110 protein-coding genes (1 of these 110 only partly in view) are annotated in these 112,038 nt (G+C 57.4%); 60 read left to right on the top strand and 50 right to left on the bottom strand.

Features of this window, described 5'->3' with window-relative positions; genetic code table 11:
• Positions 1-267: the start of a bifunctional helix-turn-helix domain-containing protein/methylated-DNA--[protein]-cysteine S-methyltransferase gene (locus tag ABLO27_RS23425; RefSeq protein WP_353036277.1), read on the bottom strand. 651 nt of this gene lie to the left of the window's left edge; only the first 267 of its 918 coding nucleotides appear in the window; it begins with the start codon at positions 265-267; its stop codon lies off the left edge, out of view.
• 93 nt (positions 268-360) lie between these two features.
• Positions 361-822: an Lrp/AsnC family transcriptional regulator gene (locus tag ABLO27_RS23420; protein ID WP_353036275.1), complete on the bottom strand. Its 462-nt coding sequence runs from the start codon at positions 820-822 to the stop codon at positions 361-363.
• 104 nt (positions 823-926) lie between these two features.
• On the opposite strand from ABLO27_RS23420, the gene rocF reads away from it, so the two are divergent.
• Positions 927-1,892, top strand: a complete 966-nt coding sequence (gene rocF, locus ABLO27_RS23415) for an arginase (protein WP_353036273.1) — start codon at positions 927-929, stop codon at positions 1,890-1,892.
• A gap of 11 nt (positions 1,893-1,903) precedes the next feature.
• Positions 1,904-2,989, top strand: coding sequence for an ornithine cyclodeaminase (locus ABLO27_RS23410; RefSeq protein ID WP_353036271.1), 1,086 nt, complete (start codon positions 1,904-1,906; stop codon positions 2,987-2,989).
• A gap of 75 nt (positions 2,990-3,064) precedes the next feature.
• Here ABLO27_RS23410 and pyrF read toward each other — a convergent pair whose 3' ends face one another.
• The 3 genes from pyrF to ABLO27_RS23395 all read right to left on the bottom strand — a co-directional run bounded on the left by pyrF (position 3,065) and on the right by ABLO27_RS23395 (position 5,557).
• Entirely contained in the window at positions 3,065-3,796 is a 732-nt protein-coding gene (gene pyrF / locus ABLO27_RS23405; RefSeq protein WP_353036269.1) for an orotidine-5'-phosphate decarboxylase, read from the bottom strand.
• A 70-nt stretch (positions 3,797-3,866) separates the two neighbouring features.
• Entirely contained in the window at positions 3,867-4,715 is an 849-nt protein-coding gene (locus ABLO27_RS23400) for an SDR family NAD(P)-dependent oxidoreductase (RefSeq protein ID WP_353036267.1), read from the bottom strand.
• A gap of 26 nt (positions 4,716-4,741) precedes the next feature.
• Positions 4,742-5,557: an SDR family oxidoreductase gene (locus tag ABLO27_RS23395; protein ID WP_353036265.1), complete on the bottom strand. Its 816-nt coding sequence runs from the start codon at positions 5,555-5,557 to the stop codon at positions 4,742-4,744.
• Positions 5,558-5,807: 250 nt separating this feature from the next.
• Between ABLO27_RS23395 and hisB the strand changes: the two genes are divergently transcribed.
• Genes hisB through coaA form a run of 8 tightly spaced genes read left to right on the top strand, consistent with a single transcriptional unit; the run spans position 5,808 to position 10,779 of the window.
• Positions 5,808-6,401, top strand: a complete 594-nt coding sequence (hisB, locus tag ABLO27_RS23390; RefSeq protein ID WP_353036264.1) for an imidazoleglycerol-phosphate dehydratase HisB — start codon at positions 5,808-5,810, stop codon at positions 6,399-6,401.
• A 23-nt stretch (positions 6,402-6,424) separates the two neighbouring features.
• The gene (locus ABLO27_RS23385; protein WP_353036262.1) at positions 6,425-6,928 is read left to right on the top strand and encodes a DUF2628 domain-containing protein; all 504 of its coding nucleotides are present in this window, start codon (positions 6,425-6,427) and stop codon (positions 6,926-6,928) included.
• Positions 6,925-7,578 (top strand): imidazole glycerol phosphate synthase subunit HisH, encoded by a 654-nt coding sequence (gene hisH / locus ABLO27_RS23380; protein ID WP_353036260.1) that lies wholly within the window; start codon positions 6,925-6,927, stop codon positions 7,576-7,578. Before ABLO27_RS23385 ends, hisH begins: the two co-directional genes overlap by 4 nt.
• A gap of 20 nt (positions 7,579-7,598) precedes the next feature.
• On the top strand, positions 7,599-7,886 hold the full coding sequence (locus ABLO27_RS23375) for a DUF1330 domain-containing protein (protein ID WP_352949847.1): 288 nt from the start codon (positions 7,599-7,601) through the stop codon (positions 7,884-7,886).
• Positions 7,887-7,891: 5 nt separating this feature from the next.
• Positions 7,892-8,635, top strand: a complete 744-nt coding sequence (gene hisA / locus ABLO27_RS23370) for a 1-(5-phosphoribosyl)-5-[(5-phosphoribosylamino)methylideneamino]imidazole-4-carboxamide isomerase (protein ID WP_353036258.1) — start codon at positions 7,892-7,894, stop codon at positions 8,633-8,635.
• Positions 8,632-9,411: an imidazole glycerol phosphate synthase subunit HisF gene (hisF, locus tag ABLO27_RS23365; protein ID WP_353036256.1), complete on the top strand. Its 780-nt coding sequence runs from the start codon at positions 8,632-8,634 to the stop codon at positions 9,409-9,411. Before hisA ends, hisF begins: the two co-directional genes overlap by 4 nt.
• A gap of 35 nt (positions 9,412-9,446) precedes the next feature.
• The gene (locus ABLO27_RS23360) at positions 9,447-9,770 is read left to right on the top strand and encodes a phosphoribosyl-ATP diphosphatase (RefSeq protein ID WP_353036254.1); all 324 of its coding nucleotides are present in this window, start codon (positions 9,447-9,449) and stop codon (positions 9,768-9,770) included.
• A gap of 43 nt (positions 9,771-9,813) precedes the next feature.
• On the top strand, positions 9,814-10,779 hold the full coding sequence (coaA, locus tag ABLO27_RS23355) for a type I pantothenate kinase (protein WP_353036252.1): 966 nt from the start codon (positions 9,814-9,816) through the stop codon (positions 10,777-10,779).
• Between the two features lie 63 nt (positions 10,780-10,842).
• Here coaA and ABLO27_RS23350 read toward each other — a convergent pair whose 3' ends face one another.
• The 4 genes from ABLO27_RS23350 to ABLO27_RS23335 all read right to left on the bottom strand — a co-directional run bounded on the left by ABLO27_RS23350 (position 10,843) and on the right by ABLO27_RS23335 (position 16,667).
• Positions 10,843-12,531 (bottom strand): methyl-accepting chemotaxis protein, encoded by a 1,689-nt coding sequence (locus ABLO27_RS23350; RefSeq protein WP_353036250.1) that lies wholly within the window; start codon positions 12,529-12,531, stop codon positions 10,843-10,845.
• Positions 12,532-12,704: 173 nt separating this feature from the next.
• The gene (locus ABLO27_RS23345) at positions 12,705-14,588 is read right to left on the bottom strand and encodes a hypothetical protein (protein WP_353036248.1); all 1,884 of its coding nucleotides are present in this window, start codon (positions 14,586-14,588) and stop codon (positions 12,705-12,707) included.
• Between the two features lie 100 nt (positions 14,589-14,688).
• The gene (locus ABLO27_RS23340; RefSeq protein ID WP_353036246.1) at positions 14,689-15,246 is read right to left on the bottom strand and encodes an ActR/PrrA/RegA family redox response regulator transcription factor; all 558 of its coding nucleotides are present in this window, start codon (positions 15,244-15,246) and stop codon (positions 14,689-14,691) included.
• A 74-nt stretch (positions 15,247-15,320) separates the two neighbouring features.
• Positions 15,321-16,667 (bottom strand): ActS/PrrB/RegB family redox-sensitive histidine kinase, encoded by a 1,347-nt coding sequence (locus ABLO27_RS23335; RefSeq protein WP_353036244.1) that lies wholly within the window; start codon positions 16,665-16,667, stop codon positions 15,321-15,323.
• 175 nt (positions 16,668-16,842) lie between these two features.
• Between ABLO27_RS23335 and secB the strand changes: the two genes are divergently transcribed.
• Complete coding sequence (secB, locus tag ABLO27_RS23330; RefSeq protein ID WP_353036242.1) at positions 16,843-17,343, top strand: protein-export chaperone SecB; 501 nt, start codon at positions 16,843-16,845, stop codon at positions 17,341-17,343.
• Between the two features lie 73 nt (positions 17,344-17,416).
• Here the strand turns inward: secB and ABLO27_RS23325 are convergent, their stop codons facing one another.
• From ABLO27_RS23325 to hrcA, 4 genes are read right to left on the bottom strand one after another with little or no spacing between them, the layout of a single operon-like run.
• Entirely contained in the window at positions 17,417-17,830 is a 414-nt protein-coding gene (locus ABLO27_RS23325; RefSeq protein ID WP_353036240.1) for a carboxymuconolactone decarboxylase family protein, read from the bottom strand.
• Positions 17,831-17,857: 27 nt separating this feature from the next.
• Entirely contained in the window at positions 17,858-18,661 is an 804-nt protein-coding gene (locus tag ABLO27_RS23320; RefSeq protein WP_353036238.1) for a HesA/MoeB/ThiF family protein, read from the bottom strand.
• A gap of 19 nt (positions 18,662-18,680) precedes the next feature.
• Entirely contained in the window at positions 18,681-18,938 is a 258-nt protein-coding gene (locus ABLO27_RS23315; RefSeq protein WP_353036236.1) for a CPCC family cysteine-rich protein, read from the bottom strand.
• 12 nt (positions 18,939-18,950) lie between these two features.
• Positions 18,951-20,057: a heat-inducible transcriptional repressor HrcA gene (hrcA, locus tag ABLO27_RS23310; protein WP_353036234.1), complete on the bottom strand. Its 1,107-nt coding sequence runs from the start codon at positions 20,055-20,057 to the stop codon at positions 18,951-18,953.
• A 127-nt stretch (positions 20,058-20,184) separates the two neighbouring features.
• Between hrcA and rph the strand changes: the two genes are divergently transcribed.
• The 7 genes from rph to ABLO27_RS23275 all read left to right on the top strand — a co-directional run bounded on the left by rph (position 20,185) and on the right by ABLO27_RS23275 (position 27,150).
• Entirely contained in the window at positions 20,185-20,898 is a 714-nt protein-coding gene (gene rph / locus ABLO27_RS23305) for a ribonuclease PH (RefSeq protein WP_353036232.1), read from the top strand.
• Between the two features lie 12 nt (positions 20,899-20,910).
• The gene (gene rdgB / locus ABLO27_RS23300) at positions 20,911-21,549 is read left to right on the top strand and encodes an RdgB/HAM1 family non-canonical purine NTP pyrophosphatase (RefSeq protein WP_353036230.1); all 639 of its coding nucleotides are present in this window, start codon (positions 20,911-20,913) and stop codon (positions 21,547-21,549) included.
• On the top strand, positions 21,549-22,718 hold the full coding sequence (gene hemW / locus ABLO27_RS23295; RefSeq protein WP_353036228.1) for a radical SAM family heme chaperone HemW: 1,170 nt from the start codon (positions 21,549-21,551) through the stop codon (positions 22,716-22,718). Before rdgB ends, hemW begins: the two co-directional genes overlap by 1 nt.
• Positions 22,719-23,038: 320 nt before the next feature.
• Positions 23,039-24,574: a polyhydroxyalkanoate depolymerase gene (phaZ, locus tag ABLO27_RS23290; RefSeq protein ID WP_417714850.1), complete on the top strand. Its 1,536-nt coding sequence runs from the start codon at positions 23,039-23,041 to the stop codon at positions 24,572-24,574.
• Between the two features lie 277 nt (positions 24,575-24,851).
• Positions 24,852-25,280, top strand: coding sequence for a DUF2852 domain-containing protein (locus tag ABLO27_RS23285; RefSeq protein WP_353036224.1), 429 nt, complete (start codon positions 24,852-24,854; stop codon positions 25,278-25,280).
• A 136-nt stretch (positions 25,281-25,416) separates the two neighbouring features.
• On the top strand, positions 25,417-26,154 hold the full coding sequence (locus ABLO27_RS23280) for a M48 family metallopeptidase (protein ID WP_353036222.1): 738 nt from the start codon (positions 25,417-25,419) through the stop codon (positions 26,152-26,154).
• Between the two features lie 99 nt (positions 26,155-26,253).
• Complete coding sequence (locus tag ABLO27_RS23275; RefSeq protein WP_353036220.1) at positions 26,254-27,150, top strand: dienelactone hydrolase family protein; 897 nt, start codon at positions 26,254-26,256, stop codon at positions 27,148-27,150.
• Positions 27,151-27,160: 10 nt separating this feature from the next.
• Here ABLO27_RS23275 and ABLO27_RS23270 read toward each other — a convergent pair whose 3' ends face one another.
• The 10 genes from ABLO27_RS23270 to ABLO27_RS23225 form a co-directional block, all read right to left on the bottom strand.
• The gene (locus ABLO27_RS23270; protein ID WP_353036218.1) at positions 27,161-29,419 is read right to left on the bottom strand and encodes a transglycosylase domain-containing protein; all 2,259 of its coding nucleotides are present in this window, start codon (positions 29,417-29,419) and stop codon (positions 27,161-27,163) included.
• Between the two features lie 168 nt (positions 29,420-29,587).
• The gene (locus tag ABLO27_RS23265; protein WP_353036216.1) at positions 29,588-30,454 is read right to left on the bottom strand and encodes a GNAT family N-acetyltransferase; all 867 of its coding nucleotides are present in this window, start codon (positions 30,452-30,454) and stop codon (positions 29,588-29,590) included.
• 389 nt (positions 30,455-30,843) lie between these two features.
• Complete coding sequence (locus tag ABLO27_RS23260) at positions 30,844-33,261, bottom strand: hybrid sensor histidine kinase/response regulator (protein WP_353036214.1); 2,418 nt, start codon at positions 33,259-33,261, stop codon at positions 30,844-30,846.
• 212 nt (positions 33,262-33,473) lie between these two features.
• A complete protein-coding gene (trpS, locus tag ABLO27_RS23255) occupies positions 33,474-34,553 on the bottom strand; it encodes a tryptophan--tRNA ligase (protein ID WP_353036212.1) in 1,080 nt (359 codons plus the stop codon).
• 114 nt (positions 34,554-34,667) lie between these two features.
• A complete protein-coding gene (gene murJ / locus ABLO27_RS23250; RefSeq protein ID WP_353036210.1) occupies positions 34,668-36,236 on the bottom strand; it encodes a murein biosynthesis integral membrane protein MurJ in 1,569 nt (522 codons plus the stop codon).
• A 32-nt stretch (positions 36,237-36,268) separates the two neighbouring features.
• Positions 36,269-39,103, bottom strand: a complete 2,835-nt coding sequence (locus ABLO27_RS23245; protein ID WP_353036208.1) for a [protein-PII] uridylyltransferase — start codon at positions 39,101-39,103, stop codon at positions 36,269-36,271.
• 254 nt (positions 39,104-39,357) lie between these two features.
• Positions 39,358-39,729, bottom strand: a complete 372-nt coding sequence (locus ABLO27_RS23240) for a helix-turn-helix domain-containing protein (RefSeq protein ID WP_353036206.1) — start codon at positions 39,727-39,729, stop codon at positions 39,358-39,360.
• A 4-nt stretch (positions 39,730-39,733) separates the two neighbouring features.
• Positions 39,734-40,303 (bottom strand): Smr/MutS family protein, encoded by a 570-nt coding sequence (locus ABLO27_RS23235; RefSeq protein WP_353036204.1) that lies wholly within the window; start codon positions 40,301-40,303, stop codon positions 39,734-39,736.
• Positions 40,304-40,306: 3 nt separating this feature from the next.
• Complete coding sequence (mltA, locus tag ABLO27_RS23230; protein ID WP_353036202.1) at positions 40,307-41,536, bottom strand: murein transglycosylase A; 1,230 nt, start codon at positions 41,534-41,536, stop codon at positions 40,307-40,309.
• A gap of 2 nt (positions 41,537-41,538) precedes the next feature.
• On the bottom strand, positions 41,539-42,261 hold the full coding sequence (locus tag ABLO27_RS23225; protein WP_353036200.1) for a Tim44/TimA family putative adaptor protein: 723 nt from the start codon (positions 42,259-42,261) through the stop codon (positions 41,539-41,541).
• A gap of 492 nt (positions 42,262-42,753) precedes the next feature.
• Here ABLO27_RS23225 and ABLO27_RS23220 point away from each other — a divergent pair, with 492 nt between their 5' ends.
• The 4 genes from ABLO27_RS23220 (at position 42,754) to polA (ending at position 48,200) form a co-directional block, all read left to right on the top strand.
• Positions 42,754-43,275: an FxsA family protein gene (locus tag ABLO27_RS23220; protein ID WP_353036198.1), complete on the top strand. Its 522-nt coding sequence runs from the start codon at positions 42,754-42,756 to the stop codon at positions 43,273-43,275.
• 125 nt (positions 43,276-43,400) lie between these two features.
• Positions 43,401-44,432 carry an acyltransferase family protein gene (locus ABLO27_RS23215; protein ID WP_353036196.1) on the top strand — a complete coding sequence of 344 codons (1,032 nt, stop codon included), beginning with the start codon at positions 43,401-43,403 and terminating at the stop codon, positions 44,430-44,432.
• A gap of 195 nt (positions 44,433-44,627) precedes the next feature.
• Positions 44,628-45,095 (top strand): RidA family protein, encoded by a 468-nt coding sequence (locus tag ABLO27_RS23210; RefSeq protein WP_353036194.1) that lies wholly within the window; start codon positions 44,628-44,630, stop codon positions 45,093-45,095.
• A gap of 126 nt (positions 45,096-45,221) precedes the next feature.
• Positions 45,222-48,200 (top strand): DNA polymerase I, encoded by a 2,979-nt coding sequence (gene polA / locus ABLO27_RS23205; RefSeq protein WP_353036192.1) that lies wholly within the window; start codon positions 45,222-45,224, stop codon positions 48,198-48,200.
• Positions 48,201-48,372: 172 nt separating this feature from the next.
• Here polA and ABLO27_RS23200 read toward each other — a convergent pair whose 3' ends face one another.
• Positions 48,373-49,458, bottom strand: a complete 1,086-nt coding sequence (locus ABLO27_RS23200) for a linear amide C-N hydrolase (RefSeq protein WP_353036190.1) — start codon at positions 49,456-49,458, stop codon at positions 48,373-48,375.
• 82 nt (positions 49,459-49,540) lie between these two features.
• On the opposite strand from ABLO27_RS23200, the gene ABLO27_RS23195 reads away from it, so the two are divergent.
• The gene (locus ABLO27_RS23195; RefSeq protein WP_353036188.1) at positions 49,541-50,326 is read left to right on the top strand and encodes a LytTR family DNA-binding domain-containing protein; all 786 of its coding nucleotides are present in this window, start codon (positions 49,541-49,543) and stop codon (positions 50,324-50,326) included.
• Between the two features lie 24 nt (positions 50,327-50,350).
• Here ABLO27_RS23195 and ABLO27_RS23190 read toward each other — a convergent pair whose 3' ends face one another.
• Complete coding sequence (locus tag ABLO27_RS23190; RefSeq protein WP_353036186.1) at positions 50,351-51,172, bottom strand: cyclase family protein; 822 nt, start codon at positions 51,170-51,172, stop codon at positions 50,351-50,353.
• Between the two features lie 270 nt (positions 51,173-51,442).
• Here ABLO27_RS23190 and ABLO27_RS23185 point away from each other — a divergent pair, with 270 nt between their 5' ends.
• On the top strand, positions 51,443-51,877 hold the full coding sequence (locus tag ABLO27_RS23185) for a GNAT family N-acetyltransferase (protein ID WP_353036184.1): 435 nt from the start codon (positions 51,443-51,445) through the stop codon (positions 51,875-51,877).
• A 78-nt stretch (positions 51,878-51,955) separates the two neighbouring features.
• Positions 51,956-53,482: a YifB family Mg chelatase-like AAA ATPase gene (locus ABLO27_RS23180; RefSeq protein ID WP_353036182.1), complete on the top strand. Its 1,527-nt coding sequence runs from the start codon at positions 51,956-51,958 to the stop codon at positions 53,480-53,482.
• Between the two features lie 20 nt (positions 53,483-53,502).
• Here ABLO27_RS23180 and ABLO27_RS23175 read toward each other — a convergent pair whose 3' ends face one another.
• Positions 53,503-53,946: a hypothetical protein gene (locus tag ABLO27_RS23175; RefSeq protein ID WP_353036180.1), complete on the bottom strand. Its 444-nt coding sequence runs from the start codon at positions 53,944-53,946 to the stop codon at positions 53,503-53,505.
• Between the two features lie 164 nt (positions 53,947-54,110).
• Here ABLO27_RS23175 and ABLO27_RS23170 point away from each other — a divergent pair, with 164 nt between their 5' ends.
• The 3 genes from ABLO27_RS23170 to ABLO27_RS23160 all read left to right on the top strand — a co-directional run bounded on the left by ABLO27_RS23170 (position 54,111) and on the right by ABLO27_RS23160 (position 56,132).
• Positions 54,111-55,094: an ADP-ribosylglycohydrolase family protein gene (locus ABLO27_RS23170; protein WP_353036178.1), complete on the top strand. Its 984-nt coding sequence runs from the start codon at positions 54,111-54,113 to the stop codon at positions 55,092-55,094.
• 117 nt (positions 55,095-55,211) lie between these two features.
• The gene (locus tag ABLO27_RS23165; protein ID WP_353036176.1) at positions 55,212-55,529 is read left to right on the top strand and encodes a heavy metal-binding domain-containing protein; all 318 of its coding nucleotides are present in this window, start codon (positions 55,212-55,214) and stop codon (positions 55,527-55,529) included.
• A 9-nt stretch (positions 55,530-55,538) separates the two neighbouring features.
• On the top strand, positions 55,539-56,132 hold the full coding sequence (locus tag ABLO27_RS23160) for a GNAT family N-acetyltransferase (protein ID WP_353036174.1): 594 nt from the start codon (positions 55,539-55,541) through the stop codon (positions 56,130-56,132).
• Positions 56,133-56,151: 19 nt separating this feature from the next.
• Here ABLO27_RS23160 and ABLO27_RS23155 read toward each other — a convergent pair whose 3' ends face one another.
• The 4 genes from ABLO27_RS23155 to dut form a co-directional block, all read right to left on the bottom strand.
• Positions 56,152-56,685, bottom strand: coding sequence for a DUF2199 domain-containing protein (locus tag ABLO27_RS23155; RefSeq protein WP_353036173.1), 534 nt, complete (start codon positions 56,683-56,685; stop codon positions 56,152-56,154).
• 3 nt (positions 56,686-56,688) lie between these two features.
• Entirely contained in the window at positions 56,689-57,648 is a 960-nt protein-coding gene (cysK, locus tag ABLO27_RS23150; protein ID WP_353036172.1) for a cysteine synthase A, read from the bottom strand.
• A 141-nt stretch (positions 57,649-57,789) separates the two neighbouring features.
• On the bottom strand, positions 57,790-58,449 hold the full coding sequence (locus ABLO27_RS23145) for an HAD family hydrolase (RefSeq protein WP_353036170.1): 660 nt from the start codon (positions 58,447-58,449) through the stop codon (positions 57,790-57,792).
• Between the two features lie 23 nt (positions 58,450-58,472).
• Positions 58,473-58,922 (bottom strand): dUTP diphosphatase, encoded by a 450-nt coding sequence (gene dut / locus ABLO27_RS23140; protein ID WP_353036169.1) that lies wholly within the window; start codon positions 58,920-58,922, stop codon positions 58,473-58,475.
• A gap of 189 nt (positions 58,923-59,111) precedes the next feature.
• Here dut and ABLO27_RS23135 point away from each other — a divergent pair, with 189 nt between their 5' ends.
• The 3 genes from ABLO27_RS23135 to ABLO27_RS23125 all read left to right on the top strand — a co-directional run bounded on the left by ABLO27_RS23135 (position 59,112) and on the right by ABLO27_RS23125 (position 61,104).
• On the top strand, positions 59,112-59,531 hold the full coding sequence (locus ABLO27_RS23135; RefSeq protein ID WP_353036167.1) for a hypothetical protein: 420 nt from the start codon (positions 59,112-59,114) through the stop codon (positions 59,529-59,531).
• 21 nt (positions 59,532-59,552) lie between these two features.
• The gene (locus tag ABLO27_RS23130) at positions 59,553-60,134 is read left to right on the top strand and encodes an OmpA family protein (RefSeq protein WP_353036165.1); all 582 of its coding nucleotides are present in this window, start codon (positions 59,553-59,555) and stop codon (positions 60,132-60,134) included.
• Between the two features lie 187 nt (positions 60,135-60,321).
• Positions 60,322-61,104 carry a DODA-type extradiol aromatic ring-opening family dioxygenase gene (locus ABLO27_RS23125; RefSeq protein WP_353036164.1) on the top strand — a complete coding sequence of 261 codons (783 nt, stop codon included), beginning with the start codon at positions 60,322-60,324 and terminating at the stop codon, positions 61,102-61,104.
• 32 nt (positions 61,105-61,136) lie between these two features.
• On the opposite strand, the gene coaBC is transcribed toward ABLO27_RS23125, so the two are convergent.
• Together coaBC and ABLO27_RS23115 are read right to left on the bottom strand one after the other, a co-directional pair.
• Entirely contained in the window at positions 61,137-62,372 is a 1,236-nt protein-coding gene (coaBC, locus tag ABLO27_RS23120) for a bifunctional phosphopantothenoylcysteine decarboxylase/phosphopantothenate--cysteine ligase CoaBC (RefSeq protein WP_353036162.1), read from the bottom strand.
• A gap of 18 nt (positions 62,373-62,390) precedes the next feature.
• Entirely contained in the window at positions 62,391-63,608 is a 1,218-nt protein-coding gene (locus ABLO27_RS23115) for a penicillin-binding protein activator (protein ID WP_353036160.1), read from the bottom strand.
• Positions 63,609-63,806: 198 nt separating this feature from the next.
• Between ABLO27_RS23115 and rsmI the strand changes: the two genes are divergently transcribed.
• The 3 genes from rsmI (at position 63,807) to gshB (ending at position 66,204) form a co-directional block, all read left to right on the top strand.
• Positions 63,807-64,721, top strand: a complete 915-nt coding sequence (rsmI, locus tag ABLO27_RS23110; protein WP_353036158.1) for a 16S rRNA (cytidine(1402)-2'-O)-methyltransferase — start codon at positions 63,807-63,809, stop codon at positions 64,719-64,721.
• Between the two features lie 2 nt (positions 64,722-64,723).
• Positions 64,724-65,110, top strand: a complete 387-nt coding sequence (locus ABLO27_RS23105) for a YraN family protein (protein WP_353036157.1) — start codon at positions 64,724-64,726, stop codon at positions 65,108-65,110.
• A 149-nt stretch (positions 65,111-65,259) separates the two neighbouring features.
• Entirely contained in the window at positions 65,260-66,204 is a 945-nt protein-coding gene (gene gshB, locus ABLO27_RS23100) for a glutathione synthase (protein WP_353036155.1), read from the top strand.
• A gap of 343 nt (positions 66,205-66,547) precedes the next feature.
• Here the strand turns inward: gshB and hppD are convergent, their stop codons facing one another.
• Positions 66,548-67,660, bottom strand: a complete 1,113-nt coding sequence (gene hppD / locus ABLO27_RS23095; RefSeq protein ID WP_353036154.1) for a 4-hydroxyphenylpyruvate dioxygenase — start codon at positions 67,658-67,660, stop codon at positions 66,548-66,550.
• Positions 67,661-67,788: 128 nt separating this feature from the next.
• Between hppD and ABLO27_RS23090 the strand changes: the two genes are divergently transcribed.
• The gene (locus ABLO27_RS23090; RefSeq protein WP_353036153.1) at positions 67,789-68,256 is read left to right on the top strand and encodes an Lrp/AsnC family transcriptional regulator; all 468 of its coding nucleotides are present in this window, start codon (positions 67,789-67,791) and stop codon (positions 68,254-68,256) included.
• Positions 68,257-68,416: 160 nt separating this feature from the next.
• On the opposite strand, the gene ABLO27_RS23085 is transcribed toward ABLO27_RS23090, so the two are convergent.
• On the bottom strand, positions 68,417-68,956 hold the full coding sequence (locus tag ABLO27_RS23085; RefSeq protein ID WP_353036151.1) for a hypothetical protein: 540 nt from the start codon (positions 68,954-68,956) through the stop codon (positions 68,417-68,419).
• A 162-nt stretch (positions 68,957-69,118) separates the two neighbouring features.
• On the opposite strand from ABLO27_RS23085, the gene ABLO27_RS23080 reads away from it, so the two are divergent.
• Complete coding sequence (locus ABLO27_RS23080; protein WP_353036149.1) at positions 69,119-69,868, top strand: tellurite resistance TerB family protein; 750 nt, start codon at positions 69,119-69,121, stop codon at positions 69,866-69,868.
• A 157-nt stretch (positions 69,869-70,025) separates the two neighbouring features.
• Here the strand turns inward: ABLO27_RS23080 and ABLO27_RS23075 are convergent, their stop codons facing one another.
• Positions 70,026-71,129, bottom strand: coding sequence for a citrate synthase/methylcitrate synthase (locus ABLO27_RS23075; RefSeq protein WP_353036147.1), 1,104 nt, complete (start codon positions 71,127-71,129; stop codon positions 70,026-70,028).
• A gap of 77 nt (positions 71,130-71,206) precedes the next feature.
• Between ABLO27_RS23075 and ABLO27_RS23070 the strand changes: the two genes are divergently transcribed.
• The 3 genes from ABLO27_RS23070 to ABLO27_RS23060 all read left to right on the top strand — a co-directional run bounded on the left by ABLO27_RS23070 (position 71,207) and on the right by ABLO27_RS23060 (position 73,698).
• Complete coding sequence (locus ABLO27_RS23070; RefSeq protein WP_353036145.1) at positions 71,207-72,376, top strand: citrate/2-methylcitrate synthase; 1,170 nt, start codon at positions 71,207-71,209, stop codon at positions 72,374-72,376.
• A gap of 92 nt (positions 72,377-72,468) precedes the next feature.
• Positions 72,469-72,756, top strand: coding sequence for a hypothetical protein (locus tag ABLO27_RS23065; RefSeq protein ID WP_353036143.1), 288 nt, complete (start codon positions 72,469-72,471; stop codon positions 72,754-72,756).
• A 48-nt stretch (positions 72,757-72,804) separates the two neighbouring features.
• On the top strand, positions 72,805-73,698 hold the full coding sequence (locus ABLO27_RS23060) for an AEC family transporter (protein ID WP_353036141.1): 894 nt from the start codon (positions 72,805-72,807) through the stop codon (positions 73,696-73,698).
• A gap of 133 nt (positions 73,699-73,831) precedes the next feature.
• Here the strand turns inward: ABLO27_RS23060 and ABLO27_RS23055 are convergent, their stop codons facing one another.
• The 3 genes from ABLO27_RS23055 to ABLO27_RS23045 all read right to left on the bottom strand — a co-directional run bounded on the left by ABLO27_RS23055 (position 73,832) and on the right by ABLO27_RS23045 (position 75,887).
• A complete protein-coding gene (locus ABLO27_RS23055; protein WP_353036139.1) occupies positions 73,832-74,665 on the bottom strand; it encodes an isocitrate lyase/PEP mutase family protein in 834 nt (277 codons plus the stop codon).
• A gap of 260 nt (positions 74,666-74,925) precedes the next feature.
• Complete coding sequence (locus tag ABLO27_RS23050) at positions 74,926-75,390, bottom strand: DUF1203 domain-containing protein (protein ID WP_353036137.1); 465 nt, start codon at positions 75,388-75,390, stop codon at positions 74,926-74,928.
• Positions 75,391-75,479: 89 nt separating this feature from the next.
• Entirely contained in the window at positions 75,480-75,887 is a 408-nt protein-coding gene (locus ABLO27_RS23045) for a GNAT family N-acetyltransferase (protein ID WP_353036135.1), read from the bottom strand.
• 171 nt (positions 75,888-76,058) lie between these two features.
• Here ABLO27_RS23045 and ABLO27_RS23040 point away from each other — a divergent pair, with 171 nt between their 5' ends.
• From ABLO27_RS23040 to ABLO27_RS22990, 11 genes are all read left to right on the top strand, one after another.
• On the top strand, positions 76,059-77,666 hold the full coding sequence (locus ABLO27_RS23040) for a GMC family oxidoreductase (protein ID WP_353036133.1): 1,608 nt from the start codon (positions 76,059-76,061) through the stop codon (positions 77,664-77,666).
• A gap of 72 nt (positions 77,667-77,738) precedes the next feature.
• Positions 77,739-78,500, top strand: coding sequence for a molybdate ABC transporter substrate-binding protein (modA, locus tag ABLO27_RS23035; RefSeq protein ID WP_353036131.1), 762 nt, complete (start codon positions 77,739-77,741; stop codon positions 78,498-78,500).
• A gap of 44 nt (positions 78,501-78,544) precedes the next feature.
• Positions 78,545-79,252 carry a molybdate ABC transporter permease subunit gene (modB, locus tag ABLO27_RS23030; protein WP_353036129.1) on the top strand — a complete coding sequence of 236 codons (708 nt, stop codon included), beginning with the start codon at positions 78,545-78,547 and terminating at the stop codon, positions 79,250-79,252.
• On the top strand, positions 79,239-80,357 hold the full coding sequence (modC, locus tag ABLO27_RS23025) for a molybdenum ABC transporter ATP-binding protein (RefSeq protein WP_353036127.1): 1,119 nt from the start codon (positions 79,239-79,241) through the stop codon (positions 80,355-80,357). Before modB ends, modC begins: the two co-directional genes overlap by 14 nt.
• Positions 80,358-80,401: 44 nt before the next feature.
• Positions 80,402-82,213, top strand: a complete 1,812-nt coding sequence (locus tag ABLO27_RS23020; protein WP_353036125.1) for a sensor histidine kinase — start codon at positions 80,402-80,404, stop codon at positions 82,211-82,213.
• Between the two features lie 11 nt (positions 82,214-82,224).
• The gene (locus ABLO27_RS23015; RefSeq protein ID WP_353036123.1) at positions 82,225-83,562 is read left to right on the top strand and encodes a sigma-54-dependent transcriptional regulator; all 1,338 of its coding nucleotides are present in this window, start codon (positions 82,225-82,227) and stop codon (positions 83,560-83,562) included.
• A gap of 81 nt (positions 83,563-83,643) precedes the next feature.
• Positions 83,644-84,075: a carboxymuconolactone decarboxylase family protein gene (locus ABLO27_RS23010; protein WP_353036121.1), complete on the top strand. Its 432-nt coding sequence runs from the start codon at positions 83,644-83,646 to the stop codon at positions 84,073-84,075.
• Positions 84,076-84,091: 16 nt separating this feature from the next.
• Positions 84,092-85,003 (top strand): RNA polymerase sigma factor SigJ, encoded by a 912-nt coding sequence (gene sigJ, locus ABLO27_RS23005; RefSeq protein ID WP_353036119.1) that lies wholly within the window; start codon positions 84,092-84,094, stop codon positions 85,001-85,003.
• A gap of 248 nt (positions 85,004-85,251) precedes the next feature.
• Entirely contained in the window at positions 85,252-86,259 is a 1,008-nt protein-coding gene (locus ABLO27_RS23000) for a DctP family TRAP transporter solute-binding subunit (RefSeq protein ID WP_353036117.1), read from the top strand.
• Between the two features lie 128 nt (positions 86,260-86,387).
• Positions 86,388-87,020: a TRAP transporter small permease gene (locus tag ABLO27_RS22995; RefSeq protein ID WP_352949702.1), complete on the top strand. Its 633-nt coding sequence runs from the start codon at positions 86,388-86,390 to the stop codon at positions 87,018-87,020.
• A 6-nt stretch (positions 87,021-87,026) separates the two neighbouring features.
• Positions 87,027-88,628, top strand: coding sequence for a TRAP transporter large permease (locus tag ABLO27_RS22990; RefSeq protein ID WP_353036115.1), 1,602 nt, complete (start codon positions 87,027-87,029; stop codon positions 88,626-88,628).
• A 132-nt stretch (positions 88,629-88,760) separates the two neighbouring features.
• Here ABLO27_RS22990 and ABLO27_RS22985 read toward each other — a convergent pair whose 3' ends face one another.
• The 8 genes from ABLO27_RS22985 to ABLO27_RS22950 form a co-directional block, all read right to left on the bottom strand.
• Positions 88,761-89,042 carry an SCP2 sterol-binding domain-containing protein gene (locus ABLO27_RS22985; protein ID WP_353036113.1) on the bottom strand — a complete coding sequence of 94 codons (282 nt, stop codon included), beginning with the start codon at positions 89,040-89,042 and terminating at the stop codon, positions 88,761-88,763.
• 157 nt (positions 89,043-89,199) lie between these two features.
• Complete coding sequence (locus ABLO27_RS22980) at positions 89,200-90,999, bottom strand: IlvD/Edd family dehydratase (RefSeq protein WP_353036111.1); 1,800 nt, start codon at positions 90,997-90,999, stop codon at positions 89,200-89,202.
• A gap of 225 nt (positions 91,000-91,224) precedes the next feature.
• A complete protein-coding gene (locus ABLO27_RS22975) occupies positions 91,225-92,946 on the bottom strand; it encodes an ABC transporter ATP-binding protein (protein ID WP_353036109.1) in 1,722 nt (573 codons plus the stop codon).
• Between the two features lie 7 nt (positions 92,947-92,953).
• Positions 92,954-93,931 (bottom strand): ABC transporter permease, encoded by a 978-nt coding sequence (locus tag ABLO27_RS22970; protein ID WP_353036107.1) that lies wholly within the window; start codon positions 93,929-93,931, stop codon positions 92,954-92,956.
• Between the two features lie 15 nt (positions 93,932-93,946).
• The gene (locus ABLO27_RS22965) at positions 93,947-94,921 is read right to left on the bottom strand and encodes an ABC transporter permease (RefSeq protein ID WP_353036105.1); all 975 of its coding nucleotides are present in this window, start codon (positions 94,919-94,921) and stop codon (positions 93,947-93,949) included.
• Positions 94,922-95,131: 210 nt separating this feature from the next.
• The gene (locus tag ABLO27_RS22960; protein WP_353036103.1) at positions 95,132-96,715 is read right to left on the bottom strand and encodes an ABC transporter substrate-binding protein; all 1,584 of its coding nucleotides are present in this window, start codon (positions 96,713-96,715) and stop codon (positions 95,132-95,134) included.
• A gap of 132 nt (positions 96,716-96,847) precedes the next feature.
• Positions 96,848-98,005, bottom strand: coding sequence for an acetylornithine deacetylase (argE, locus tag ABLO27_RS22955; protein WP_353036101.1), 1,158 nt, complete (start codon positions 98,003-98,005; stop codon positions 96,848-96,850).
• Between the two features lie 19 nt (positions 98,006-98,024).
• Entirely contained in the window at positions 98,025-99,740 is a 1,716-nt protein-coding gene (locus tag ABLO27_RS22950) for an adenylate/guanylate cyclase domain-containing protein (protein WP_353036099.1), read from the bottom strand.
• Between the two features lie 65 nt (positions 99,741-99,805).
• On the opposite strand from ABLO27_RS22950, the gene ABLO27_RS22945 reads away from it, so the two are divergent.
• Positions 99,806-100,318, top strand: a complete 513-nt coding sequence (locus ABLO27_RS22945) for an ArsC family reductase (RefSeq protein ID WP_353036097.1) — start codon at positions 99,806-99,808, stop codon at positions 100,316-100,318.
• A 32-nt stretch (positions 100,319-100,350) separates the two neighbouring features.
• Here ABLO27_RS22945 and ABLO27_RS22940 read toward each other — a convergent pair whose 3' ends face one another.
• Positions 100,351-100,767, bottom strand: coding sequence for a YcbK family protein (locus ABLO27_RS22940; RefSeq protein ID WP_353036095.1), 417 nt, complete (start codon positions 100,765-100,767; stop codon positions 100,351-100,353).
• Positions 100,768-100,963: 196 nt separating this feature from the next.
• Here ABLO27_RS22940 and ABLO27_RS22935 point away from each other — a divergent pair, with 196 nt between their 5' ends.
• Positions 100,964-102,280, top strand: coding sequence for an aspartate aminotransferase family protein (locus tag ABLO27_RS22935; RefSeq protein ID WP_353036093.1), 1,317 nt, complete (start codon positions 100,964-100,966; stop codon positions 102,278-102,280).
• A gap of 2 nt (positions 102,281-102,282) precedes the next feature.
• Complete coding sequence (locus ABLO27_RS22930) at positions 102,283-103,089, top strand: 3-keto-5-aminohexanoate cleavage protein (RefSeq protein WP_353036091.1); 807 nt, start codon at positions 102,283-102,285, stop codon at positions 103,087-103,089.
• Between the two features lie 39 nt (positions 103,090-103,128).
• On the opposite strand, the gene ABLO27_RS22925 is transcribed toward ABLO27_RS22930, so the two are convergent.
• A complete protein-coding gene (locus ABLO27_RS22925; RefSeq protein ID WP_353036089.1) occupies positions 103,129-104,058 on the bottom strand; it encodes a LysR family transcriptional regulator in 930 nt (309 codons plus the stop codon).
• A 95-nt stretch (positions 104,059-104,153) separates the two neighbouring features.
• On the opposite strand from ABLO27_RS22925, the gene ABLO27_RS22920 reads away from it, so the two are divergent.
• Positions 104,154-104,393 carry a hypothetical protein gene (locus ABLO27_RS22920; RefSeq protein WP_353036087.1) on the top strand — a complete coding sequence of 80 codons (240 nt, stop codon included), beginning with the start codon at positions 104,154-104,156 and terminating at the stop codon, positions 104,391-104,393.
• A gap of 47 nt (positions 104,394-104,440) precedes the next feature.
• On the opposite strand, the gene ABLO27_RS22915 is transcribed toward ABLO27_RS22920, so the two are convergent.
• Entirely contained in the window at positions 104,441-104,728 is a 288-nt protein-coding gene (locus ABLO27_RS22915) for a DUF1330 domain-containing protein (RefSeq protein WP_353036085.1), read from the bottom strand.
• 26 nt (positions 104,729-104,754) lie between these two features.
• On the bottom strand, positions 104,755-105,351 hold the full coding sequence (locus tag ABLO27_RS22910) for a LysE family translocator (RefSeq protein WP_353036083.1): 597 nt from the start codon (positions 105,349-105,351) through the stop codon (positions 104,755-104,757).
• A 99-nt stretch (positions 105,352-105,450) separates the two neighbouring features.
• On the opposite strand from ABLO27_RS22910, the gene ABLO27_RS22905 reads away from it, so the two are divergent.
• The 6 genes from ABLO27_RS22905 (at position 105,451) to ABLO27_RS22880 (ending at position 111,653) form a co-directional block, all read left to right on the top strand.
• Entirely contained in the window at positions 105,451-106,860 is a 1,410-nt protein-coding gene (locus tag ABLO27_RS22905) for a PLP-dependent aminotransferase family protein (RefSeq protein WP_353036081.1), read from the top strand.
• A 90-nt stretch (positions 106,861-106,950) separates the two neighbouring features.
• The gene (locus ABLO27_RS22900; RefSeq protein WP_353036079.1) at positions 106,951-107,727 is read left to right on the top strand and encodes an energy-coupling factor ABC transporter ATP-binding protein; all 777 of its coding nucleotides are present in this window, start codon (positions 106,951-106,953) and stop codon (positions 107,725-107,727) included.
• Positions 107,724-108,332 carry an energy-coupling factor transporter transmembrane component T family protein gene (locus ABLO27_RS22895; protein ID WP_353036077.1) on the top strand — a complete coding sequence of 203 codons (609 nt, stop codon included), beginning with the start codon at positions 107,724-107,726 and terminating at the stop codon, positions 108,330-108,332. Before ABLO27_RS22900 ends, ABLO27_RS22895 begins: the two co-directional genes overlap by 4 nt.
• Positions 108,333-108,475: 143 nt before the next feature.
• Positions 108,476-109,030 (top strand): biotin transporter BioY, encoded by a 555-nt coding sequence (locus ABLO27_RS22890; protein WP_353036075.1) that lies wholly within the window; start codon positions 108,476-108,478, stop codon positions 109,028-109,030.
• Positions 109,031-109,056: 26 nt separating this feature from the next.
• Positions 109,057-110,487 (top strand): class I adenylate-forming enzyme family protein, encoded by a 1,431-nt coding sequence (locus ABLO27_RS22885; protein WP_353036073.1) that lies wholly within the window; start codon positions 109,057-109,059, stop codon positions 110,485-110,487.
• Positions 110,484-111,653, top strand: a complete 1,170-nt coding sequence (locus ABLO27_RS22880; RefSeq protein ID WP_353036071.1) for a thiolase family protein — start codon at positions 110,484-110,486, stop codon at positions 111,651-111,653. Before ABLO27_RS22885 ends, ABLO27_RS22880 begins: the two co-directional genes overlap by 4 nt.
• The last annotated feature ends 385 nt before the right edge of the window (positions 111,654-112,038 follow it).

Genomic DNA, 112,038 nt, shown 5'->3' with positions numbered 1-112,038 from the left:
CAGGAGAGCCTTGGCGTGATCAAGGGTGATGGCCTGAAGAAACTGCTTGGGTGTCAGTCCCGCCCAGCGCGAAAACACGCGTTGAAGCTGAATGGGTTGCAGACCGACCTCCTTGGCGAGTTCTTCAAGGGTCGGCTGGTCGCGCCAGTCTTCGGTGATCCGCCGTAGTGTCTGGCGGACAACCGTATAGTTTTCAGATGCCTCTTCACCGACCGAGATCGGCTTGGGTTCTGAGGCGATGGCGGAAAGATCGAGTGCTTTGGTCATATCGAATACTTCGCGTCTTCAAGTCTGATCCGATCATAGTCGGCGCGCTGCACTGAAGCGACCCGATTTGCGAGATGGTCGCACCGGGTCTGCTCAGCCGAGCACATCCTTGAATTCATCGGCCGGAACGGCAGGCCCCTTTCGGGTGTTCAAAAGAAGGCTGGTTTCCGTGCCCGTGATGCCTTCGATCAGTCGAATTCGGTTCAGCGCATCGTCAAAGCCCACCAGATCTCTTGTCGCAATGTCCAGCACAAGGTCCCACTTGCCGTTGGTGGAATGGATGGCCCGTACTTCGGTCAGTGCGCTCAGGGAACGAATGACCGGTTCGGTATTATGTCCGTCAACCACGACCAGTGTTACGGCACGGATCGGAAGATCGCGCCAGTCATCGCGAAGAACCGCTGTAAATCCGAGGATCTCACCTGATTCGATAAGCTTCTCCATTCTCGAGCGCACGGTTGCGCGGGAGACTTTCAAATCGCTTGCCAAATCGGACACTGATCTGCGCCCATCATGACGCAGGAGCGAGATCAATTGAAGATCCAGATCATCCATAGTTTCAATCCGGTAATTTGAGTTTATCAAAATGATAAATCTGACTGCACATTTGATCAAGTGACGGGATTTACTCCGCCGCGGCGTTTTCACACACTTTGAAGATGAGAATTCATTCGGAGGAACAAGTGAACGTCGTCAAGAAGCAGATTGTTCTTGTCGGAGCTCCCGTCGACGAAGGTGCCGGTCAAAAAGGCTGCGTCATGGGACCTGACGCGTTTCGAACGGCCGGTCTTGCGGGCACGCTTGAGGCGCTGGGCCATTCGGTTGCCGATCATGGCAATCTCGTCCCCGCCGATGTCGGCGGTCTGACCGCCCCAAATCCGGTTTTGAAAAATTACCCGGCTTATGTTGCCTGGACGAGGGCGCTCCACGCAAAGGCGGCGGAACTTGGGACCGCTCCGGTCTTTCCGATCTATCTCGGTGGGGATCACGCCATGGCGGCGGGCACGGTTTCGGGACAGGCGAAGGCTGCCGCGGAACACGGGCGCCCGCTTTTCGTGCTGTGGCTGGATGCACATTCCGATTTTCATACGCTGGACAGCACGGACAGCGGCAATCTTCATGGCACACCGCTCGCCTTTGCCTGTGGCCTGCCCGGATTTGAAGGTCTGCTTGGAACACCGGTCGAACACACCGTGAAACCCGAACATGTCGAGATACTCGGTGTGCGGTCCATTGATGCCGCTGAACGCAGCATGCTGTTGAGCCATGGCGTTGGTGTCAGCGACATGCGGCGCATTGATGAAGAAGGCATTGGCCCGCTGCTAAGGCCCTTTCTGGACCGGGTCCGTGATGCCAATGGACTGCTGCATGTCAGTCTGGATGTTGATTTTCTCGATCCTGAAATCGCGCCTGCCGTCGGCACGACGGTTCCGGGCGGCGCGACTTTCCGCGAGGCGCATCTGGTGATGGAAATGCTCCATGACAGCGGACTGGTGACGTCGCTCGATCTGGTCGAGCTCAACCCCTTTCTGGACGACCGCGGAAAAACCGCGCGCCTGATGGTCGATCTGACCGGCTCTCTTTTTGGCCGCCGCGTCTTCGACCGCCCGACAAGAAGCTTCTAGAGGAAATGAATATGTCTGCCGTGAACCATAACCCGGAGCCCTCAGAACTGGCTTATGTGCCGTTCGTGAGCGTCGACAACATGATGCGCAACGTTCGCGCAATCGGTGTTGAAAAGGCACTGATGGGAATAGCCGAGTATATCGAAGAGGATTTCCTGCGTTGGGAAAGCTTCGACAAGAAACCGCGCATTCCGGCACACGCGCCCCAGGGGGTGATCGAGCTCATGCCGACAAGCGATGGCAAGACTTTCGGATTCAAATACGTCAACGGTCACCCGGAAAACATCCGCGACGGCCTGCAGACCGTAACCGGGTTCGGTGTTCTGTCCGATCTGGCCACCGGATATCCGGTGCTCCTGACTGAAATGACCATCCTGACGGCTCTGCGTACGGCAGCCAATTCCGCGCTGGCCGCAAAATACCTGGCGCCGAAGGGTTCAACCACCATGGCCATCATCGGCAATGGCGCCCAGTCCGACTTCCAGTGCCTTGCCTTCAAGGAAATGCTCGGCATCACCGAAATCCGGGCCTATGACATCGACCACTCCGCCAGCCTGCGTCTGGCGCGGAACCTGGCCGATTCCGGTCTCAACGTAACGATCTGCAAGACGCCGGAAGATGCCATTGAAGGAGCGCAGATCGTCACCACTGTGACGGCGGACAAGAAGTACGCGACGATCCTGACCGACAACATGGTTGGTTCCGGCATCCACATCAACGCGATTGGCGGTGACTGCCCGGGCAAAACAGAGCTTCACAAGGATATTCTGCTGCGTTCGGATATTTTCGTCGAGTATCCGGAGCAGACCCGGATCGAAGGAGAGCTGCAGCAGCTGCCGGAAGACCATCCGGTAACCGAGCTCTGGCAGGTCTTTGCCGGTCAGGTGGCAGGCCGCACGTCAGATGATCAGATCACCTTATTCGACAGCGTCGGCTTTGCAATCGAGGACTTCGCCGCACTTCGGTATGTGCACGACCTTCTGCCGAAGACCGGCCACTTCGAAAAGCTCGATTTGCTGGCTGACCCCGACGATCCGCGCGATCTTTACGGAATGGTGTTGCGCTCGTCGCCTGAAAATGGAAATCAAGCGGCCTGACCGAAACCAAGACCGCAATTAAAAACTTGGCCACCGCTCCGGCGGTGGCCTTTTCTTTGTTGTGCCGGGGAGCGGCTATTTCGCGAGCGCTGCTTCGATCTCCGCGACAACCGTATCAGCTGCCGCTGCCGGGTCTGCGGCCTGGTTGATCGGGCGCCCGACAACCAGATAGTCACTGCCGGCGCGGATCGCGTCTTCAGGCGTCATCACCCGCCGCTGGTCACCAGCAGTGCTGCCCGCAGGGCGGATACCGGGTGTGACTATCACGAGTTCATCCCCCAATATGGTGCGCATCTTTTCAGATTCCGTTGCCGCACAGACAATGCCGCCCATCCCGACAGCCCTTGCGTCCATTGCCCTGGCTTCCACCACATCAGACAGAGGTCCACGGTAACCGGCAGCAATCAGATCGTCCTCATCCATCGACGTCAGAACCGTTACACCCAGAAGGCAGAGGTTCGGATTGTCTTCTTCCGCCAGCCCCTTTACGGCTGCCCGCATGGTTTTTGGATAGCCGTGCAGGGTCATGAAAGTCATGCCCATCTTGGCAACATTGCGCACCGCTTTGGTGATGGTGTTGTCAATATCGTGCAGCTTGACGTCCAGAAAGATCTTCTTGCCATCGGCAGCAAGCTCGCGCGCAAATTCCAGTCCGCCGGCAAACTGAAGTTCCATGCCGATCTTGTAGACGCCGACCTTGCCTTCGGTCTTGCTTACCAGAGCTTCGGCCTCGCCGATGGTGGGCACATCGACGGCGACCACCAAACGGTCGAGGGCGGTTTTCGGGGCGAACGGACTGGTCGGCATGGACGGATCTCCTGGATGGCGTTTGGGAAGGCGATCCGTCCATAACATCATGATGGCTGAATCGCCAGAACTACGCCTTTCCGGTCCTTTCGAATTCCGCAAAAGCTTCCTTGTAGTCCGGATGCCAGCGGGAGAGCGGAGGCCGGTTTTCAATGATATCGCCGATCGCCCATTCCGCCCGGCGCCGATCACGCGTGCTGTCGACGTCGTTGTCCGGACACAGAATGTAGAAATCGCCTGCCGTCATCCGGGCGATGAAGTGATCGACCGTCTGTTCGCTGGTCCAGGCGGCAGCCGGTTTTTCAGGAATGTGCGCCGCAATCATGCCGGTATAGGTAAAGCCGGGCACGAAGAGATGCACGGAAATCGGTGCGCCGGCTTCCCTGAGTTCATGCGCAAGTTGCTCGCTCAACACCTTTACCGCTGCCTTGGAAGCGTTGTAGCCCGGATTTCCGGGAGGCGTCGTGATCCCCTGCTTGGAACCGGTGTTGATGATGACCGCGGGGCGGTTTGCTTCGATCAAGCGCGGGGTGAACGACTGGACACCTCGCAGAATGCCGAAGAAATTGACATCCATCATTCGTGTCCAGTTGTCGAAACCGTCCCAGCACTTGGAACTCAGGCCGATGCCCGCGTTGTTCATCAGGACGGCGACGGGCCCGGTTGCAAACACCTTGTCGGCCAGGGCTTCCACCTGGGCCATGTCGGTCACGTCGGTCGGTACGGCAAGCACATCCGCATTCGGGCTGGCAACACCGCGGACTTTTTCGATGGCGGCGTTCAGTGGCTCGCCCGCCAGGTCGGCGAGGACAACACCGAACCCGGCTTCGGCGAAACGGATCGCCGAAACCAGCCCGACTCCACTCGCAGCCCCCGTAACCACTGCAAGACCACCTTCGGAAACTGCTTTTTCAAACATGGAGTTAACCTCTATCTACGCACCATCTAGAGACCAAGCTGCGCCTTCAGACCGCCAATGAAGGTGGCGTCGTCCAGGTTCTTGCGATTGTCGAGAAATTCTTCCGCATCCGCACCGGCCCGGTAGCGCAACTGGTTTGTACCATCTGTGACCGCCTGCCAGATGACGTCGGCAACGACGGACGGATCGGAGCCGCCATTGGCCGCCTCGCCGAAAACGGCAAACAGCTTCTGGATCGTCTCCTGATATTCTGACATGGTTTCGTCGTTGCTGAAGTCAAACGATCTTCCGCCGAAATCCGTGCGGATCATGCCCGGCTCGACGATTTTCATCTTCACACCGATGGCTTCCAGTTCGAAATGAAGGGCTTCCGACAATCCTTCGACCGCAAACTTGGTTCCGTGATAAAGCGTGCCGAGCGGAAATGTCATCTGACCGCCGATGGAAGAGATGTTGACGATCGTGCCGGATTTCTGCGTACGAAAGATCGGCAGCACTGCCTTGGTGACTGCCAAAAGGCCGATGACATTGGTGTCGAACTGGCGGCGGATCTTGTCCATCGGCGTGGCTTCAAGTGGACCATAGGCGCCGTAACCTGCGTTGTTCAGCAGCACATCTATTCTGCCGAAGCGCGACCATGCCTGGTCAACGGCGCTCGCTATCGAGGTTTCGTCGGTCACATCCAGGCGCGTGACCAGTGCGTTGGCATGATCCGCCAGATCCCCCGCATTTTCGGGTGATCGCATGGTCGCGACAACATTCCAGCCATTGTTCAGAAAAAGTTCCGCGGTGGTGCGTCCGATGCCCGTGGAGGCACCTGTGATAAGAATGGTTCCGGACATGGTCATCTCCTGAAAAGTACCGGTTTCCAGCGCATTGCGTCTGGGTCGGTATCAATGTGCGCGTTTTGCCGAAAACCGCGCTGGCAAGGTGCGTCAAAGGACTTGCAGATGACGCCAATTGCCTGATCGATCCGGCTCCGGCGTCAACTTGGATCGCATGAGCCTATACGTCGCTATTTCATTAGTCGGTTCAGGCTGCTACAACATCGCCGCTTGCCGGGACATCCGGCCTTTAAGGAGACCGTCACTCATGCGTACAGCGAGTGTATCGCGCGATACCAAGGAAACCCGCATTTCAGTCGAGATCAATCTGGACGGAACTGGCGCCTATGACGTCCAGACCGGTGTCGGATTTTTCGATCATATGCTGGAGCAGCTGTCGCGACATTCGCTGATCGACATCAAGGTCCGCGCCGACGGCGACACCCATATCGATTTCCATCACACGGTGGAGGACACCGGCATCGCGCTCGGCCAGGCCATTTCCTCGGCTTTGGGAGACATGTCGGGCATCACCCGCTACGCCGACACGCATCTGGCCATGGACGAGGCGTTGACCCGCTGTGCGCTGGACGTGTCCGGGCGACCGTTCCTCGTTTGGGACGTGACGTTTGACCGCGACAAGGTTGGTGATTTCGATACGGAGCTTTTCGAGGAGTTTTTCCGCGCATTCGCCATGAATGCCGGGATCACCCTTCATGTCGCCAATCTTTACGGTTCAAATTGCCACCACATCGCCGAAACCTGTTTCAAGGCCGTCGCCCGCACCTTGCGCAAGGCGGTTGAGATCGATCCGCGGCAGGCTGACCGAGTACCGACCACCAAAGGTCAGCTCGGCGGCTGAAGCTCTAACGAACGGACGGACGCATGAGCACCTATGTTGTGATGGCACCGCCGGAATTTCGGGATCTGGACGGAGACCCCCGCCAGACCGATCGGCTTGCATTTGTTCCGGACAGGTTCTCGTTCCTGGCATTCCTGTTTTCCATCATCTGGTTGCTGGTGCACCGGATGTGGCTGGTGTTGCTCGGCTATCTTGCCGTGACCCTGGTGATCGAATTGCTGGCGCTTTCGGTAGGACCGGAAGCCGTGGGCATCGTTGCGCTTTTGATGTCGCTTCTGTTCGGCTTTGAAGCACAGGCCCTTCGCCGCTGGTCCCTGGAGCGCAAGGGGTGGCGCATCATCGGCATCGCGGAAGGTTCCAGCCGGGACGAAGCCGAGTTCCGTTTCCTGCACAAGACAGCCGCGCCCGTTGCGCCGGTTGAAGAACAAACTGACCGGCAACAGCGCCCTCACCGCTCACCGATCGTCCCAAGGGTCGGCAGCGAACAGGTCGTGGGCCTGACGCTTGGTCCGGAGACCCGTCAATGACAATTGCAATTATCGACTACGGTTCGGGCAATCTACGCTCGGCGGAGAAGGCATTCGAGCGCGCGGCCCGCGCTCATGCCCATGTGCCGGACGTGATCGTCACAGCCGACCCGGAGCGGGTTCTGAAAGCCGACCGCATCGTCCTGCCGGGCGTTGGCGCGTTTGCAGACTGCAAGCGTGGCCTGTGGGCTGTTGAAGGCATGCCGGAAGCCCTGCAGGAAGCCGTGCGCGAGCAAGGCAAGCCGTTTTTCGGCATCTGCGTCGGCATGCAGCTGATGGCCAGCCGCGGCCTCGAATTCGAAACCGTCGAAGGCCTGAACTGGATCAACGGCGACGTCTCGGAAATGAAGCCGTCGGATCCGTCGCTGAAGATCCCGCATATGGGCTGGAACACGATTGATGTGCGCTCCGAAAGCCATCCGGTGTTCAAGGGCATCGAGACCGGGCCTGACGGACTGCATGCGTATTTCGTGCATTCCTATCACTTCGCCTGCGCCAATGATGCGAACCGTCTGGCAACGTTCGACTATGCCGGCACGTTCACCGCGATGGTTGCGCAGGACAATATGATCGGCACGCAATTCCACCCGGAAAAAAGCCAGCGGCTGGGCCTTGAGCTCATCGCCAACTTTCTGGACTGGACGCCTTAACTGAATTGGGGAGATATCAGATGAGCAAAGGCTATTGGATCGCCAGAGTGGATGTGAACAATCCGGACGACTACCCGAAATACGTCGAGGCGGCAAAACCGGCTTTTGAACGTTTTGGTGCGAAGTTCCTGGCGCGCGGCGGCAAAACCGACACCATCGAAGGTCCGGGACGGGCCCGCAATGTCGTCATCGAGTTTCCGAGCTTTCAACATGCCGTCGATTGCTATAACTCGCCCGAATATCAGGTTGCGGTCAAAATCCGCCAGCAAATAGCCGATGGCGAAATCGTCATCGTTGAAGGAATGTAAGAAGCATGATCCTCTTTCCCGCCATCGACTTGAAAGACGGCCAGTGTGTGCGCCTGAAGCTTGGAGACATGGACCAGGCAACGGTGTTCAACGATAACCCGGGCGCCCAGGCCAAGACCTTTGAAGACCAGGGATTTGAATGGCTGCATGTGGTCGATCTGAACGGTGCCTTCGCCGGTGAAAGCGTCAACGGTGCCGCCGTCGATGCAATTCTGTCGTCGACAAGGAACCCGGTTCAGCTCGGTGGCGGCATCAGGACGCTGGAACATATCGAAACCTGGCTGGACAAGGGCATCACGCGGGTCATTCTCGGCACTGTGGCCGTCAGAGACCCGGAGCTGGTGAAAGAGGCATGCCGCAAGTTTCCGGGCAAGGTTGCCGTGGGCATCGATGCCAAGGGCGGTTATGTCGCCGTGGAAGGTTGGGCGGAGACTTCTGAACTGACGGCGGTCGATCTTGCCAAACAGTTCGAAGATGCGGGCGTTTCGGCGATTATCTACACCGATATCGATCGCGACGGGGTTCTGAAGGGGCTCAACATTCCTTCAACCCTGGAACTTGCCCGTTCCGTTTCCATTCCGGTGATCGCCTCCGGAGGTCTCGCGTCCATTGACGATATTCATCGTCTCCTGGAGCCCGATTGCGCTGTCCTTGAAGGAGCAATTTCGGGACGGGCCCTTTACGATGGCCGGCTCGACCCGAAAGAAGCCATGTGCCTGATCCTGGAAGCGCGGAGTAAAGCATCATGACTTTGAAAGCGCGTGTCATTCCGTGCCTGGACGTCAAGGACGGCCGTGTCGTCAAGGGCGTTAATTTCGTCGATCTGATTGATGCCGGCGATCCGGTCGAGGCAGCCAAGGCCTACGACGCAGCCGGTGCGGACGAACTCTGCTTTCTAGACATCACTGCAAGTCATGAAGGCCGCGACACGATCTACGATGTTGTCCGGCGTACGGCCGAAGCGTGCTTCATGCCGGTTACCGTTGGTGGTGGTGTGCGCACGGTCGAGGACATCCGCAAGCTTCTGATTGCTGGGGCCGACAAGGTTTCCATCAACACCGCAGCGGTCAAGAACCCGGTCTTCGTGCGTGAAGCGGCGGAAAAATTCGGTGCGCAGTGCATTGTCGTGTCCATCGATGCCAAGCAGGTGAACGAGCCGGGTGAACCGGACAGGTTCGAGATCTTCACCCATGGAGGTCGCAATGCCACGGGCATTGACGCTGTCGAGTTTGCCAAAAAGGTTGTCGAACTTGGAGCTGGCGAATTGCTGGTGACGTCCATGGACAGGGATGGCACCAAATCCGGTTACAACATTGCGCTTACCCGCGCGATTGCCGACGCTGTTCCGGTGCCGGTGATTGCCTCGGGCGGGGTTGGAACCCTGGATCACATGGTCGAAGGTGTACGGGACGGACATGCGACCGCGGTCCTGGCGGCTTCCATTTTCCATTTCGGCGAATACACAATTCAGGAAACGAAGCAGCACATGAATGATGCCGGCGTTCCGATGCGACTGGACGCCTGATCGACGCAGCATTCGAGACCTGGGATATAAGACCAATGACGAAGTTCACACTGGACGATCTGGACGCCATTATTGCTGCACGTGCGAAGAGCGAGGACGAGAAGTCCTATACGCGCAAGCTCGTGAGCAAGGGCGTTGCGAAATGCGCCCAGAAACTGGGGGAAGAAGCGGTCGAGGCGGCGATTGCCGCTGTCAGGGAAGATCGGGAAGAGTTGACGGCGGAAGCCGCCGACGTGCTTTATCATTTGCTGGTTGTTCTGAACGTGGCTAATGTTCCGCTAGGGGACGTTATGAGGGAACTCGCGGGCCGCACGGGACAAACCGGACTGGAAGAAAAAGCATCCCGGCCTGAAGAATGACAGCTGGCACGCCTTAGCCACCGCAGCGGGAACTGCGAGAAAGATGGATCAGAAAGTCGCCACGGCCCTGGACATGGATTTGTCCCCTTACCGGGTGTTCACCGAGCGCCAGTGGTCCAAATTACGTGCTGACACGCCAATGACCCTGAGCGAACACGAAGTGTCGCAGCTTCAGGGTCTGAACGCTCCGGTGTCCATTGAGCAGGTGGAGACCATTTATCTGCCGCTTTCGCGCCTCTTGGCGTTTTATGCGGAAGCGACTATCAGCATTCATCAGGCCACCCAGAATTTTCTTGGTCACCGTGACGGCAAGACGCCGTTCATCATTGGTGTTGCCGGTTCGGTTTCTGTCGGAAAATCAACGACATCTCGTGTCCTTCGCGAGCTCCTGGCCCGTTGGCCCGCAAGCCCACGTGTCGACCTGCTCACGACGGACGGCTTTCTCTATCCGAATGCGATCCTGGAAGCGGAAGGCCTGATGTCCAAGAAGGGCTTTCCGGAAAGTTTCGACAGGCCCCGCCTATTGAAATTCCTGTCAGACATCAAGGCCGGGCGGCGCAATGTCCGCGCACCTGTCTATTCCCATTTCTACTACGATGTCATGCCCGGCCACACAGTCACGGTCGACAAGCCGGACATTCTGATTGTCGAAGGCCTCAATGTCCTGCAGACACGGGAATTGCCCAAGGACGGACGCGCGGTTCCGTTCGTGTCGGATTTCTTCGACTTCTCGGTTTACATCGATGCTGATGAAGACCTGCTGAGCAAATGGTACGTGGAACGTTTTATGCGCCTGAGGGAAACGGCGTTCCGCGATCCGGGTTCATATTTCCACAAGTACTCACGTATCACTGATGAGGAAGCAGTCGAAACCGCAACCCGGATCTGGAACGAGATCAACCTTGTGAACCTGCGGGAAAATATTCTGCCGACCCGGCCGCGGGCGGATCTGATCCTGTCCAAGAATGCGAGCCACCGGATTTCGAAGGTGGCGCTGCGCAAGGTCTGACTTTCACGAAAAGGCCCGCAACCTTTTCAGATTGCTGGCCTTTGTCTTTGATGCGCAGGCAGCCTAAGCCGCAGAACGATTTCTAACTTCCTGCAGAAACGAAGCGACCTGATCACGCAGCATGGCTGCGTTTTCCTTCAGCTGCTGCGCGGAACTGTCGACCTTCTCGGCAGTGTCGCGCGTGTTTTCCGCTGCAGAGGCAACGGTTTCGATGTTGGTAGTCACTTCCACGGTGCTGCGGGAGGCCTCGGTGGCGTTGCTGGCAATTTCCTGCGTGGCAACACCCTGTTCCTCAACCGAAGAGGCGATGGAGGAGGCGATTTCGTTCATGTTGTTGATGATCTCGGTCACCGAAGATATCGCGGTTGCCGCATGGCCTGTTTCTTCCTGGATTGCTGAGATCTGGCTGGAAATTTCTTCGGTCGCCTTGGACGTCTGTGTTGCCAGCTCTTTCACTTCAGCTGCCACGACCGCAAAGCCCTTGCCGGCCTCACCGGCACGTGCCGCTTCGATTGTTGCGTTCAGCGCCAGGAGGTTGGTCTGTTCGGCGATCGCCTGGATAAGCGTCACAACCTCGCCGATGCGGCTTGCGGAATCCGACAGGCCGTTCATGCGCTGATTGGTCGATTGCGCTTCGCCGGCCGCGCGAGCGGCAATCTCGCTGGAAGACTGAACCTGCCTGCGGATTTCGTTGACCGATGCCGACAATTCTTCGGCGGCAGCTGCCACTGTCTCGACGTTGTGCGAGGCCTGTGAGGAAGCGTTGGACACCAGACCGCTCTGTTCGGTTGTCTGTGCGGCAACGCCGGTCATGTCCGCCGAGGCGACCTGGAGATTCTGCACCGAAGTGTCGATGATGTTCATCATTTCGGAAATCTGACGGTCGAAGTCGCTGCTCAACTGCTGGATTTCGGACCCCTTGCGAGCCTGATCTTCCTGGACAGCGTTTTGCTGGTCTTCGAGGTCTCGGCGGGCAGCTTCGTTTTGGACGAAGACCTCCATGGCTGCCGCCATCTGGCCGATTTCGTCGCCTCTGTCCGTACCTTCAATGGCAATATCCGTATTGCCGTCCGCAAGGGTGCACATATTGGCTGTCAGGGCACGAAGCGGGCGTACGGTGTTGCGAACTGCGACCACTGCAATTGTGATGGCGATCAGAGCGCCCACAGCGGCCAATGCCAGAATTGTTGCCGCGGCACTCCAATAGGCTGAATCGAGATCATCGACATAGACGCCCGTCCCGATCATCCAGTTCCAGGGAGCAAATCCGGCGCCCCAACCGTATTTTTCAATCGCGACTTCGCTGTTCGCGCGCGGCCAGTAGTAAAGCAGCGACCCGCCACCCGTCTTGGCTTGCCTGATCAGTTCTTCAACGATCGGAACCCCGGTCTTGTCCTTGAAACCGATCATGTTGGTGCCGACGATCGAGCTCTTCGGGTGCACCAGATTGGTGCCATCGTAGTCATAGACGAAGACGTAGTTGTTGCCTTCGAACCTGACGGCTCCGATTGCTGCCTTCGCCGCGGCCTGGGCCTCGTCACGAGTCATGTCGCCTGCTTGCTCAAGGCCCTGGTAATAGGCGGCGATGGAGACCGCGCTGTTTGAGATTTCTTCAATCTTTCCAAGACGTTCGTCGAACATCGCAGAATAAAGACTATTCAGGCTGACGACACAGATCGCGACAGTGAAAAGAAGAATAGTTGCAATGGGAAGACTGATTTTCCAGGTAATTGGCCAGCGTGCGAATGACATAACGAAATGATTCCTCTCAATATTCGTTGAGAGGAACCTCACTTAAACACCTGACCAAAAGCTTAAGCTTTCAGCATATCCGCCGTTTTAATCGATTAGTTATACCAAAGAGTATTAGGGTATCGCGAATTCTACCTAAGGGAAAAAGATTACGGAAACAACCTGGGTTTGCTTTACCTGCGGGCACAAAATACATCACGAAGACCTGGCCGGGACCAGGTTGCATTGTGAATTTGTCCTTTCAGAACGTGACCCTGCGCTTCGTAATAGAAGGTATTGGCACTGCCAAGACGTTGCAACGTGACCGCTCCATAGCCCATTTCGGCAACGGTTGCCGTTTGGCCATCCGGCGAAAAAACGACATTGAGGTCGATACCGGCCGTGCACAGATAGTCCGCGACATTCGTGCGTGCTGCCTGTTGCTGCTGGAAGACCTGCTGGTTGGCTCCACCAACGCTGCCCGGAGGAATAGGACCTGCTGGGAAGCCATTGTTTGGCTGACCGCCCTGGAAGCCGCCCTGCTGATCGCCAAAGCCACCTGCGCCATTGTTGCCGAAGCCCCCGGAAGGATTATTGCCGAAACCGCCATTGTTCCCGAAATTGGCAGGACCGCTGATGACCACTTCCCTGTAGGGTGTGCGGGTCACATAAATGCCGCGGCACTCACCGCCGGCGCCGCGAACTGTCCAGGCGTGAGACACATAGGTCTGCTGCTCGAGGATCTGGCCCGGTTCGAGACGTGCGTAAGGACGCTCTCCACCACGATAATCCACCCAGTGGACTTCAACGGGCTGACGGCTGGCATTGCGGAAGACGATCTGACCGGGTCGCACGGCCTCGACCGAACGGACGCGGCCAAGTTCGCTGCAGGAGAGATCTGACCCGGGTTCCTGGCCCGCAGCACCGTCTGCGACGATTTGCTGTGGCAGGGAACAGGTCGCGACGAACAGGCGCACCGGATTGGCGCTGCCACCCAGAGACACGCCGTAAGCAGGCATGCCTTCGACGGAAATCGACAGTTCCGACTGCCTGATCATCGCCTCCCAGAGCGGATCGGTCATCTCGATATTGACTTCCGGCAGCGAGACACCCGCTTCGTTCGCGGTCGAGGACCCGAATGCGTTGTAGCTTGCGGAATAGTCGCCGGCAGTTATGCGAACCGCCTGTGGCATCCCCTCCAGAAGTCCGGCAGGAGCCTGCTGGAAAGTGATCTTGGCAAAGCCGGATTGTGTGCCGCATTCGGCGCGGAAGTCACGATTGTCTGTCTGCGGTATCGAATGCTGCAAAAAGGACTGCGATCCAGGCTGACTGCCCGGTTCAGCGAGCCACTGCCGACCTTCTGCCGGAGAAACAAGAACAGGCTGGGCATTGGCATTTCCACGACCGGATAGGCTTTCGCGCACTGTCGTTTCCAGGTCGCCGGAAACGGCGGGGGAACCGCTGGCATCCGTACCGGGAGTGGAAATCGCCGTATCGACCTGCTCAAGAGGTTTCAAACCACCCGTCTCTGATGTGGGGTCCACTTCGGCAACGGTGGTTTGGTTTTGGTTCTCGGATGCACCTGGTGTCGTTGGCTGCTGCGCAGGAGCGCTCGTGGAAGACCCTGAGGAAGCAACGCCGGGCGTGTTGTTGCTGACCGGACCGGCTGCAACGCCGGAAGAGGTACCGACCACACGGGCGGTGGCGCCGGGCTTTCCGTCGCTTGTAACGTCGACAACCAGGGTGTTGCCGCTGCAGATATTTGCATCGCGATGCAGCACCCGGCTGTTTTCCAGTGTGACTTCCAGCTTCACGTCACAAGGTGGCAGCTTGCTGTCGCTTCCCATCGTGTCGATCACGACACCCTTGTCGTCCCGGCTGATGATCGGCCTGTATTTTTTATTGACGGTGATCGAACGGATGCCGGGTTCCGGCGGTTCCACATTGATGCGCACCGTTTCCGGGGCTGACTGGGCGAACGCATTGAGGCCCGAAGTCAGGAAAACGATACTGCAGGCCGTCAAAAGGCCGGATTTCAGCAAAGGTGCATAACGAGCGTGAGCAGCAACAAGCCGCATGAACGATCTCCATGGGAGCGCTAGGGAACCACCGACTGGGTTACTTAGGCAAAGTGGCGCTGAAAGGGCAACCCCGCAATAGGATCAAAACGGCGACCGCTCATCGCGGTGCGCGCTTTGCCAGAATACGCTGCAGGGTTCGACGGTGCATGTTGAGACGGCGCGCCGTTTCCGAGACGTTGCGGTCGCAAAGCTCGTAAACGCGCTGGATATGTTCCCAGCGAACCCGGTCGGCCGACATCGGGTTTTCAGGCGGCTGTGCCTTGTCCTCGGGCTTGCGGGCCAGGGCCGCCATGATGTCGTCCGGGTCGGCCGGCTTGGCCAGATAGTCGATTGCGCCGAGTTTTACCGCCGTGACGGCGGTGGCGATATTGCCATAGCCGGTCAGGACAATTGCGCGGCAATCGGGGCGTTTTTCGCGGATCTGCTGAATGACATCCAGCCCGTTGCCGTCTTCCAGGCGCATGTCGACAATCGCGAATGCCGGGGCATTGCGTGCGATCTTCGCGGCCGCGTCCTGCACGCCGTCTGCTGTCTCAGTATCGAAGCCACGCTTTTCCATGGCGCGCGCGAGGCGCTGCTGGAACGGCTTATCGTCGTCGACGATAAGGAGGCTCATATCTTCCGTTCCATTCAAGGAAGTCATCTGGTCCGTCATCTCGTCTTACCGTTTATTCTCAGCTCTTATTGGGGAGGCCGGATGAATATTCAATGTTTAACCTGCATTTTTCGTTAGTTGATGCCGTTATGGGGCGAAAAAGACGTTTCGTCCACTCCGGTGCCGCGCTCGAACAGTTCGCGGGGCCAGCTGATGCGAATATGGGCACCGCTTTGAGGTGGCGCCTGATTTTCAAGGTGAAGCTTGGCACCGGTGCGCTCCAGCAGGGTCTTGGCGATGAAAATGCCGAGGCCGAGGCCTCCTCCGGTGCCACTTTGCGGTGTCTTGCTGCCGCGCACGGAAACGTAGGGGTCACCAATCTTGCCAAGTATGTCGACAGAAAAGCCCGGACCGTCGTCCCGGATTGAAATCGAGAGGGTCTTGTCATCCCACTTGGCCGAGACATCGACGCGTGACTTGGCGAAGTCGACGGCATTTTCCACCAGATTGCCGAGGCCGTAACGAATGGCAGCATTTCGGGTGCCGACAGGTTCGGCCCCTTCACCCTGACTTGCGGAATGAATGGCCACGCCCAGTCCCCGGTGCGGGTCGATGACATCTTCCAGGAGCAGGGAGACAGGCATTCGCTGATAGGTTTGGTCTTCTTCGCTCGACAGACCTTTCAATTGCTGCAGGATCCCGCGACAACGTTCTGCCTGCGAGCGGATCAGCGCCACATCTTCCCCCCGGTGGTCGCCGCTGTCGAATTCATCGGTCAGCTCCTTGGCAACCAGATAGATGGTGGCAAGAGGTGTTCCAAGTTCGTGGGCGGCTGCGGTTGCCAGACCGTCGAGGGCATTGAGATGCTGTTCGCGGGCAAGAACAAGTTCGGTCGCTGCCAACGCGTCTGCGAGTTGCCTGGCTTCCTCTGCAACCCGGAACGCATAAACCGCCATGAAGCCGAGCGTCGACACCAGTGCGATCCAGATGCCGACGGAATAAACCACCGGCAGCTTGAAATCATCGCCGACGGGCCATGGCAGCGGTAAATGCAGGACAGCCAGAACGCTGGCACAAGCGGTAGCCAGGATGCCGAGTATTATGGTGTAGCGCGCTGAAAGCCCCGTGGCCGAGACCATGACTGGGGCCATCAGCAGAAATGCAAACGGGTTGCCCAGGCCGCCGGTCAGGAACAAGAGCCCGCTCATTTGCAGAATGTCGTAGACCAGCTGCAAGGTGGCCGCCTTTTCGGAAAGACGCAGTGCCGAAGGCCATTTGATCTTCAGGAAGATGTTGAGCCAGGCCGAAAACGCCACCATCGCAAATGCGGGACCGGCCGGAAGTGGATAGCCGAGACCGACATAGACGACCAGAAGGGCGGCGGACTGGCCGCCGACGGCAAGCCAGCGCAAGCGCACCAGGGTGTCGAGCTTCAAGCGCCTGTGAGGCAAGGTGATATTGGAAGTTGGATGATCCGCCATAAGTTTCTTTTGAATCGGATTCAGCCCTCTGGCAAGGCCGTGGCTCTTGTGCCGGCCGGTCGTAGATGGTAGCCAGCCGCTAACACGGTTGTCCGGAACACGCGGGCCGGCGGCCAACCGGAGGGATTTCATAGCTCTTCATTTCAGATCAGCCCCGCGAAACGGAATGAACAAAATGACCGATACGAATGACGGCGGCGCACAGCCGCAGGCGGAAGCAACCGCTGCACCGGGCATGAACATCCTTGGCCAGTACATCAAGGATCTGTCCTTTGAAAACCCGAATGCACCGCGCTCCCTGGCCCAGGGTGAGCAGCCGAAGCTCGATATCAATGTGAATGTCGGTGCTCAGCAGATGGGCGAAGATCAGTTCGAAGTAATTCTGACACTGACTGCAAAGGCAGAGCGCCCGGATCTGGTCATGTTCAACGTTGAGCTGGTCTATGCCGGTCTGTTCAAGATCACCGGTGTGCCGAAGGAGCATATGCATCCGTTCGTCATGATCGAATGCCCGCGCATGATTTTCCCGTTCGCACGCAACATCCTGTCGGAAGCAACCCGCAATGGCGGTTTCCCGCCGCTGATGCTCGATCCGATCGACTTTGCCCAGCTGTACCGCCAGAACATGGCTCAGCAGGCTGCGACCCAGCAGGCGAGCGAGCAGAAGCCGAACTAAGCTTCTTCATCCTTCCGGAACACTATTGGACCTGCGCCGGTTTCGGCGCGGGTTTTTTTGTGCCTGCGTTGTATCAGGTGTCGATTGCGTCGAATTCCGGATCGACGGGAACCTGCAGCGCGGTGACCAGGTGGTTTGTCATGCCGGCAAGTGCGATGATCTGCATCAGTTCGCCATGCTCTTCTTCGCTCATGCCTTTTGCTTTGGCGGCTGCCGTATGAGAATGCACGCAATAGCCGCAGCCATTGGCGGCTGAAACAGCGATGTAAATCATTTCCCGGATCTTCGGATCGATTGCTCCTGGAACCGCCATCACGGATTTCAGGTGTTCCCAGGTTCGTTTGAGGCCCTGCGGGTCGTAGGCGAGTGCCCGCCAGACATTGTTTATGAAGTCCGAGCCCCGGGTTTCCCTGATATCATCGAAAACCGCTTTGACCTCAGGGATGGAGTCAGCCTCGGCATCAGTCATCAGCTTCACGGTTGCCATTGCGGTTTCCTTGTTTCCTGCCGGAATTTACGTTTCTTCCAGGAGCTCCGCCCAGTTCTTCGGCTCGTCGCCGTTCAGCGGGTTCTTGGGAGAGCGCTTGTATCGTATCGTTTCCATCCGGAAGCTGCGCGCGTCAAACATCATCATGCGGCCGACAAGGCCCTCACCCGTACCGGTGATCTCCTTGATGACTTCCATTGCCTGCATTGCGCCGACTATTCCCGTAAGCGCACCCAGAACACCGGCCTGTGCGCAAGTTGGCAGCAAGCCGTCGCGTGGTTTTTTGGGAAACAGGCATCGGTAGGTGGGGTTGAGGTTTCCGTCGTTGTCGGTCTCGAACGGTCGCAATGTCGTGATTGATCCGTCAAATTGGCCGACAGCTGCCGTGACGAGCGGCTTTTGGGCAAAGAAACACGCATCTGATGCCAGGTAGCGCGTGTCGAAATTATCCGAGCCGTCAACGACGAGGTCGTATTTGGAAATCAGCGCCAGAGCGTTATGTGCTGCAAGGCGTGTGGGGTGCGGTTCAACGGCAACGTTCGGATTGAGACGGGCAATGGCCTGCGCCGCGCTGGCAACCTTCGGTTCGCTCAGCTGGTCGGTGTCATGGATCACCTGGCGCTGCAGGTTGGACAGGGACACGGTATCATCGTCGACGATCCCGAGCGTTCCGATACCGGCAGCGGCAAGATATTGCAGGACGGGGGCTCCCAGACCGCCGGCGCCGATGACCAGAACACGGGCGTTCTTCAGCTTCTGCTGTCCTGCACCGCCGATTTCCTGCATGACGATGTGACGGGCGTAACGTTCAAGTTCGGCTTGGGAGAGCATGTGTGCTTTGATCCGTTGATCAGTTGTTTTCCGGAAACTCTGTGAAATGTGGTTTTCGTACATTTTTTAGAAAACGAAGTTCGCTGGCACCGGTCGCAGCGAAGGTTTTCTTGGCTTCATTTAACGACGGCACGTTCACTCCGCCAGCATAATCGGGATCGGCATTCTGCACGGGATCAGCTTCCCAGAAGCAGACGGGACAAATCTCGTAGCTAAAATCGCCTTCCGGACCTATCGTATAGTACCCGCAACACTTGCAAGCCACCTGGTCATTCATGTCATACGGTCCCTAGCCGAGGATCTTGCTGACGAGGCGGGCCGTGTAGTCCACCATCGGGATGACCCGTGCATAGTTGAGCCGTGTCGGGCCGATGACGCCCAGAACACCGACGATCCGCTGGTTGCTGTCACGATAGGGAGAGACGACGAGCGAGGAGCCGGACAGGGAAAACAGATTGTTTTCCGATCCGATGAAGATCCGCACTCCGTCGCCTTTTTCGGCAAGGCCAAGCAACTGGATGAGATCCTTCTTGTTCTCCAGGTCATCGAACAGCAATCTGATGCGTTCAAGGTCTTCCACGGCTTCCAGGTCGGTCAGAAGGTTGGACCGGCCGCGGACAATTAACGTACCCGGATCGTTGGTGTTCTCCCCGCTCCAGACGGCGAGCCCGGCATTGATCACCTTTTGGCTCAGCTGGTCGAGTTCCGCCTGGTCGGCATCGCGCACCCGTTCCAGTTCGGCGCGGATGTTTGCGATGGTCCGTCCCTGCAGCTGGGCGTTCAGATAGTTGGTTGCTTCCACCAGGGCTGAAGACGGCAGATCGGCCGGCAGATCGATCACGCGGTTTTCCACCGATCCGTCCTCGCTGACCAGAATGACCAGCGCCTTTTGTGGTTCGATGCGGACAAATTCGATGTGTTTCAGCCGCATGTCCGTCTTGTGAGTCAGGACCACGCCTGCACCCATCGACAGGCCGGACAGCATCTGGCTGGCTTCGGTCAGCACCTGTTCGGCGGAATTCGCCTGCTGGGAGGCGCGAACCTGAACATCGATCTGCTGGCGTTCGTCCTGCGTCAGGTCACCGACTTCCAGAAGCGCATCGACGAAGAACCGCAATCCGATTTCGGTCGGCAGGCGCCCGGCGCTGGTGTGGGGCGAATGAAGCAGACCCAGATGTTCCAGATCGGACATGACATTGCGCACCGATGCTGGCGACAGGGACATGGCCAGGTTACGCGAGACATTGCGTGACCCGACGGGTTCGCCGGTTTCCAGATAAGTTTCCACGATTGAGCGGAAGATTTCGCGGGATCTCTTGTCGAGGTCGCTGAGACTCAAGGCATGTTCTCCGTCTGAATGACTGCAAACCGGGGTCCGGAAAGGTCTTGCTCCCAAGATATAGGCCCAAAATGGGTCCGGCGTGAAGCTGGCCCTTTACGACTTGTTAAGTTGAGGTCTACAAGGCCCTCAGGAATGAAGGGAAACAGCTGTTTCATTTAAGCGAAAGTCGAAAGGGATTTTCATGCGTCCGTCAAAACGCGCAGCCGATGAACTCCGTGCGGTCACACTTGAGCGCGGTGTCTCCAAACATGCGGAAGGCTCCTGTCTCGTAAAATTCGGAGACACGCATGTGCTTTGCACCGCCAGCCTTGAAGAACGCGTTCCGCCGTGGCTGCGCGGTCAGAACCGCGGTTGGGTAACCGCCGAGTATGGCATGCTGCCACGTGCAACGGGTGATCGCATGCGCCGCGAGGCAAGCGCCGGAAAGCAATCCGGGCGTACGCAGGAGATCCAGCGGTTGATCGGCCGGTCCTTGCGGGCGGTGGTTGATCTGGAAGCGCTTGGCGAAGCCCAGATCACGGTCGATTGCGACGTTATCCAGGCTGACGGGGGAACACGCACGGCTGCGATCACCGGCGCCTGGGTTGCGCTACGCGATTGCATCGAATGGATGAAGTCGCGCGACATGGTATCCGGTGAGGTGCTGAAGAATCACATCGCGGCGATTTCCTGCGGTATCTACGAAGGTACGCCGGTTCTCGATCTGGATTATGCGGAAGACAGCACAGCCGAAACCGATGCAAACTTCGTTCTCACCGGCTCTGGCGGAATTGTCGAAATTCAGGGAACCGCGGAAGGTGCGCCCTTCTCCGAAGAGGAATTCGGACAACTTCTCGGTCTGGCGAAAGCCGGAATCGGGCGTTTGGTCGACTTGCAGAAAATGGCAATTCTTTAAGGATCCGACGTAATGAGCCACCGGAAACTGAAACCTGGAAAACTTGTCGTGGCCAGCCACAACAAGGGCAAGATCCGAGAGATCAACGAACTGCTCGCTCCCTACGGATTTGAGGTGGTTTCAGCCGGTGAGCTTGATCTGCCGGAACCGGAAGAAACCGGTCTGACCTTTGAAGAGAATGCCGCCATCAAGGCAGTGGCGGCAGCAAACGCTTCCGGTCTGCCGGCCTTGGCAGACGACAGCGGCTTTTGCGTCGCTGCGTTGAACGGCGATCCGGGCATTTACTCCGCGCGCTGGGCTGGTCCGGACAAGGATTTTGCCATGGCCATGCGCACGATCGAAGAAAAGCTCCAGTCGATGGGAGCATCGTCACCGGAACAGCGGCGCGGTTCGTTCGTTGCAGTTCTGTGTCTGGCCTGGCCGGATGGTCATCAGGAGTTTTTCCGCGGCGAAGTTGACGGCGACATTGTCTGGCCGCCGCGCGGAACTCAGGGCTTTGGCTATGATCCGATCTTTCAGCCGGATGGCCATGCCATCACCTTCGGGGAAATGTCGTCGGAGCAAAAGCATGGCTGGTCGGAAGACACGCCTGCCCTTTCTCATCGTGCCCGCGCGTTCCAGAAATTTGCCGCTGGCTGCTTGGGAGACTGATGACAGTGACGTCGCATGCGACCAGGGATGGTGGATTTGGCATTTATGTTCATTGGCCTTTTTGCGCGGCCAAGTGTCCATATTGCGACTTCAATTCTCACGTTCGTCATCAGCCGGTTGATCAGCTCCGATACACCGCTGCGTTTGAGCGCGAATTGGCCCATTTCGCGGAGTTGACTCAAGGCAAGACCGTCGAGTCCGTCTTCCTGGGTGGTGGCACGCCGTCCCTGATGGATCCGAAAACGGTTGAGAACATCCTTGAGGCGATCGCCAAGAACTGGTCCCTGGACGCAAATGTCGAAATCTCGATGGAGGCCAATCCGTCCTCGGTAGAAGCCGAACGGTTCCGGGGATACCGCTCGGCAGGCGTCAACCGGGTGTCCCTCGGCGTTCAGTCCCTGATCGACAGGGACTTGAAGCTTCTGGGTCGTCTGCACGATGCACAGACCGCCCGCGCGGCTATCGAAACAGCGCGCGAAACATTCCCGCGCCTGTCCTTCGACATGATCTATGCCCGCCCCGGACAAACGCCGGAAGGCTGGGCAGAGGAACTGAACGAAGCCATTGCACTTGCCGCTGATCACCTGTCTCTCTATCAGCTCACGATAGAGGAAGGCACGCCCTTCCACACGCTTTATCACGCGGGAAAACTCAAGATGCCGGATCCGGATCTTGGAGCCGCCTTCTATGAGTTGACCCAGGACGTGACCGCCGCTGCCGGAATGCCGGCCTATGAGGTTTCAAACCATGCAAGGCCGGGAGCCGAATGCCGTCACAATCTCGTCTACTGGCGATATGGTGATTATGTCGGCGTCGGTCCGGGAGCCCATGGCCGCCTGACGGTCGGGGTCAACCGTCTGGCCACGTCTATCGAACGGCACCCGGAGACCTGGCTGGAAAATGTCGAGCAATACGGTCATGGCATGATCGAAAACATGGGCCTGAGCGAAGAAGAGCAGGGAGATGAATTTCTGCTTATGGGACTGCGGCTCACCGAAGGGATTGATCTGTCCCGCTACGAGATGTTCTCCCATAGATCTGTCGATCAAAGACGGCTGAACGCCCTTCTCGAGCATGGAATGATGGAAGAAATAGGGGAAAACCGTGTAAGGGCGACCCGAGAAGGTTTCTTTGTTCTCGATGCAGTCGTCGCCGATCTCGCAGCGTAATTCCAAGCTTACTCTTCGGAAAATATTTCTACCAAGTTGATTTAAATACCCTATCTGTTTTTGTGCGGCGCACAGAAATTTGATGCCAAAATGAGTTTAACCGCAATTGCGCGAAGTTATGCTCGCGGCCAGATAACAATTAGCAGTATTGCAGGCGGTTGCATGCCTAGCTATTCTGTTGCGATGCAATAGGTGACGCGAAACAAGCGAGCCGCGCGAGTGCGTATTGGAACTTCGCCTAAGGGGAAGGCAGCGGCTTTGTAAACAAGGGAGAGGCTTCTTTGCCTTTTTATCATCTTTACGAGCTGAATCACGCGGCCATGGCGCCGCTCAGAGCTGTCGCCGACATGACCAAGCTCTACTTCCAGAACCCGCTTAACCCTCTGACTCATACCAGCTATGGCCGATCGATTGCCGCTGGTTGTGAAGTTCTTGAACGCACCACGCGGCGATACGGGAAACCGGAATTCGGCTTGAAGGAAACAGTGGTGGGCGGTGTCCGCGTTCCTGTGCGCGAAAACATCGTCTGGAGCCGCCCATTCTGCGACATGGTTCACTTCGAGCGCGGGGTCACTTCGCACCGCAACGATCCCAAGGTTCTGATCGTGGCTCCCATGTCAGGCCACTATGCAACATTGCTGCGGGGCACAGTGGAAGCGCTGATGCCGGACGCTGATGTCTACATCACCGACTGGATTGACGCCCGCATGGTGCCGATCCAGGAAGGCAAGTTCGATCTGGACGATTACATCGACTACATCATTTCGATGCTGCACTTCCTGGGACCGGACACCCACATTCTTGGCGTTTGCCAGCCATCCGTTCCGGTTCTGGCGGCCGTCGCGGTCATGGAAGGCCGTGAAGATCCCTATGTTCCCTCATCAATGACCCTGATGGGCGGTCCGATCGACACACGTGTTGCTCCCACGGCCGTGAATGACCTCGCCGTGTCAAAGGGTCTCGACTGGTTCAAGAGCAACGTCATCATGAAGGTGCCGTTCCCGCATCCGGGCTTCATGCGCGATGTCTATCCGGGCTTTCTGCAGCTCTCAGGGTTCATGGGTATGAATCTGGACCGACACCTGACGGCTCATCGGGACTTCTTCCAGCATCTGGTCGAGGGTGACGGAGACAGTGCGGAAAAGCACCGTGAATTCTATGACGAATATCTCGCTGTCATGGATCTGACCGCTGAATTCTATCTGCAGACTGTGGAGACGGTCTTCATCGAACATTCGTTGCCCGACGGCAGGATGCTGCACAATGGCAGCCTCGTGGATTGCAGCAAGATCAAGCGCACGGCATTGATGACGGTTGAGGGTGAAAAGGACGACATTACCGGTCGTGGCCAGACCCGCGCCGCTCACAAGCTCTGTTCAAATCTGCCGGATGAAAACAAGGTTCATTACGAGCAGCCGAATGTCGGCCACTACGGCGTCTTCAACGGCTCTCGCTGGCGGTCCGAAATCGCGCCTCGGGTCATGGACTTCATCCGCTCGAACCGCCCGGGTGCAGTCAAGCGTGCCGCAGGAAACGCCTCGGAGAAAAAGATCGCAAATCCTTCTGCAAAGTCACCGGCAATGCCCCAAACGATGGCCAAGGAAGTGACAGGCTCTCTTGAGGAAATCCTGTTGGCCAAGCCGGACGGAGCTGCTGACGATTTGAAAGCGATCAGCGGTGTCGGTCCGAAGCTGGAAGTCGCGCTGAACGAGGCCGGAATTTTTCATTACTGGCAGATTGCCTCCCTGACGGAAAGGCAGATCGAGGCACTGGACACGAAGCTCGATTTTCGGGGTCGCATTGCCAGAGACAAATGGATCGAACAAGCAAAACAACTGTCTGAAGTTGTCAGCTGACGACCGGTGCTGCGGGCGCATTGCATAAGGCGCCCGCGCCTGACTGGCGGCATCATTTCCAATGATATTTCAAATAAATCGCTGCAACGAACAATTGCAGCGAATAGATTATTCCTGAATTTTGTTTATCAGTTAAAACAGACACTTACAGCTAGTTTAGCCTGAGGAATTGTGACGGGATCAGGCGTTTTCTTCAGCGTTTTCCGGTCACAAATCCTTGAAGCCGCATCGGACAATCCCCACCTGATTGACGTGGATGTCTTAAATGGATGGGACGATGACGACGACTAAAAGTTGCATGATCAAACCTGCCTGGACACCTGTGACCATCGGTCTGATGGTATTGGGGTTTGTGGTGTTTTGGCCGCTTGGCCTTGCCATGCTGGCCTACATTTTGTGGGGCGACCGATTTGAAGGCATGGCCCGAGACGCAAAGGATCAATGGCGGTCGAGCCCGCTGAAGGGAGCATTCGATCAAATGTCCAATACCGCAGGCTACGCACGTACAGGCAACGTTGCTTTCGACGACTACCGTGAGCGCGAGTTGAAGCGCTTGGAAGAAGAACGCGCGAAACTCGATACGATGCGCGCAGAATTTGACGACTTCCTCCGTGAACTGCGCCGCGCGCGCGACCAGGAGGAATTCGATCGCTTCATGGCCAACAGGGGCCGGACGACCGGCGGTAACGATTCCGCTGGGTTGTAAGTCCTCCTCCTCCCAGACCCGTCTCCTGACGGCCAGACCGAGAGCGGCGCCTTGATAGGCGTCGCTTTCGTCCGTTTATGGATAGAAGTTTCTCCCTTAAGCTTGTCGCAACTGATTCGTTTGGGTTCCGCTGTTCATGCTGTACCGCGCCGGCAAGAAATCTCTGCCAGAGCACATAGACATTCAAACAGATACCAGGGACGTGCGCATTCGCCTGCGTGCGAACCCAAGGGCACAGCGGTATCTGCTGCGCATTCCCGCCGACCGCTCCGGTCCCGTTCTAACGGTCCCGAAAGGTGGCGATCTTGCCCGCGCAGAAAAGTTTGCCCGCCAGCACATCAACTGGCTGGTCGAGCGCCTGCAGGGACGACCCGATCATGTTGAGTTTTTGCCCGGAGACATCGTGCCTTTTCGCGGAGAGGACCACGTCATCGTTCCAACAGGAAAGCTTCGCGGGCTTGTTTCGCTGGGAGAAACGGAAGACGGCTACCCCGCTCTTCTGGTTCCCGGTGCGGATGACCACATTCCCAGGAAAGTGACAAACTGGCTCAAGGAACAGGCACGAAAAGAGCTGACGCAGCGCTCGGAAATTCATGCCAGGACGATCGGCAGAAAAATCACCGGGATCAGCGTTCGCGATACCAGGAGCCGTTGGGGATCATGTGCATCCAATGGCCGGATTTCCTATTCGTGGCGTCTGATCCTCGCCCCACCGGACATTCTTGACTATGTGGCGGCGCACGAGGTGGCCCATCTGCAGGAAATGAACCATTCCGCACGCTTCTGGCGCCTGTGCGAGCAACTGGCGCCTCAGACGCCGACGGCACGGATCTGGCTGAAGGAAAACGGCCAGCAACTGCATGGTTTCGGCTAAAGCATCTTGTGCCAAGACTGGGCCATCTGATGCTGCCTGAAATCTTGCAATAATTTGCAGATGTGGTTCGCTGAGCCGATGAATTCGGAAAGGCGGACCATGCGATTTTACAGCGCGTCAGATACGATACGAACCGGCTCGATGCTCCGCCAGATTACGGGGCACATTCGGTCGGCGGGCATTCGCATCCTGCTCGGCATTGCCTGTCTGCTGGCTATGACCGGCTATTCTTTGGCCAAAAAGCCGTTCGAAGTTGTCCATTTTCCATCGGGCGCCCTTCCTGGTTCAGCTCAGGGGAAGGAGAAAACACCGATCTGGGGGCATCTGGCCAAACCAGATGGCGAGGGGCCGCACCCTGCGGTCGTTCTCCTGCATGGCTGCGGCGGCATTCAGCAGTCCTATTTTGATTGGGCCCAACTGTTGGCACGCGCAGGATTTATGGCTCTGGTTGTCGATAGCTTTCATCCCAGAAGCCTGACAAGTGACTGCAGCGGTCTCAGCAGCAGCGCGTCTCCAACGGCGAGGACACTTGATGCATTTGGAGCACTCCGGTTCCTGAACGGGCTTGAATTTGTCGATCCCGACCGAATTGGCCTGATTGGTTGGTCCCAAGGTGGAATTACCGTTCAGTATGCAGCAAACGCGCATGGTCTTGGCAGCAGGTTTGAGAACAGTTTCAAAGCAGCTGTTGCGCTTTACCCCTATTGCATTGCGGACCGGACTTATGCGGTTCCGTTGCTGGTTCTTATCGGAGAAGCAGACGACTGGACACCGGTTTCCGAATGCCGAAAGCTGGAGCACCGTAACAGGGAACGGCAGAACGACGTTGAGCTTGTCGTCTATCCCGGTGCATTTCACGCGTTTGACAATCCGGCAATTGGAGCCGGCTTCTATTTTCCGGGGGCCTCGGGGCAGCGCCACTGGCTCCAGTACAACGCCGATGCACACACGGATGCCACGGAGCGCATCGTCACGTTCCTGAAGGACCGCCTCTAGGAACCGGTCCCTAACCGCCGCCAAACAGATTGCGCAGAAGATTGAGCGGTCCGCGCCGCTCCCCCGTACCTTCACCACCGATTGGGGCTGGTGGGATAGGCTCGCTGCCGGAGCCGACGCTGTCCTGCCCACCGGGAATGGGTTTGCGTGGTGCCGAGACATTTGCAGGCAGGTTCGGGACGCCGGGTAGATCGGCAACCGGCAGATCGTTGTGTGCCACGTCCATCACGTCTTTCCAGACCAGGGCAGGCAGGCTGCCGCCAGTGGCTTTCCTGGTTGGCGAGTTGTCGTCATTGCCGAACCACACCGCCGTTGTCAGGTTGCCGGTGTAACCAATGAACCATGCGTCCCTGAAGTCCTGACTGGTTCCGGTCTTGCCGCCTGCCGGACGTCCGCTGTCGAGCCGTGCCTTGCGGCCGGTTCCGGTCAGCAACGTTTCAGACATCATCAGGTTCATGTTGCCGACCTGCTGACGGTTGACCACCCGCCCACGGCCATCTCCGGAGCGCGAGTAAAGCGTCTTGCCGTCCACGGTCTTGATGCGCCGGATGACATGCGGCAGCACGCCATAACCTCCATTTGAAAACGGGACATAGGCCGCCGCAATTTCAATCGGAGTAACCTCGGATGTCCCCAGGGAAAGTGACAGGTTCTTCTTCAGCTCGGAATTGATACCCAGCCGTTTGGCGGTGCTTGCAACGGTGCCGGCGCCAACCTCATAGGCAAGCCGCGCCGCCACCGTGTTGAGCGACAGGCTCAGCGCCCGGGTCAGCGTGACCGGCCCGTAGTGCTCTTTCGTGTAGTTCTTGGGTGACCAGCCGCCGATCGTGATCGGTTGATCCTGGCGAATGGATTGCGGTGTCAGACCGTTCTCAAGAGCCGCCAGATAGACAAACGGCTTGAAGGCCGACCCGGGCTGGCGTTTGGCATAGACGGCCCGGTTGAACTGGCTCTTCGAGTAATCGGCACCGCCGACCAGCGCTTTGACCGCTCCGGCTGTATCCAGCGTGACAACGGCGCCTTGCGACACGCCGAGTTTCTGCCGGTTTTCATTCAGTGCGGACCGAAGGGCCGTTTCCGCAGCGCGTTGAATGTCGGGGTCTATGGTCGTGTCGACAATGATGTCGCTTTCAATCGAGCCGACATAATGCGGCAGGACATCCATGACATAGTCGGCCACATAATTCTCGCTGGCGGTGGTATAGCGGCGCACCACCTTGGCCGGGGCCGCGATCGCGTTCTTGGCCTCATCGGAATTGATGTAGCCTTCCTCATGCATCGCGGCGAGCACGAGCTGGGCACGATCTTCGGCAAGATCCGGATTGCGTGCCGGTGAATAGCGCGAGGGTGCCTTCAAGAGCCCGGCAATCGTCGCCGCCTCTGCGACCGTCATCAGTCTGGCAGACTTTCCGAAATAGCGCCTGGCTGCCGCATCCACACCATAAGCCCCTGACCCCAGATAGACCCTGTTGAGATACATTTCCAGGATCTCGTCCTTGGAGTATTTTGCTTCCAGCCAGAACGCGAGCACCAGTTCCTGTATCTTCCGTTTAATTGTGCGGTCCGGTTCCAGGAAGAGGTTCTTGGCGAGCTGCTGCGTCAGTGTCGATCCACCCTGCGCAAGGCGTCCGGTTGTCAGATTGGTGTAAAAGGCACGCGCAAGACCAATGGGGTCGATGCCGAAGTGAGACCGGAAACGCCGATCTTCAATGGCGATCACCGCATTTGGCAGATAAGGCGGCAGCTGTTCCAGGCGTACAGCTTCACCGCCAGTGTCTCCACGGTTCGCTACCAGCTGACCGTTGGAAGCAACAATCTTCACGTTAGGTGGACGTGCCGGCACCTGCCATTCGGACGTGGGCGGCAGAAAGGCTGCGTAATAACCGACGATGCAGACGACTGCGATCGCGCCCCAAATGCCCAGGACAGCGCTCCAGTAAACACCGCGCTTGAAAAGGCGTCCGAGGAAAGTCGGCGCCTGAAAACGGTTCTTCCGCTTGCGGCTGCGCCGTTTGGCACCGGACCGCCCGCCCCCCCGGTTGCCGGAGCCGGCCTTGGTGCGGCTGGCCTGGGGACTAGATGATTTCTTCGTGGAGGTTTTTTTCCGTGAACCGGACTTGGCTGTCTTGCGGGTTTTGGATTTGGAGGAAGATTTACCTGGAGACGCAGCCGGGCGATCCTGCGGTCCCAGGCGCAGGTCGAGCAGACTGCTGCTCGTTTCCCCAAATGTCGGCTCAATTCGCGGCTGGCGTTTCGCCCGAGGCGCCATTGATCATCCGTCCCGTAAAATTTCCGGCAATCCACCGGCTTCCCCGGTGATGATCCTAGAATGCGGCAATTTAAGGGGGCGTTAAGGCTTTGGACGTTTGCGCCGACTCAACCGCAAAAACCGGCCGATATATCGGCCGGCGGTTTGCAAAGCAGCGGAATGTGAATGTCAGCTGGCGTAGCGGCTGGCGTCGGCGCCGTAATAATTGACGTACCGCGCATTGAGTTCGGACACGGGCATAATGATCAGGACATCCGTCGTGCCGAACTGCTGGTCCACAACCGCGCCGTCACCGATAAAGGCTCCGAGGCGCAGGTATCCCTTCACGAGTGGAGGAAGTGCGCGCAAAGCCTCTTTGGCGTTTATCTTGTCGGCCGGCAATCGGTTCATCTCCACATACCGGTCTTCCACGGCGCGCACACGCCATTGTTCCGGGGCCCGGGCATTGTGATGAAGGAATGACAACTGATCGGCCAGAGCGTCCGGGTTGGTGCCTTCAATCGACGCACAACCGATCATGACGTCGATCTTGTGGCGAAGCACATAGGACCAGATGCCGTGCCACAGAAGTTCAACAGTCTTCTTGTTGCGGTAAGGCTTCAGGACGCAGGACCTGCCCAGCTCCATGAATCGCTTGCCAGGATTCGCGTCGATCAGCTTTTGGACGTCATATTCGCTCGCGGTGTAAAATCCGCTGTGCTGGTCAGCCACTTCCTGTCTCAGGATCCTGTAGGTTCCGACGATTTCCGGCTTCAGGCGACCCAACTTGTTTCGCTTCAGCGTGTCGTGATCCACGACCAGAAGATGATCGCAATACGCGTCAAAGGGATCGGCATCGCGGCGGGTGGTCTGCGTCTGGGCATCGGCAATCGCCGACATTTCCTCGTAGAAGACTTCGTAGCGCAGGCGCTGCGCTTTTTTGACTTCCTTGAAGTTTCTGGCCATCCGGACTTCAAGAGATCCGATGCGGCCGAGCGATTCTCCGAGTTTGACGGGAGAGTGGAGCGGAGCACTCAAGCGAGCGGCATTGGTCATGGGCGCACCTGTGCGTGATGCCGGCGCAATCTTCCGAACCAGCTTTCGTGGAGAAAATAGCCCTTGTCGCATTATGGACATCCCACCCTCTTGCTTCCGTTATAGGGCACTCTGACGGGTTTCACAGTCTTGGAGCTGTTTCACCGAAGTTTTTTTCTTCGCCGGCATATATCCCCCGGCGCAGGACAGCGTGCTTTGATCCTGGCGTAGAACATATTTTTCCAACAGCTGCATGACAGTTGGTTCTTTTCCACGCAGGTTCAAGGCAAAGCTTATCCCAGTCTTTGACTTTTGTGAAATTTGACGAGTAAAGCGCAAGGTTTCAGCCACAGGGTTGTAGCCGGGCGCGTCGGAGTCTCAAGTTAGCCGCCTCATAAATGGCTCTCAAATCAACTCCGACCAATCTTTGCAAGGGCTTGGGAAATCGCTTCGACCGAGAGTGGCTTTGTCAGGTAACCGGCAGCGCCAACGTCGGCAGCTCTGTCTCTGGCGTCCTTCATGACATCCGCCGTGACGATCAGCACCGGGACCGGCGCGCGTCCACTGGCTCTTTCATCTTCGCGAATTTTCTCGATGGCCTGAAACCCATCCAGTCCCGGCATGTGCAGATCCATGAGAATGGCGTCAAATGATCCGGTTGCCGCCTCTTCGACAGCCTTTTCGCCATCCACCACCATCACCGGAACGTGGCCAAGCTTCCGAAGCATGGCTTCGCCCAACAGTCGATTGATGTCGTTGTCTTCGGCCACCAGCAGACGTAATGGACGGGCCGGGAGCCCGTTTCGACCGGAAAGAAATCCGTCCTGCACCGGCTCGGCGCTGACGTCCCAGGCATGCGCGGCATCTTCTTCGTTCAAAAGTCCCGTGAAGATCTGCATCAGGGTTTCAATCCGAACGGGACGGATGAGGAAAGCTGCGTATCCTGCTTGCCTGAGATGGTTCAGCCGGTCTCTCTCCGGAGGCGAGATCATGACGACTGCCGGCGCTTCGCAGCCCGCCAGACGGGCAGAGGCCAACCAGCCGCCGCTGTCCGCGATCGCTCCGCTGTCGACGATCAGCAAATCGGCTTCGGGCAAGCCGTCCTCGAGACCGACGCTGCCTGGGGCATGGATCGACACATTCGCCTTGTGATGAGACAGACGTTTGGCAAGCAGCGGGCATTCGATGCGGCTATCCGTCACGAACAAGATTTTCCGCTTCTCAAAAGCTGCAAGGCGAGGGTCGGTGCTTTCCGCCAGAACTTCCGGAATTGGCAGCGAGACATGGAAGATCGCGCCCTCCGTGGCAGAAGGTCGGGCACTGATCGTGCCACCCATCAGTGTGGCGAGGCGTTGTGCAATGGCAAGGCCGAGACCGGTTCCACCGAATTTGCGAGCAGGGCCGTGATCAACCTGCTCGAACTCCTGAAACAGCCGCTCCGCCTCGGCTTCGTCAAAGCCGATGCCGGTATCGCGAACCTCGATTTCAAGAAAACTGCCTCCGTCGGGATTGGCCCTTCCGGACAACTCGACCGCTACGCCCCCTTCGTCGGTGAACTTGATGCCATTGCCGATCAGATTGAACAGGATCTGGCGCACCCGGGTTGCATCAAGTGTGATTTCCTCGGGAAGGCGGGCGTCGAGCATGGTACCGATCTCGAGGTCTTTTGCGTGCGCTTTCGGAGCCAGCAGTTCCACGACACTTTCCGCCAACGCTCCAACGCGAACCGGTGCTGCCTGTATGTCGAGCTTTCCGGCTTCGACCTTGGAAAAGTCGAGAACCTCGTCAATCAGCAGCAACAGGGTTTCACCCGATGTCTCCAGAGCTTCGATATAGGCAAGTTGCTCTTTCGTCAGACGTGTGTCCCGCAGCAGGGCCGACATGCCAAGAACGCCATTGAGGGGCGTGCGGATCTCGTGACTGACAGTCGCCAGGAACCTCGATTTTGCAGCGCTCGAGCTTTCCGCCGAATGCCGGGCGGCAAGCAACTCTTCCTCGATCAGACGGCGTTCGGTGACGTCTCGCAACACAGTTTGAACGAGCTGCCGGTCAATTGCGGTATCGCGAACCGGAATATCAATGCGGGAGAACCAGCGACGTCCCTGTTCGGTCTCCAGATGAAGGTCCTGAAAGCCCATTCCATCCGGATTGCTTTCAAGGTTTGGGTCTCGCGTCTCTATCGGATCGGTCACGCGGACCTGAGGCAGATCCATGAGATTGCCCGGATGCAGGTCGTGATCGGAACCGAAAACATCCTCGGCGGCGGAATTGACGTAGGTTATAACTCCGTCCGCATCGCGCCGGATGACGACATCGCCCAGTGTGGCAAGAATGCTCGCATGGCGTTCGTCGGACTCGCCCAGTTCCCAGGCCTTGTCTTCCAGCTCTTCGGTCCTGGCCATCAGACGCCGGATCTTGTCGTCCTTGGTCTGAAGCGCCTGTGCGGATCGCTGCATTTCGTCAGCAAAGAGGCGCCAGACCGCCAGACCGCCGGCAAAGAAAGCCAGTCCAACTCCCAGGAACCGATTGAAACCGTCTGTCGATACAAGAAAGAGAGCGGATACCAGACCGATTACCAGACCGGCAACAGCAAGATGTTGAAGCGACTTTTTTGGTGCAGAGACCGGTACATCCGTTGCCCTGCGCCCGGGGCCGACTTCGGGGCCCTCCGCCGCATCCGATCTGACCCGGTTCTGCCGCGTTTCATGCCGCTGCGTTTCGCGGTTGGTGGATCCCGAGCGGCGGTCACGGCCAACGAAGTACTCATTCGCGGCTTCGTCTGCCTCCGTCACGGCTTTGGCAGCCCGTTCGCTGTTTTTGTTGACCAAGATCGATACTCACTACAAGACCCAGTTTGTGTGAGTGTGCCTCTTAATCTTTGATAAACCGTTTCAATCAGAGCCCGAATTGGCCGGAACAGCGTTCTGATGACGCGATTGAAAAACTGCTTCAGCCGCGTGATGCTGCTGATGATTGAAGATCGCACGGAAACAAAAAAGCCCGGGACGAAGCCCGGGCTTGAATGTCGATTTCAGAAGACTTAGCGGACTTCGAGGAAGCCGATGATCTTGCGAACGTCCTTGAGGACAGGTTCCGCGATTGCCGATGCCTTTTCAGCACCTTCCTTGAGAACGGCGTCGATCTGCGTCTTGTCGTCCATCAGACGGCGCATTTCGTCGGTCATCGGCGACAGTTTGCCGACGGCCAGCTCGGACAGAGCGGGTTTGAAGGCAGAGAACTGCTGACCGCCGAAGTCCTTCAGAACCTCTTCCTTGGACATTCCTGCCAGAGCGGCATAGATGCCGACGAGATTGTCAGCTTCCGGACGGCTTTCCAGTCCGTCGGCTTCACTCGGCAGGGCATCCGGGTCGGTCTTGGCCTTTTTCACCTTCTTGGCGATCGTGTCGGCATCGTCGGTCAGGTTGATGCGCGAAAGATCCGACGCATCAGACTTCGACATCTTCTTGGTACCGTCGCGCAGGGACATGATCCGGGTGGCCGGTCCTGCGATCATGGGTTCCGTCATCGGGAAATAAAGCTGCTCGGGCAATTCCGGCGAAGGTGTCGGATTCGGCACACCGATCCCTAGTTCCTTGATCCGGTCGCCAAAGTCGTTGTTGAACTTGGCGGCGATATCGCGGGTCAGCTCCAGGTGCTGTTTCTGATCATCACCGACGGGTACGTGGGTCGCCCGGTAGGCGAGGATGTCCGCGGCCATCAGATTCGGATAGGCAAAAAGCCCGACGGAAGCGTTTTCCCGGTTCTTGCCGGCCTTTTCCTTGAACTGGGTCATGCGGCTGAGCCAGCCCATCCGCGCCACGCAATTGAAGATCCAGGCAAGTTCAGTGTGCTCGCGAACCTGGGACTGGTTGAAAATAATAGACTTCTTCGGATCAATGCCGGCGGCCATATAGGCAGCGGTCACTTCCCGTGTGGCATTGGTCAATTCGAGCGGATCTGGAAATCCGGCGGTAATGGCGTGGGAGTCGACCACGCAGAAAATGGTCGGCATCTGATCCTGCAACGGAACCCAGCGCGAAACCGCGCCAAGATAGTTGCCTAGGTGAAGATTGCCGGTTGGCTGAACGCCGGAAAATACACGGGGCTGGAACTCCGTCATTTCAATTCCCTTTATTGGTGCGGCCGGTTGGAAGGGCGCTGTGAACATTTGGGCGCGCCGGGTGTAAGCCCGGCGGGGCTGCTATGCAAGCGGATTAGAGGAAGAATTCGCGTTTCAGGCCTGTGTGTTGCGTCTTGTCAACGTTTTCAGCATGCCAAGGAGATCCGCACCGCCGCTGATTTGCGCAAAAATAGCAAAGGTCACGATGCCGGTACTGACAAGAAGTGCGAGGCTGGCAACCCGGATGGCGAGCCAAGGGCTGGTCAGATACGGCTCCAGGAACAGGGCGGTAAAATGAATGCTGATCCCCATCAGCAAGCTGGCCACCAGCACCAGGGCCAGTCTGCGCAACAGACGGAAATCCGGCACAAAGTGACCGCGTCGCCAAAGAACAACCACCAGAAGGCCTGTGTTCACCCATCCTGCCAGCGTCGTGGCAAGCGCAATACCGACATGCATAAAGACCGGGAAAAGAGCAATCGACAGCATCACATTCACAATCATGCCGACGGCCGCGAACTTCATTGGCGTCTTGGTGTCCTCGCGGGCGAAATAGCCCGGTGAAAACACCTTGTTCAGAACAAAGGCCGGAAGACCAAAGGAAAATGCCATCAAGGCAGCAGCCGTGCCGTCAACGGCGGCAGCGTCAAAGCGCACCCTTTGAAACAGGACCGCGACGATTTCGTGCGGAATGACTGCAAGTGCCACAGCAGCTGGCAGGGTCAGAACCAGAGAGATTTCAAGGGCCCTGTTGAGACTGTGCTGATAGGCATTGAATTCACCGGAGCGCAACTGGCGGGTCAGGCTTGGCAGTAGCACCACGCCGATCGCAATTCCGATGACACCGAGCGGCAGCTGGTAGAGCCGGTCGGCAAAATAAAGCAACGCGTTGGCGCCTTCCTGAAGAGAGGCGATGATCTGGCCGACGGCAATGTTTATCTGTGTAACTCCGCCGGCAATAATGCCGGGAATTCCCAAAGCCAGAAGACGTTTCGCGGATTTGGTATAGCGGGGGCGAAACACCGGAATGCGAAAACCCAATCTCTTCAAGTCGATAACGACGACAAGAAGCTGAATGATGCCGCCAACGCTGACGCCAAGGGTGAGGATGATCCCGAGATGGGTGTTGTCGGTTACCCCGGTCACAAGCACGGCGCCCAGGACGATGCTCATCACAACATTCAGCATCACCGGCGCGAAGGCGGCTGCGGCGAACCGTTGATAGGTGTTCAGAATGCCGCCGACAAAGGCCAGCAAGGACATGAAGATGAGATAGGGAAACGCAATCCGCGCCATCAGCACGGTGAGGTCATACTTTTCCGGGTCCGATAGAAAACCTGGCGCTAGCACCCAAACCACGGCGGGCATGAATATCTGGGCGACTGCTGTCAGGATCAGGAGACAGAACAGAAGGGCCGCGCCGATTTCCCCCGCAAAGCGCCGTGCACCTTCGTCGCCGCGTTCTTCAACGGCGCGTCCGAACAATGGAATGAATGCTGAGTTGAAGGCACCTTCAGCAAACAGTCTGCGAAACAGGTTCGGAAGCCTGAAAGCCACAACGAAGGCGTCGGCAACCGGACCTGCGCCGACCGCTGCGGCCAGCAGCACATCGCGCACGAAACCGAGCAGCCGGCTTAACAGCGTCGCACCGCCAACCGTTGCGAAATTGCGGACAAGGCTCATGCAGATTGGGCTCTGTGAGAGGTTCGGGTCACTTAACTCACCTGACGTTGGGCCTTGCGGGCGACGGGCGCCGCCGGATCCAGCTCGATCTGGCCTTCAACCGCATTGGCAAGGCGTTCGCGGATGATGTCCTGACGGCCGATATTGGAAATCTTCTGTCCGGTCAGGTCAGTGACGTAAAAGACGTCGACCACCTTCTCGCCAAAGGTGGAAATGTGGGCCGAACCGATATTCAGATTGAGCGTGGCGATGGAACGCGTGAGATCATAAAGAAGTCCCGGCCGGTCAAGGCCGCTGATCTCCAGAACCGTGTAGTCGTCAGAAAGCGCGTTGTTGACCAGGACTTCGCTGGCAACCTTGAACGCTTTCATCCGGCCTTTCACGGCGCTTTTCTTCGCCACAGGCTCCGGCAGGCGCTCTTCCCCCCGCAAGGTGGTCTTGATCAGTTGCGAGATCCGCTCTCCGCGCCGGCGTTCATCTTCGTTGTTCGGCAGTTCCCGACCGATGAAAATCGTATCGAGCGCAAAACCGTCGGTGGTGGTGTCGATCTGCGCATCCACGATATTGGCGCCGGTTGAGAAACAGGCTCCCGCGATGATCGACAGCAGCCGCGGATGGTCCGGCGCCATGATGGTCAGCTCAGTCACCCCTTCGAATGCGCGCGGAACGACCTGAAACGCAAGTTGCTTGCCGCTCTTGTCCGCCTTGTGCAGCAGCTCGGCATGCGAGACGAGGCGATCAGGTTCGGTCCTGAGCCAGTATGCCGGATAATGCCGCTTCAGATAGGCGTTTCTGTCTTTCTTCGTCCAGTGCTCAAGCTTTTCGGAAAGGGCTTCCTTGGCTTGCTCAATGGCCTTGGCATGCGACATCTTGCTGTGCCCGCCCGACAGGTGCGGTTCGGTGGTGTAGTAGAGCGTTCTGAGGAGCTGCCCTTTCCAGCCGTTGAAGACACCCGGTCCAACGGCGCGGATATCGGCAACTGTCAGGATGAGCAGAAGCTTCAGGCGTTCCAGGGACTGCACCGTCTGGGCAAAATCAGTGATCGTCTTGCGATCGGCAAGATCGCGGGACTGGGCGATCGTGCTCATGTCCAGATGATGTTCTATGAGCCAGGCAACCGTTTCGGTTTCCGCGTCGTTCAGGCCGAAGCGCGGACAGATTTTCCGGGCGACTTTGGCCCCCGCTGTGGAGTGATCTTCCGGGCGTCCCTTGGCAATGTCGTGCAGGAACATGGCCACAAACAGCACCTTGCGGTTCTGAAGGGTCAGGATCAAATCGGTCGCCAGGGGGTGGTCGTCACCTGAATCTCCCCGTTCGATTTCCGACAGGACGCCGATGGACCGGATCAGGTGTTCGTCGACCGTGTAGTGGTGATACATGTTGAACTGCATCATCGCCACGACCTTGCCGAAATCCGGAACGAACCGACCGAGTACTCCGGTCTCGTTCATCTTGCGCAAGGTCTTCTCAGGTGAAACGCGAGAGGTGAGCACCGACAGGAACAACCGGTTGGCTTCCGGATCAGCGCGCAGATTGCTGTCCACCAGCTTCAGGGAATGACGGATCAGACGCGTCAGTTGCGGATGCAGATTGTATTCATGCTTGTCGGCGAGTTGAAACACGCGGAGAATATTGGACGGGTCGGTTGCGAAAATCGTGTCGGACGTGACATTGAGCCGGTTGTTTTCAACCACGAAGCCGGGTGCACCCTTCACCGGCTTTGCAGCGCCGGATATCCGGCCGCTGCGCAGCCGTTTCACGATGCTGGACAGTCCCTTGCCGCGCGGCGCCTTGACATGCTCCTCCTCCAGCGCGGCACAGATGATGCGGGTGAGGTCACCGACATCCTTGGCCACGAGGAAGTAATGCTTCATGAAGCGCTCGACATCCTTCATGCCCGGGTGCTGGGTGTAGCTGAGCCGAACGGCGATCTCGCGCTGGACGTCGAATGACAGTCTTTCCTCCGGCCGCTTGGTCAGAAAATGCAGATGGCACCTGACCGCCCAGAGAAAATCTTCCGATTTCACGAACCTTGAATATTCGGACCTGGTGAGAACGCCTTTCTTGACCAGTTCGGACTGGCGATTGACCCGGTAATGGTACTTCGCGATCCAGAAAAGCGTGTTGAGATCGCGCAATCCGCCTTTGCCTTCCTTGATATTCGGCTCGACCAGATAGCGTGACATGCCCTGGCGCTGATGGCGCTCATCGCGTTCCTGCAGCTTGGCAGCGATGAATTCCGAACTCGTTCCTTCAACGACTTCGGTATCGAACCGCTGGACCAGATCGCGGAACAGATCTTCATCACCCCAGATGTAGCGGGCTTCGAGAACAGCCGTCCGGATTGTCATGTCCGACTTGGACAGACGGATGCACTCATCCAGATTGCGCGTTGCGTGGCCGACCTTGAAGCCGAGATCCCAGAGCATGTAGAGGATGTATTCGACAACCTGTTCGCCCCAGGGCGTTTGCTTGTAGGGAAGGATGAAGAGCAGGTCGATGTCGGAACCGGGAGCCAGTGTCCCACGGCCATAACCGCCGACCGCGGCAACGGACATGCGTTCCGCCGCGGATGGGTTCTTCACCCGGTAGACATGTTTTACGGCAAACTCGTAGATCAGCCGGATCAACTCGTCCTGAATATGAGACAGCCGGGCAGCACAGAGCAGTCCCTTGCCGTCTTCATTCAACATTTTCTGGGCGGTTTCGCGGGAAGATTTAACAGCCGACTTCAGCTCTGCCAGGACAGCGGAACGTGTTTTCAGGTCTGAACCGTTGCCCTCGCTGCCCGAGGTCAGGGCGGTCAATCGTTTTCCGAGGTCTTCAGAATCGATCAATCCGGCAAGTTCGTCTTGGGAAAACTTCATTCTCTTTACGCGTCCGTTCAACAGAGGCAGGAGCAGGCATATCCAGAACCCACGAGCCGGTTATATAGGGAACGAGGAATAAGGACACGTAAATCTCGTGATGAGATGTTCATCAGGCAGTGTGCAGATTTTCATCACCTTCCCGCTCTCAAGTCCTGGAAGACATCTCCATTTGCGAAGGTTGGGTGGGACAGCAATCTTTCGAAATCGTTGCTTCAACTGGTCTGTTGATCTCGCCACCAGAGAGACGTCGATCAAACATCGTCCTTCACCGCAGCAACACGGAGCTGGTGTAGCAGGGTACCGAGGGACTCTTCGGAAAGACCACCGATCTTGAGTGCCAGGTGATTGGCAAGTTCGGTCGCCTTGGGGTGCATTCCGGCGGTGTCGATCGTCACCCTGGGATCGGAGAGTTCCGCCAGCCGCTGGATTTCCTCGGCCTCATCCCAGATAACGTTGAAATAGGTGATAATTCTTTGAACCAGAAACCAGGTCGGTTTCCCGCGTTTCCCGTGTTCGAGTGCTGACAGATAAGCGCTGGAGACGGAAAGTGCCGCAGCCATCTCCTTGAGCGACACACCCTGCTTTGCCCTCAGCTCCCGAATTTTTGCCCCAAGCGGTGTCACGTTCCTACCTTTTCTTTCGAATGCGGACGTAAAGCGCCCCTGCCCCACCGTGGCTGGGATGTGCTTGTTCATAACCGATGACGACCGAACGCAAATCCGGCATGGCCAGCCACTGGGGAACCATTCTGCGCAAAACGCCGCGTTCGTCCATATAGGCTCGCTCCGGGCCGCCCCCTTTTCCTGTAATCACGAGAACCACCCGATGTCTGCGGGCCTGTGCCTGATACAGGAAACCGAGCAACCGGTCATGGGCCTGGAATTGCGTCAGACCGTGAAGGTCTATGCGGGCGTCGATGGCCGTGACGCCTCGAACAATCTTTCGGCGGTAGCGATGTTCCAGCTGGTGCAATGGCAATGGCGCCTGCGGCTGTTTTGCAGGCGAAGGAGCGCTGATTGCGGTCGCGGTCTGCTGTGACTTGACGGGCTTCCGCGGTGCGGCTTCGGCGACCTTTGTCAATTCTTCTTCAAGCGCCTTGGCGCGATCCGGATGCAAGGGCGTCAGGGTTTTTGCAACCTTGCCCCACAGGTCCCGGTCTTCCGGTGACAGCGCGCCCTTTTTTCCCCTCTTGGCCATCGATCAGTCCACTGCCGCCCCGGCTTTCGCCAATCTCGAATTCGGCACCAGCACGACGAAATCCGCTTGGTGACGGATGTCTCCGGCGATCTGTCCGGCGCGATTTCCCGATCCGGTAAAGATATCACCGCGCGCCGGGCCCCTGATGGCAGACCCTGTATCGTCGCTCACCATCAACCGGGCAAAGGATTGATCAGCCGCTTCCGGGTCCTGAAACCCGGCAGATACAAATATCAGTGCGCCGTAGGGAAAGTGCGACGGGTCGACAGCCAGGCTCCGGCCAGAGACCAGAGAATGATTGGCGGCACCTACCGGACCGTCTTCCGGTTTCGCTTCGTGAACTTCGCGAAAGAAAATATAGGACCGGTTTTCCTTGAAAAGCGCATCCCGCTTTTCGTGGTTTTTCGTCAGCCAGGCGCGCAGGCCTGACATGGTAAAGTCCTCGGGGCTTCCTTCGCCGCGTTTGACCAGCAATCGGCCGATGCCGGTATAAGGATGACCTGTCTTGCCCGCATATCCCACGCGCATTGTCGAACCGTCGGTCAGACGCAGACGAGCGGATCCCTGTACGTGTATGAAAAAAGCATCAACGGGATCTGCCAGCCAGACAAGTTCGAGATTTTCCTTGTCCAGAGCACCATCCATGATCGCGCCTCGATCGGGCAACTCCTGGAGCGTTCCATTCACCCTGCGGCCATGGCTGAGATGCGAAGGCCAGTCAATCGGCCGGTTCGTTGCTGTTGCAGCCTCCAGACCAGCGGGCTTTTTGTGCAGCGGAACGGAATAGTCTTCGGTTTTCTTGCGGGAAGCCGCCACCTCGGGTTCAAAGTACCCGGTCACGAAGCCTTTCTCGTTGATGCGGTAAGGTGTGAAGTGGGTTTCAAAAAAATGCCGGGCCGAGCTGTCGGTTTCCAAGGCCTTTCCGCGTGCCACCTCGCATAGCGACTTTAGCTCGTCCGATGTGGCCCGCAACAGCTCGGGGCCACCATCCATGACATGGGAGCGTTTGCAAAAGCGAAGAAAGCCCTTCAGAGCAGCCAATTGGTTGTCCTGTTTCCACCCTTCGACATGATCGAAGGCGGTTTTCTGAAAATGTTCGGGAATTTGCGGGCCTTGCTGCATGGCCGAAGCAGCTCCTGCAAAGAAAAGCGGCGCGGCCAGAACCGCGCCCTTCAGAATTACGGCGAGCAATGGGAAAGGCGTTGCCCCTTTGGGCCGCCCCGTCTGCGCCACGATCACTCGGCGGATTCGGTCGCGACCAGCTTCCAGTTCGGATCGCGGGTGCTCGTGTCACGCGCGAAGGTCCAGATATCGACCACTTCGGTCACCTTGGCAGGATCGCCGTCCACCACTTCGCCCGCCTTGTCACGTGTCGCGGAAATCAACTGGCTGTGGATCTTGACCGTGACCTGAGCGGTCGAGCCCTTGAGGGCCGCTTCAACGATCTCGGCCTTGTCGATGCCGACAAACGTCGACTCGATGGTTTCGCCTCTCTTTTCGCGATCGTCTATGGCCGCAACAAAGCCTTCATAAACATCTCGTGAAAGAAGATTCTTGAGCGCTTTCTTGTCCCCGTCGGCAAATGCCATCACGATCATTTCGTAAGCGGCCCGTGCGCCCTGCAGAAAGGGTTCCGGTTCGAAACTGCGATCAACGGAAAGAATTTGCTTCAGCGCGCTGTTGAGTGCCGATCCCTCAGGAGCGACCTTGTCGATAACCACGTCGCCGACGGGCGCGTTTTCTTCTCTGCCTTCGGACTGTTGAGCTGTCTGGTTCGGCAACGGGATGACGTTGTCCTGTCCGTTTGCCTGATCCTTGGATTGCTCGGGCTTGGAATAAGGATCAAAAGGCGGGCGCTCGTTGCCGGTACGCTTGCCCAATACAGACCGCAGTCTGAAGAGAATGAAAACCGCAAGTCCCATAAGGAGGAGGTTTAATGGGTCAAAAATCTCATTCATTTTTCGTTCCGGCTACCCTTTTAAGGCAATTAACGCCGCCCTTTTGTTCTTTAAGGTGCGCGCTGGCTCACACTCAACTCTGTTATCTTCCTATTTAGGGGGTTCTTGAACCAGCATCCAGACCCAAGAGCAAGACAGAATTTTTGCTAAGAGCTTCTTTCGTGCGACTGCCTGCTCGCATTTTTGTGAGCGAATGTCTACCTTAGGTCTCGGACTCATAATTGAGTTTGAAATGATTTGAGGCGGATTGCTCGTCTAATAGTAGTGAAAGTGCAGGAAATGTGGTTCATTTTCAAGCCTTTCGCAACAATGGCGAGGAACGGTCCGGTCAAATGCGAAGGTCATGGAAACGGCCCGGCCACGCCGGTTAAGCGCAAAGCCCCAGGACATTGACCTGTGCCGCGCGAAAAATTTCGTGGTCCTTTGCCATTTCAAACTCATTTGTGAGTCCGTGGCCCAAGTCCAAACAGCTTATCAGACGTTGGAGGTCCCGTGGGACTTTATATCATTGCCGCTATTCTTTTGCTGCCACTGATCGAGATTGCAGTCTTCATCTGGGTTGGCGGTCTGATCGGGGTGTTCCCGACCATTTTGCTAACGCTCGTCACTGCTGTGGCGGGCACCATCATGCTGCGCCAACAGGGACTGTCGCTCCTCATGCGCATGCAGAAGGAACTTGATGCAGGGCGGGCTCCAGGCAATGAAGTCATGCAAGGCGCAATGATCGTCCTGGCAAGCATCTTCCTGCTTATCCCTGGGTTCGTAACCGATGCGATTGGCCTTTTGTTGTTTATTCCGCCGGTTCGCGAGGCGCTCGCCAAGTTCATCATTTCCCGGTCCGATGTGGTGATTGTCCAGGGAGGACAGGGTGCTCGCAGGCCCGGCGATCATGTTGTCGATCTCGATGAAGCTGACTGGTCGGAAAAGAACGATGATCCATCCGGCGGGGCGTCAGGAAAGGGTCAACCCAGAATAAGCCCCTGGCAGGATGGTTCCGACAACGCAAAATCTTAACAGAACCTCGATCCGCCTCACCAAATCGTGACAGGGGCCGTAGGGGCAATATTTACCAGTTGGGCGTATTTCTGCACGCTGATCCCGGATGAAATCCGTTCCGGAACAGGAAAAGGATGCGGACCATGAGTGCACATCGCGTTGACTGGGTCGACACGGCCAAGGGCATCTGCATCATTTTTGTGGTGATGATGCACTCCGTGCTCGGCGTCGAAGCCGCCGCCGGCGAGACAGGCTGGATGCACGCCGTTGTCGCCTTCGCCGCGCCGTTCCGGATGCCGGACTTCTTCCTGATTTCCGGCCTGTTCCTTTCCAACGTCATCACTCGCGACTGGAAGCTCTATCTCGATCGCAAGGTCGTGCACTTCGCATATTTTTACGTGCTCTGGATGACCATCCAGTTTGCGGTAAAGGCTCCTGTATTTGTCGGTGAAATGGGCACGGCCGGCGCACTGGAGTTCTACGTCCGGAGTTTTGTCCAGCCATTCGGCACTTTGTGGTTCATCTACATGCTGCCGGTCTTTTTCCTGGTCTGTAAGCTGGCGCATGACAAGGGAGTTCCCTGGCAGGCAATGCTTGTGATTGCCGCGATTCTGCAAATCGCGCCGATCCATACCGGCTGGCTGCTGGTTGACGAGTTTGCCTCACGCTTCGTCTATTTCTACTGCGGCTACATTTTTGCCCCGCAGATCTTCAAGCTGGCCGAGTGGGCGCGCGAGCGGATCGGTGTGAGCCTCGTCTATCTGTTGGGCTGGGGGCTCGTGAACGGAGGATTGGTTTTTGCCGGGTATGCGGCCGCACCGATCATTTCTCTGGCACTAGGCGCAGCTGGCGCCGGCGCAATCATTCTGACCAGCGCGTTGATAGTGAAATGGGGTCAGATGAATTTCCTGCGCCACTTCGGCGAGAACTCCATCGTTATCTATCTCGCATTCTTCTTTCCGATGGGGCTCACCCGGGTGATCCTGCTGAAACTGGGACTGCTCGACATCGGTACGGTCTCGCTGATCGTGACCATCGTCGCTTCCGTTAGCCCGATGGTCCTGTTCTGGCTGATCCGCAAGACGGACTTTGGGTGGTTCCTGTTCAAAAGGCCGCAATGGGCTTATCTGAGCGGCACCTTCGGGCGCAAAGGCCAGGCTCAGGCGGCGGAGTGATCCGGCAACTGAAAAGTGTTGAATTGAGCTTTGAACATGGCGCCGGTTGGGATTACGCTCTGGCGCGCTGAGAGATCCCGTCTCTCGGTTCCTGCCTCATCGGGTCTTGCTTTCAGACCAAGCATCCTGACCTGAAATTTGCTGCTCATGCTCAATTTCTGAACGTGGGCAGCTCTTGCATCGGATTTTCAGCCAATGAGCGAAATTGAAGCAAACCTTGTGCGTCTTGGAATAGACCTGCCTCCGGCGCCTTCAGCACTTGGAAACTTTGCGCCCTATTTGATCGACGGTGCGTTTCTCCATGTTTCGGGCCAGATATCTGCAGATCTGCAGGGAAAACCGATTACCGGAAAAATCGGTAACGAGCGTACACTGGAACACGGTTATGAGGCCGCACGCTTCTGCGCGATCAATCTGCTGGCCCGCGCGAAAGCTGCGCTGGGAGATCTCGATCGCATCGAAAGGCTGATCAAACTTGGTGCTTTCGTCAACGCCGAGCCGGATTTCTCGCAACATCCGAAAGTCGTCAATGGCGCGTCGGACCTGATGACGGAAGCGCTGGGGAGAGAAAAGGCCAACCATGTCCGCTTTGCGGTCGGAGCCAGCAGCTTGCCTTCCAATGCCAGCGTCGAAATCGAGGCAGTGTTTCGCATCGCCGGCTAGACGGAAGGGAACCGAACGGTGCGATCATCGCCGGAGACGGGGAGGGCATTCCAAGGATCTCCTCTTGGCCGTGACATTCCTGAGAATGGCTGAAATTCCCTCTTCCCTCCTCGGCTCAGTCCGGGCATGATCCGCGCCATGTCGACGCAAGAATCCTCACCCGCCCTCACCGCTGACGACCACCTTATCCTGGTCGATGGCTCCACTTTCATCTTCCGCGCCTACCACGCGCTGCCGCCGCTGACCCGCAAGCCGGACGGGCTGCCGGTTGGTGCCGTGTCCGGTTTCTGCAACATGCTGTGGAAGCTGCTGCAGGAAGGCCTGACACCGGAAGAAGGGGATGAACCGACCCATTTCGCGGTGATTTTCGATCATTCGGCCAAAACGTTCCGGAATGACATTTATCCCGAATACAAGGCCCAACGGCCGGAGCCACCGGAAGACCTGGTGCCGCAGTTCGGTCTTATCCGTGAGGCGACACGGGCGTTTTCCGTTCATTGCATCGAGCAGGCCGGCTTCGAGGCGGACGACCTGATCGCCACCTATGCCCGTCAGGCATCCGACATGGGTGCAACTGTGACAATCGTCTCCGGCGACAAGGACCTGATGCAGTTGATCGGCCCGAAGGTCGGCATGATCGACACCATGAAGAACAAAACCTTCGGTGAAGAGGAAGTCTTCGAGAAATTCGGCGTCGGTCCGGACAAGGTTATCGAAGTGCAATCGCTGGCCGGTGACAGCGTCGACAATGTTCCGGGTGTCCCGGGCATTGGCCTCAAGACCGCGGCTCTCCTGATCAACGAATTCGGCGATCTGGAAACCCTGCTGGCTCAGGCCGAGACGATCAAGCAGAAAAAGCGCCGGGAGAACCTGATCGAGTTCGCTGACCAGGCGCGCGTCTCCAAGGAACTTGTGACCCTGAAGCAGGATGTCCCGGTTGAAGTTCCGGTGACAGACCTCTCGGTGACGGAAATGGACGGTCCGAAAGCCGTCGGCTTCCTGAAAACCATGGGCTTCAACACGCTGACCAAGCGAGTGGCCGAGACGACCGGTGCCGAACTTGCCAATATCGAGGCAACCGATTTTCAGGTGCCGGGTTGGGATGTTCCCGACCATAAGGGCCGCATGGCGGAGCGTCCCGAGAGCGCGAGCGCTTCCGGATCGGGTTCGGCAGATGCCGGTTCAGGTGTAGACGGGGCAATGGTGCCGCAGACGGTGGCCGATGCGCGGGCAGAAAGCATCAAGGCGATCGCGATCGACTCCAATGCCTATGAGACCGTGACAACGGTTGAACGGCTGCAGGAATGGTGCGAGGCGGCGTTCGAAAAAGGCTATGTTGCCTTTGACACGGAAACCACGTCCCTTGACGCCATGCAGGCCGATCTGGTCGGCCTGTCGCTGTCCACGGAGCCCGGCAGGGCCTGTTACGTGCCGCTCGCCCATGTTGATGGTGAGGGCGATCTTCTCGGCGGTGGTGGCCTGCTGCCCGACCAGATCCCGCTGAAGGACGCATTGGAAGTCCTCAAGCCGATGCTGGAGGACCGGTCGGTCCTGAAGATTGCACAGAACCTCAAGTATGACTGGCTAGTGATGACCCGTTACGGCATCGATATCGGCCCGTTTGATGACACCATGCTGCTTTCCTACACCGTGGATGCGGGCAAGGGCGGCAACGGCATGGACGAGTTGTCCGAACGTTGGCTCGGGCACAAGCCGATCCCGTTCAAGGAAGTTTGCGGGTCCGGCAAGTCGATGATTACCTTCGACAAGGTGGCCATCGACAAGGCAACGGCTTACGCCGCCGAAGATGCCGATGTCACCCTGCGTTTGTGGCTGATCCTGAAACCGCGCCTTGCCAGCGATCACATGGCAACGGTCTACGAGACCCTGGAACGGCCGATGGTGCCGGTTCTGGCTCGCATGGAAAAGCGTGGCATTTCCGTCGACCGTCAGATGCTGTCGCGTCTTTCGGGCGATTTTGCGCAAGGCATGGCCGGGCTGGAATCTGAAATCTACGAGCTGGCCGGACAGACCTTCAACATCGGCTCACCGAAGCAGCTTGGAGACATTCTCTTCGGCAAGATGGAACTGCCGGGCGGCAAGAAGACCAAGACGGGTGCCTGGTCGACCTCCGCACAGGTTTTGGAAGAGCTTGCGGCCGAAGGCCACGAGCTGCCGTCCAAGATCGTTGCCTGGCGCCAGCTCTCAAAGCTGAAATCCACCTATTCCGACGCCCTGCCCGGCTACATCAATCCGGAGACGGGCCGGGTGCACACGTCTTATGCCCTCGCGGCAACGACGACGGGTCGTCTGTCATCTTCCGAGCCGAACCTGCAGAACATTCCGGTTCGGACCGAAGAGGGCCGGAAGATCCGTCAGGCCTTTGTTTCGGAAAAGGGTCACAAACTGATCTCCGCCGATTACAGCCAGATCGAGCTCCGGGTGCTTGCGCATATTGCCGATATTCCGCAACTGAAAAAGGCCTTCGAGGACGGGCTCGACATTCACGCCATGACGGCGAGCGAAATGTTCGGAACACCGATCGAAGGCATGGACCCGATGGTTCGCCGTCAGGCCAAGGCCATTAACTTCGGCATCATCTACGGCATATCCGCCTTCGGGCTCGCCAACCAGCTGGGCATATCGCGCGGCGAGGCGGGCGATTACATCAAGACATATTTCGAGCGTTTCCCCGGTATCAAGGACTACATGGAAGAGACGAAGAAAAAGGTCCATGCCGACGGCTACGTCACGACGATTTTCGGCCGCAAAGCCCACTATCTGGAAGTGAATACCAAGAACCCGAACCACCGCGCCTTCTATGAGCGCGCGGCGATCAATGCGCCGATCCAGGGCTCGGCCGCAGATATTCTGCGCCGGGCCATGGTGCGCATGGAGGACAAGCTCCTGGATGCCAGGCTCGACGCCCAGATGCTGCTTCAGGTGCATGACGAACTGATCTTCGAAGTACCGGATGCCCAGGTCGACGACACGATCCCGGTGATCCGCGAAGTCATGGAAAACGCCTGTGAACCGGCGCTGAAACTGTCGGTGCCGCTGAAGGTCGATGCCCGCGCGGCAAGCAACTGGGACGAGGCGCACTAAGGCATTTCGAGAAAAGATTCACTCACCTATCGTTGTCTGAAATCAAAGACTTCAACGCGATAGGTGATCCTCCATGTTTCAAGGCTTTCACGAAACGCTATAGCCGCCCGTACAACGAGGCCTTTGTGACCTCGGAAGGAGCCGGTTTCATTGCCGGTTCTTGCGCCAACTCTCAAAACTTGCAGACGCTGGATGCCAGCAATCCGGCCGACAGTTGCTGTGTGACTTCCGGCCTTCCAAGCGTGGCAGTGCTCTTCATCGAAAGCAGGACTTCGCTCATGGATTCGGAGAGATCGACCTGATCTATCGGGATGAAATGTGCCGTCGAAAAATCCGGTCCGGCTCCACGCAGATTGACGCTTGGCGGCGTGTCACGACATTCAAAATCTAGCGCTGCAAGATCGAGCGTGAGGTCCCCGTCATGTCCGCTCACACGCAAGGTGATCCGCTTGGCAACCGGTTCGAAAACGATCTGCCAGCGTGTTGAAGGGGTGGCGAGATTGTCCAGCACATCGAATGCCTGCGCGCGCGTTGTTTCCTCGCTCGTCATTGTAGTTTCTGCCGCCAATCTGAACCGCTCGAGACTGCCCGGGCCGCCTGAAACTCCACGTGACGGATCGATTGTTGCCACGCGACCATTGAGAAAGTCGAGAGCCTTCGGATAGCTTGTGTTGGTCAGGGCTGAGATGGGAAGTTCGCTGCCCTCATGCACGATCAGTCCGGCCTCGCCCGGTGTCACGATTGCTGCAGCACCGGATGCGTCGAACAGGAAATAGTGAATGGGAACGAGGTCCTGAATTCTGACCTCGTCAATCTTCGCAAGGGCTTCCTCAACGGTTCCGCTGGTGTCGAGAAGTCGTTGAATGAATTCCAGTTCGGAAACAACCGGTGCATGGCCTCGTTTCGAATAAACGGCTTCGCGGTTCCACATCAGCGATATGACGAGACCTGCCGTGTTCATTCCTGCGGCCGGCATTCCAGGGCCGATCTGATTGACGGTTACGCTGCCGAACCTGGAATTCCAGTTTGCGGCATCACCTTCCATGACCGAGTTTTTGGATGCGCCAATCGGATTGATCAGCAGAAAGCCGGCGTTTGTCGCCTCGAAATCGAAATTATAGGCAAGAAGCGGGTCGCCGGTGTTTCGGAACGCCACAGTTGAGCAGGCAAGCGCTGCTGAAAAGGAAAAGACGGCAATAATGCTGATTGCAAGCCGAACGATGCCGGTCCACGTTTGAAACGATCCGTTGCCTCGCATGGTGTCTCCGGTGAAACTGAACTAGATTTGGTTCCGCAGGAGGAGCGCGAAAGATACGCCGATCAAAGGAGGATTTCGCCAAGTGCAGGAAAGTTTCGCGAACAGCACGATCACGGGCCGGTTTCTGCAAGATCTTGCTGCGCCGTTCACATCAAGGCACAGCCTGGCCTTGCTTGCAGCGCTGTCAATCTTCGCCGGGCTGGTCGGTCCCTTCGGGACTTATGGTGATTTCCCGCTCGCGACCCGGCTTTTCTACTGGACGGTGATGGTGGCCGGAACCGCCTCGGTTGGTCACGTCAGCGCAACATCACTCGAGCGCCTTTTGAAAAAGACCGGATGGCCCTTGTATCTGGAACAGGCCGTAATGTCCGTGCTGGTTGCCATACCGGTCTGCCTGGTTGTTGCGACCATCAGCACGGGCTTGGGCTTTGGCAACTTTGTTGGAAGCATGCCATCGCTCTACCTCCAATGCGCTGCGGTCACGGGATTTGTGGTGATCCTCTTCAATCTCCTGCCCGCGGAACCTGCGGAAAAGGCCTCAGGTCTGAAATCGGAAAAGCCTGTGCTGTTGGAGCGGTTGCCGCTTGCAAGGCGCGGCCGCATCCTGCGATTGATGGCACAGGATCACTATGTCGAGGTGATCACTGACAAAGGCAGAACACTCATACCGATGCGTTTCAAGGATGCCATTGTGGAAGCGGGACCGGAACCTGGTCTTCAGGTTCACCGGTCCCACTGGGTCGCTCTTCATGCTGTGACGGGCCGGTGCAGGTCGGAGAAGAAATCCGGCCTTCGGATTTCCGATGGCAGTTTTGTCCCTGTCGGCAGGAGCTTTGTTGCAGCGGTTAAAAAGTCTGTCCCCCGCTGAGCCCCGGTGTTCTTTTCTTTTGGATCACACCATCGCCATCACACGCGAGGGGCCACCGGTACCGCCCCGGAATTTCGGCGCTCCGACGATCAGAGTCGCTCCGACCGGCGGCAGAGCATCAAGATTTGCAAGGCATTCAATGCCCCAGCGATTGCTCGGCAGCCAAGCATAGTGAACGGCAAAATCCTTGGATTGGCCATAGTCGAGCGACAGCGTATCGACCGCGATACCGGCAACATCAGCGTCTTCCATCAGCATTTGAGCCGCTTCCAGATGAAACCCCGGAAAATGCATGATGCCCTCACTCCCGGCATTGCGGAACTTGCCTGAGTTTACATGTGCATCCCAGCCCGAGTTCATTGCAACACAGGCACCCTTGGGAATATCGCCATGGGTTGCGATCCAGGCTTTCAGGTCGTCCGGTGTGACCTGGGCATTGGGGTCTTCAGCCGCTTTGGCCTTTATGTCGACGACACACAGCGGCGCGATGAGGTTCTCGACCGGTATTTCCGCAACGGATTGACCGTCTGCGGAAAAGTGCAGCGGAGCGTCCATATGCGTTCCGGTGTGCTCATTTATGGTCAGCTCCAGCAGGTTGTAGCCGTCCTTGGCAATCTCGAAGACCTGATTCACATGAAACTGCTGTCCGCCGCCATAGGTCGGAAACGTGCTGTGAAGTTCGTGGGTCATGTCGGTGATCTTTTGCGGTGCCTGTGCCATCGCGGGCATGGCACCCGTGATCGAGGACGTCGCTGCAATTCCGGTTCCCACGGCTGCGGCCCTGAAAAAGTCCCGCCGCGACAGCATCCTCTCCTTGACGGAATTCATCACGCAAAGATCACACATGAAATCACCCTCCTGGTCCTGTTGAACATCATCGCAACGAGAGCGATTCCGGCGTCTGTCACGGACTTGCGGGCAATTGCGTCCCGACTTCTTTGCGAATGAGTTTCTATTTTGGGCCCGTGAACGCTCAGCTCTTCTCGTTTTCAAACTTGCGATACGAGGTTGCGAAACTTGCAACCTCTGGGCATGTTCAGGCTTTGAGAGGCAAAACACAATTGGATTCGTGAACGGATGATCGTCAGGAAGGCCACGCGCGCGGATGCGAATGCCATGAGCGCAATCTTGGTGGAAATTTTCAAAGAGTGGGGCAGCGATCGGCAAAGCGCTCCTGAATTCGTGACCGAGTACTATATCGAGCATCCTGACAATGTGCGCTGCTCGGTGATTGCGGATGATGAAGGTAATGTCTTCGGCTTTCAGGCTCTGAAAAGAGCGACGGAAGGCAATCCGTTCGACCTTCCTGTCGGATGGGGCATTATCGGCACCTATGTCAGCCTGTCCTCCGGAAGGAAGGGGGCCGGTTCCGCACTCTTCGCCTCATCTCTGGAAGCGGCCAGGCAAGCCGGTCTTCAAGACATCGACGCTACCATCGGCAAGACCAACACCGTTGGGCAGGCCTACTATGAGGCAATGGGATTTCGGACCTATCGGGATCTGCCAACCGCTGTTGGCAAATGTTTCAAGGTGTTAGCGCAGATCGAGTGACGATCGTTCCGTCTTTGTTCTTGCATCCTTTTACGAGATATGGTTCGCTTGGCTACATCTCAAGGTAGAGGGCAGTTTATGGTCAGTCGCGTTACGACGGTTGCGTTTCAGGGGATTGAAGCTGTGCCGGTGGATGTGCAGGTGCATGTCGGACCGGGCATGGTGGCCTTCACCATCGTCGGTCTGCCGGACAAGGCAGTCGCGGAAAGCCGGGAACGTGTGCGCGCGGCGCTTTCCGCCTCCGGACTGGCACTGCCGGCCAAGCGCGTCACTGTCAATCTGGCTCCGGCCGATTTGCCCAAAGAGGGGTCCCACTACGATCTGCCGATTGCGCTTGGTGTGATGGCTGCAATTGGCGCAATTCCGGGTGAGTTTCTGGAAAACTTCGTGGTGCTGGGCGAACTTGGCCTGGATGGCACGCTGGCGCCGGTGACCGGAGTCCTGCCTGCGGCCATGGGTGCAAATGCGCTTGGAAAAGGTCTGATCTGCCCGCAGGAAAGCGGCGGCGAGGCTGCATGGGCGGACAGCGACATGGATATTCTGGCGCCTCGCTCGCTGATACAACTGGCCAATCATTTCAAGGGTACACAGGTGCTCTCCCGGCCTGCCGCGAAACTTCACGGCAATTCCGGTCAGCTTCCGGACCTTGCCGAAGTCAAGGGACAGGAAAGCGCACGGCGAGCATTGGAAATCGCCGCGGCTGGCGGACATAATCTCTTGATGACAGGCCCTCCAGGATCCGGAAAATCCATGCTGGCGAGCCGACTGCCTTCGATCCTTCCGCCTTTGACCCCGCGCGAATTGCTGGAAGTCTCAATGATTGCTTCTCTGGCAGGAGAGCTCGCAGAAGGAAAGCTCACTGACCGGCGCCCGTTCAGGGCACCGCATCATTCCGCGTCCATGGCGGCTTTGGTTGGCGGCGGTTTGCGCGCAAAGCCCGGTGAAGTGTCGCTTGCTCATCACGGCGTCCTGTTTCTCGACGAGTTGCCGGAGTTCAATCCGCAGGTTCTCGATAGCCTGCGCCAGCCGCTTGAAACAGGCGAAGCGGTGATTGCGCGAGCCAACCACCGGGTCACTTATCCGGCACGCATTCAGCTTGTCGCTGCAATGAACCCGTGCCGCTGCGGGCACGCCGGGGAACCCGGTCACCAGTGCCGTCGGGGCGAGCGCTGCGTGAGCGACTATCAGGCGCGGGTATCGGGACCGTTTCTGGACCGGATAGATCTTCGGATCGACGTTCCTGCTGTCACCGCAGCCGATTTGATCGGACCGGCGGAAGCAGAACCCTCCGCGGTCGTGGCCGAACGGGTCGCTCAAGCACGCAAGATTCAGGAAAAGCGCTTCTTCGATCTCGGCATTGTCTGCCGCACCAATGCCCAGGCACCTGCCTCGGTCGTTGAGGCCATGGCACAGCCGGATGACAAGGGTCTTGCGTTCCTGCGCGATGCCGCCGAAACGCTCCAGCTCAGCGCGCGCGGATATCATCGTGTTCTCAAGCTAGCCCGCACTCTGGCAGATCTTGATGGGAAAGACGAAGTCAGCCGCATTCACCTGGCTGAAGCGCTGAGTTATCGGGGTCAGGACGCATCGCGACTGGCTGCATAGCGGTTTGCGATGCTGGCCGTCTATTGACAGGCATATTGAATCTGGACGCCATCCTCTGTCCGGGCGATGACACCGCCCTGAACCAGATAGAAAGTTGCGTGGGTGGCGCGATGGGCCTGACCGTTGACCACAATGCCACCGGTTCCCTGACCGCCGACCATGTTGGGGGCTTCGATGTGGACTATGGCGCCGCCGCCCTGGAATTCACCCATGAGCACGAGCGTTCCTGGAATTTGTGCTGCCTGCCCACGCCGTATCATCAGATTGAGCTGCTGGCGCAATCCGGCTGCGCCTTGGGGCACCGCGGAGGCGTACTGAAACAACTGAACTTCGAAGACGCCGATAAACGGAATGCCCTGGTAGGTCGTTTGGCACTGCATGCGCGAAATCAGCAAGCCTTGCGCGCTGCCCGCCGAAACCCAGAAAACAAGTGTAAGCGATAGAAGAAGCGATTTGACGGACATAGAGGCACCTCACCTACTCTGGAAAGCCTTTCGATAGTCCTTTGAAGCGCTCAGATTACCACAATGGGTGATCGCGGAGTACGGTGCGGAAAGTTGCGATGGTCACGAGATCATCCCTCGGCCGTTCGAGAAGCTGAACCGAAGCCCGAACCAGGAGAAACAGATTGCAGATTGTTTGCGAAGAAACAAAAGACCGGGCCAAAGGCTGTCTGTTCGGACAGCTGGCAGGAGACTCGCTCGGTTCGCTTGTCGAATTCAAAAACGCTTCGAAGATAGCAAAGCTCTATCCGGAGGGTGTTCGGGATCTGAAGGACGGCGGCACCTTCAATCTAATCGCCGGTCAGCCGACGGATGACAGCGAGATGGCCCTGGCTCTTGCCCGAACCATTGTTCAGTATGGCACTTTTGACCCGGACAGAGTGGCGGAAGCCTATATCCGCTGGTGGATGTCGGCACCGTTTGACATCGGCTTGACGACGAAATCTGCAATCATTGCGCTGTCGAACGGAAAAAGAGCGGTGTCCGGCAGTCTGGCCAACGGGGCGTTGATGCGTGTCAGTCCGATCGGCGTGTTCGCGGCGGGAACCCCGGCCGAAGCTGCAACCTTAGGAGCGTTGGACGCTGCACTGACCCATCCTCATCCCGTCTGCCAGTCGGCAAGCGCGGCCTTTGCCGCGGCGATTTCTGTGGGAGTAGCTGGAGCGGATGGCGAAGCCATGTGGCAGACCGCAAACGAGTATGCAGATCATCACCCTGGATCGGAATCGGGCGCGGCAGCTGTTCGTGAGCGTCTGGACCTGGCAAGAACGAATCCTCCACCTGAGTTTTTCGATCAGATGGGATGGGTTCTGACGGCGTTTCAGAACGCCTTTTTTCATCTGCTGTCCGGCATCACTTTCGAAGAGGCAGTGGTCTCGACCGTTGGCAATGGGGGCGACACGGACACCAACGCAGCCATCTGTGGCGCGTTGCTGGGTGCGGCTCAGGGTCAGTCGGCAGTTCCTAGGCGCTGGATCGACAAGATAGAGGATTGCCAGCCATCTGACAGAGAAGCTGTTGTGTATCCCAGACCTCAAGAATACTGGCCGACAGACGCGGCTGAATTGGCTGAAGCCCTTCTATCGGTGCGTTTGCGGGAGAAATCCTGAGGCCAGCATCGACAAAGGCTCCCTTAATTCCGGGGGTATTCCTACAGACACGGCATTCTTGCATTGCGTTCGCCCGGTTCCCATGTGTCCGAGGGCAAAGGACTAAGGAGACATGGCATGCTGGTGACGACGACGAATTCCGTTCAGGGCAAGGAGATTGACTACAAGGGTCTGGTGACCGGCGAAGCAATTCTGGGTGCCAATCTGTTCAAGGACATCTTTGCCGGGATTCGGGACATTGTCGGCGGCCGTTCAGCGGCATACGAGGAAGAGCTGGCAAAGGCCCGACAGATCGCACTGGATGAAATGTGCTCCCGCGCGCAAGCACTTGGCGGCAATGCGGTGATCGGTGTCGATCTCGACTATGAAACCGTGGGCCAGAACGGATCGATGCTGATGGTCAGTGCGACGGGCACCGCGGTTTACATCCGCTAACGACCTGACATGCCGACGGAGTTCCGCATCGAAAAAGGTTTTCCGGAAGACCAGCGGACAACCGCTGCCCTGCTCTTCTGGCAGGCCTTTCGCGGCAAGTTGGGCAAAATCCTTGCTCCTGAGCCCAAGGCACTCCAGCTTTGCGAACTGCTCCTGAACCAGGAGTTCGCGTTGAGTGCTCTGAGCCCGGAGGGCGAATTGCTCGGCATGGCCGGTTTCAAGACGGATGAAGGTGCGCTTGTTGACGGCACCCTGGAGGACATGCGTTCTGTTTACGGCCTCTGGGGTGGGTTCTGGCGTGGTTTGATTCTGGATGTGCTCGAACGGGAGGCGACATCGAACCAGTTGCTGATGGACGGTATTTTCGTCTCAGAAAAAGCACGCGGAAATGGCATCGGCACGGCCCTGTTGGAGGCCGTGTTCGAAGAAGGCCGGCAGCGTGGCCTTTCAAGTGTGCGTTTGGATGTTATCGACACAAATCCCAGAGCGCGTGCGCTTTATGAGCGCGCCGGATTCAAGGCGACAAAGAGCGAAGAGACTGGCCCGTTCAAGCATGTGTTCGGATTCTCTTCCTCTACCAGAATGGAAAGACAGATTTGCTGAACACCTTTCTGCAAAGCTCTTAATTGCCATGATTTAGCAGAACGGCCAGCTCCACCGCACGCTCCCAGGAAATGCCTTCACGCTGATCGACGGCAAGTGGGTGGTCCTGATCGTCGTGTATTTTCAGCTCAGGGCGTTCATTGCCCCACACAACGTCGGTTGCGAGGCTGGCATGATCCGTATCCTTCGATGAATACCCGGGCATCGATACAGCGAGCCAACCAAATGAACGGTCACCAGTCTGATCCTGCTCATAAGTCTCGACGTAACGGTCGAAACTTTCCTTGCTTTGAGACACCCACACGCCCCAGAGAAAGCTGTCGTCGGAACCGTTTATCGGAATCTCGAGCGTCGTCCGGATAAAGTATGTCTCATTGTCCACGACACATAGGTCACTGTTCAGGAAAACCCGCTCAGCGCGCTCTTCTTCGGAAATATCGCAAATGAATGAAGGTTCGTTGAATGCGAATGACGGCCCGCCTTCGTGAATTTCTCCACAGCAGGCGCATTTGAAGGAGAAGCTCTTCTTCTGGCCGTCAATCGCAATTGTCATTGGTTACAGGCCTTCAAAGAGGGCCGTTGTCAGGTAGCGCTCGGCAAAGGACGGGATGATGACGACGATGTTCTTGCCGTCCATATCGTCCCGCTGGCCGACGCGGATGGCAGCCGCCAAAGCAGCACCGGAGGAAATGCCCACTGGAATGCCTTCCGTCTTGGCAATTTCGCGTGCCATGGCGAAAGCGTTTTCGTTGGCAACGGTCTGGACTTCATCAAAGACGGACGTGTCCAGAACGCCCGGAACGAAGCCGGCGCCAATGCCCTGGATCTTGTGTGGACCCGGCTCACCGCCTGAAAGAACCGGGCTGTCTTCCGGCTCGACGGCGACGACACGAAGGTCCGGTTTGCGCTGTTTCAGCACTTGGGAGACGCCGGTGATCGTGCCACCGGTACCGATACCGGACACGAACACGTCGATGCCGCCATCGGTGTCGTTCCAGATTTCTTCCGCCGTGGTGTTCCGGTGGATCTCCGGGTTCGCCGGATTTTCGAACTGCTGCGGGATCACCGCATTGTCGATCTCGCCGAGAAGCTCTTCCGCGCGCGCAATCGCGCCCTTCATGCCCTTCGGGCCTTCGGTCAGTTCCAGCTCGGCCCCGAGGATCTTGAACATCTTGCGCCGTTCGACCGACATGGTCTCCGGCATGACGAGGATCAGCCGGTAACCCTTTGCGGCGGCGACGAAGGCAAGCGCGATACCCGTGTTGCCGGAAGTCGGCTCGATCAAGGTGGTCTTGCCCGGCTCGATGCGGCCGTCCTGTTCCATTGCCTCGATCATGGCGACGCCGATACGGTCCTTGACGCTGGAGATCGGATTGAAGAATTCCAGCTTGGCAAGCAGGTTGCCCTTGACGCCATGGGCCTTGGCAAGACGATCCAGCCGCACGATCGGCGTATCGCCGATGGTTTCGGTAATGGAGGAATAAATCTTCCCGCGGCCGTTTGTCGTCATTGTCATGGTATTCTCCCTGTAAAACGGCTTTTCTTCCGTCCGCATTCAAGTCATTCGGTGGGCTAAGATAGTATGGGCCCTTGAAAGTTTTAAGGGGCGCAAAGTGCCTTTGAAGTGGTTCCCGTAAAACCTTTTTCCAGAAAATCCCTAACTGTTGGAAAAGAGCAGATCCGGCAAATCAGCCATATGTTCAAAGAGGATACCGCCTGCATCGGTCATGGCTTGCCGGTCGCAGGAAGGGTCTTCGACAAAGGCGAAGACGCGCATGCCCGCCGCACGCGCCGCTCTGACACCGGGCAGGCTGTCCTCCACGACAACACAGGTCTCCGGTGGATGGCCCATGGTGCGGGCCGCCAGCAGGAACACATCTGGTGCCGGCTTGCCGCGTTCGCAGTCCTGGGCGGAAAACAGTCTGTCTTTCAGCCGGGGCAACAAACCCGAGCTTCCAAGCGTCGCGTTCATCTTCGCGTATTTTCCGGAGGAGCCGACGCAATAGGGCACGCCACGGTCGTCCAGGTCATCCAGGACGGCTTCAATGCCGCTGATCGCGGGAACACCGGCCTTGAAGCTTTCAAGGTCGCGTTCACGAACCTGGTCCGGCCAGTCGTTTGGCAGTTCCCGGCCAATCAGCGCCTCGACCATTTCCTTCACGTTTTCCAGTGTTCGGCCCATGAAGCGCCGCTGGCATTCCGGTCCGGTAATCGGATAGCCGAGTTCCGTGACCAGATCGGCCATGTTCTGATTGGTCATGCGTTCCGTGTCGACGAGAACACCGTCGCAATCGAAAATGACGAGACTGGGAGACATTCCGTATCCTTGAATTATGTGGGTCAACCGCGGCCGGTGGAACCGAAACCGCCGCTGCCGCGTTCGGTGTCGGACAGAGTGGCGACCTCCCGGATATCGGCCTGAAGTACAGGAGCAACAACCATCTGCGCGATGCGTTCGCCGCGGGTGATCTCGAAAGGCTCCGTGCCGAGATTGATCAGGATGACCTTGACCTCACCGCGGTAGTCCGCGTCGATTGTCCCCGGCGTGTTCAGAACGGTTACACCGTGCTTGGCGGCAAGGCCGGAGCGTGGTCTCACCTGAGCCTCGAAACCGGCCGGCAAGGCCATGGCGAGCCCGGTTGGAACCAGTGTGCGCTCCCCGGGGGCCAAGGTGACGCTGCTTTCGACAGCTGCCTGCAGATCAAGACCGGCGGCCAGCGTGGATTGATAGGCTGGCAAGGGCAGGTCCTTGCCGTGGTCGAGACGTTTCAGTTCCAGTGTGACGGTCATGGTAAAAATCCGGCTGTTCGATCCAGCGGCGAGTGACGATATTCTCCGGCTGCTGTCAAGGCCGATGGCATGCTGCGAGGGGGCGCCATAAATACCAACTACCTACTTGAAGTCGTTGTCATCTCCTGAAACACTCTGCCGCATCGTAAGTTTATCTGGGGCGCAGACCCCGGTTGGGAGATTTACAATATGAGACGTTTGATTTTTGCATTCACAACAGGTGTTCTTTTAGCAACCGCCCCGGCGGCTTTTGCTCAAACTGTGGGCTTCGCTGAAGCAATCAAGATTTTGTCGGTCAGCTGTGGCAAGGACATCGACAAATACTGCAAGTCCGCGACGCTTGCCAATAACGGGATTGGCAAATGTCTGGCCGAAAACCAGGCGAAAGTGTCTGAAAAATGTAACGCCGACCGTGCGGTCGTCGCGTCTCTCATTCAGGAACGTCTGGCAGCCCAGGCGGCAGCTCCGAAGATTTGCGATCGGGATGCTGCCCAGTATTGCAAGGGCGTGAAAGCAGGTGCCGGTCACATTCTGCGCTGCCTCCTCAAGGCGCAGCCGTCCGTCAGCGCCAAATGCAACACCGCCATCGATCTGGCTGGCTACCGCTAATACCTGCTTCGGAGAATTTCTATGAACAAGACACTTCTGGCCGGTATTTCGGCTGCCATCCTTGCCGTTTCGGTTTCCGGCGCGTCCGCGCAAACCAAACTCAGCCGCAACGAGATCATCAACTCGCTCCAGGGCGCACAGCAGGAAGTCGACGTGAGTGCCGACGAACTGCAGAAAGCCGCTTTTGAGAACATCCAGAAATATCCTGGTGCCAATTCCCCCGGCAACCTGCCTCTCTGGGACAAGCTGGCTTCCCTGCGCCAGTTCAACGTCGAAATCACCTTCGATCTGAACTCGGCTCGCATCAAGCCGGAGTCTTACGAAACCGTCGGATTGATCGCCGATGCCCTGCATACGCCTTATCTTCAGGGGCAAACCTTCTACATTGTCGGTCACACGGATGCGACCGGTACGCGCGAATACAATCTCGAACTCTCGATCAAACGTGCCAAGTCGGTTCGCGAGGCGCTGGTGACCACGTTCCAGGTTCCGGCGGAGTATTTGCAGGCCGTCGGTCTCGGTGAAGAACAGCTGCGCGATCCGTCCAAACCGGATTCGGGCATCAACCGCCGGGTTCAGCTGATCAACGTCGGATACCGGTAAGCGGAAGCCACGTTTTGACATGAATGTGTCCGCTCCCGGCTACGGGGGCGGATTTTTTTGTTTGCTGACCGGAATTGATTGTTCCCGATTATGGAACAGGCCTTCTCCAAATACTGAACTTCTGATCAGGCGTTTGATCCCTATCCTTTTAGAGATCTGAAGATTTCAGCCCAATGGAGATATCCGCATGCCGGTGGCAAGCATTCCACCCGTATTCTTCGCTCATGGCGCGCCGACCTTGGCGCTGGACGAAACGTCGGCGAGCCGATTTCTGAAACGCTTTGCGCAGACACAGCCGATACCGGCGGGAATTCTGATCCTGTCTGCCCACTGGGAGACGGAAGGGCTGAAACTATCCTCCCCCGGCCCGCTGCGCACGATCCATGATTTCCGCGGGTTTCCTCCCCCTCTCTATGAGCTGCGGTATCCCGCGCGCACCGATGAAGATCAGGTTGATGAAGCAGCCAAACTGCTTGAAGCCGCTGGTCACGACGTGGAACTCGACAGCAGCTGGGGGCTGGATCATGGCGCCTGGGTTCCGCTTTCGCTTGCCTTTCCGCAGGCCAATATACCCGTAACAGCCTTGTCATTGCCGAATGGCAGCTCACCGGGCTCCATCTACGCCCTGGGACGTGCGCTCGCGCCGCTGAAAGAGCAGGGAATCCTGATCGTTGGCTCAGGCAGCACCACGCACAATCTGCGCGAGGTCTTTCCTCGGGGCGCCGAAGTTCCTCAATGGGCCCAGAAATTCGACCAGTGGCTGGATGAGGGGCTGAAGGCAGGCTCAATCGACTATTTTGAGGACCTGGAAAAAGCACCTGATTTTCGTCGGAACCATCCGACGGAGGAACATCTTCTGCCGCTGTTCTTCACCTTTGGAGCCGCCGGTGAAAAGGCGAAGCCGGAACTGATGCACAGAAGCTACGAATATGGTTCGCTCAGCATGAGCTACTATCGCTTCGTGGCCTGAAGCGGATCAGAGGGTTTGAGCGACTGAAACTTTCAGGAACCGGACCGGTTGTTGAGTGCCTCGGCAGCGCGCGCAATGATCTGGCGAGCGACTTCGGCCTTGTCCATCTGCGGCCAGTCTTCAACGCCGGATTTGCTTACCAGGCGAACCGTATTGGCATCGCCGCCCATGATCCCGGTTTCGGGACTGACATCGTTGGCGATGATCCAGTCGGCGTTCTTGCGCTCAAGCTTGGAGCGGGCATTCTTCAAAAGGTTCTGGGTTTCTGCGGCAAATCCGATCAGCAAATCGGGGCGCAGCTTCTCGTGATGGCCGACCGTCGACAGAATGTCCGGGTTTTCGACCAGATTGAGAGCAGGTGGTTTCCCGGTGCCGTCCTTCTTGATCTTCTGCGTGCCTTCCGAGGCAACACGCCAATCGGCGACGGCAGCAGCCATGATCGCGATGTCGGCCGGAAGATTTGTCTCCACCGCCTTCAGCATTTCAGCGGCGGATTCCACCGAAATGACCTTGATGTTGTTGGGATCGGACAGACCGACCGGGCCGGAGACAAGCGTGACCCGGGCACCGGCCGCGTAAGCGGCTTCAGCAAGGGCGTGTCCCTGTTTGCCGGAAGAACGATTGGCAATGTAGCGAACCGGGTCGATCGGCTCGTGGGTGGGACCTGACGTGATCAGGACATGTTTTCCGGCAAGTGGAAGTTCGCCGTTTTCCAACTGATTGTCCCGGAGCACGGCTTCGGCGGCGGCAACGATCTCCAGCGGCTCGCTCATGCGGCCAATACCAGCTTCACCACGCTCGGCCATTTCACCGGAAGCAGGGCCTACAAATCGGATCCCGCGTTCTTCGAGCGTCGTGACATTTCGGGCGGTAGCAGGGTTTTGCCACATCTTCGGGTTCATGGCGGCGGCCACGAGAACAGGTTTGTCCGTTGCCAGCAGAATGGTCGATGCCAGGTCGTCCGCGATGCCATGTGCCATCTTTGCCATCAGATTGGCGGTGGCGGGGGCAATCAGGATCAGGTCATGATCCCTGGCCAGACGAATATGGCCAACATCGTGCTCGTCTTCCCTGTCGAAGAGGGTTGTGAACACTTTCTCGGCTGACAGGGCGCCAACGGCAAGCGGGGTGATGATTTCCTGCGCCCCGGCGGTCATGACCGGCACGACTCTGGCGCCGCGCTCCTTCAGCCGTCGGATCAGATCCAGCGACTTGTAGGCGGCAATGCCGCCGCTGATGATCAGCACGATCTGTTTGCCGCTTAACATCTGCATTCCTTATCTAACCTAAAAACCGGTCCGGAAATCTCTGGGTGCCGGTGAAATGACCTGCGTTCCCTTGCCGGTGACCTGATAGACGGCAAGTCCACGCTCGTTGAGGCCGTTGGACCTGAACCGGAACAGGCCGTCGATACCGATGAAACCATCCGGGTTGGTCAGAATATTTTGCTGGAACCGCTGAGGCCCGGCGGAGCGGATCAGGCCCGCGGCCAGCGTGACACCGTCATACACAAGGCTGGCATTGCGTGGCGGTCGTGAACCGTAGGTGCCCTGGTAGCGCTGTGCAAAGGACTGGAAGCCCTTGTCTTCCGGTCCGGCAAACCAGGAACCGGCCAGAACCGGATTGTTCTTGACCTGCTGGGTATCCCATTGCCCGGAGCCGAGCAGCTTGATCTGCCCGAGATTGGCGCCCTGGCTGACCAGGGTCTGGATAACCTGAGCCGGAACGTTGCCGCCTTGCGGAACGAACAGAGCGTCAATGTTGTTGAGAACGGATTTCAACGCCGTTGTCTTGGCAATCAGGTCCGTCGCGTCCGATCCGGTCATCTTGTACCGCTGAATGGTCGCGATCCGCCCTGCTCCGCGCCCGACTTCCTGGCGGAAGGCAGCTTCGACGACGGCGCCGTAAGCCCCTTCGGGGACCAGGGCTGCGTAGGATTGCTTCTGTTGGCTGTTGGCATAGCCAATGATGCGTTTGACGTCGCTTTCGGGCAGGAAGCTCAACAGATAGACGCCGCGCGCTGCAACGGAAGTGTCGGTCGAAAACGCGATGACCGGTACACCGGTTGCCCTCGCCGCCGTCGCAGCGCCCGAAACGGCCGGTGAAAAGACCGGTCCAAGGATCAGCTCGGCACCTTCGGAAATGGCGGCCTGTGCCGCGGCCCGTCCACCTTCTGCCGTGCCACCCGTATCCTTGACCAGCAATTGGACGTCTGCACTGGGAAAGCTCTGCAGGGCAAGGGAGGCGGAGTTCTTGAACACGGTGCCGATGGAGGCATTGCCGCCGGACAGTGGCAACAGCAGACCGACCCGGACACTTCCTGTGCCGATTACCTCACCCGAAACCTGCGGCTGTCCGGTTGGCTGGATCGTTTCACCGGGGTATGACCCCAGAGTTGACCCCAGGCAGCCGCCGAGCAGCATGGTGCTCGCCCCTGCCAACGCGGTCTTCAAAAAGACACGACGGCCCTGTTGCTTGTTTTTGCCCCGCATTGCACTTGCCATATTTATCAATCCACCTTTTGGCAAAGACTTACGTATTCGTTACCGACATGTCCAGTTTTAGCGCCCTTTGAAGGGGGTATCTGCTTGAAGAATAGTGGATTTGCCTTGCATGAGTTGCGTTCTGCAGGTAGCGCAGAAAAAGAATTGCACCACAGCGACTGGATATTCGGTCGAAGGACCGGACTGTAAGGAGGCTTCATGGGGACGGACGCAACCGCCTCGCCCGCGGAAAAAAATCGCTTCAGCCTTGCAGAACACGCTTTCTCGGCACCCAATCTGGAACCTGCACTCTATATCGTGTCCACGCCGATCGGGAACCTGGGAGACATCACCGTCCGCGCACTTGAAACACTCGCGGCAAGCAGCGTCATTGCCTGTGAAGACACGCGTGTGACGGCAACTTTGACTCAGAAATTCGGACTGAAGACACCGCTTCTGCCTTATCACGAGCACAATGCCGACAAGCAGCGCCCGAAGATCCTGGCGGAGCTTGCAAACGGCAGGGCCGTTGCTCTCGTCTCCGACGCCGGCACGCCGCTGGTCTCGGACCCCGGATTCCGGCTTGTCAGGGACGTTGTGGCCGAAGGCTTCAAGGTGATTCCGATCCCGGGCGCGTCTGCACCACTCGCCGGTCTGGTGGCGTCGGGACTGCCGAGCGACACGGTGCTCTTTGCCGGGTTCCTGCCACAGAAAGGCGGCCCGAAGACCAAACGTCTTGAAGAACTCGCCAAGACGCCGGCGACCCTGATCTTCTTTGAATCTCCGCACCGCACCGCTGCGACGCTTGAACTGATGGCCGATGTTTTCGGCAGCAACCGGGAAGCGGTCGTTGCGCGCGAACTCACCAAGCGCTTCGAAACCTTCGAACGTGGAACGCTGACCGAGCTCGCGCAACGCTTTGCGGACCAGCAGGTCAAGGGTGAGATCGTCATTCTGGTTGGGCCACCGGAAGAAAAGCCGGAAGCCGAAGCTTCCGATCTCGATGAGCTGTTGAAAGAAGCGCTTGCCGAGATGCCGGTGAGCGCGGCCGCCAAGAAAGTCGCCAAGGCAACCGGCTTGGAAAGAAGCGAGGTCTATAAGCGGGCACTCGACCTGAAGTCGGGAGACGGCTGACGATGGCGAGAGAGAAGGCGGGCGGAACCGAAAGTCGCCGCCAGGCGCATGCGCGCGGATTGTCGGCGGAATTCTGGGCCGCCTGGTATCTGCGTCTGACCGGCTGGCGCATCCTGAAACATCGCTACAAGACCAAGGCTGGCGAAATCGATCTCATCGCCAAGAAACGCAAGACCGTCGCCTTCATCGAAGTCAAAGCCAGAAAATCCCGCCGCGCGGCCATGGAAGCGGTCACCCCGGCCAGCCAGAAGCGGATTTCAAAAGCAGCGAAAATTTTCGTTTCGGAACATCCGAAGGCTGGTTTCTTCACCCTTCGTTTTGATGTGGTCGTTGTCCGCCCCTGGGCGTTGCCCGAGCGGATCGAAAACGCTTTTGAGGCCTGGGAATAGATCCGAACCCTTTCCGAGGATTGCCGATATCAGCGTCGTGAAGGGCAGTCGATCAGCTGCCACTGGACAAAGCCGAATGCGGACCGCATATCTGGACCAATCGATCTGAAATACCCCGCGCAAATCTGCGCCCCGCCGGGAGTCGCCTAATGGCTTTGAAAGTTGCGGTCCAAATGGACCATATCTCCACCATAAACATTGCCGGTGACAGCGCTTTCGCGATGATGCTGGAAGCGCAGGCAAGAGGCCATGAACTGTTTCACTATACGCCTGAGCGTTTGGCGCAGCGAGGTGATGATGTTTTCTGCGCTCTGGAACCGGTCCGGGTAAGCGACGAGAAGGGCAACCATTTCGAGCTGGGTGAAAGACAGCGCACGGACATGCGCGACATGGACGTTGTTCTGATGCGTCAGGACCCGCCTTTCGACCTTGCCTACATTGCCGCTACCCACATTCTGGAAAAGATCCATCCCGACACATTGGTGGTCAATGATCCTGCGTCGGTGAGAAACGCACCGGAGAAACTGTTCGTTACCGAATTTGCCGATCTGATGCCGCCGACCCTGATCACCAAGGACAGGGCTGAAATCGACCTCTTCCGCGAGGAATACGGCGACATCGTCATGAAGCCGCTGTTCGGCCATGGTGGAGCAGCCGTCTTCCGCATCACGAAAGATGATCTCAATTACGGCTCGCTCTACGATTTCTTCGACGCAACCTTCCGCGAACCCTGGGTGATCCAGCAGTTCCTTCCGAATGTGAAGCACGGCGACAAGCGTATCCTGCTTGTGGACGGCGAATTTGCCGGGGCGGTCAACCGGGTTCCGGCGGAAGGCGATTTGCGTTCCAACATGGTGCGCGGCGGTGCTCCGACTGACAGCGATCTGAGTGACCGCGAACGGGAAATCTGCGCCCGTCTCGGCCCGTCGTTGTGGGAAAAGGGCCTGATCCTGGTCGGTATCGACGTAATTGACGGCATGCTGACGGAGATCAACGTCACCGCGCCGACCGGAATTCGCGCCATTCGCAATCTGGGCGGTCCTGATGTCGCGGCGATGGTCTGGGATGTGCTGGAGGCAAAGGTCAAGGGCTAGGTTTCCGGGTCTCGGTTTCGGGCCTCAGACCAAAAAAAACCTCCGCGCGGGGCACGGAGGTCAGAAGTTTGTGCTTAGACAATGCAACAGAGGGCCTACTCGGCAGCCTCTGTATGGTAAAACCCGTCTGGTGAAATCTTCTTCCGGAAAAATTTTGAGAACTGTGGTCGCCAGGACACAGTTTTTGAGGTGAGTGGAAGGCAACTCAAGCTTTTTCAATAACTTACGGCGGATCACTTTTTGAATCTTTTTTGAAAAAAAGTGCACGACCCACCGAAAAAACAAAGAAGAGGCCGTCTTCCGGTCGCGGAACACGGCCTCTTCGAGATCTGGTTTGCCGGGATTATTCGGCTGCTTCAGGCTTGATCACACCACGTCGGATCTGATCTTCCTCGATCGATTCAAACAGCGCCCGGAAGTTTCCTTCACCGAAACCTTCGTCGCCCTTTCTTTGGATGAACTCGAAGAAGATTGGTCCGATGACGGTCTTTGAAAAGATTTGCAGCAGGATCTTGGTCATGCCACCGTCGACCACCCCTTCGCCGTCGATCAGGATGCCGTGACGTTTCATGCGGTCGATCGGCTCGTCGTGTCCGTTCACTCGTTTATGGGACATTTCATAATAGGTTTCAGGCGGGCCCGGCATGAACTTCAGTTCGTTTGCCGCCAGCTTGTCGGTGCTGGCGTAAATGTCGTCCGTGCCCACGGCAATGTGCTGGATGCCCTCGCCGTTGTACTTCTTCAGATATTCCTCGATCTGGCTGGTGTCGTCCTTGGACTCGTTCAGCGGAATGCGGATCTTGCCGCAAGGGCTCGTGATTGCCCGGCTGACAAGACCGGTAATCCGGCCATCGATATCGAAGAAGTGGATCTGCTTGAAATTGAACAGATCCCGATAGAAATCCCACCACTTGTCCATGTTGCCGCGATAGACGTTGTGAGTCAGGTGGTCGAGATAGTAGAAACCGACGCCTTCCGGCTTGGGATCAGGGTCGCCCAACCAGTTGAACTCGTCCGAGTAGGCGGCCCCCTTTTCACCATAGGTGTCGACAAAATAGAGCAGTGAACCGCCAATGCCGACGATCGCCGGTACATCAAGGGTCTTGTCGTTGCCTTCATAGGGCGTAGCACCCCGGGCAACGGCATATTCGTAGGCCTTCTGGGCATCGACCACGCGCCAGGCCATGGCCGGTGCGCATGGGCCGTGGACGTCGACGAACTTCATGCCATGGCTGCCGGCTTCCGCGTTCAGCACATAGGTTACGTCGCCCTGGCGGTAGAGCGTGATGTTTTTGGACCTGTGCTTTGCGACAGGTTCAAACCCCATCTTGCGGAACAGCACGTCCAGCTTTTTCGGTTCCGGATGGGCAAATTCGACAAACTCGAAGCCATCGGTCCCCGCCGGATTTTGTTGTGTTATCCGGGCAGGGGGCGCGTCGTGCGGAAACGGTCCCATGGCTGATCCTCCTTTGAATTGACATTCATTGGAGACAGAATGCCGGGGATGATGCGCAGGGTGTGTGCAATCCACGTGTTTTCGCGTAATCTTATACACATAATGTGCAGAGAAGATGAGAAAGACGCATGACTGTTGCACTGGATGGCTATGACGTGAAACTGCTTGCCGCATTGCAGGACGATGCAGCTCTGACCAATTCAGAGCTTGGCGACATCATCAACCTGTCTGCCAGCCAGGTCTCTCGCCGCCGCCAGAAATTGGAAGAGGCAGGTGTCATCCGCCGATACAAGGCCGCGCTGAACCCGGAAGCGCTGGGCCTTATGGTGACCGCCTTCGTCGGCGTGACACTTGGCGCGCACAGCAAGGAAAATGCGCGCAAGTTCCGTAACATGGTAACTGCGATGCCGGAGGTCCAGGAGGCCCACACGCTGACCGGCGACGTTGACTACATGCTGAAAATCGTGGTGCCCGACCTCAAGGCGCTCAGTCACATCATCAACGACGAACTGCTGCCTCAGGAAGCGGTTCATCACGTGCGATCATCGATTGCCATGGAAACCCTGAAAGACGACAATCTGTTGCCTTTGAAATAGCGCCTTTTGCTGACATCGATCCGAAGCGTTCAATTTCTTCGGAATTTCAATGACCAGCAGATTTGTATCGATATCGACGGCTGGCCTGGCTGGTCACGGCGCAGATCGTTGCATTCGCCATTAAGCTGATACCGATGCGCCATCCCGCTCCGTCAGGCGGTTAGAGACCGAACACCTTCATCAAGTCGGACCAGAAGTCGTCCCTCAACCCGGGCAAATCCGGAGCTGGGTTTCCTTTGCTATCTACCAGACAGACATCCGACCAGCCTTTTTCGGCTGATAGCAGGCACACGTCTTCTCCCTTCGGAGGGTCTGCAACGAAAAGGCGGGTCCCGGCGTGGGTCTTGTAGATCAGGGCGGGAGTTTCGGAAACGCGGTCGGAGGTGAACACAAATGTCGGATATTCTGTGCCGCGCGGCAGTCCGCGATCCTGTACTGCGTGCACGGTTAGACTATGAGTTGAAGGAGTATCTGTGTCTGACGAGGTCTGGTCGCCAAGGGCGTCAATGCGAAAGGCATGCAGCTTCCCGGTGGAACTTTCGCCCGCCGCGACAAGGGCCTCCAGATACGCAGCCTGAAGATTTGGTTCCTCCACCACGAAATAGCTGTCCGGATCTTCGCCGGAGAGAAACGCCTGAGCCGGAGACGCGAAGCAAAGACTTGTGGCCGCAGCAACGAGCATGAGAGCGAACTTCGGCAAATCACGGTTCCTGAAGTGGCGTTGGACGTAGGATAAGAAGAACCGATCTGAATCGGAAAACTGTATTCAAATGTAACCCAAACTTGCGCAGCTTGCAGAAATTCCCATTTGATAGAGCAAGTGTGATTTGACCTTCTCCGGGTTGTTTTAGGGAGCCAATTGATGTTTGACGCAAAATCCTTGCTGGACCAGTTCCTGGGTGGTCAGTCCGGCAATCAACAAAGTGGTCGCGGCGGTGCTGCCGCAGCACGGGGCGGATCCGGTGATCTGCTGTCACAAGGCAAGGATTTTCTGTCCTCACAAGGTGGTGGTCTGGCGCTCGGCAGCCTTGCCGGGCTGATGCTCGGCACCAAGACAGGGCGCAAGATGGGCAAGAAAGCCGTGACCTATGGTGGTCTGGCGCTGGTCGCCGGCCTTGCCTACAAGGCCTACCAGGGCCACAAGGCCAATCAGCAGAACGCGCCGCGGCCGCAATATCCGCAAGATGAGCCGATCCCGCTCGAGGCTCCGCGCGGGACCGCCTTCGATCCGGCCCAGCAACCGGGCGGTGAAAACCAGTTTGCCGTTGCGCTGCTGACGGCGATGATCGCCGCGGCCAAGGCCGACGGTCACATCGACCGCGAAGAACAGGATCGGATCTTCGAGAAAATCGATGAGGCCGGTCTCGACAGTGAAGCAAAGGCCTTCCTGATGGACGAGCTGCGCGCGCCACTGGATCTCGACAAGGTCGTCGCTTTTGCAACCTGTTCCGAAACGGCTGCCGAAATCTATGCAGCCTCGCGTCTTGCCATCGATCCGGATCACCCGGCTGAAAAAGCCTATCTGCAAATGCTTGCAGCGCGGTTGGAACTGGATCCCGGTCTTGTTGACGAAATCGAACTGGCCGTCCGCGAAGCAGAAATGGCCGGCTGAACCGGTCAGCACCGGGCCTTTTGAGCCCGCGGCATCACGTCTTCGGCCGGCATCGTGCCAATAGCAGTCAAAGACGATAGATTTTGAGCCATCTCGCGATTGGTCGTGAGATGGCTCTTTCCTTTTGCGGAAACAGCTTGTTGTGTCCGGGAGTGATTTACTCCGGCATCGGCCCGACATATTGCGATGCCGGGCGAATTAGCTTGCCGTTTTGCTGCTGTTCCAGAACGTGCCCGCACCAGCCCGGCGTACGACCGGTAGCAAACAGCGGAGTGAAGAGTGATCGGTCGATGCCGATCGCATCCAGAAGCACCGCTGTGTAGAACTCGACATTCGTGTCGAGAGTCCGGTCCGGTTTTGCCTTCTTCAACGCTGCAAGTGCTTCACGTTCGATGTCTTCGGCAAGTTTGACCTTCGGGTTCTCCTGACCGAGTTGGCGCAATCCGGATTTCAGCACATCCGCGCGCGGATCGCGTGTCCTGTAAATCCGGTGACCAAAGCCCATGAGGCGTTCCTTGCGCGCAAGCGTAGCAGTGATCCAGTCTTCGGCATTTTCGGGTGCGCCGATGGCGTCGATCATGTCCAGAACCGGTCCCGGCGCACCACCATGCAAGGGACCGCTCAACGCGCCCATGGCACCGAGAATGGCCTGCCGCATATCTGCCTGCGTCGAGCCGATGACGCGCGCGGTGAAAGTGGATGCGTTCAGGCCGTGGTCCAGAATGGTCACCAGATAACGATTGAGCGCATCGGCATGGGTTTTCGGAGGGACTTCTCCGGTAAGCATGCGCAGCAGATCCTTTGCGCAGCCAAGGGTTTCATCCGGTGCGATCGGCTCTTTTCCGTGCGCGATCCGGTGGGAAGCCGCCAGAAACACCGGCAGGGCGCCGCTGATTGCAATCGGAGCCGGCAAGGCTTCGCTCAAGGGAAGAGCGGCAAGGCCGAGCTGCATGCGCTCATAAACGGAAAGCGTTGGCGGGGCTGCTTCCAGCAGAGGAACCACTTCAAACGCAGCAAGTCGCGCCTGGCCGAAGGCGGCAACCATCGACGATACCTTGGCAACGTCCAAATCCTGCCAAAGATGCATGACAGCTTCTTCAAAGGAAACGAGCCCGGCCAGGTCCTCGATCTTCTTGCCGCGCAGGATCAATATGCCGTTCTGGCCGTCGACATCGCTGAGCGAGGTTGTCGCGGCAACAACACCTTCAAGGCCGGCAATCGGATCCTGGGTCATGTGGGCAGGATTTGGCGCTTCGGTCATGGTCATCTCCTTCTTCGGTTTGCGCCAGATAGAGAGAAGGAATTGCATTGATCAATGTTGATAACTAAAATCAATATATGAGCACGCCAATCTATCTTTCCGCCCGGGAGGCCGCCGCTGAACTCGGGGTTCAACCGGCAACCCTCTATGCTTATGTCAGCCGGGGACTGATTGCTTCGGTCGCCGGTCCGGGAAAGAAGCGCCGTTACGATGCTGCGGATGTGCGTCGTCTGAAGGGCCGGAAGGCATCGGAGGACCAGACGGGTTCGCGTCCCTTGACCGGTGACCCGGTTCTGGAAACCGAGCTGACGCTCATTGCCGAAAACGGGCCGGTTTATCGCGGCCGGCTGGCAACCGACCTTGCAGCGACATCAACTCTGGAAACAGTTGCGACCCTGCTTTGGGATTCCGGCGACGATCCATTTGCGAAAAATGTTCCTGAAGGCCCCCCGGAGTTGCCGGCAGGACTGGCCCCGCTCGACCGGTTGATGATGGCACTGGCTGCCTGGCCGTTGCAGGACCGCGCGGCATATACGCTGGCGCCAAGGCTCTTGCAGCTCAAGGGAGCAGCGCTGCTTCGCTATTCCATCGCCGCGCTTCTGGATCAGGAACCCGTCGCAACCCCGATCCATACGCAAATTGCCAATGCCTATGGAGTGTCCGCCTCGGCGAAGAACCTCATTCGGGCAGCTCTTGTGCTTTGTGCCGACCACGAACTCAACACCAGTGCCTTTGCCGCGCGCTGTGCGGCGTCGACACGGGCGCCGCTGCATGCGGCGCTGATATCAGGTCTGGGCGCTTTCACCGGTCCACGGCATGGCGCTGCGTCTGATCGGGCAACGGCCTGGCTGGCGGAAATCACCCCGGATTCGGATATCGAAATGGTGCTCGCGGACCGGCTCGGGCGAGGCGAGTCTCTGCCCGGTTTCGGACATTTGATATATCAGGAACGGGATCCGCGCGCCGACTGTCTGCTTGATATCCTGCTGCGAACGGAAGCAGGCCACCCCTTCGTGGAGCGCTTGCCGGTTCTGATCAAGGCAGCCGATAATCTTTTCGGTTTGCCACCCAATGTTGATTTTGCCCTTGCGGCGATCCAGAAAACCTATGGTCTGCCGAAGGATTCAGGCAAGACCATCTTCTGTGCAGGCCGGATGACAGGCTGGATTGCTCACGCTCTGGAGCAATATGCGGCACACGAAAAGATCCGCCCAAGAGCGGCCTATGTTGGCGAGCGTCCCGAATGAGCCGAATTCCGGTTTGCACGAGAAGGTTGATTTTCACCGCCGGGCACCTCTAACGTTTGCACGAGAAGAAACCAGGCTGGAGGGACCTATCGGTGGCGGGCACCGTCGAACATGTCGCCAATGTTGAGCTGCTTGCTACTCTCGGTCTGATAGTCGTGTTCGCGGTCGTCGGGTATCTGGTGCTGAAGCTTCCGGGTGTTCCGGTCAGGGCTTATTTGGGGCCGATGATGCCTGTGAATGTGGGCAGCGTCGGTCTGCAGGTCGCGATATTTGCCCTCATGCCGGATGGCGCCTCTGTCACAATCGGCTTCATTCTTGTTTCAACGGCTCTTACTCTGGTGACGCTGCCGCCTGTCCTGACTTTCTGGGCAACGGGATGAGGGCCGGGAATGCTTGATTAGTCGAATGAATTAGATCTGGGGGCAGATTTGGAAGTCATATTCGGTCACGTCGTCAATGTCATGCTGCCTGTGCTGCTCTGCGTGCTGCTCGGTTATATGCTGGCTCTCGTCAAGGCACCTTTCGACACCAAGATGTTGGGCAGTCTGGTCGCCAATGTGGGATATCCGACGCTCATCCTGGCGCACCTGGCAAAGGAACATGTTCAACTCGGCACATTTCTCACGGTTTTGGCGGCTGCGGCCGGAATGGTCCTGGTTTTTGCCGTGCTGGGATTCGTGGTCCTCAAGCTGCTTGGGGTCTCCATCAAGGCGTATTGGTCGTCAATGATGCTGTCCAATGTCGGCAACATTGGTCTTCCGGTGGCAACGCTGGCCTTCGGTCCTGAAGGAACAGCCGTTGCCATCGGCTTCATAGTCGTCGTGTTGGTCGGCATCTTCACGATCGGGATCGCGATCCCGATGGGAAAGCCGAACTTTGCGGCTCTGGCTCGCCAGCCAGTGATCTACTCGGTGATTATTGCACTCGTCATGATGTCAACCGGTTGGAGATTTCCAGGACCGGTCGATCAAAGCCTGGAAATCATGTCGGGACTGGCTATCCCCATCATGCTGCTGACTTTGGGTGTCAGCCTGGAAACCCTGAAACTCGGCGCATTGTCCAGAGCGTTTATCCTGTCCATTCTCCACATTGGGATTTCCGCGGTTGCGGCGCTGGTTCTGACGCAGGTCCTGACGCTGGACAGCAAGATCGAAAGCATCGTCGTGCTGATGTGCTTCATGCCACCATCCGTCGCAACCTATCTGGCCGTCTCGCAGCATCAGCCGGATGAAGCCCATGGTGTTGCCGGGTTCATCTTCATTTCGACAATCCTGACGCTCGTAACCCTGCCCGTCGTTCTGACCTACTGGGCAACCGGATAATCCGTGCTGCCAGCAAGTCCCAGGACCTTCGGCTTCAGGACAATGTCACAAATTGAGCGAGGCCTGCAGAACCTCGCTCATGATTGTGCCATGCAGTCAGGCATCGTTCAGATGCCTCTACGACTTGGCCGGATCAGGGCCGGGCTTGCATGAAGGATTCGAAATCGGCGGTGCCCATTGCCCGGTCGAAGCATCCGAACGATCCGCCGTCCTTCATGTCTTCTGCGGCGGCGATGAACGACCCGAACGCGATGCGTGCAAGACCGGCTCCGATCGACACGCGCGAAACGCCCATGTCGCCGAGTTCCTTGCGGGTCATGTGAAAGTTTTTGCGCCCGGCAAGGATGTTCAAAGGCGCCTTCACGGCGGCAAGGACGGTGGCGATCTGCTCCTTGTCCTTCAGCTGCGGCGCATAAACGCAATCGGCGCCGACCTCGACAAACGCGTTCAGGCGCTTGATGGTTTCTTCCAGTTCATATTGCGTCTGGACGGGCCCTTCGCTCCGGGCCGTCAGCACAAAATCGGGCGCGAGCCTGTTCTTGACGTCGACTGCCGCCTTGATCCGCTCAACGGCAAGATCCAGGGAGTAATACGGAAACTGCGGATCTGTGGTGTAGTCCTCGATGGAGCAACCGGCAAGCCCGACCTCGATGGCTCCCTTCACCGTCTCCACGACATCGTCGGGACTGTCACCAAAGCCGTTCTCAAGGTCACCATTCACCGGCAGGGCGGACGCGCTGATGATTTCCTCGGCATGCGAGAGAGCATCTTCTCTCGTGATCAGCCCTTCGGCATCCTGAACGCCCCGCGTCCACGCATATCCCGCGCTGGACGTTGCAAGGGCGTCAAAGCGCAGCCCATCCAGAATGCGCGCAGTCCCGATATCAAAGGGATTGGGCATCAGGAAAGCCCGGCCTTTCTCGTGAAGCGCCTTGAAGGTGGCGCGGCGGTTGGCAACGGTTGGCATGGCGCGTGTCTCCCTTGGGTAGAAGATTTCTGTCGTTCTATTCAGAGTTTGTTCCGGAAAATGAGTTCCTTTTCTGGCGACGGTCACAAATGCTGATCGCAAAGGTAAGAACCAGTTTACCGAAATTTCAGGCACCGGTCAGGACAAGAGCTTCATTTTGCTGCCAGGTTTGCCTCAAACCGTACATGAACCGGTAAAAGAAAAGGAGGCGCTTCAATCGAAGCAGCCTCCATTCAGCGTTCGGAAATGTCAGGATCAGACTACGCCGCGACGCGGGTCACTTTTGCGGCAAAACATCCACGGCGGGCATAATGAAGATGAATGTAATCGACGTTCGGGTTGGCGAAGAAGGTCGAGATCAGATCTGAGACTTCCGAGCCATCAGTAACGTCTGCATCGATCATCTCGTGTTCGGCATCAAATGCGCGCACGGAAAGAAGCCGGCTTGAAATCGAGTCCGGGATCGAACCTGCTTCCGGATGACTTTCCACCGCACCTTCCTTGACGAAGATCGCATGCCTGGAGCGATAAGGCGTGTCGCCGGGTTGATGCTCGAAGTTGAGCAGGAAAACCCTTTCGCCTTCGGCTGCATCCGCCAGCGAAACACGGCAGGGAAAGCCGCCATCTGAAATGTGTACCTGGACATTCTTTTCCGCCAGAGCGTCGTCGGACAGGCCGTTCAGGTTAGTAAAGTCGGCTGCAGAAAGCGGGTGGATCTGAAACATGGGTCTGGCTCCTCAACTCATCTGAGGCGACCATAATCATGGGCTCTTTCAGGGGCGACCCGATTTGCGAGCGGGGCGGATTTTTTTGCTCAACGGGCGCGGCGGGACATTCCGACAGAGCGCGGCGCGGTTTCCTTGAACCCGAATTGTTTGTAAAGTCGGTTGGCAGGCACATCTGCGATCAAGCTCACATAGGCCGTCGGAGGCAATCTTGTTTCGATGTAGTCGGTCAGGGCGGCCATGATTCGTTTGCCAAGGCCCTGCCCCTGGTAATCCGGGAGCACAACGATGTCAGTGACTTGGACAAAACAACCGCCGTCCCCCACGAGACGGCCCATGCCCACCGGCTTCTTACCGGCAAAGACCATGACGGAATAGAGGCTGTTCTTCAGTCCGGTTTCAGCAGCTTCCATGGCATATGAACTCAAACCGCCTTCTGTACGCAGTTGCAGGTAAATCTCAGGACTGGGGATCCGGGAAACCAGTTCGATTGTCATGATGCTCTCTGTCTGCCTCTCAGCGTCGTTCGTGAATACGTTACATACGACAATCAACGAGGCTTGTGCGGCGGAAACTGAAGGTTGACCAATCAGGATAGGTTCTCCAAGTGGACAGCTTGACCCGGCGTGTTCTCCGTGCCTCCATCGCAAAAAGTGTTGGGAGGAATCATGCAAGACCTGGGTGCCTGGGACTATGTGATTGTCGGCGCCGGTACCGCCGGCTGTGTACTGGCAAACCGTTTGTCCGAAGATCCGAATGTGAAGGTGCTTCTGCTGGAGGCGGGGAAAAAGGACGACTACATCTGGATCCACATCCCTGTCGGCTACCTGCATTGCATCGGCAATCCGCGCGTGGACTGGGGGTTCAAGACCACCGCAGATCCCGGCTTGAACGGGCGTGAGCTGATTTATCCGCGTGGCAAGGTTCTGGGCGGGTGTTCGTCCATCAACGGCATGATCTATATGCGCGGCCAGGCCTGGGATTTTGATCACTGGCGGCAACTGGGCCTGGCGGGCTGGGGATGGGAAGATGTCCTGCCCTACTTCCGCAAGTCTGAAGATCACTATGCCTGGGACAACGAGCTGCACGGCCAGGGCGGCAATCTCCGGGTGGAAGAACAGCGCATCTCCTGGGAATTGCTGGACGCTTTCCGGGATGCTTGCGAGCAGCTGGGCATCCCCAAGACGAAGGATTTCAACGGCGGTGACAATTTCGGCTCGGCCTATTTTCAGGTGACCCAGAAATCCGGTCTGCGATGGAATGGCGCCAAGGCGTTTTTGCGCCCTGCCCGCAACCGGCCAAACCTGAAGGTCGTCACCGAGGCGCATGTCGAACGCATTGAGTTCGACAACGGTACGGCCTCTGGTCTCAAGCTCGACATTGCCGGGGAACCGGCAAAGCTAAGCGTGGAAGGTGAGCTGATACTGGCTGCCGGGGCGATCGGGTCTCCGCAATTGCTGGAACTCTCCGGTATCGGCAACCCGGAGGTCCTGAAAAAGGCCGGCATTGAAGCACGTCACGAGATGCGGAGCGTCGGTGAGAACCTGCAGGATCACCTTCAGCTCAGGCCAGTGTTCAAGGTGCAGAACGCCATGACGATGAACGTGATGGCGAACTCCTGGCTTGGCAAGGCAAAGATCGGGCTGGAATATCTGTTCAAGCGATCCGGTCCGATGGCGATGGCTCCCAGTCAATTGGGCGTATTCGCCAAGACGGATCCTTCCTTTGAGACGGCCAACGTGGAATACCACGTGCAGCCATTGTCGCTGTCGAAATTCGGTGAACCGCTGCATTCCTTCCCGGCAATGACAGCAAGTGTCTGTAACCTTCGGCCTGAAAGCCGCGGACATGTCCACATCACCTCGCCGAGAAAGTCGGATCAGCCAGAAATTCTGCCGAAATATCTGTCAGCTGCAGCCGACAGAAGAGTGGCAGCGGACGCGATCCGTCTGACCCGGAAGATCATGTTGGCACCTGCCATGAAGCCGTATCAGCCCGAAGAGTATTTGCCCGGGCCCGACCTCACCAGCGAGGACGAGCTGGTGAAAGCCGCAGGTGACATCGGAACAACGATCTTTCATCCGGTCAGCACCTGCCGCATGGGAACCGATGAGGCATCGGTTGTCGATGAACGATTACGGCTGCGCGGCTTTGGCAATATTCGGGTGATCGACGCTTCGGTCATGCCCACAATCACCTCCGGCAATACCAATGCGCCGACCGTTATGATTGCCGAAAAGGGTTCCGACATGATCCGGCAGGACAGGATGAACTGAACGGCACATGCTATTGATCGCAACCTGCACATGGCCTAGCTACAGGGTCGAATTTCGATATCCGAGGACCTGATGTTTCGCCGTCTTTTTCTTTTCTGGGTTTTGTCGGTGGCGTTTCTGCTGCCTGCGGCCGCGCAGCCGCCCCTGACGGTTTTTGCAGCTGCCAGCATGCGCGAAGCGATGGAACGGATCGGCACGGTTTTCGAAGAAGAGACTGGAAACAGGGTGGTCTTTTCTTTCGCCGGTACCGGCACCTTGGCGCGCCAGGTGGAAGCGGGAGCTCCTGCGGACCTTTTTGTTTCCGCGGATGTGGACTGGATGGACTACGTGGTGGAGCAGGACGCCGTTCAGGCTGACACGGTTCGCCCGATAGCCTCAAATGCATTGGTTTTGATAGGCACGGCGGACGGACCGAAAGTCGGTCTGGATGCAGGTGACCTGGAAACTGCGCTCAATGACGGCAGGATGGCGATTGCCGATCCCGATACCGTGCCGGCAGGCCGCTATGGAAAGGCCGCTCTGGAAAGCCTGGGTCTCTGGCAAATCGTTGAAACCCGTCTGGCGCCCATGGAAAATGTCAGGATTGTTCTGGCCTCGGTTGCGCGCGGAGATACGCCGCTGGGCCTTGTCTATCAGACGGATGCCGTAATCGAACCGGCGGTAGCGACACTTGCCGAATTTCCGGCATCGGCACATCCCAAAATCGAGTATCTCGCCGCCTTGACCGTGGACGGGTCACATCCGGCCGCCGAGCCTTTTCTTGAGTTCCTTCAACAACCTCAGGCACGAGAAATCTTGCACTCGCTGGGGTTTTTAACCGATAAGATGAATTAGGCCGCTGGCGACCGGCGGCATTTGCAACAACTGACCGGGCGCACGTGGATTTTTTCGACCTTCAACCTGCCGAGTGGCAAGCTTTGCTGCTGACCCTGAGGGTCGCCGCTGCCGCACTCGCCGTTGCTCTTCCGCTTGCGGTTCTGACGGCCTTTGTGTTGGCGCGCTATCGGTTTCCGGGACACGGCTTCGTCAACGCTCTCGTTCATTTGCCTCTGGTTCTGCCGCCCGTCGTCACCGGTTATGTTCTGCTTCTCACATTTGGTCGGAAGGGGCCGGTCGGTTCATTTCTGGACGATGTTTTCGGCATCAGTTTTGCGTTCAACTGGACCGGTGCAGCACTCGCGGCGGGTGTCATGTCCTTTCCTTTGATGGTTCGTCCCATCCGCCTGTCCTTCGAAGCGGTCAATCCAAAACTTGAGGAAGCCGCAAAGTCGCTGGGTGCCCACCGAATAGTTGCCTTTTTGACCGTCACGCTTCCGCTGGCGCTGCCCGGCATCCTCGGCGGCGCAATCCTGGGCTTTGCCAAGGCGATGGGGGAGTTCGGTGCAACGATCACCTTCGTATCAAATATTCCCGGCGAGACCCGCACGCTTGCGCTGGCGCTCTATACGGCCACTCAAACTCCAAGCGGTGACCTTGCTGCTTTCAGACTGACGTTGATCGCTGCCTTTGTTGCCTTCGCAGCACTTATTGCCTCGGAAATGCTCGCGCGCCGCCTGCGGGCCCGGCTTGGAGGTGGCAATGCTTGACGTCGACATCACAGGCAATGTCGGCCAGCTCGACCTTCAGGCCCGTTTCACCAGCGATGGCGGGGTGACATCGCTGTTCGGCCAGTCAGGGTCCGGCAAGACGACACTGACCAACATGATTGCCGGGCTTGTCAGGCCGTCATCCGGGCACATCAGGCTCAATGGAACGAGCCTCTTTGACTCGGCGAAGTCCATAGACCTGCCGGTTCAGGCGAGACGCATTGGGCATGTCTTTCAGGACGCCCGGCTTTTTCCGCATCTCAGTGTCAAGGCCAACCTGACCTATGCGCGCTGGGCCGGACGCAGGCAGGGGACGAGAGATTTCAACGAAGTTGTCGATCTGCTCGGATTGAATGCCCTGCTTGATCGGAAACCGGAGACCCTGTCTGGTGGTGAAAAGCAGCGAGTCGCCATCGGGCGGGCTTTGCTGTCCGATCCGAACCTGCTCATCATGGACGAGCCTCTTGCCAATCTCGATCAGGCCCGGCGCAATGATATCCTGCCCTATCTAGACCGCCTCTGTGTCGAGGCCGGAATTCCGATCCTCTATGTCAGCCATTCCATCGAAGAGGTCGCGCGTCTTTCAAACACACTTGTGATCCTGTCCGAGGGCCAGACTCCCGCATTTGGCCCGGTTGCCGAGATGCTCGCCCGAACGGACCTGGGCAGGGCCACCGGTCGGCATGAAGCCGGCGCCCTGATCGAGGGCACGGTCACCCAGGTCGATGATGTCTGGGGGCTCACCTTCGTTGAAATTGGCGGTGCGGTCCTTCAGATCCCGGATATGGCCGCCCGGGCTGGAGATCATGTCAGGCTGCGTATCCGTGCACGCGATGTGTCTCTGGCATCGATCCCACCGGAAGGCCTTTCGATCCGGAATGCATTTGAGGCCAAGATCAAAAGCATCTCCGAGGAGAGCGGGCCTTATGCTGAAATCCTGTGTTCTGTTGGTGAGCAGGTTATCAGGGCGCGTATCACGCGCGCATCGGTCGCCGACCTGGATCTGTTCACCGGCAAGACGGTTACCGTGCTGATCAAGAGTGTCGCCATCGACCGGAGACAACGCAGTCCCGTTCTGCCAAATGCAGCTGAACTCCAGGTCTAGGTGTCGGTGCCCGTTTTTTCTCCGTCCTTGGGTCATCTTCACGGATGCTCAAGCTTGATTATACTGGCAGGATGACACGCAGACCCGAGCGCCACGCCTGGCGCAAACTGAAGATGAGTATCGGCACCGCGACGATTGCCGCCGCGCTGGTGGTTCTGCTGTTGACGGGTCTGACAAGCCTGCGTCTCACGCTGGCTGAATCCGAAACCAGAGCAGAAGCGAACCTTGCGGTGCAAACCGCAGTTCTGGAACGGCTGCTGGACAAGTTCCGCCTGCTGTCCCCATTGCTTGCAAGGGGGCCGGACATTGCCCAGATGCTTCATCTGAACAACGGTCCGACTGAGCCGGGCATTGCCGCAATCGCGGCTGGCATGTCCGGAGCAGAAGAGATCTGGCTGATGGATTCGGCCGGAAAGGTCATCGTTTCAAGCCAGGATCCGGTTCCCTCCGGGGCGATTGGTGGCGCAGACAAGATCCCGCAGGCCTTTGATCAGGCAAGGCAGGGACAGCTCGGCCGCGAACTGATCCCGGGAACGCCGGAGATGCCCTCCAACTACGTTTTTGCCTCGCCGCTTCGCTCAGGTGAGAATTTCCTGGGTGTTCTTGCGGTCAGGGTCAGTCTTGAAGATGTGGAACAGGCCTGGGCTCTCAGCAAAGATCCCATCATGGCGTTCGACGGAGCCGGCAGGGTTGTCGTGACCAACATACCGGCTTGGCGCGGCAAGACGGCAGAACAGTTGCACCCGGGCGTCAATATCGCTGACCTCTCGTTTGTCGGGCGTATCAATCTGTTGCTTCCCAAGACCGGCTCTACCAAGAACTACATGCAACTGACCTCGAACCTGCCGGTTCTGGGCTGGGAGGTCAGGACGCTGGTCGACATTGAAGACGCGCGTCATCAATCCGGATGGGCGATGCTGATCGCGCTTTTGATTTGTGTGATTGCGGCCGGTGGTATCTGGTTCCTCATCACAAGGCGTGAGCAATTTGTTCGCGAGGAGCGGCGCAGGCGAGCTGCCGCATTGCGACTGGAACGGCGGGTTCAAAGCCGGACGGCCGAGCTGCGCCACGCCAATGCGCTGCTCGAACAGGAGGTCCGTGAACGTGAACAGGCCGAAGCCAATTTGCGCCTGACCCAGGCCGAACTTGTCCAGGCGGCGAAACTGGCAACGCTGGGTCGCATGTCCGCAGCTCTCAGTCACGAATACAATCAGCCGCTCGCGGCGATCCGCTCAGACGCTGAAATTGCCGAAATGCTGATTGACCGCGGCAGGGCGGAAGAAGCGAAGGGAAACCTTACCCGCATTGGCGGCATGGTGAAGCGCATGGCGGAAATCGCCAAGACCCTTAAAGGGTTCACGCGAAAATCGGGCACCGACATCAAGCCGGTCTCCCTGCGCCAGGTTATCGATGAAGCCATGTTGCTGCTGCAACCTCAGATCAAGCAGAACGAGGTCAGTCTGCGGCTCGACCTGCCTTCCACCGATATCATCGTCAAGGGTGGCCGCATTCGACTTGAGCAGGTTGTCATCAATCTGCTGTCCAACGCTGTGGACGCAGTCAATGGCCGGACCAATCCTGAAGTAACACTCACCCTTCAGCGCGAAAACGGTGAAGCGGTGCTGACGGTGAGTGACAATGGCTCAGGAATCGATGAGGACGTGTTGCCCCAGATTTTCGATCCGTTTTTCACGACCAAGGATGTCGGCGCGGGGCTGGGGCTCGGCTTGTCGATTGCCTATAAGATCGTCCATGACTTTTCCGGAACGCTGAAAGCGGCTAATCGGGAAAGCGGTGGAGCTGTCTTCACCATGCGCCTGCCGGTGGTGGACGAGCGAGTGTTGGCGGCGGAATAGGGAACCCGTAGATGGATCAGGCAACCGTCCTGTTGATTGATGACGAGGAAGCGCTCAGAGGTTCGTTGAGCCAGGGGCTGGAACTCACCGGACAGGACGTATTTGCCACCGGTCAGCATGAAGAAGCGTTGGAGCGCATCAATCGCGACTTTTACGGCGTTCTGGTCACGGATATCCGCATGCCGGGGACCGATGGCTTCCAGGTGATGAAAAAAGCCTTTGAAATCGACCCCGCACTTCCCGTCGTGCTTATTACCGGGCATGGCGATGTCCCGCTTGCGGTCGAGGCCATGCGCGCCGGGGCCTATGACTTTCTGGAAAAACCGTTTTCCGTTGCGCATCTGGCGTCTGTGGTGGAAAGAGCGCTGGATAAGCGCCGGCTGGTTCTGGAAAACCGCAAGCTGCGCGAGGAACTCGCAGACAGGACCGGACTGGAAAGCCGTCTGGTTGGACGGACGGCTGCCATGGATCTGTTGCGCCGGAATGTCACCGCCCTTGCAAGCACCGATGCGGACGTGCTGATCCTGGGTGAAACCGGGTCCGGCAAGGAAGTTGTCGCAAGAGCTCTGCATGACGAAGGGCCACGCAAGGACAATCCGTTTGTCGCGCTCAACTGCGGCGCGCTTCCGGCCGAAATCATCGAATCTGAACTGTTCGGACACGAAAAGGGCGCTTTTACCGGGGCCAGTGGCCAGAGGATCGGCAAACTGGAACATGCCCACGGTGGCACGGTCTTTCTGGATGAGATCGAGTCCATGCCGCTGGAACTTCAGGTCAAGCTGCTGCGCGTGATCGAAACCAGAACCATTGAACGGCTCGGGTCAAACAAGCATATCGAGCTGGACGTGCGCTTTATCGCGGCCACTAAGGAAGATCTCGAAGCAGCCGGCAAGGAAGGGCGTTTCCGTCTGGATCTTTTCTATCGGCTCAATGTGGTCAATGTTGCAATCCCGCCTCTTCGGGATCGATTGGAGGATATTCCTCTCCTTTTCCAGCATCTCGCCGTTGAAGCCAGGGCCCGTTACCGGCGGGAAATTCCGGATATCAGCGACGCCTACCTGGCCGATCTGATGGCGCGTGAGTGGCCGGGAAACGTACGGGAGTTGCGCAATGTGGCCGACCGCTTCGTGCTCGGGCTGGAGCAACAGCCGGAACTTCAATCCGCACCTGGAGCCAGCTTGTTCGACCAGGTCGCCTCCTATGAACGCGCCTTGATAGCCGCGGAGCTGAAGCGTAATGGCGGTGCCATCAAGCCGACCTATGAGAATCTCGGACTTTCCCGCAAGGCCTTGTACGAGAAAATGCGAAAATACGGCTTGGGCAAGGAAGAAGCGGTCGAATCTGCATAAAAATCTGCAGCGCGTGTCACAAGCAAGGCGCACCGATCGTCATTGGGGTGTAAGTCACTCAAACCTCCAATGGATGACACTATGACAAGTCCGAATGCAATCAACTACCTGGAATATGTTCCAACCGTTCTGAAGCGCTTCGAGGCGGCAAGCGGTGAAATCGGCAATACGGAACTGGAGCCGAAACTGCGACATCTGATCGAGTTACGTGCATCGCAAATCAATCAGTGCGCCTATTGCGTCAAAATGCACACCGAGGAAGCGCTGAGGGACGGTGAAACCGACAAGCGTCTGCAGCGCATTACGGTTTGGCGCCACGTTGGGGATTACACCGCAGCAGAAAAAGCAGCGTTCGCCTGGACAGAAGCCCTGACCAGTCTCGATCCGGCAACCGACTATGAGACGCTGCGCGTCGAGTTGCGGCAGCACTACAGTGATGCTCAGATTAGTGCGCTCACATCTGCAATTGCCATGATCAATCTCTGGAACCGGATGCAGGTCTCAAATCACTAACGGCGTTGGAGTTGGTATGACCGGAATTTCAGACAGCGAAAAGTTCGAAACGTCTCGCCCGCGTCTGTTGGGACTTGCGTATCGCATGCTCGGTTCCATGGCGGATGCGGAAGATGCCGTCCAGGACACATTTGTCAAATGGCAGGGTACGGACCAGGCAAAGGTCTCCAATCCGGATGCGTTCCTGACCACGGTTTGTACCAATCGATGTCTGGATTTCCTCAAAGCCGCTCACAGAAAACGGGTCGACTATGTCGGCCCGTGGATTCCCGAGCCGCTGCAGACTGAGACGGGCACAGACCCCGAAGCCGATCTTGAACGTGCGGAGTCCCTGACGACAGCTTTCTTGTTATTGCTTGAGCGATTGACGCCGAAGGAGCGGGCGGCGTACCTGCTCAGGGAAGTCTTCGGAAAATCCTATGCCGAAGTCGCCGAAACACTGGAAATGTCCGAACCGGCTTGCAGGCAACTTGTTTCGCGAGCTGCAAGGTTTGTTCGGTCCCAATCCACCAGATCCATACCGACGGCCGAGCAGCAGGATACTTTCCTGAAGGCGTTCCTGAAGGCGATCGAGACCGGGTCGACAGACAGCCTCGCAGGGCTCTTGACCGAATCTGTCCAGCTGCGGGCGGACAGTGGTGGCAAGGCGCCTTCCATCAGCCGCGTCATTGAAGGTGTCGAAGTCGTCAACTTCATCACAAGGGCAATCAGCCGTCTCTGGGATCGGGACCGGATGATCGAATTGGAGATCAATGGTGTCCGCGGTCTGGCCCAACTTGAAGGCGACCGGATCGTCACCGCAATGACGCTTGGCTACACCAGCGACGGAATTGTTGACCAGATCTATGTGATCAGAAACCCGGACAAGCTGGAGCGCCTCTTGACGCCCACACAACACGATGCCGGGAGTGGTGGTCTCTGGCAATAGTGGCTCCAAGCGGGCGGGAATGTGTCGAGTTCGACACATTCTGAGCTTCCCATGTGTCGGAGCCGACCCATCTGTTTCCCAGTTGCTGGCTACTCGTTTTGATGACTCTCGAAAAAACGGCAAAAATCAGCCATTTTGAACATGTATAGGGCAGTTGGCACGCACTTTGCGATTAAGCTCGCGACCAGCCTCGCGCTGTCCGGCCATATAATCGGCCGCCATATTTGAAATGTCTGGGAGGACATCAGATGAAAAAGTTTGTAATCGCCGCCGCCACTGCGGCTTCTTTTGCCATGTCGTCCGCAGCATACGCTGCTGATGAATGTGGTGACGGCGAAGTTGTCATCAAGTTCAGCCACGTTGTTTCGGCCCAGGGTCACCCGAAAGGTGAAATGGCAAACGCACTTGCCAACCGCATCAACACGGAAATGGATGGCAAGGCCTGCATGCAGGTATTCCCGTCCTCGCAGCTGTTCGACGACAACAAGGTGATGGAAGCGCTGCTGCTGGGAGATGTCCAGCTGGCCGCACCGTCGCTGTCCAAGTTCGAGTCCTATACACTGAAGTACCGCCTGTTCGACCTGCCGTTCCTGTTCACCAACATGGAAGCGGTCACCACCTTCACAAAAGGTGAAAAAGGTCAGGAACTTCTGGGTGCCATGTCCGACTACGGTTTCGTTGGTCTCGGCTACGTCTTCAACGGCCTGAAGCAGTTCTCCGCCAACAAGCCGCTTCTGGTGCCGAGCGATGCGAAAGGCCTGAAGTTCCGCGTACAGACGTCTGACGTGGCCGTTGCCATGATTGAAGCCATGGGTGCTAACGCTCAGAAGCTGGCCTTCAAGGAAGTCTATGGCGCGTTGCAGACTGGCGTTGTTGATGGTCAGGAAAACACCTGGTCCAACATCTACACCAAGAAGTTCTTTGAAGTTCAGGACGGCACAACGGAAACCAACCACCAGCTGCTGACCTACCTGGCCGTCACTTCCCAGGAATGGCTGGACAGCCTGGACGCTGATGTGCGCGATCAGTTCGTGACGATCTTCAACGAAGTTTCCGACGAGTACAACGCGCGTTCCACCGAGATCAACGAAGCGAACAAGCAGAAAATCATCGAAAACGGTGGTGTTGTCCGCGAACTGACCCCGGAACAGCGTGACGAATGGGTCAAGACCATGAAGCCGGTTTGGGACAAGTTCCGCGATGACATCGGTCAAGACGTCATTGACGCGGCCGTTGCTTCCAACCAGCAAAGCTAAAACCTCGATCCCGAGGAGGACGGGCTGGTACGCCTGGCCCGTCCTGCTGCTCTGAATTTCCTTAAAAACAAGCCGCACTCAACGCGGCGCAAGACTGGAACGGGTACGTTCCGGTAGGGGAGGCCTGCATGTCCCGCGTCGGACGGTTTGTCGATTCCTTGGAAGAAAATATCATCGCCTTCATCCTGGCGTTGATGACCCTCGTTACCTTTTCTCAGGTGGTAGCCCGATACGGTTTCAATTCCGGTTGGGGAGGTGCACTTGAGCTTACTCGCGTGTTGTTCGCCTGGCTGATCCTGTTCGGCATGAGCTACGGCATCAAGATCGGTGCTCATCTGGGCGTTGATGCCGTCATCAATCTTCTGCCGAGGCCGCTTTTCAGGCTGGCCGCGCTGCTGGGAGCGGCTCTGACGGTGCTCTATGCGGTGCTGTTGTTCGATGCCACCTGGTTCGGCGGCATGCTTGCTTTGGAAAACAAGGGCTCAACGGGCGGTGCCTACGCCTATGTCGCGAAATTCTACAAGTTGCCTATCGGCATGGAAGATCTGAAATGGCCGGTCTTCATTCAGGAGTGGTTTGGCGTGAAGGAGCGGGTTCCCCGTTGGATGCCTTACGTGATCCTGCCCATCGGCCTTGTTCTGCTGGCTTTCCGTGCAGCTCAGGCTTTCGTGCTGATCCTCATCGGCAAAAAAGACGCCATCATCGCCGCTCACGAAGCGGAGGAACTGGTGGCTGAAAACAAAGATGTGCTGAAGGACTAAGCCCCGATGGAAACGGCATTTCTCTTTATTTTCGTCTTCGGCTTTCTGTTCCTGGGTGTTCCGATCGCCATCTCGCTCGGCCTGTCGGCCGTCCTCTATATCGCGCTGTTCAGCCACGACTCCATGAGTTCGGTGGCGGTGCAGCTCTTCAACGCCTCGCAGAACTTCACGCTGCTCGCGATTCCGTTCTTTATCCTGGCGTCCAGCTTCATGTCGACCGGCGGCGTTGCCCGGCGGATCATTCGCTTTTCGATCGCGACAGTCGGATCGATAAGGGGCGGTCTCGCCATTGCCGGTGTGTTTGCCTGCATGCTGTTCGCGGCGTTGTCAGGCTCTTCCCCGGCAACCGTTGTCGCCATTGGCACCATTGCCATCGCGGGTATGCGCCAGGCCGGTTACACCAAGGAATTCGCAGCCGGCGTTATCGCCAATGCAGGTACCCTGGGCATTCTCATTCCGCCGTCCATCGTGATGGTTGTCTATGCTGCAGCGACAAACGTATCGGTTGGCCGCATGTTCCTGGCCGGTGTCATTCCGGGCCTCATCGCCGGCCTCATGCTGATGGTCGCGATCTATGTCATGGCTCGGGTGAAGAACTTGCCCGCGCAGCCCTGGCCCGGGTTCAAGGAGATCTGGGGAGCGCTGTCTGAAGCAGCGGTTGGCCTGTTCCTGATGGTTATCATTCTCGGCGGCATTTATCTGGGCATCTTCACGCCAACCGAAGCGGCTGCCGTGGCAGCGGTCTATGCCTGCCTGATAGCCCTGTTCGTTTATCGCGATATGGGCCCGCTTTCCGGCATCGGCTGGATTGAAGATGAGGACGGTCCTCTGGCTCTTACAGGCTTCAAGGCGATCACTTACGCGGTCGTCGCAATGTTGACCTGGTCCGGAATTGCCGCACTTGTTACGGAGCGCAGCGGAATTTTCGGTATCGACAGCGCAATCGTGCTTGTCGCAGCCCTGATTGGATATCCGTTGCTGCGTGGTGGTGTCTCTGCCGCAGAGCTTCCGGGAACCTATGCGGTTGGCGGCAAGGTCTGGGGGCGGAATCTTGGCATCATTGGCCTGAAGTTCCTGCCGGCGCTGTTCCACAGGGATACCAAGAAAGTTCTCACGGACTCAGCGAAGACGACCATCATGCTGATGTTCATTATCGTCAACGCCCTGCTGTTTGCCCACACGTTGACAGCCGAACAGATCCCGCAGGTGATCACCGACTGGATGGTCGAGGCCGGCTTCAACTGGTTCACCTTCCTGATTGCGGTCAACGTTCTCTTGCTGATCGGCGGCCAGTTTATGGAACCGTCAGGTCTGCTGCTGATCGTGGCGCCGGTGGTGTTTCCGATCGGTCTGGAACTGGGCGTCGATCCGATCCATCTCGGCATCCTGATGGTCGTGAATATGGAGATCGGCATGATCACACCGCCGATCGGACTGAACCTCTTCGTGACCTCGGGTATCACGGGCATGAGCCTCGTTCAGGTAGTGAAAGCCGCAGCACCGTTCGTGCTGGTTCTGTTGCTGTTCCTGGTCCTGGTCACTTATGTGCCGGCGCTCTCGACCTTCCTGCCCTACATGCTGATGGGGCCGGAGATCATCACACAATAAAAAAGATGTCTCCGGACAAAAACTTGACTGCGGCCCACTGGGCCGCCGTTTTTTGTTTTGCAGAATGACAAACAAAAAAAGCCGGCCCCAAAGACGCCGGCTTGTTATCGCAATGGATCGCGGAACGAATGTTCAGACGATGCTGCCCAGCTTCATCGCAACGCTCATGTCGCCTTCCACCTGCATCTTGCCGCCCATGAAAGCAGCCGTCGGGTTCAGGTCTCCGGAGAGAAGCTCGCCAAGATCTTCGGCGGTCATCTTGATGGTGCAGTCTGCTTCGCCGTCGTCATTGCTGACATCAGAGCCTTGCAGAAAGATGACACCTGCATCGCCGAGATCGAATTTCACGCTTTCTTCGATGCCGCCACTGGCAACTTTCTCGCGGACACCTTCAGTAAGCTGTTCCAAGGACATATGTCTTCTCCCATTCGGTTATGACGCTTGTCTGTCGTTGCCCTCTTGAAGCATGCCGTTTACGTAATCGTCAAGTGCGAAAATTGGTTTGTTCGCACTGACGCTTCCGAGACATCAGGATCCTTAAACCGGGCCGTCACCGGTTTTGTCAGCCAACCTAGTGATTGTCGCGCGGAAGTCCCTTTGTGTGGGCCACATCCTGGTATTTCACTGCGGGTTCCAGCACCATGCCCTTGTCGAACTGGCCGATCATGGACCGCTGGATTTCTTGCCAGGGCGTCTGGCTCTCCGCAACTTTGAATCCACCAGCAGCCTCCAGGTCTGCCTTGCGCTGTGCAAACTCCTCATCGGAGATCAGAATATTGGCAGTGCCCTTCTTCAAATCGATCCGCACCTGGTCGCCGGTCTTCAGAAGCGCAAGCCCGCCCATAGCCGCCGCTTCTGGCGAGGCGTTCAAGATGGAGGGAGAGCCGGAAGTACCTGACTGGCGACCATCTCCGATGCAGGGCAAAGAAGTGATGCCGCGCTTGATGAGGGCGGCAGGTGGCTGCATGTTCACCACTTCCGCCCCGCCCGGGTAACCAATTGGACCGGTCCCGCGAATGAACAGCATGCAATGCTCATCGATGTTCAGATCCGGATTGTCGATATTGTCGTGATAATCTTCCGGCCCTTCAAAGACGATGGCTCGGCCCTCGAAAGCTTCAGGGTCGTCCGGATTTGAAAGGTACCGCTGCCGAAACTCGTCCGAGATCACGCTGGTCTTCATGATCGCGCTGTCAAAGAGATTGCCTTTGAGATTGAGAAAACCGGCGTGTTCCATCATCGGTTTGTCAAACGGTTTGATGACATCCGGAAGATCCGTGGTGATGCCTTCGCAGTTTTCACCAATTGACCGGCCGTTTGCAGTGACAGCACCCGGATGAGGCAGTTTCCCGTTGCGCATCAATTCAGCAACAACCGCAGGAACACCGCCTGCATGGAAATAGTCTTCGCCCAGATACTCGCCCGCAGGCTGAAGATTGACCAGCAGCGGCACATCGTGGCCGATGTCCTGCCAATCGTCATTGGTCAGTTCGACGCCGAGATGACGGGCAATTCCGTTAAGGTGGATCGGCGCGTTCGTGGATCCACCAATCGCTGAATTGATGACAATCGCATTTTCAAAAGCTTCCCGGGTCATGATGTCGGAGGGCTTCTGGTCGGCATGAACCATGTCGACGATGCGCTTGCCGGTTTCGTAGGATATCGCTCCCCGCTCTCTGTAGGGCGCGGGAATGGCCGCGGAGCCCGGCAGCTGCATGCCAAGGGCTTCGGCCAGAGAATTCATGGTCGTTGCGGTTCCCATCGTGTTGCAGTAGCCGACAGACGGTGCCGAAGAAGCGACGAGGTCCATGAAGCCTTCATAGTCGATTTCGCCTGCGGCCAGCATTTGGCGAGCTTTCCAGACGATGGTGCCTGATCCGGTTCGCTCGCCCTTGTGCCAGCCGTTCAGCATTGGTCCGACGGAAAGCGCGATCGCGGGAATATTGACGGTCGCAGCTGCCATCAGGCAGGCAGGCGTGGTCTTGTCGCAACCGATTGTCAGCACGACCCCGTCGATAGGATAGCCGTAGAGCAGTTCGACAAGGCCAAGATAGGCCAGGTTCCGGTCGAGCGTTGCCGTTGGCCGCTTGCCTGTTTCCTGGATTGGATGAACAGGAAATTCGAATGCGATACCACCCGCGTCCCGGATGCCCTCGCGAATGCGCTTGGCCAACTCGAGATGATGGCGATTGCATGGGGACAGGTCTGAGCCGGTCTGGGCAATGCCGATGATCGGTTTGCCGGATTGAAGCTCTTCCCGGGTAATGCCGAAATTGAGATAGCGCTCGATATAGAGCGCGGTCATGCCTGGGTTGTCCGGATTGTCGAACCAGGCCGCAGACCGCAGCTTCGGTTGTTTTGTATCGCTCATGGCGCCTCGTCCCTCAATTCAATCGCTTTAAAGCGTCAGGATCGATAAACACCAGCTCCCGGACGCTGTAAAGGCAGCTACCGGTCAAATCGGTTCCAGCATTCGAAATCGGGAAAGCCTGGAGACGCACTTAAACCTGCAAGGTGCCGCGCAGATCATCTCAAGGAAGTCGTCATCTGAGCCAGGAACCAGGCTCCAGGTGGAGCCTGGTCGGGTATCGTTGTCTTAAACCGTTTCCAGGTTGGCGCGTGACAGCAGCTCCATGGACGGCATCAGGTCAAGCAGTTCCCGTGTGTAGGGATGCTTTGGTGCCTCGAACAGCTGGTCGCAATCGGAAACCTCGCACAATTCGCCATGGCGCATGACGCCGATGCGGTTGCACATCTGGCGAATGACCGCGAGATCGTGACTGATGAACAGCATTGTGAGACCGAGCTCTTCCTGCAAATCTTTCAAAAGATTGAGGATCTGCGCCTGGATGGAGACATCGAGCGCGGAGGTCGGTTCATCGCAGATCAGGAATCTCGGCCGTGTCGCCAAGGCCCGCGCAATGGAGATGCGCTGGCGCTGGCCACCGGAAAATTCGTGCGGGAATTTTTGACCTGCGAGAGCCCCAAGACCGACATGATCCAGAAGATCGTCAACGATCCGCCGAACCTCGGCATTGCTGGATGCCAGTTTGTGGAACTTGATCGGCTCGGCGATGATGTCCCGGACACGCATCCGCGCGTTCAGCGAGGAATAGGGGTCCTGGAAGATCATCTGCATCTGGCGCCGCATTGCCAGAACGTCTTTTCGGTTCGTCAGCGACGTCAGCTCGGTCTTGCCGAACAAAATGGACCCACCGGTCGGATGGTAGAGACCGGTTATGAGCCGGGCAATGGTCGATTTGCCCGACCCGCTTTCGCCCACCAGCCCGAATGTTTCGCCTTCCTGAACGTCGAAGCTGACCTTCTTGACCGCATCGAAGTATTTTCGTTTGGACGGGAAAATCGAACCGCGGATTTCGAACCGCATGTCGAGATCGCGGATCTGTACCAGCGGGCCGACGACTTTTTCGTAGTCGCGCGACTTGCCCAGCCAATGGGTGGAAATATCGATCTGCTTCTGAGGGGTTCCCGCCTTTTCGATATAGTTGACCACCGGGAAGCGCTCGACTTTGACATCGGGACGCGGAACCGCGGATATCAGGCTTTGCGTATAAGGATGCTCCGGCGCGCCCAGAACCTGGGTGGTTTCGCCATATTCGACCAGTTCACCATGGTACATCACCGCAACATGGTCGGTGATGTCGGCAATGACGCCCATGTCGTGAGTGATCACCAGCATCGCGACATTGCGCTCTTCGCAGAGCTTTTTCATCAGCACCAGGATCTGGGCCTGAATGGAAACGTCGAGGGCTGTCGTCGGCTCATCGGCGATGACCAGCTCCGGCTCGGCGCAAAGTGCAAGTGCGATCACGACACGCTGGCGCATGCCGCCCGAGAACTGGTGCGGATACTGCTTGATCCGTTCTTCCGGATTGGGAATGCCCACGGCATCGATCAGCTCAATCGCCCTTGTCTGCGCTTCCTTTCTGGAGAGCGGCAAATGCGTACGGATCGTTTCCACCAACTGGGACTCAACCGTTTGCAGAGGATCCAGTGAGGTCAACGGATCCTGGAAGATCATGCCGATCTTGCGGCCGCGCAACAGGCGCTTGTCCTTGTAGGGCAGGTCATCGATGCGCTTGCCGTGAAGGAAAATCTCTCCACCCGCAATGTGACCGGGTTCCTGCAGCAGACCGATGACTGCATTTCCGACCGTCGACTTGCCGGCACCGGATTCCCCCACGACGCCCAGGATCTTGCCTGCTTCGACGCGCAGGCTGACGTCGTCGACCGCGACAAAGACAGATTTGCGGCCAGGAAACTCGACCGTCAGGTCCTTGATATCTAGAACGCTCATGCCGCCCTCACCGCAGTTTCGGATTGAGGGCGTCGCGCAGCCAGTCGCCCAGAAGGTTCACGTTCAGCACCAGCAGAGCCAGTGCCAGACCCGGGAAGATGGCGATCCACCACTCACCGGAATATAGAAAGTCGTTGCCGACCGCGATCAGGGTCCCGAGCGAGGGTTGGGTGGGCGGCATGCCGACCCCCAGGAACGAAAGGGTCGCCTCGGTAACGATCGCAAGGGCAAGGTTGATGGTAGCGATGACCATCACGGGGCCCATGACGTTCGGCAGAATGTGGCGTGCCATGATGATGACCGACGGAATTCCGATGACCCGTGCAGCCTGAACATATTCCTTGTTCTTCTCCACCATGGTGGAACCGCGCACCGTGCGTGCGTATTGCACCCAGAAGGACAGGGACAGTGAAACGATCAGAATGTAGAAGGCAAACACTTCCCGGTCGATCGATCCGAAGATGCCGGCGGCCACACCGTCAATCAGGAGCGCAATCAGGATGGCTGGAAAAGTCAGCTGGACGTCAGCAATCCGCATGATCACGGCGTCGACTCGGCCACCCATGTAACCCGCAACGAGGCCAAGGCTGATACCAAGGACCGCAGCGGCGATCACCGAGCAAAAACCGACAATCAGCGAAATCCGCATGCCGTAGAAAATGGCGGACAGGAGATCGCGACCCTGATCGTCCGTTCCCAGAAGGAAACGCGGATCGGCATACTCCATCCAGACCGGCGGAACGCGGGCGTCCAGAATGGAAATAGAGGCCAGGTCAAACGGATTGTGCGGGGCGACCCAGGGTGCAAGAAACGCCAGCAGAAACAGGATCAGCGTTCCACAAGCTGCAACCACGGTGACTTTGGAGCGCAGAAACGAATGGAACATGTCGCTGTCCAGGATCTTGGTCAGGCGGCCTTGTTCGGAAGGCACGCCCGCGCGATCCTGGATTGCGGCTTTTGCTTCTTCGTTGGAGACGTAAGGCATGAGTAACTGTCTCCCTTATGGCCGACCGACGCGCAGGCGCGGGTCGATGAAGAAATAGAGAATGTCGACGATGAAGTTGATCGCCACGAACAGGAATGCGGTCAGCAGCAGGTAAGCCGACATGATCGGAATATCGACGTTCTGCACGGCCTGCAGGAACATCAGTCCCATTCCCGGCCACTGGAAAACCGTTTCTGTGATTGTCGCAAACGCGATGATGGCGCCGAGCTGCAGACCGGTGATCGTGATAACGGGAACAAGCGTGTTCTTGAGCGCATGGCGGAAATTGACCAGCCGGTTCGGCAGCCCGCGCGCTCTGGCAAACTTGATGTAGTCGGTTCGGATGACTTCCAGCATTTCCGCGCGGATCAGGCGCATGATCAGGGTCATTTGATAGAGGCCGAGCGTGATCGACGGCAGGATCAGGGCTTTCAGGCCCGAGATGGTCAGGAAACCCGTTGTCCACCAGGAGCCGATCTGCACCGTTTCGCCTCGGCCGAAGCTTGGCAGCCACTGTAACGTCACGGAAAACAGGAAGATCAGCAAAATGCCGATGAAGAATGTCGGCAGTGAAATTCCGATGAGTGAAACGGACAGGAACAGTTTCGAGATTGGAGATTCGCGATTGAGCCCCGCAAATATGCCCATGGGTATTCCAACCACGAGCGCGAACAGCGCTGAGGTGAAACTGAGCTCAAGCGTTGCCGGTATTCGCTTGGCAAAAAGCTCCGAGACAGGTTGCCGGAACTGATAGGACGTACCGAAATCAAATTGGGCGGCGTTGGTAACGAAGCGCAGGAACTGGACCGGAATTGGATCGTTCAGACCGAGGCGTTCTCTAAGAGCCTCGCGTTCTTCGATCGAGGTTTCGATGCCGACCATCTGGTTGATCGGGTCACCAACAAACCGGAACATGGTGAAAGCCAGGAGCGCCACCACCAACATGACAATCAGCGCCTGGAAAAGGCGGCGGGTCGCAAAACCAATCATTTCGGCTCTTTACGTCTAGGGCAAGGTTCAGTCAGCCAAACCTTCCAGTTTGCTCTGACGAGATGAATTTGCCCGCGTATTTAAAGTGAAAGAACAACTTTGTCTGGTCTGTTCGGGTGAAATTGCGACTTATTCAGATCGAATGTTGCTCTTGATATGAAAACCGCGCTCCCGGCACTGCCGGGAGCGCGAAACGTGGGCCTGACAGGATCAGTTCTTCGTCACGAAGCGGAACTTGAACTGGTTGTCAGCGCGCTGAACGAGCTGGACGTCGTCTGCAACACCCCATGCCAGACCTTGCTGGTGCAGCGGGATGTAGTAGGCATTGTCGTGGCTGATCTTGTAAGCCTCGGCGATCAGGCCGTCGCGCTTTTCAGGGTCGATCTCAACCAGAACTTCCTTGGTCAGGCTGTCGATCTTCTCGTCGCAGAAGCCGCCGAGGTTGAACGGAGAGCCGGCACCAGCTTCATCGCGGCAGTTCATGAGGTTGGACAGAACGTTCCAGCTGTCCAGAGAACCCGGAGTCCAGCCGAGAAGGTAGAAGGAGGTGTCGAAGCCGCCGGACGCCAGAACCTTGGCGAAATACTTCGCTTTCGGCTGAGCGTTGAGGTCAACTTTCACACCGACGCGTGCCAGCATGGCAGCAACGGCCTGACAGATGGCTTCGTCGTTGACGTAGCGATCATTCGGACAGTCCATGCCGACGGAGAAGCCATCCGCATATCCGGCGTCGGCCAAGAGCTTCTTGGCTGCTTCCGGATCATACGGATAGCGCTCGAATTCGCTGCCTTTGGAGAACAGGAACGGCGAGATCATGATCGCGGACGGCGTGGACAGGTCGCGCATGACTTTCTTCTTGATCGCTTCGATATCGATCGCCTGGTAGAAAGCCTGACGTACCTTGGCATCCTTGAACGGGTTCTTGCCCTTTACGTCCGAATAGAGCAGCTCATCGCGCATCTGGTCCATGCCGAGGAAGATCGTGCGCAGCTCCGGACCGGTCAGCGCGACTGTGCCGGCATTGTCGTTGATGCGTTTGATGTCCTGAACCGGGATCGGATAAACCATGTCCAGTTCGCCGGAAAGAAGCGCTGCAACACGTGTTGCGTCGGAAGAAATCGGCGTGAACTCAACCGTATCGAGGTTGTGCTTGGCCTCATCCCACCAGCCGTCGAACTTTTCGTAGACAGTCTTTACGCCGGCCTCGTGGCTGTTGATCTTGAACGGGCCGGTACCGTTTGCATGAAGCGAGGCGTAGTTGGGCGTCGTGTCGGAAGCGGACGTGACCTTGACCGCATCGTTCTCGGTCGTCCAGTCCTTGTCCATGATGTAGAACGTATCCCACTCATAATGCAGGATCGGGTTCGGGCCCGGCAGGACGAAATCAACCGTGTGGTCGTCTACGATCTCCACCTTGACTTCCGGATCGACGCGTGTGCTGAGGTCGGAGCCCTCGGACCGAACGCGGTCCACCGAGAAGGCGACGTCTTCAGCCGTAAAGTCATTGCCGTTGTGGAACTTCACACCCTTGCGCAGATGAAAACGCCAACGGTTCGGTTCGATGATTTCCCAGCTTTCAGCCAGAGCCGGTTCGATCGCAAGGTCTGCGCCGCGGCGTGTCAGGCCTTCGTAGGTGTTGCCGAGCGAAGACAACGTGAAGGTTTCGTTGAGGCTGTAAGGATCCAGTCCGTTCAGGCTGCCCTGAAATGCGAACTTGAGTGTTTCAGCTTGCGCAGCCGCCCCTGTTCCCACCGCCAACAGCGTTGCGGCTATAACCATTGATTTTTTGTACATTTTCCCCTCGTTTTTCCGATATTCGGAACTGCCCGGAGGACGTTCAGACTGGCGTCAGTATGGAACGTCCATCGTGTTTGACCGAACTATGACATTGTAAATGTCTGTTTTCAAACCCGTTTAGCTGACAAATTAAGACATTCCCTGAAGTAAATCGTCCAAAAACCCAGAACATCTGTCCAGTTCGGCAAGTTCAATAAATTCATCCGCCTGGTGCGCCTGGTCGATTGAGCCGGGCCCACAGACCACTGTAGAGAGACCGTGATGCTGGAAAATTCCGCCCTCGGTCGCGTAGACGACGACGTTTCGCGCATTGTCGCCGGTCAGGCGGCGTACCAGCATTTCCGCTTCACCATCCGTTTCCTCCTGCAGTCCGGGAACATAGGCCAGCTCGGCGACGTCAATCCGGCAGTCCTTTGAAACGGCAACCATATCGGGCAGAACGTCGGTTTCGATGAAAGACCGGTAGGCGTTGATCCAGCTTTCGGCGTTTTCCTCAGGCAGCAAGCGGATGTCGGTCGCGAACTCGCAATGCTGGGCGGTTATGTTGTGCGCTTGCCCGCCCGTAATCGTCCCGCTGTGTAAAGTCGTATAGGGCGGTTCAAACGGACAGTCCGGATCTGCCTTGGCCCTGTTTTCGGCGGTCTTCCCATCCAGCCAGGTAATCAGTTTCGCTGCGGCTGATATCGCCGAAACACCGCGATGAAGCTGGCTGGAATGGACGGCATGGCCACGGATTGTCGTTCTGAGAACTGCGATGCCCTTGTGACCGGTGACCACTCTCATGTTGGTTGGCTCACCCACGATGACCAGATCGGGCCGGGGACCTTTTGCAAGGATGTCCTGAGCAAGGGGTCCTGCACCGAAACAGCCGACTTCCTCGTCGTAGGAAAGCGCGATGTGCACCGGTTTGCGCAAATCCGCCGTCAGAATGTCGGGAACCTTCGCAAGAACCGTTGCCGCGAAGCCTTTCATGTCAGCAGACCCTCGCCCATAAAGCCGGCCATCGGCTTCCCAGGCGGTGAATGGGTCGCGAGTCCAGTTCTGCCCTTCAACCGGAACGACATCCGTGTGCGCCGACAGGACTGTACCGCCATCAACTTCCGGGCCTATCCTAGCGTGAAGTGATGCCTTTTCACCGGTTTCATCGGGCACCAGCACGGAGCTGACACCCCATCCGGCAAGGTAGTGCTCTACGAAATGGATCAGATCGAGATTGCTGCGGTCCGAAACGGTGTTGAAGGAGATCAGCTTTTCCAGCATTTCCCGCGGCGAATATTGAGTACTCACACATCCTCCGATGTTCCCGTTAGCCTTGCGGCACGACCAGGGTATCTAATCGGTTCAATGTGAATATTTGCAAGGGAATTTCTTTTCCGCGCAGCTTGATTTCTGATGTGTTGGCATCCGGAAGCTCAATTTCCGCAGCGTCGATCACGTCTTTTGAAACAGCAAGAAAACTGTTGTGGTTCTTGTTTTCCGTTTCCAGCCTGCTGGCGGTGTTGACGACGTCGCCCAATGCGGTGAGACCGCCATTGGCGCCAGCCGAGCCGATCCGGCCCAGAATGGCAGGGCCAAAATGAAGGCCGATCCCCAGTCGAATGGAGTCGCGGAATTGAGGTCCCTTTTCCGCGTCCAGGGACCTCATGACCTCTTCAATCCCTTTCGTGGCACGCAGGGCCTGGCGGGCTCCGGTCCGGGCATCGGTGTCCATGCCGAAAATCGCCATTATGCCGTCGCCAATGAACTTGTCCACATAGCCGCCTTGTTCCCGGATCGCCAACGAAGCCTGATCCAGGTAGCTGTTGAGCAGGTGCACCACATCGTAGGCGAGTTGGGACTCGGTTATGCCGGTGAAGTTGCGCAGGTCCACGAACATCACCGAAACTTCCTTTTCGACACCCCAATAATAGGCGTCCTTGAGATGTTCACTGGTGCTCGCCTTGGCCTTGACGGCAACAAGTGGCTGAACTTCGATATTGTGTTGTGGCCGGAGTTGGCAGGCCAACCTGACGTCGTCCGCCGCTCCGATCCGCGACAGCACAGCTGCTTCGGCAGGTGCAGGATCACCCAGGTGGTCGCCGCCATTCAAGACCTTCACCCGGCAGGTAGAGCAACGCGCACGTCCCCCACAGACAGACGTCAGCGGAACGTCGTTCATGCGGCTGATCTCGAGAAGGGTTGCTCCCGGTTTGGCCTTGACGGACAGGCCGCCAGGATAGGTGATTGTCAGTTTCTGTGCGGTGAGGCTGATCAGATAGCGAAATACGATGACCAGCAGGCTGACGGCGATCAGGCCGAACACGACTGCGCGGGCCTGGTCGGCTGTCTCGAAGACCCAGTCATACTGCTCCGGCGTGATCTTGAGCTTGACGTCCTTGGTCAACTCGAGCCGTCTTGCGCCTTCTATAAAGCCCCACAACGCCAGAACCGGCAACGCGATTGCGAAAGCCAGCGCAGCATATTTCAAACGGCGGTAAATCGGATAGAGCCGCAACCAGAAATGCAGACCGATCATCGAATGCGTCCACACAACCAGTAAGAGGATGGATTGCGCGACGCCCCTGTTGGGCCAGAGCGACGTCAACATCTGGTGATACGTCGGCAGGAAACCGAAATTCTCATTCAATCCCATGGTGACGGTCACGTGGGGGATCAGCGACCAGGGAATGTAGAAGCCCAGAACAAGCTGTGCGAATTCCCACGGTGGAATTTTCAGGGTTCTGCGTTTGGCGGTACGCCACAATGCCAAGGAAACATGTGTCACAGCTGCAATCAGGAGCGTCGCTTCACCGACAGGATTTCGCCAGATCCAATAGTGCCACAGGGAGCCCTCTTCCATTGCATTGACCGAGATGATCCCGAGTGCATGGTTGGAAAAGTGGCTAAGGCAGAAAACAAACAGGATCAGCCCGCTCCACAGGCGTAGCCGTTGCCTCCAGTTGCCCCAGGCCGGGCCAGCTTTTGCCTTCGCCAATGGAACTGCCGCGCTTGAGGGGGCAGACGGTGATCCAGACGCTGTCATAGAAAGGTCTCCGGTCGTCCTGCCTGACTCAATTTGGCTGTGGTCGTCAAGTTTCGAGCCCTTAAATGAGTGACCTGCAAGACCTGTGCGGTCAACCCGGGTTTTTGCCAGACAGGAGCGCTGTCGTGGAAAGTGGCGTTCTGCTCTTGAAACTCCTGCATCAAACCGCAACTGTCCTTCCAGAAAATTCGGCTGAGTACAATCTGGGATATCTTTGCATGAAGGTCTACGGCATCAAGAATTGCGACACGGTAAAGAAGGCGCGAAAGTTCCTTGAAGAGGCCGGCATCGATTACGAGTTTCACGACTACAAGAAAGACGGCGTCAACGCAGACAAGTTGGCGGCATTCGTTGGGGAATTCGGCTGGGACACCGTCCTGAACAAGCGCGGCACCACCTGGCGGCGGCTTGACGAGGCGACGCAGGATTCCGTTGTCGACGCGGACAGCGCCCTGGATGTCATGATTGAGCAGCCGTCCATCATCAAGCGCCCCATTGTCGAGGGCGAGGCCAAGAATTTCATCGGATTTGATCCGGTTGCCTGGGAAATGGCACTTGAGCTCGGAGAGCTGAAGTAACCCTGCCTGCCTGTCGGGCAGCGGCAGGGCCGCTACCAGGTTCTGCGTGGACCGGTATCAATGTGATAGTGGCCGGAGGAGTAGCGTTTATATCCGCCGACTTCCGGCTGCGCCTTCAAAAAGGCAACAACGGACGCAGGGTCGCCGCGTACAGAGAAATCCACGGCCCGGCAATTCAGGTGGTAGGAATTCTTGGCACCGCCCTTCCACCAGTTTTCCAGCCACCAGCGTTTGGTGGAGTGGACAGTTACCTTGCCATATCGCTTCGCGACCCGGTTCAGCACCTTTTTCAGTTTGCGTGGCACGCACCACGATGTGTCGTTGTAGTCGATGGAATTGTGGGAGGCTGTCACCCAGCCCATTCCCGTCACTCCGGCAACAGTTCCGCAGCCTGCGAGGGCGAGTGTAAATCCGATAAAGAAGATCCAGGCGAAGAGGCGTTGACGCATGACTGGCGTGCCTTGTCGAGAGTTTTGGTTGCGATGTCGTCCCCCGCGCTGAAGTTCGGGCAATTTGATTAAAATTGTGATGAAAAACGTGGTTAACGCGATGCAGAAACAAATGTTTCAGAAATGGCCATTCTCTGATACAAATGTCGCAGATCCACATTGAATTTCATTCAGGCAACCTGTCAGGCTTCTTCTCATGTCGCACGTATTCCCTCGTCACACCAAGGCCAATCCACCGGCGGCTGTCTCTGGAGATGGCTGCTATATAATTGATAAGTCAGGAAAAAAGTATTTTGACGGATCGGGCGGTGCTGCAGTGTCCTGTCTTGGCCACAGCGATCCGGACGTGATCCAGGCAATCAAGGACCAGGTGGACCGGATTGCGTTTGCGCATACGGGGTTTTTTACCACCGAACCGGCCGAAGAGCTTGCGGACCTGTTGATTGAACATGCTCCGGGCAATCTGGACAGGGTGTACTTTGTTTCCGGTGGGTCCGAAGCCGTGGAAGCTGCGCTGAAACTGGCACGGCAATACTTCCTGGAAAAGGGCGAAAGTTCGCGTCATCGGGTGATCGCGCGTCGTCAGAGCTACCACGGCAATACTCTGGGCGCGCTGGCAACAGGAGGCAATCAGTGGCGGCGGGAGCCCTTCTCGCCCTTGATGATCGAGACGTCGCATATTTCACCCTGCTTTGAATATCGAGGCCGCCGTGAAGACGAAACGGCGTTCGAATATGGTCAACGGGTCGCGAACGAGCTGGAAACCGAAATCCAGCGCCTGGGTCCTGAAAATGTCATGGCGTTTGTGGCCGAACCTGTCGTCGGCGCGACCGCCGGTGCCGTGCCGCCGGTTGAAGGCTACTTCAAGCGCGTTCGCGAAATCTGCGACCGGCATGGGATCTTGCTGATCCTGGATGAAGTCATGTGCGGCATGGGCCGTACCGGCAGCCTGTTTGCCTGCGAACAGGATGGTGTCGCTCCCGATATCCTTTGCATCGCCAAGGGTTTGGGTGCAGGCTATCAGCCGATCGGTGCCATGTTGTGTACGGCTGAAATCTACCAGGCGATCGAGACCGGTTCCGGTTTCTTCCAGCATGGTCATACCTATATCGGGCACCCGACGGCCTGTGCAGCGGCGCTGACCGTATTCCGCAAGCTTTCGGGAGGGCTCGTGGATCGTGTCCATCCGATGGGCGAAAAACTGGACGCTGCTCTCAGGGACGCATTCGGTCAACACCCGCATGTCGGTGATATTCGTGGGCGCGGCCTGTTCAGGGGTATCGAAATCGTCGAGGACCGGTCAGGAAAAACACCGTTCGACCCCAAGCGCGGTATCAACAAGGCCCTCAAGAAAGCCGCCTTCGAAGCTGGACTGATCTGTTATCCGATGGGCGGTACGATTGACGGCGTGAATGGGGATCACATTCTGCTTGCGCCACCATTCATTCTGGAAGATCAGCACGTTGATGAAATCACAGGAAAACTCGATCAGGCGTTCAGAGCGGTCTTCTAGGAATGCCAGGTCAAACCGAACTTCAGCCGTTGCCATTGATCATGGTGGCGCCCAATGGTGCGCGAAAGACAAAAGCTGACCATCCGGCGCTGCCCATGAGCATCGCTGAAACCGTCGAAGCTGCGCAGGCGTGCCTGGAAGCCGGCGCCGGTTGTCTCCATGCCCATGTACGCGACGAAACTGGCGCACACGTTCTGGATGTCGACCTGTACAAGACACTCTTGGCCGAGCTTGAAGCGAAGGCTCCCGGCATGAAGGTACAAATCACGACGGAAACCGTCGGAAGGTACTCGCCTGAAGATCAGAGAATGCTTGTCCGCGAAGTGCAGCCTCCGGCGGTGTCCATCGCCATTCGGGAAATGGTACCGGACGACGAATTCCATGATGCGCGCAATTTCTATGCCTGGGCATATGTTGAGAAGATTGCCGTGCAGCACATCCTTTACGATACACAGGATCTGCTGCGGTTTTTCGAGCTGGTCGAAGCTGGAGTAATTCCGGGCAAGGAGCACCAGCTTCTGTTTGTACTCGGTCGCTATGCCGCAAACCAGGAAAGCGAGCCGGACGACTTGGGCCCGTATTTGACGGCTTTGGCCAAGGGGCAGGGCAATCTTTCCCTGGATTGGGCCGTTTGCGCATTTGGTCATCGGGAGACAGAGTGTCTCGTGGCAGCAATCGAAAAGGGTGGCAAAGCCAGGATCGGGTTGGAAAACGGTTTGTGGAACCGGGATGGATCACTGGCAAAGGACAATGCCGACCGGGTTCGGGATCTCGTCGCGGCCCTTGAGCAGAAGGGTCTTTACACCTGACGACCCGTGTCATGTGAGCGCTCTCCCCGACGAGCGCTTTCATGAGGCGGCGCTTATCCGGGCCTCGTCGATCTTGAGACCGTCCCGCTTCAGTTCGCCGACCAGCCAGTCGCGGAAAAGCCTGACCTTTCTGCTGGATCTGTTCTGAGGCGGATAGCTGAGGCTCCAGGCTTCATCTTCAGCCTTGCAAACGAGATCGAAAGGCTGGATCAGCTGACCGGTCTCCAATGCTTCTCGGCAGAAATACGGCGTCAGGATCGCGACGCCCTGCCCTGCAATGGCCCGGTTGGCTTCAAGGGCCTGGGAGCCCATGCGTGACGTCGGCCATTTCTTGACATCTGCATCGGGAAGGCCGGCGGCTTCAAACCATGTGAGCCACCATGGGTCGTCCGGATCGATGATCGGCAGTTTGAGCAGGTCCTCGGGGGTGTTGATTCCACCGATGTTGTCAGCGAGCTGCGGTGCGACCATTGGAGTGAATGCCGCCTCGACCAGGGGAATGCAGAAATTTCCGGCCGGTGGCTGATAACAGGCCGAGATCGTGATGTCGGCTTCTCCGAATTTGGGCTTTTCCCACGGACCATACGACACCAGACGGACGGCAATGTCCGGATTTTGCATCTGGAAAGAGAACATGCGTGATGCCAGCCAGTTCACCGCGAAGGTCGTGTTGCTGGAGATGACCAGCTCCGCCGCTTCTGCTTCCTGAACATCCTGAAAGGTCTGCCGCATCCGGGTGAAGGCTTCCACGACACCTTCAGCAAGCTGTGCTCCCTTGCTTGTCAGCTCGATTCTGCGCGTCTTGCGAATGAACACTGGAAAGCCCAGCTTTTCTTCCAGCAGTTTGATCTGGTAGCTGACGGCCGCCTGAGTAAGACCCAGTTCGTCACCCGCCTTGGTGAAGCTGAGATGACGACACGCAGCCTCGAAGGCACGAATGGCGGAAAGGGGTGGCAAGTTGGTGATCATGCATAAATCTCCCTTATGCATGCTTGTTGATATTTCGTTGGTCAGGCAGCCGCAACGAACCGATATGTAACTCACAAAGATATGGAGTTACAACAATGTCTGACCATGTTTGTTGCGAGCAAAATGCCACCTCCAGGAAAAAGGGAGTTGTCTTTTCCCTAGTCAGGTTTATTTCAAGCCTTCTCAGCGCCACCTCAAGTCCAAAGCGGGTCCGTCTTCACAGAAGCGACCTGACGCCTGAGCTCAGGAAGGATATCGGGTTCGAAGAAGCTCCGAGGGGCATCTCCTCGCTCGACCAGAAGTGGCAGGAGGAACTCGACCGGCAATCGCGTTAGACTTTCCGCCGGTCAATGACCTGCCCGATCAACGGCTGGCGAAAATCTCATTCCTCGTAGAACTGGATTTCCATGTCGCAGGCTGCATCCCGAAGAGGAATGAGTTCCTGATAAGCGCTGGAGGCATAGAATCGCTTGGCAGTGTTCAAATCGGGGTACCGGAACACAGCGGCGACATGCTTAGTCTTTTCAGCACCGCGCAGTGTCTCCGAATAGGTGCCACGAACAACAACTTCCACTCGCTCCTCCGCCATGAGGCCTGAGGCCTTGCGGATATAGTCGCTGAACGCCTTTGCATCCTTGATGATCGCATAGGAGAAATTGAGAACGGGCATTTCGGTCTCCGTTTTTGAAATGAACTTTAAAGGACGAGTGCCCACAACGTTGCGGCAAGCATCGCAAGCGCCATCGAAACGGTAATCGCTCTCATCAAGGGACCGTCACCGATCAGGGCAAGGATCGAAACGCCGACAAGAGCCCAGAGAGAGTGAAACACCAGACCGCCCAGCATGAAGCCGGTGACCAGGATGATGGCGTTTTCGGGAACGCTCAAAGTGTTGCCGGCAAGGAAGGTTGAAAAGGCGACCAGGCTCATGGCCCATGTCTTGGGGCTCAGGGGGTGTATGAGCAGGCCTTCCCAGAAACTGGGCAATGCCGCATCTCCTTTCGGCTTCACGCTCAGTGAGATAATCCGCCAGGCGAGATAGGTCATATAGGCCATGCTCAGCACCTTGAAGACCGTCACGACAGGGCCGCCGCCGGCCATGACGTGACCGAGCCCGAAGGCAACGCTCACGTTAAGCGCAAAGGATCCCACCTGAGACGCAACGATGACCGGAAACGCCGTTCGATACCCGGCCGACGCACCGATCGCCAGAAACGTCAGGTTCCCGGGGCCGGGAGTGCCGGTCATGACAATGACAAACACGGCAAAGGCTAACAGCGTGGCGAGGTCCATGAAACGTCTCCAGACAATATGATCGATACAATCGATACAAAATGGCGAAGATACTAATTGTCTTGAGTAATTGTATCCGTCAATGTAAACATTGTCCTCATGACAATGTGGATCCCCAACATCGAAGCAGCTGAAGGGCCGATTTACCTTGCGATTGCCGATGCGCTGGAAGCGGACATCACTTCAGGTGCACTGGCTCAGGGCGATCGTCTGCCACCCCAGCGCGAGCTTGCCTACCAGCTCGGCGTAACGCTCGGGACAATCACCCGCGCCTATGGCGAGGCCGAACGGCGGCGTCTTGTCAAAGGGGAAACCGGCCGGGGCACCTACATTGCCTCCGAGACGCAGAAAGTCTCGCCTCTGGTGCCTAAGGAAGACGAACCGGAATCCTGCGACCTGGCCAGGAACTTCGCCTATCCGCATCTGAACCCGAGCCTTTCGGAAGGCCTGGTTCGGATGGCGCGAACGGCGGGTATCGATCGCCTCAATGGCTTTGTGCCTTCCGAAGGCCTCAAGGCACACAGGGAAACCGGTGTTCTCGTTTTCAAGGATTATGGCCTGGATGCAGACCCTGCCAGGGTGGCTGTGACCTGTGGTGCGCAGCACGGAATTCAGGTGACCTGCCAGGCGCTTTTCCGCACTGGCGACGCGATTGCAGTGGATTGGTTTACCTATCCATCCATTTTCAGCTCATTCGCAAGCCTCGGGCTGAAGCCTGTCCCCCTGCCCGCCTTGAGGCGCGATGATGGTGGTTTTGGTGCCATGGATCCGGCTGCACTTGCGCAGGCCGCCCGCACTCATGCGGTCAAAGGCGTCTTCCTGATGCCCAACATGCAGAACCCGACAACGCATACCATGTCGGTAGAAGAGCGCGAGGATCTTGTCCGGGTGGCGCGGGAGTGCGATCTCAAGATCGTCGAAGACGATCCTTACACCCCCTTTCTCACCGAGACTCTGCCGGCGTTCGGCGCGCTTGCGCCGGAGCGGACGGCCTCGATTGCCAGTATATCCAAGGTCTGTTCACCTGGTAGCCGGATCGGTTTCGTACAGGTACCGGAGCCCTTTGGTGACACCATTCGCAACAAGATCGGAGAAAGCACGTGGATGGCCTCGCCGATTACCGCCGAACTGATTGCCGGATGGGTACGCGAAGGGCATCTGTTCAAGACGCTGCGGCTGAAGCGGAAGGCGAACCGGGACAGGTTTCTGTGCGCGATGGAACACCTTTCACCCTACCATCTGCAGGGTGACGCAAACAAGGTTTTCGGCTGGCTGCGTTTGCCTGATCAGGTGGATCCCGATGCGCTTCAGGCTGCGCTTGGCCATCAGGGCGTTTCGGTTCTCTCTTCACGATATTTCCAGGCCAAAGATCACACCCCTGCCCCCTATCTGCGCATCACTTTTGGTTCCGAGGAGTCTGACGAGCGTTTCAGTTGGGCGCTCAAAAGGGTCAAGGCGACCATTGACCAATTAGCCGATTTGCCTGCGCTCACCCGCCCGGTAGGATAAGACGACTTTGACAACAGGCCCTATCCGGTCAATAAGCGCGCGCAGAAACGGAACGGAACTGCCGTTCTGAAGCGCCTGCTGCGAGGTGACATGGCTTTCTGGCCCAAGAACAAATCAAAAGAAAAAAAACAGGTCTGCAATGCGGACGTGAGCCCGTTCGCGGTGTTTGAAAATGTCGGTCTGACCATCGGACAGCGGAAGATTCTCGACGGCCTCACTTTGTCGCTGGCAGAAGACCGGATTGGAGTGATTGGCCTGAACGGGTCGGGCAAGAGCACCTTGATTCGGATGCTGAACGGCCTGCGTCAGCCCGATGCCGGTTCACTCAAGCTCTTCGGGGCCGATTGCGAGGAAGCAGCGCCCGAATTGCCGCGTCACGTCGGCTTTGTGTTTCAGAACCCGGATCATCAGGCGATATTCCCGACCGTTGAAGAGGAGATTGCCTTCGGATTGACCCAGCTGGGCGTCGACAAGCAGGAAGCCCGCGAGCGAGCATTGGAATTCCTTGCCCGTCACGGCTGTGAAGCATTGGCCAGCTGCCCTATTGCCGAACTTTCCGAAGGCCAGAAACAATTGATCTGTATTCTGGCGGTCCTTGTCATGGAGCCGCAGCTTCTGGTTCTGGATGAGCCGATGACCAGTCTGGATGCCTTGGCCTCCCGCCGGATCCGCGACAAAATACTTTCTCTTCCGCAGAAAATTGTCATGGTTAGCCACGATCTCAGCCATTTCGAAGGCTTTGACCGTATCCTCTGGCTGGAGGGAGGCCATCTGCGCATGGACGGCAACCCGTATGAAGTGTTGTCGGCCTACAGGCAGGACATCGACGACAGATCCGGCTTCAAAATGGAGCTGGCGGCGTTGTGATTTCGGTCTATCTACAGCAGGAAAGCTGGCTCCACAGATTGCCGGCAGCTCTCAAGCTCCTGACGGTGGCGATCGCCAGCCTGTTGCTGTTCCAGGTCAAGTCTGTCTGGATCTTCCTGCCGTGTCTCGCGGTGGTATTTCTGCTCTATGCTTCACTGGGGCGGGATGGGTTGGCGCAGCTGAAGCTGTTGCGCAGCATGACGCTGTTTTTGGCCATTCTTCTGGCGTTGCACTGGTTTTCAGGAACATTCTGGGACGGCATTGCCGTCATCATGCGATTGGTGGTCCTGATCCTGGCGGCCAATCTGGTATCGATCACCACACGCATGGACGATATGCTTGAGGCAGTTCAACCGTTGTTCCGGCCACTGCAATGGTTCGGAATGTCAGCACGCAAACCGGCCTTGGGGGTGACCTTGGTCCTCCGCTTTGCGCCGCACATGTTGCAGGTTTTTTCGCTACTGAGAGAGGCTTATCAGGCGCGCGCAGGCGCTAAGGGCTCCTGGCGACTGCTGGCGCCGTTCGCGATTCAATCCCTGCGCATGTCCGACAATGTGGCTGAAGCGCTGAAGGCCCGGGGCGGTTCGGAAGGTTTGTCAAGATAACCCAAGAAGTAGTGGGGTTCAGTGTGGCAATTTCAAAGAAATTGCGTTATCCGGCTACTAGAACATGCTGTGGTTTGCGAGTAGAAGATTGATTTTCAACTCAAGGCAGCAAGAATAACATCGATACGGAGGTGTAAAATAGCATGACTGACCGTTCCCTCGTACATATTGCATTCTATGCAGCTTTGATTGCTGCGTTGGGGCTGGTCCCGCCGGTCGCTATTCCTTTCCTGGGCGGCGTGCCGATCACGGCCCAGACACTCGGCGTGATGCTGGCAGGCGTGATGCTTGGTCCGGTCCGCGGCGGTCTCGCAGTCCTTCTGTTCCTGTTCCTGGTTGCTCTCGGCGCGCCGATCCTTGCAGGCGGCCGCGGCGGTTTGGGCGTTTTTTACACCCCGTCCGTCGGGTTCCTCATCGGTTGGCCAATCGGTGCCTTTGTCACCGGCTGGATCATGCGCGCAACTGGCGAAATGAACATTCTCGCCTCCGCAGCTATTTCGGCGGCTATCGGCGGCATCCTGGTGGTCTATGCTTTCGGTATCCCAGGTGTTGCTTACATGGCAGAACTTTCCCTGGCGAAGGCGGCTCTCGGCAGCGCCATCTACATCCCGGGGGATCTGGTAAAGGTCGCAATCACGGCAATCGTCACTCAGACTGTTGCCCGCGGTCTGCCGGGCGCCCTGTTCACGCGCACCTGAGCGCCTGAGCCAGGAGCTGTTGCCGCATGGCTTTTATCGGCGACAAGCTGGAGACCCTGGCCCGGAGTCGACCGGACAACACCGCTCTGACATGCGGCGCAGTCAGATGGACCTGGCGAGATCTGATTAAAAGAATTGAGGCGGCTGAATCTCATATCAGCCGCCTTTCGCCGCGCGGTGGAAGAGTCGCGCTGCTCTTGAGTGACCCCGCATCGTTGATCGCCTGTTTCTTTGCCTGTGCAAGAACGGGCCGGATTGCGATGGTGATGGATCCCCAATGGCCGGTCGAACAGATCGAACACGTTCTTGACCTGGCAAAGCCGGATCTTCGATTGGATGCTACAAGTTACGTATCCATCGAACATGCCCGGGTTGATCAGACTTTTGCGGAAGACCCGCCCGGAAAATCCGATCTCTTTTATTGCGGCTTCACGTCCGGCTCCACCGGAACGCCGAAAGGCTATGTACGCGATCACGGTTCCTGGCTGAAAAGCTTCGATCTCAGCAACCGCGAATTCGGCATATCGCAGGAAGATCGGGTCGTTCTGGCTGGGCAGCTCACGCATTCGCTGCACCTCTATGGGGCCGTCTGTGGACTTGCCAGCGGTCAGGAAGTTGTGCTTTCCGCCCGGTTCGACCCGCGTTCCATTGTTGAGGACTTGCGATCGGCGGCATCGGGCGCGGTTCTTTATGCAACGCCGACACAAATCCATTTCATTGCCGAGGCGGCAAGGCGCGCCGGGCCGCTGCCGAATGTACATCAGGTGCTTGCCAGCGGAGCCAAGTGGCGCGACAGCGACCGCAAGGCTCTGCAAGGGACGTTTCCAAACGCACGCCTCATCGAGTTCTACGGCGCTTCGGAAACCAGCTTCATCACGATATTAAATGACGCGGATCATGCGCCAGCGGGTTCTGTTGGCCAGGCTCCGGAAGGTGTTGCGATTGCCATTGGTGATCCGAAAGCCCCTTTGCCTTCGGGAGAACCGGGAGCGATCTGGGTTAAAAGCGCCCTGCTCTTTTCAGGATACCTGTGCGGTGACGATCCAGAAACGCGCTGGAAGAACGGATGGCTGACATTCGGCGATCATGGGTATCGGGACGCTGAGGGGTATCTTTATCTGACCGGCAGAGCCAATCGCATGATCATCACGTCGGGGTTGAATGTTTATCCGGAAGAGGTGGAGACGGCTTTGTCGTCTCATTCTTCTGTTGTTGCCGCTGTCGTCGCCGGACTTGAGGATCCGGTTCGTGGGCAAAGGCTGGAAGCCGCAGTGCAATTGAACGAACCGATCACTGATGCGGAGCGGGAGCTCCTGGGCCACTGCAAAAGCAGGCTGGCAGCAGGAAAGTTGCCGCGCAGAATTCACATTCTCGATGAAATTCCTCTGACAGCGGGTGGAAAACCCGATATTCAACGGGTCACGGCAGATCTATCCAAAGGTGGTCAGAACGATTGAGCGGCGCCGGTAAGCCAGAAGCCTACATCATCGCGGCAAGGCGGACGCCGGTCATGCCTCGCGGAGGAGTGCTTTCCGGCTATCAGGCGGATGAGCTTGCGGCTCCGGTTCTGGTCCAATTGCTGAATGATGCGGGCCTGGAGCCGAACCAGGTGGATCAGGTAATTCTGGGCAACGCACTTTATGCAGGTGGAAATCCGGCGCGGCTGGCCGCTTTGCGGGCGCAACTGCCTCCGACCGTTCCGGCAATGACCATAGATACTCAGTGCTGCTCCGGTCTGGACGCTATTCTGCAAGGGGCCCGCCTGATCAATGCCGGTGCCGCAGATTGTGTTCTGGCGGGAGGAGCGGAAAGCTTCAGCCGTTCCCCGATCAGAATGCATCGTCCGAAAAGACCGGATGACGAACCGGTACCCTATATGCGTCCCGACTTTGCGCCGCCCCCGTACGGTGATCCTGATTTGACCGAGGCAGCTGCGATGCTGGCAGAAGAACGCGGTATTGATCGCCTGGCACAAACGGACTTCGCCGTCACATCTCATCAAAAAGCGCTAAGGGCACATGACCATCTCCAGGGGCAACTTGTTTCAATCAAAGGCGTAAGTGCAGACCGGGATGGATTTACGCGCGCGCTAAGGCCAAAGGCAGCTTTGCGCGCGCCAGTCCTTTCCGGAACTAAGGATACAGGACTGAGTGCAGCGACGATTGCCTGTGAAGCCGATGGTGCTGCAGCGGTCATGATTGTTTCAGAACGGTTTGTGAAGAATGGCGATACAGCAGCCTTGAGGATTGTCGAGGGAAGGAGCGCCGGAGGAAACCCCTCTGAGCCGGCACTGGTGCCGATTGATGTGGCCAGAGCCCTTTTTGATGACCTTGGTCTCGCTTCTGGTGATTTCAGTGCGGTCGAGCTGATGGAAGCTTATGCTGTCCAGGCCATGGTCACGGCAGACCGGTTGGGCATGAATGCGGGGCAGCTCAACCAAATGGGTGGCGCGCTTGCCAGAGGGCACCCGATAGGGGCCTCGGGGGCCATTCTGGCCGTTCATCTGTATGAGCAGCTGGCCAAATGCCGGGAAAGCTCAGGGAAAGCCCCGGTTTATGGCCTGGCATTGATCGCGGCGGCCGGTGGACTGGGCAGTGGTTTGGTCGTTCAAACCACCTGTTAGCAAAGGTGGATAAAACTTAAGCTATTGAAAACATTACAAAAAATTCATGTGCCGAAACTTTTTTCGCTTTTTTTGATTTTTTTCGAATTCGGCTGTTGACGGTGGTGGGATGGGTGCGTATAACCGCGCTCATCGACGGCGGCAACGTCGCTGGCGGCAAGGTTTTTTGACCTTAATTCCTGAAAATTGGTCTGATTGGGCCGGATCTAGAGGTTCGGTATCGGGTTGGTTTTCGCTTGAGGGATGGGTTTGATCCTGAGAGGTTTTGAGCCTCTGTTCTTTGACAATTTGGTTATGAAGGAAGGGAAGCGTAGGCGGCGTTGGCCTTGCGATCTTTTCGGGGTTTCGGCCTTGGAGAGGTTTTAAGGAGTTACGCAGGTACGCT

Source organism: Roseibium sp. SCP15 (assembly GCF_040329435.1).
Classification (GTDB): domain Bacteria; phylum Pseudomonadota; class Alphaproteobacteria; order Rhizobiales; family Stappiaceae; genus Roseibium.
Note: the sequence above shows the minus strand (reverse complement) of the source record. Positions and strands in the feature narration are given on the sequence as shown.

What these genes read in the sequence shown, in the direction of transcription:
- ABLO27_RS23420 (WP_353036275.1), bottom strand. Translation starts at nt 822, where the DNA reads ATGGATGATCTGGATCTTCAATTGATCTCGCTCCTGCGTCATGATGGG.
- rocF (WP_353036273.1), top strand. Translation starts at nt 927, where the DNA reads ATGAGAATTCATTCGGAGGAACAAGTGAACGTCGTCAAGAAGCAGATT.
- ABLO27_RS23410 (WP_353036271.1), top strand. Translation starts at nt 1,904, where the DNA reads ATGTCTGCCGTGAACCATAACCCGGAGCCCTCAGAACTGGCTTATGTG.
- pyrF (WP_353036269.1), bottom strand. Translation starts at nt 3,796, where the DNA reads ATGCCGACCAGTCCGTTCGCCCCGAAAACCGCCCTCGACCGTTTGGTG.
- ABLO27_RS23400 (WP_353036267.1), bottom strand. Translation starts at nt 4,715, where the DNA reads ATGTTTGAAAAAGCAGTTTCCGAAGGTGGTCTTGCAGTGGTTACGGGG.
- ABLO27_RS23395 (WP_353036265.1), bottom strand. Translation starts at nt 5,557, where the DNA reads ATGTCCGGAACCATTCTTATCACAGGTGCCTCCACGGGCATCGGACGC.
- hisB (WP_353036264.1), top strand. Translation starts at nt 5,808, where the DNA reads ATGCGTACAGCGAGTGTATCGCGCGATACCAAGGAAACCCGCATTTCA.
- ABLO27_RS23385 (WP_353036262.1), top strand. Translation starts at nt 6,425, where the DNA reads ATGAGCACCTATGTTGTGATGGCACCGCCGGAATTTCGGGATCTGGAC.
- hisH (WP_353036260.1), top strand. Translation starts at nt 6,925, where the DNA reads ATGACAATTGCAATTATCGACTACGGTTCGGGCAATCTACGCTCGGCG.
- ABLO27_RS23375 (WP_352949847.1), top strand. Translation starts at nt 7,599, where the DNA reads ATGAGCAAAGGCTATTGGATCGCCAGAGTGGATGTGAACAATCCGGAC.
- hisA (WP_353036258.1), top strand. Translation starts at nt 7,892, where the DNA reads ATGATCCTCTTTCCCGCCATCGACTTGAAAGACGGCCAGTGTGTGCGC.
- hisF (WP_353036256.1), top strand. Translation starts at nt 8,632, where the DNA reads ATGACTTTGAAAGCGCGTGTCATTCCGTGCCTGGACGTCAAGGACGGC.
- ABLO27_RS23360 (WP_353036254.1), top strand. Translation starts at nt 9,447, where the DNA reads ATGACGAAGTTCACACTGGACGATCTGGACGCCATTATTGCTGCACGT.
- coaA (WP_353036252.1), top strand. Translation starts at nt 9,814, where the DNA reads ATGGATCAGAAAGTCGCCACGGCCCTGGACATGGATTTGTCCCCTTAC.
- ABLO27_RS23350 (WP_353036250.1), bottom strand. Translation starts at nt 12,531, where the DNA reads ATGTCATTCGCACGCTGGCCAATTACCTGGAAAATCAGTCTTCCCATT.
- ABLO27_RS23345 (WP_353036248.1), bottom strand. Translation starts at nt 14,588, where the DNA reads ATGCGGCTTGTTGCTGCTCACGCTCGTTATGCACCTTTGCTGAAATCC.
- ABLO27_RS23340 (WP_353036246.1), bottom strand. Translation starts at nt 15,246, where the DNA reads ATGACGGACCAGATGACTTCCTTGAATGGAACGGAAGATATGAGCCTC.
- ABLO27_RS23335 (WP_353036244.1), bottom strand. Translation starts at nt 16,667, where the DNA reads ATGGCGGATCATCCAACTTCCAATATCACCTTGCCTCACAGGCGCTTG.
- secB (WP_353036242.1), top strand. Translation starts at nt 16,843, where the DNA reads ATGACCGATACGAATGACGGCGGCGCACAGCCGCAGGCGGAAGCAACC.
- ABLO27_RS23325 (WP_353036240.1), bottom strand. Translation starts at nt 17,830, where the DNA reads ATGGCAACCGTGAAGCTGATGACTGATGCCGAGGCTGACTCCATCCCT.
- ABLO27_RS23320 (WP_353036238.1), bottom strand. Translation starts at nt 18,661, where the DNA reads ATGCTCTCCCAAGCCGAACTTGAACGTTACGCCCGTCACATCGTCATG.
- ABLO27_RS23315 (WP_353036236.1), bottom strand. Translation starts at nt 18,938, where the DNA reads ATGAATGACCAGGTGGCTTGCAAGTGTTGCGGGTACTATACGATAGGT.
- rph (WP_353036232.1), top strand. Translation starts at nt 20,185, where the DNA reads ATGCGTCCGTCAAAACGCGCAGCCGATGAACTCCGTGCGGTCACACTT.
- rdgB (WP_353036230.1), top strand. Translation starts at nt 20,911, where the DNA reads ATGAGCCACCGGAAACTGAAACCTGGAAAACTTGTCGTGGCCAGCCAC.
- hemW (WP_353036228.1), top strand. Translation starts at nt 21,549, where the DNA reads ATGACAGTGACGTCGCATGCGACCAGGGATGGTGGATTTGGCATTTAT.
- phaZ (WP_417714850.1), top strand. Translation starts at nt 23,039, where the DNA reads ATGGCGCCGCTCAGAGCTGTCGCCGACATGACCAAGCTCTACTTCCAG.
- ABLO27_RS23285 (WP_353036224.1), top strand. Translation starts at nt 24,852, where the DNA reads ATGACGACGACTAAAAGTTGCATGATCAAACCTGCCTGGACACCTGTG.
- ABLO27_RS23280 (WP_353036222.1), top strand. Translation starts at nt 25,417, where the DNA reads ATGCTGTACCGCGCCGGCAAGAAATCTCTGCCAGAGCACATAGACATT.
- ABLO27_RS23275 (WP_353036220.1), top strand. Translation starts at nt 26,254, where the DNA reads ATGCGATTTTACAGCGCGTCAGATACGATACGAACCGGCTCGATGCTC.
- ABLO27_RS23270 (WP_353036218.1), bottom strand. Translation starts at nt 29,419, where the DNA reads ATGGCGCCTCGGGCGAAACGCCAGCCGCGAATTGAGCCGACATTTGGG.
- ABLO27_RS23265 (WP_353036216.1), bottom strand. Translation starts at nt 30,454, where the DNA reads ATGACCAATGCCGCTCGCTTGAGTGCTCCGCTCCACTCTCCCGTCAAA.
- trpS (WP_353036212.1), bottom strand. Translation starts at nt 34,553, where the DNA reads ATGACGGAGTTCCAGCCCCGTGTATTTTCCGGCGTTCAGCCAACCGGC.
- murJ (WP_353036210.1), bottom strand. Translation starts at nt 36,236, where the DNA reads ATGAGCCTTGTCCGCAATTTCGCAACGGTTGGCGGTGCGACGCTGTTA.
- ABLO27_RS23245 (WP_353036208.1), bottom strand. Translation starts at nt 39,103, where the DNA reads ATGAAGTTTTCCCAAGACGAACTTGCCGGATTGATCGATTCTGAAGAC.
- ABLO27_RS23235 (WP_353036204.1), bottom strand. Translation starts at nt 40,303, where the DNA reads ATGGCCAAGAGGGGAAAAAAGGGCGCGCTGTCACCGGAAGACCGGGAC.
- ABLO27_RS23225 (WP_353036200.1), bottom strand. Translation starts at nt 42,261, where the DNA reads ATGAATGAGATTTTTGACCCATTAAACCTCCTCCTTATGGGACTTGCG.
- ABLO27_RS23215 (WP_353036196.1), top strand. Translation starts at nt 43,401, where the DNA reads ATGAGTGCACATCGCGTTGACTGGGTCGACACGGCCAAGGGCATCTGC.
- ABLO27_RS23210 (WP_353036194.1), top strand. Translation starts at nt 44,628, where the DNA reads ATGAGCGAAATTGAAGCAAACCTTGTGCGTCTTGGAATAGACCTGCCT.
- polA (WP_353036192.1), top strand. Translation starts at nt 45,222, where the DNA reads ATGATCCGCGCCATGTCGACGCAAGAATCCTCACCCGCCCTCACCGCT.
- ABLO27_RS23200 (WP_353036190.1), bottom strand. Translation starts at nt 49,458, where the DNA reads ATGCGAGGCAACGGATCGTTTCAAACGTGGACCGGCATCGTTCGGCTT.
- ABLO27_RS23190 (WP_353036186.1), bottom strand. Translation starts at nt 51,172, where the DNA reads ATGTGTGATCTTTGCGTGATGAATTCCGTCAAGGAGAGGATGCTGTCG.
- ABLO27_RS23185 (WP_353036184.1), top strand. Translation starts at nt 51,443, where the DNA reads ATGAGCGCAATCTTGGTGGAAATTTTCAAAGAGTGGGGCAGCGATCGG.
- ABLO27_RS23180 (WP_353036182.1), top strand. Translation starts at nt 51,956, where the DNA reads ATGGTCAGTCGCGTTACGACGGTTGCGTTTCAGGGGATTGAAGCTGTG.
- ABLO27_RS23175 (WP_353036180.1), bottom strand. Translation starts at nt 53,946, where the DNA reads ATGTCCGTCAAATCGCTTCTTCTATCGCTTACACTTGTTTTCTGGGTT.
- ABLO27_RS23165 (WP_353036176.1), top strand. Translation starts at nt 55,212, where the DNA reads ATGCTGGTGACGACGACGAATTCCGTTCAGGGCAAGGAGATTGACTAC.
- ABLO27_RS23160 (WP_353036174.1), top strand. Translation starts at nt 55,539, where the DNA reads ATGCCGACGGAGTTCCGCATCGAAAAAGGTTTTCCGGAAGACCAGCGG.
- ABLO27_RS23155 (WP_353036173.1), bottom strand. Translation starts at nt 56,685, where the DNA reads ATGACAATTGCGATTGACGGCCAGAAGAAGAGCTTCTCCTTCAAATGC.
- cysK (WP_353036172.1), bottom strand. Translation starts at nt 57,648, where the DNA reads ATGACAATGACGACAAACGGCCGCGGGAAGATTTATTCCTCCATTACC.
- ABLO27_RS23145 (WP_353036170.1), bottom strand. Translation starts at nt 58,449, where the DNA reads ATGTCTCCCAGTCTCGTCATTTTCGATTGCGACGGTGTTCTCGTCGAC.
- dut (WP_353036169.1), bottom strand. Translation starts at nt 58,922, where the DNA reads ATGACCGTCACACTGGAACTGAAACGTCTCGACCACGGCAAGGACCTG.
- ABLO27_RS23135 (WP_353036167.1), top strand. Translation starts at nt 59,112, where the DNA reads ATGAGACGTTTGATTTTTGCATTCACAACAGGTGTTCTTTTAGCAACC.
- ABLO27_RS23130 (WP_353036165.1), top strand. Translation starts at nt 59,553, where the DNA reads ATGAACAAGACACTTCTGGCCGGTATTTCGGCTGCCATCCTTGCCGTT.
- ABLO27_RS23125 (WP_353036164.1), top strand. Translation starts at nt 60,322, where the DNA reads ATGCCGGTGGCAAGCATTCCACCCGTATTCTTCGCTCATGGCGCGCCG.
- coaBC (WP_353036162.1), bottom strand. Translation starts at nt 62,372, where the DNA reads ATGTTAAGCGGCAAACAGATCGTGCTGATCATCAGCGGCGGCATTGCC.
- ABLO27_RS23115 (WP_353036160.1), bottom strand. Translation starts at nt 63,608, where the DNA reads ATGGCAAGTGCAATGCGGGGCAAAAACAAGCAACAGGGCCGTCGTGTC.
- rsmI (WP_353036158.1), top strand. Translation starts at nt 63,807, where the DNA reads ATGGGGACGGACGCAACCGCCTCGCCCGCGGAAAAAAATCGCTTCAGC.
- ABLO27_RS23105 (WP_353036157.1), top strand. Translation starts at nt 64,724, where the DNA reads ATGGCGAGAGAGAAGGCGGGCGGAACCGAAAGTCGCCGCCAGGCGCAT.
- gshB (WP_353036155.1), top strand. Translation starts at nt 65,260, where the DNA reads ATGGCTTTGAAAGTTGCGGTCCAAATGGACCATATCTCCACCATAAAC.
- hppD (WP_353036154.1), bottom strand. Translation starts at nt 67,660, where the DNA reads ATGGGACCGTTTCCGCACGACGCGCCCCCTGCCCGGATAACACAACAA.
- ABLO27_RS23090 (WP_353036153.1), top strand. Translation starts at nt 67,789, where the DNA reads ATGACTGTTGCACTGGATGGCTATGACGTGAAACTGCTTGCCGCATTG.
- ABLO27_RS23080 (WP_353036149.1), top strand. Translation starts at nt 69,119, where the DNA reads ATGTTTGACGCAAAATCCTTGCTGGACCAGTTCCTGGGTGGTCAGTCC.
- ABLO27_RS23075 (WP_353036147.1), bottom strand. Translation starts at nt 71,129, where the DNA reads ATGACCGAAGCGCCAAATCCTGCCCACATGACCCAGGATCCGATTGCC.
- ABLO27_RS23070 (WP_353036145.1), top strand. Translation starts at nt 71,207, where the DNA reads ATGAGCACGCCAATCTATCTTTCCGCCCGGGAGGCCGCCGCTGAACTC.
- ABLO27_RS23055 (WP_353036139.1), bottom strand. Translation starts at nt 74,665, where the DNA reads ATGCCAACCGTTGCCAACCGCCGCGCCACCTTCAAGGCGCTTCACGAG.
- ABLO27_RS23050 (WP_353036137.1), bottom strand. Translation starts at nt 75,390, where the DNA reads ATGTTTCAGATCCACCCGCTTTCTGCAGCCGACTTTACTAACCTGAAC.
- ABLO27_RS23045 (WP_353036135.1), bottom strand. Translation starts at nt 75,887, where the DNA reads ATGACAATCGAACTGGTTTCCCGGATCCCCAGTCCTGAGATTTACCTG.
- ABLO27_RS23040 (WP_353036133.1), top strand. Translation starts at nt 76,059, where the DNA reads ATGCAAGACCTGGGTGCCTGGGACTATGTGATTGTCGGCGCCGGTACC.
- modA (WP_353036131.1), top strand. Translation starts at nt 77,739, where the DNA reads ATGTTTCGCCGTCTTTTTCTTTTCTGGGTTTTGTCGGTGGCGTTTCTG.
- ABLO27_RS23020 (WP_353036125.1), top strand. Translation starts at nt 80,402, where the DNA reads ATGCTCAAGCTTGATTATACTGGCAGGATGACACGCAGACCCGAGCGC.
- ABLO27_RS23015 (WP_353036123.1), top strand. Translation starts at nt 82,225, where the DNA reads ATGGATCAGGCAACCGTCCTGTTGATTGATGACGAGGAAGCGCTCAGA.
- ABLO27_RS23010 (WP_353036121.1), top strand. Translation starts at nt 83,644, where the DNA reads ATGACAAGTCCGAATGCAATCAACTACCTGGAATATGTTCCAACCGTT.
- sigJ (WP_353036119.1), top strand. Translation starts at nt 84,092, where the DNA reads ATGACCGGAATTTCAGACAGCGAAAAGTTCGAAACGTCTCGCCCGCGT.
- ABLO27_RS23000 (WP_353036117.1), top strand. Translation starts at nt 85,252, where the DNA reads ATGAAAAAGTTTGTAATCGCCGCCGCCACTGCGGCTTCTTTTGCCATG.
- ABLO27_RS22995 (WP_352949702.1), top strand. Translation starts at nt 86,388, where the DNA reads ATGTCCCGCGTCGGACGGTTTGTCGATTCCTTGGAAGAAAATATCATC.
- ABLO27_RS22990 (WP_353036115.1), top strand. Translation starts at nt 87,027, where the DNA reads ATGGAAACGGCATTTCTCTTTATTTTCGTCTTCGGCTTTCTGTTCCTG.
- ABLO27_RS22985 (WP_353036113.1), bottom strand. Translation starts at nt 89,042, where the DNA reads ATGTCCTTGGAACAGCTTACTGAAGGTGTCCGCGAGAAAGTTGCCAGT.
- ABLO27_RS22980 (WP_353036111.1), bottom strand. Translation starts at nt 90,999, where the DNA reads ATGAGCGATACAAAACAACCGAAGCTGCGGTCTGCGGCCTGGTTCGAC.
- ABLO27_RS22975 (WP_353036109.1), bottom strand. Translation starts at nt 92,946, where the DNA reads ATGAGCGTTCTAGATATCAAGGACCTGACGGTCGAGTTTCCTGGCCGC.
- ABLO27_RS22970 (WP_353036107.1), bottom strand. Translation starts at nt 93,931, where the DNA reads ATGCCTTACGTCTCCAACGAAGAAGCAAAAGCCGCAATCCAGGATCGC.
- ABLO27_RS22965 (WP_353036105.1), bottom strand. Translation starts at nt 94,921, where the DNA reads ATGATTGGTTTTGCGACCCGCCGCCTTTTCCAGGCGCTGATTGTCATG.
- ABLO27_RS22960 (WP_353036103.1), bottom strand. Translation starts at nt 96,715, where the DNA reads ATGTACAAAAAATCAATGGTTATAGCCGCAACGCTGTTGGCGGTGGGA.
- ABLO27_RS22950 (WP_353036099.1), bottom strand. Translation starts at nt 99,740, where the DNA reads ATGACAGCGTCTGGATCACCGTCTGCCCCCTCAAGCGCGGCAGTTCCA.
- ABLO27_RS22945 (WP_353036097.1), top strand. Translation starts at nt 99,806, where the DNA reads ATGAGTGACCTGCAAGACCTGTGCGGTCAACCCGGGTTTTTGCCAGAC.
- ABLO27_RS22940 (WP_353036095.1), bottom strand. Translation starts at nt 100,767, where the DNA reads ATGCGTCAACGCCTCTTCGCCTGGATCTTCTTTATCGGATTTACACTC.
- ABLO27_RS22935 (WP_353036093.1), top strand. Translation starts at nt 100,964, where the DNA reads ATGTCGCACGTATTCCCTCGTCACACCAAGGCCAATCCACCGGCGGCT.
- ABLO27_RS22930 (WP_353036091.1), top strand. Translation starts at nt 102,283, where the DNA reads ATGCCAGGTCAAACCGAACTTCAGCCGTTGCCATTGATCATGGTGGCG.
- ABLO27_RS22925 (WP_353036089.1), bottom strand. Translation starts at nt 104,058, where the DNA reads ATGATCACCAACTTGCCACCCCTTTCCGCCATTCGTGCCTTCGAGGCT.
- ABLO27_RS22920 (WP_353036087.1), top strand. Translation starts at nt 104,154, where the DNA reads ATGTCTGACCATGTTTGTTGCGAGCAAAATGCCACCTCCAGGAAAAAG.
- ABLO27_RS22915 (WP_353036085.1), bottom strand. Translation starts at nt 104,728, where the DNA reads ATGCCCGTTCTCAATTTCTCCTATGCGATCATCAAGGATGCAAAGGCG.
- ABLO27_RS22910 (WP_353036083.1), bottom strand. Translation starts at nt 105,351, where the DNA reads ATGGACCTCGCCACGCTGTTAGCCTTTGCCGTGTTTGTCATTGTCATG.
- ABLO27_RS22905 (WP_353036081.1), top strand. Translation starts at nt 105,451, where the DNA reads ATGACAATGTGGATCCCCAACATCGAAGCAGCTGAAGGGCCGATTTAC.
- ABLO27_RS22900 (WP_353036079.1), top strand. Translation starts at nt 106,951, where the DNA reads ATGGCTTTCTGGCCCAAGAACAAATCAAAAGAAAAAAAACAGGTCTGC.
- ABLO27_RS22890 (WP_353036075.1), top strand. Translation starts at nt 108,476, where the DNA reads ATGACTGACCGTTCCCTCGTACATATTGCATTCTATGCAGCTTTGATT.
- ABLO27_RS22885 (WP_353036073.1), top strand. Translation starts at nt 109,057, where the DNA reads ATGGCTTTTATCGGCGACAAGCTGGAGACCCTGGCCCGGAGTCGACCG.